Annotated in this window: 114 protein-coding genes and 1 other RNA gene (2 of these 115 cut by a window edge); 38 read left to right on the plus strand and 77 right to left on the minus strand. The window is 37.2% G+C overall.

The genetic code is table 11. The features are described from left to right. The 3 genes from secDF to mdh form a co-directional block, all read right to left on the minus strand. On the minus strand, positions 1 to 2733 hold the 5' portion of the coding sequence (gene secDF, locus BUL40_RS11955) for a protein translocase subunit SecDF (protein WP_080319456.1). Its footprint begins 234 nt before the window's first position; the window shows 2733 of its 2967 coding nt (coding positions 1-2733); it begins with the start codon at positions 2731 to 2733; the stop codon falls past the left edge of the window. A gap of 103 nt (positions 2734 to 2836) precedes the next feature. Continuing rightward, complete coding sequence (locus tag BUL40_RS11960) at positions 2837 to 3448, minus strand: hypothetical protein (RefSeq protein WP_080319457.1); 612 nt, start codon at positions 3446 to 3448, stop codon at positions 2837 to 2839. 132 nt (positions 3449 to 3580) lie between these two features. Next, a complete protein-coding gene (gene mdh / locus BUL40_RS11965) occupies positions 3581 to 4507 on the minus strand; it encodes a malate dehydrogenase (RefSeq protein ID WP_010516877.1) in 927 nt (308 codons plus the stop codon). 244 nt (positions 4508 to 4751) lie between these two features. Between mdh and BUL40_RS11970 the strand changes: the two genes are divergently transcribed. Beyond that, complete coding sequence (locus BUL40_RS11970) at positions 4752 to 5108, plus strand: hypothetical protein (RefSeq protein WP_010516878.1); 357 nt, start codon at positions 4752 to 4754, stop codon at positions 5106 to 5108. Positions 5109 to 5186: 78 nt separating this feature from the next. Here the strand turns inward: BUL40_RS11970 and BUL40_RS11975 are convergent, their stop codons facing one another. From BUL40_RS11975 to asnB, 3 genes are all read right to left on the minus strand, one after another. Further along, a complete protein-coding gene (locus BUL40_RS11975) occupies positions 5187 to 6194 on the minus strand; it encodes a DUF6588 family protein (protein ID WP_080319458.1) in 1008 nt (335 codons plus the stop codon). Between the two features lie 82 nt (positions 6195 to 6276). Next, positions 6277 to 8220 (minus strand): DNA topoisomerase (ATP-hydrolyzing) subunit B, encoded by a 1944-nt coding sequence (gene gyrB, locus BUL40_RS11980; protein ID WP_080319459.1) that lies wholly within the window; start codon positions 8218 to 8220, stop codon positions 6277 to 6279. A 246-nt stretch (positions 8221 to 8466) separates the two neighbouring features. Further along, positions 8467 to 10137 (minus strand): asparagine synthase B, encoded by a 1671-nt coding sequence (asnB, locus tag BUL40_RS11985; protein WP_010519315.1) that lies wholly within the window; start codon positions 10135 to 10137, stop codon positions 8467 to 8469. 251 nt (positions 10138 to 10388) lie between these two features. Between asnB and BUL40_RS11990 the strand changes: the two genes are divergently transcribed. Then, complete coding sequence (locus tag BUL40_RS11990) at positions 10389 to 10928, plus strand: DUF2911 domain-containing protein (RefSeq protein WP_010519314.1); 540 nt, start codon at positions 10389 to 10391, stop codon at positions 10926 to 10928. A gap of 42 nt (positions 10929 to 10970) precedes the next feature. Here BUL40_RS11990 and BUL40_RS11995 read toward each other — a convergent pair whose 3' ends face one another. From BUL40_RS11995 to BUL40_RS12010, 4 genes are all read right to left on the minus strand, one after another. Then, positions 10971 to 12596: an amidohydrolase gene (locus BUL40_RS11995; protein WP_080319460.1), complete on the minus strand. Its 1626-nt coding sequence runs from the start codon at positions 12594 to 12596 to the stop codon at positions 10971 to 10973. 53 nt (positions 12597 to 12649) lie between these two features. After that, positions 12650 to 13750 (minus strand): OmpA family protein, encoded by a 1101-nt coding sequence (locus BUL40_RS12000; protein ID WP_080319461.1) that lies wholly within the window; start codon positions 13748 to 13750, stop codon positions 12650 to 12652. A 133-nt stretch (positions 13751 to 13883) separates the two neighbouring features. Continuing rightward, a complete protein-coding gene (locus BUL40_RS12005) occupies positions 13884 to 15632 on the minus strand; it encodes a TonB-dependent receptor (RefSeq protein ID WP_244901869.1) in 1749 nt (582 codons plus the stop codon). Positions 15633 to 15654: 22 nt separating this feature from the next. After that, on the minus strand, positions 15655 to 18678 hold the full coding sequence (locus BUL40_RS12010; RefSeq protein ID WP_080319463.1) for a tetratricopeptide repeat protein: 3024 nt from the start codon (positions 18676 to 18678) through the stop codon (positions 15655 to 15657). Between the two features lie 147 nt (positions 18679 to 18825). Between BUL40_RS12010 and BUL40_RS12015 the strand changes: the two genes are divergently transcribed. Together BUL40_RS12015 and ppgK are read left to right on the plus strand one after the other, a co-directional pair. Beyond that, entirely contained in the window at positions 18826 to 19509 is a 684-nt protein-coding gene (locus tag BUL40_RS12015; protein ID WP_080319464.1) for a cell division ATP-binding protein FtsE, read from the plus strand. A 69-nt stretch (positions 19510 to 19578) separates the two neighbouring features. Next, the gene (gene ppgK / locus BUL40_RS12020) at positions 19579 to 20340 is read left to right on the plus strand and encodes a polyphosphate--glucose phosphotransferase (protein ID WP_010519308.1); all 762 of its coding nucleotides are present in this window, start codon (positions 19579 to 19581) and stop codon (positions 20338 to 20340) included. A 72-nt stretch (positions 20341 to 20412) separates the two neighbouring features. Here the strand turns inward: ppgK and BUL40_RS12025 are convergent, their stop codons facing one another. The 5 genes from BUL40_RS12025 to BUL40_RS12045 all read right to left on the minus strand — a co-directional run bounded on the left by BUL40_RS12025 (position 20413) and on the right by BUL40_RS12045 (position 25216). Beyond that, positions 20413 to 21312 carry a LolA-like protein gene (locus tag BUL40_RS12025; RefSeq protein WP_080319531.1) on the minus strand — a complete coding sequence of 300 codons (900 nt, stop codon included), beginning with the start codon at positions 21310 to 21312 and terminating at the stop codon, positions 20413 to 20415. An 82-nt stretch (positions 21313 to 21394) separates the two neighbouring features. Continuing rightward, positions 21395 to 23191 carry a translational GTPase TypA gene (typA, locus tag BUL40_RS12030; protein WP_080319465.1) on the minus strand — a complete coding sequence of 599 codons (1797 nt, stop codon included), beginning with the start codon at positions 23189 to 23191 and terminating at the stop codon, positions 21395 to 21397. A 158-nt stretch (positions 23192 to 23349) separates the two neighbouring features. Then, on the minus strand, positions 23350 to 23922 hold the full coding sequence (locus BUL40_RS12035) for a sugar O-acetyltransferase (protein ID WP_010519305.1): 573 nt from the start codon (positions 23920 to 23922) through the stop codon (positions 23350 to 23352). A gap of 77 nt (positions 23923 to 23999) precedes the next feature. Beyond that, complete coding sequence (locus tag BUL40_RS12040; RefSeq protein ID WP_080319466.1) at positions 24000 to 24590, minus strand: hypothetical protein; 591 nt, start codon at positions 24588 to 24590, stop codon at positions 24000 to 24002. Between the two features lie 83 nt (positions 24591 to 24673). After that, positions 24674 to 25216 carry a hypothetical protein gene (locus BUL40_RS12045; protein WP_010519303.1) on the minus strand — a complete coding sequence of 181 codons (543 nt, stop codon included), beginning with the start codon at positions 25214 to 25216 and terminating at the stop codon, positions 24674 to 24676. A 70-nt stretch (positions 25217 to 25286) separates the two neighbouring features. On the opposite strand from BUL40_RS12045, the gene kdsA reads away from it, so the two are divergent. The 7 genes from kdsA (at position 25287) to BUL40_RS12080 (ending at position 35526) form a co-directional block, all read left to right on the plus strand. Further along, complete coding sequence (kdsA, locus tag BUL40_RS12050; RefSeq protein ID WP_080319467.1) at positions 25287 to 26105, plus strand: 3-deoxy-8-phosphooctulonate synthase; 819 nt, start codon at positions 25287 to 25289, stop codon at positions 26103 to 26105. Positions 26106 to 26245: 140 nt separating this feature from the next. Beyond that, entirely contained in the window at positions 26246 to 28576 is a 2331-nt protein-coding gene (locus BUL40_RS12055; RefSeq protein WP_080319468.1) for a TonB-dependent siderophore receptor, read from the plus strand. Between the two features lie 76 nt (positions 28577 to 28652). Beyond that, complete coding sequence (locus BUL40_RS12060) at positions 28653 to 29369, plus strand: DUF4198 domain-containing protein (protein WP_080319469.1); 717 nt, start codon at positions 28653 to 28655, stop codon at positions 29367 to 29369. Positions 29370 to 29371: 2 nt separating this feature from the next. Continuing rightward, positions 29372 to 29704 carry a hypothetical protein gene (locus BUL40_RS12065; RefSeq protein WP_080319470.1) on the plus strand — a complete coding sequence of 111 codons (333 nt, stop codon included), beginning with the start codon at positions 29372 to 29374 and terminating at the stop codon, positions 29702 to 29704. Next, positions 29704 to 29991 (plus strand): hypothetical protein, encoded by a 288-nt coding sequence (locus tag BUL40_RS12070; protein WP_080319471.1) that lies wholly within the window; start codon positions 29704 to 29706, stop codon positions 29989 to 29991. Before BUL40_RS12065 ends, BUL40_RS12070 begins: the two co-directional genes overlap by 1 nt. Before the next feature lie 7 nt (positions 29992 to 29998). Then, positions 29999 to 31555 carry a PepSY-associated TM helix domain-containing protein gene (locus tag BUL40_RS12075; RefSeq protein ID WP_080319472.1) on the plus strand — a complete coding sequence of 519 codons (1557 nt, stop codon included), beginning with the start codon at positions 29999 to 30001 and terminating at the stop codon, positions 31553 to 31555. A 152-nt stretch (positions 31556 to 31707) separates the two neighbouring features. Further along, entirely contained in the window at positions 31708 to 35526 is a 3819-nt protein-coding gene (locus tag BUL40_RS12080) for an FG-GAP-like repeat-containing protein (protein WP_080319473.1), read from the plus strand. Positions 35527 to 35539: 13 nt separating this feature from the next. Here BUL40_RS12080 and BUL40_RS12085 read toward each other — a convergent pair whose 3' ends face one another. From BUL40_RS12085 to BUL40_RS12105, 5 genes are all read right to left on the minus strand, one after another. Continuing rightward, positions 35540 to 35908: a DUF1801 domain-containing protein gene (locus tag BUL40_RS12085; RefSeq protein WP_010519295.1), complete on the minus strand. Its 369-nt coding sequence runs from the start codon at positions 35906 to 35908 to the stop codon at positions 35540 to 35542. 7 nt (positions 35909 to 35915) lie between these two features. Further along, a complete protein-coding gene (locus BUL40_RS12090; protein ID WP_080319474.1) occupies positions 35916 to 36782 on the minus strand; it encodes a DUF808 domain-containing protein in 867 nt (288 codons plus the stop codon). Positions 36783 to 36876: 94 nt separating this feature from the next. Further along, complete coding sequence (locus BUL40_RS12095) at positions 36877 to 37332, minus strand: COG2426 family protein (RefSeq protein WP_080319475.1); 456 nt, start codon at positions 37330 to 37332, stop codon at positions 36877 to 36879. Positions 37333 to 37555: 223 nt separating this feature from the next. After that, positions 37556 to 37804, minus strand: coding sequence for a hypothetical protein (locus BUL40_RS12100; RefSeq protein ID WP_080319476.1), 249 nt, complete (start codon positions 37802 to 37804; stop codon positions 37556 to 37558). A gap of 68 nt (positions 37805 to 37872) precedes the next feature. Further along, positions 37873 to 39078: an NAD(P)-dependent oxidoreductase gene (locus BUL40_RS12105; RefSeq protein ID WP_080319477.1), complete on the minus strand. Its 1206-nt coding sequence runs from the start codon at positions 39076 to 39078 to the stop codon at positions 37873 to 37875. A 270-nt stretch (positions 39079 to 39348) separates the two neighbouring features. Between BUL40_RS12105 and ssrA the strand changes: the two genes are divergently transcribed. The 7 genes from ssrA to BUL40_RS12140 all read left to right on the plus strand — a co-directional run bounded on the left by ssrA (position 39349) and on the right by BUL40_RS12140 (position 46921). Next, positions 39349 to 39749: a transfer-messenger RNA gene (gene ssrA, locus BUL40_RS12110) on the plus strand. 268 nt (positions 39750 to 40017) lie between these two features. Next, entirely contained in the window at positions 40018 to 41367 is a 1350-nt protein-coding gene (locus BUL40_RS12115) for an IPT/TIG domain-containing protein (protein ID WP_080319478.1), read from the plus strand. 140 nt (positions 41368 to 41507) lie between these two features. Further along, positions 41508 to 42863: an exonuclease domain-containing protein gene (locus tag BUL40_RS12120; protein WP_080319479.1), complete on the plus strand. Its 1356-nt coding sequence runs from the start codon at positions 41508 to 41510 to the stop codon at positions 42861 to 42863. A 143-nt stretch (positions 42864 to 43006) separates the two neighbouring features. After that, the gene (locus tag BUL40_RS12125; protein ID WP_176465479.1) at positions 43007 to 43984 is read left to right on the plus strand and encodes a sensor histidine kinase; all 978 of its coding nucleotides are present in this window, start codon (positions 43007 to 43009) and stop codon (positions 43982 to 43984) included. Next, positions 43965 to 45020 (plus strand): sensor histidine kinase, encoded by a 1056-nt coding sequence (locus tag BUL40_RS12130; protein ID WP_080319481.1) that lies wholly within the window; start codon positions 43965 to 43967, stop codon positions 45018 to 45020. The genes BUL40_RS12125 and BUL40_RS12130 overlap by 20 nt, the downstream gene beginning before the upstream one ends. A gap of 23 nt (positions 45021 to 45043) precedes the next feature. Continuing rightward, positions 45044 to 46087: a histidine kinase gene (locus BUL40_RS12135; RefSeq protein WP_176465480.1), complete on the plus strand. Its 1044-nt coding sequence runs from the start codon at positions 45044 to 45046 to the stop codon at positions 46085 to 46087. A 57-nt stretch (positions 46088 to 46144) separates the two neighbouring features. After that, on the plus strand, positions 46145 to 46921 hold the full coding sequence (locus tag BUL40_RS12140) for a LytR/AlgR family response regulator transcription factor (protein ID WP_080319483.1): 777 nt from the start codon (positions 46145 to 46147) through the stop codon (positions 46919 to 46921). A 426-nt stretch (positions 46922 to 47347) separates the two neighbouring features. On the opposite strand, the gene aceA is transcribed toward BUL40_RS12140, so the two are convergent. Together aceA and aceB are read right to left on the minus strand one after the other, a co-directional pair. Next, on the minus strand, positions 47348 to 48628 hold the full coding sequence (aceA, locus tag BUL40_RS12150) for an isocitrate lyase (protein WP_080319484.1): 1281 nt from the start codon (positions 48626 to 48628) through the stop codon (positions 47348 to 47350). 62 nt (positions 48629 to 48690) lie between these two features. Then, a complete protein-coding gene (gene aceB / locus BUL40_RS12155; RefSeq protein ID WP_080319485.1) occupies positions 48691 to 50292 on the minus strand; it encodes a malate synthase A in 1602 nt (533 codons plus the stop codon). Between the two features lie 128 nt (positions 50293 to 50420). Here aceB and BUL40_RS12160 point away from each other — a divergent pair, with 128 nt between their 5' ends. Then, a complete protein-coding gene (locus tag BUL40_RS12160; protein ID WP_080319486.1) occupies positions 50421 to 51896 on the plus strand; it encodes a helix-turn-helix domain-containing protein in 1476 nt (491 codons plus the stop codon). Here the strand turns inward: BUL40_RS12160 and BUL40_RS12165 are convergent. From BUL40_RS12165 to BUL40_RS12175, 3 genes are all read right to left on the minus strand, one after another. Next, positions 51893 to 52672 (minus strand): aldose epimerase family protein, encoded by a 780-nt coding sequence (locus BUL40_RS12165; protein WP_080319487.1) that lies wholly within the window; start codon positions 52670 to 52672, stop codon positions 51893 to 51895. The two genes, BUL40_RS12160 and BUL40_RS12165, sit on opposite strands and share 4 nt — an antisense overlap. 1 nt (position 52673) lies before the next feature. Next, positions 52674 to 53969 (minus strand): M20/M25/M40 family metallo-hydrolase, encoded by a 1296-nt coding sequence (locus BUL40_RS12170; RefSeq protein WP_080319488.1) that lies wholly within the window; start codon positions 53967 to 53969, stop codon positions 52674 to 52676. Positions 53970 to 54031: 62 nt separating this feature from the next. Further along, positions 54032 to 55273, minus strand: coding sequence for an ABC transporter permease (locus tag BUL40_RS12175; protein ID WP_080319489.1), 1242 nt, complete (start codon positions 55271 to 55273; stop codon positions 54032 to 54034). Between the two features lie 3 nt (positions 55274 to 55276). Here BUL40_RS12175 and BUL40_RS12180 point away from each other — a divergent pair, with 3 nt between their 5' ends. Then, entirely contained in the window at positions 55277 to 56506 is a 1230-nt protein-coding gene (locus BUL40_RS12180; RefSeq protein WP_176465481.1) for an exo-beta-N-acetylmuramidase NamZ family protein, read from the plus strand. Here BUL40_RS12180 and BUL40_RS12185 read toward each other — a convergent pair. From BUL40_RS12185 to BUL40_RS12200, 4 genes are all read right to left on the minus strand, one after another. Beyond that, a complete protein-coding gene (locus tag BUL40_RS12185) occupies positions 56503 to 57786 on the minus strand; it encodes an alkaline phosphatase family protein (RefSeq protein WP_080319491.1) in 1284 nt (427 codons plus the stop codon). The two genes, BUL40_RS12180 and BUL40_RS12185, sit on opposite strands and share 4 nt — an antisense overlap. A gap of 60 nt (positions 57787 to 57846) precedes the next feature. After that, positions 57847 to 58677: a sterol desaturase family protein gene (locus BUL40_RS12190; protein ID WP_080319492.1), complete on the minus strand. Its 831-nt coding sequence runs from the start codon at positions 58675 to 58677 to the stop codon at positions 57847 to 57849. Between the two features lie 67 nt (positions 58678 to 58744). Beyond that, complete coding sequence (locus BUL40_RS12195; protein WP_080319493.1) at positions 58745 to 59242, minus strand: YkgJ family cysteine cluster protein; 498 nt, start codon at positions 59240 to 59242, stop codon at positions 58745 to 58747. After that, positions 59242 to 59766: a DUF2059 domain-containing protein gene (locus BUL40_RS12200; protein WP_176465482.1), complete on the minus strand. Its 525-nt coding sequence runs from the start codon at positions 59764 to 59766 to the stop codon at positions 59242 to 59244. Before BUL40_RS12200 ends, BUL40_RS12195 begins: the two co-directional genes overlap by 1 nt. A gap of 43 nt (positions 59767 to 59809) precedes the next feature. On the opposite strand from BUL40_RS12200, the gene BUL40_RS12205 reads away from it, so the two are divergent. After that, the gene (locus BUL40_RS12205; protein ID WP_080319532.1) at positions 59810 to 60520 is read left to right on the plus strand and encodes a class I SAM-dependent methyltransferase; all 711 of its coding nucleotides are present in this window, start codon (positions 59810 to 59812) and stop codon (positions 60518 to 60520) included. A 47-nt stretch (positions 60521 to 60567) separates the two neighbouring features. Further along, on the plus strand, positions 60568 to 61485 hold the full coding sequence (locus tag BUL40_RS12210; protein WP_080319495.1) for a hypothetical protein: 918 nt from the start codon (positions 60568 to 60570) through the stop codon (positions 61483 to 61485). Positions 61486 to 61491: 6 nt separating this feature from the next. Here BUL40_RS12210 and BUL40_RS12215 read toward each other — a convergent pair whose 3' ends face one another. Next, positions 61492 to 62106, minus strand: a complete 615-nt coding sequence (locus tag BUL40_RS12215; RefSeq protein WP_394336969.1) for a 7-carboxy-7-deazaguanine synthase QueE — start codon at positions 62104 to 62106, stop codon at positions 61492 to 61494. Positions 62107 to 62139: 33 nt separating this feature from the next. Next, positions 62140 to 62598: a RidA family protein gene (locus BUL40_RS12220; RefSeq protein WP_080319533.1), complete on the minus strand. Its 459-nt coding sequence runs from the start codon at positions 62596 to 62598 to the stop codon at positions 62140 to 62142. Between the two features lie 71 nt (positions 62599 to 62669). On the opposite strand from BUL40_RS12220, the gene BUL40_RS12225 reads away from it, so the two are divergent. The 5 genes from BUL40_RS12225 (at position 62670) to BUL40_RS12245 (ending at position 66402) form a co-directional block, all read left to right on the plus strand. Next, positions 62670 to 64181 (plus strand): helicase HerA-like domain-containing protein, encoded by a 1512-nt coding sequence (locus BUL40_RS12225; RefSeq protein WP_080319496.1) that lies wholly within the window; start codon positions 62670 to 62672, stop codon positions 64179 to 64181. A gap of 7 nt (positions 64182 to 64188) precedes the next feature. Further along, on the plus strand, positions 64189 to 64731 hold the full coding sequence (locus BUL40_RS12230) for a hypothetical protein (RefSeq protein ID WP_010519266.1): 543 nt from the start codon (positions 64189 to 64191) through the stop codon (positions 64729 to 64731). A gap of 62 nt (positions 64732 to 64793) precedes the next feature. Then, positions 64794 to 65636 carry an alpha/beta fold hydrolase gene (locus BUL40_RS12235; protein WP_080319497.1) on the plus strand — a complete coding sequence of 281 codons (843 nt, stop codon included), beginning with the start codon at positions 64794 to 64796 and terminating at the stop codon, positions 65634 to 65636. Between the two features lie 32 nt (positions 65637 to 65668). Beyond that, positions 65669 to 65917: a DUF7218 family protein gene (locus BUL40_RS12240; RefSeq protein ID WP_010519264.1), complete on the plus strand. Its 249-nt coding sequence runs from the start codon at positions 65669 to 65671 to the stop codon at positions 65915 to 65917. 59 nt (positions 65918 to 65976) lie between these two features. Next, on the plus strand, positions 65977 to 66402 hold the full coding sequence (locus tag BUL40_RS12245; RefSeq protein WP_080319498.1) for a VOC family protein: 426 nt from the start codon (positions 65977 to 65979) through the stop codon (positions 66400 to 66402). On the opposite strand, the gene BUL40_RS12250 is transcribed toward BUL40_RS12245, so the two are convergent. Then, positions 66403 to 68436: an ATP-binding protein gene (locus BUL40_RS12250; protein ID WP_080319499.1), complete on the minus strand. Its 2034-nt coding sequence runs from the start codon at positions 68434 to 68436 to the stop codon at positions 66403 to 66405. 179 nt (positions 68437 to 68615) lie between these two features. Here BUL40_RS12250 and BUL40_RS15910 point away from each other — a divergent pair, with 179 nt between their 5' ends. Beyond that, positions 68616 to 68741, plus strand: coding sequence for a hypothetical protein (locus BUL40_RS15910; RefSeq protein ID WP_262485320.1), 126 nt, complete (start codon positions 68616 to 68618; stop codon positions 68739 to 68741). Here the strand turns inward: BUL40_RS15910 and BUL40_RS12255 are convergent. The 3 genes from BUL40_RS12255 to BUL40_RS12265 form a co-directional block, all read right to left on the minus strand. Continuing rightward, a complete protein-coding gene (locus BUL40_RS12255; RefSeq protein WP_010519261.1) occupies positions 68738 to 69610 on the minus strand; it encodes a bifunctional 5,10-methylenetetrahydrofolate dehydrogenase/5,10-methenyltetrahydrofolate cyclohydrolase in 873 nt (290 codons plus the stop codon). The two genes, BUL40_RS15910 and BUL40_RS12255, sit on opposite strands and share 4 nt — an antisense overlap. Positions 69611 to 69650: 40 nt before the next feature. After that, positions 69651 to 70979: a signal recognition particle protein gene (gene ffh / locus BUL40_RS12260; RefSeq protein WP_080319500.1), complete on the minus strand. Its 1329-nt coding sequence runs from the start codon at positions 70977 to 70979 to the stop codon at positions 69651 to 69653. Between the two features lie 181 nt (positions 70980 to 71160). Beyond that, positions 71161 to 73248: a hypothetical protein gene (locus tag BUL40_RS12265; RefSeq protein ID WP_080319501.1), complete on the minus strand. Its 2088-nt coding sequence runs from the start codon at positions 73246 to 73248 to the stop codon at positions 71161 to 71163. 112 nt (positions 73249 to 73360) lie between these two features. On the opposite strand from BUL40_RS12265, the gene BUL40_RS12270 reads away from it, so the two are divergent. The 3 genes from BUL40_RS12270 (at position 73361) to BUL40_RS12280 (ending at position 77429) form a co-directional block, all read left to right on the plus strand. Continuing rightward, a complete protein-coding gene (locus BUL40_RS12270) occupies positions 73361 to 73861 on the plus strand; it encodes an RNA polymerase sigma factor (RefSeq protein ID WP_080319502.1) in 501 nt (166 codons plus the stop codon). A 114-nt stretch (positions 73862 to 73975) separates the two neighbouring features. Further along, positions 73976 to 74887 (plus strand): FecR family protein, encoded by a 912-nt coding sequence (locus tag BUL40_RS12275; RefSeq protein WP_080319503.1) that lies wholly within the window; start codon positions 73976 to 73978, stop codon positions 74885 to 74887. After that, positions 74868 to 77429 carry a TonB-dependent receptor gene (locus BUL40_RS12280; RefSeq protein WP_244901870.1) on the plus strand — a complete coding sequence of 854 codons (2562 nt, stop codon included), beginning with the start codon at positions 74868 to 74870 and terminating at the stop codon, positions 77427 to 77429. The genes BUL40_RS12275 and BUL40_RS12280 overlap by 20 nt, the downstream gene beginning before the upstream one ends. Here BUL40_RS12280 and BUL40_RS12285 read toward each other — a convergent pair. Beyond that, positions 77413 to 78288 (minus strand): Brp/Blh family beta-carotene 15,15'-dioxygenase, encoded by an 876-nt coding sequence (locus BUL40_RS12285; RefSeq protein WP_141239665.1) that lies wholly within the window; start codon positions 78286 to 78288, stop codon positions 77413 to 77415. The genes BUL40_RS12280 and BUL40_RS12285 overlap by 17 nt on opposite strands. Before the next feature lie 111 nt (positions 78289 to 78399). On the opposite strand from BUL40_RS12285, the gene BUL40_RS12290 reads away from it, so the two are divergent. Continuing rightward, on the plus strand, positions 78400 to 79140 hold the full coding sequence (locus BUL40_RS12290; RefSeq protein WP_080319506.1) for a bacteriorhodopsin-like: 741 nt from the start codon (positions 78400 to 78402) through the stop codon (positions 79138 to 79140). Between the two features lie 63 nt (positions 79141 to 79203). Here the strand turns inward: BUL40_RS12290 and BUL40_RS12295 are convergent, their stop codons facing one another. Then, the gene (locus BUL40_RS12295) at positions 79204 to 80025 is read right to left on the minus strand and encodes a zinc-dependent peptidase (protein ID WP_080319507.1); all 822 of its coding nucleotides are present in this window, start codon (positions 80023 to 80025) and stop codon (positions 79204 to 79206) included. Further along, a complete protein-coding gene (argS, locus tag BUL40_RS12300) occupies positions 80025 to 81803 on the minus strand; it encodes an arginine--tRNA ligase (protein ID WP_080319508.1) in 1779 nt (592 codons plus the stop codon). The genes BUL40_RS12295 and argS overlap by 1 nt, the downstream gene beginning before the upstream one ends. A gap of 319 nt (positions 81804 to 82122) precedes the next feature. Between argS and BUL40_RS12305 the strand changes: the two genes are divergently transcribed. The 3 genes from BUL40_RS12305 to BUL40_RS12315 all read left to right on the plus strand — a co-directional run bounded on the left by BUL40_RS12305 (position 82123) and on the right by BUL40_RS12315 (position 85568). Further along, on the plus strand, positions 82123 to 82548 hold the full coding sequence (locus BUL40_RS12305; protein WP_080319509.1) for a hypothetical protein: 426 nt from the start codon (positions 82123 to 82125) through the stop codon (positions 82546 to 82548). Further along, on the plus strand, positions 82545 to 83972 hold the full coding sequence (locus BUL40_RS12310; RefSeq protein ID WP_080319510.1) for an SDR family oxidoreductase: 1428 nt from the start codon (positions 82545 to 82547) through the stop codon (positions 83970 to 83972). Before BUL40_RS12305 ends, BUL40_RS12310 begins: the two co-directional genes overlap by 4 nt. 84 nt (positions 83973 to 84056) lie before the next feature. Beyond that, a complete protein-coding gene (locus tag BUL40_RS12315; protein WP_080319511.1) occupies positions 84057 to 85568 on the plus strand; it encodes a peptidase associated/transthyretin-like domain-containing protein in 1512 nt (503 codons plus the stop codon). A gap of 39 nt (positions 85569 to 85607) precedes the next feature. Here the strand turns inward: BUL40_RS12315 and BUL40_RS12320 are convergent, their stop codons facing one another. From BUL40_RS12320 to BUL40_RS12330, 3 genes are all read right to left on the minus strand, one after another. Continuing rightward, on the minus strand, positions 85608 to 86087 hold the full coding sequence (locus tag BUL40_RS12320) for a hypothetical protein (protein ID WP_141239666.1): 480 nt from the start codon (positions 86085 to 86087) through the stop codon (positions 85608 to 85610). 96 nt (positions 86088 to 86183) lie between these two features. Then, on the minus strand, positions 86184 to 87113 hold the full coding sequence (ctlX, locus tag BUL40_RS12325; RefSeq protein WP_010519247.1) for a citrulline utilization hydrolase CtlX: 930 nt from the start codon (positions 87111 to 87113) through the stop codon (positions 86184 to 86186). Between the two features lie 10 nt (positions 87114 to 87123). After that, positions 87124 to 88038, minus strand: a complete 915-nt coding sequence (locus BUL40_RS12330; protein ID WP_080319512.1) for a dimethylarginine dimethylaminohydrolase family protein — start codon at positions 88036 to 88038, stop codon at positions 87124 to 87126. A gap of 124 nt (positions 88039 to 88162) precedes the next feature. On the opposite strand from BUL40_RS12330, the gene BUL40_RS12335 reads away from it, so the two are divergent. Then, positions 88163 to 88615 carry a hypothetical protein gene (locus BUL40_RS12335; protein ID WP_080319513.1) on the plus strand — a complete coding sequence of 151 codons (453 nt, stop codon included), beginning with the start codon at positions 88163 to 88165 and terminating at the stop codon, positions 88613 to 88615. Here the strand turns inward: BUL40_RS12335 and BUL40_RS12340 are convergent. From BUL40_RS12340 to rpsL, 36 genes are all read right to left on the minus strand, one after another. Then, positions 88593 to 89876, minus strand: coding sequence for a citrate synthase (locus BUL40_RS12340; RefSeq protein ID WP_010519244.1), 1284 nt, complete (start codon positions 89874 to 89876; stop codon positions 88593 to 88595). The two genes, BUL40_RS12335 and BUL40_RS12340, sit on opposite strands and share 23 nt — an antisense overlap. A gap of 117 nt (positions 89877 to 89993) precedes the next feature. Further along, entirely contained in the window at positions 89994 to 91532 is a 1539-nt protein-coding gene (locus BUL40_RS12345) for a glycogen synthase (protein WP_080319514.1), read from the minus strand. 105 nt (positions 91533 to 91637) lie between these two features. Continuing rightward, complete coding sequence (gene eno, locus BUL40_RS12350) at positions 91638 to 92930, minus strand: phosphopyruvate hydratase (RefSeq protein ID WP_010519242.1); 1293 nt, start codon at positions 92928 to 92930, stop codon at positions 91638 to 91640. Between the two features lie 115 nt (positions 92931 to 93045). Then, positions 93046 to 94158 (minus strand): glutamine-hydrolyzing carbamoyl-phosphate synthase small subunit, encoded by a 1113-nt coding sequence (gene carA, locus BUL40_RS12355; RefSeq protein ID WP_010519241.1) that lies wholly within the window; start codon positions 94156 to 94158, stop codon positions 93046 to 93048. Between the two features lie 88 nt (positions 94159 to 94246). Continuing rightward, positions 94247 to 94750, minus strand: a complete 504-nt coding sequence (gene rplQ, locus BUL40_RS12360) for a 50S ribosomal protein L17 (RefSeq protein WP_080319515.1) — start codon at positions 94748 to 94750, stop codon at positions 94247 to 94249. A 71-nt stretch (positions 94751 to 94821) separates the two neighbouring features. Further along, entirely contained in the window at positions 94822 to 95814 is a 993-nt protein-coding gene (locus BUL40_RS12365) for a DNA-directed RNA polymerase subunit alpha (RefSeq protein ID WP_010519239.1), read from the minus strand. 19 nt (positions 95815 to 95833) lie between these two features. Beyond that, positions 95834 to 96439 carry a 30S ribosomal protein S4 gene (rpsD, locus tag BUL40_RS12370; protein WP_010519238.1) on the minus strand — a complete coding sequence of 202 codons (606 nt, stop codon included), beginning with the start codon at positions 96437 to 96439 and terminating at the stop codon, positions 95834 to 95836. A gap of 110 nt (positions 96440 to 96549) precedes the next feature. Further along, the gene (rpsK, locus tag BUL40_RS12375) at positions 96550 to 96942 is read right to left on the minus strand and encodes a 30S ribosomal protein S11 (RefSeq protein ID WP_010519237.1); all 393 of its coding nucleotides are present in this window, start codon (positions 96940 to 96942) and stop codon (positions 96550 to 96552) included. Positions 96943 to 96955: 13 nt separating this feature from the next. Then, positions 96956 to 97330 carry a 30S ribosomal protein S13 gene (gene rpsM, locus BUL40_RS12380; protein ID WP_010519236.1) on the minus strand — a complete coding sequence of 125 codons (375 nt, stop codon included), beginning with the start codon at positions 97328 to 97330 and terminating at the stop codon, positions 96956 to 96958. A 2-nt stretch (positions 97331 to 97332) separates the two neighbouring features. Then, complete coding sequence (gene ykgO, locus BUL40_RS12385) at positions 97333 to 97449, minus strand: type B 50S ribosomal protein L36 (protein ID WP_010519235.1); 117 nt, start codon at positions 97447 to 97449, stop codon at positions 97333 to 97335. 14 nt (positions 97450 to 97463) lie between these two features. After that, positions 97464 to 97679 (minus strand): translation initiation factor IF-1, encoded by a 216-nt coding sequence (infA, locus tag BUL40_RS12390; protein ID WP_010519234.1) that lies wholly within the window; start codon positions 97677 to 97679, stop codon positions 97464 to 97466. Position 97680: 1 nt separating this feature from the next. Next, entirely contained in the window at positions 97681 to 99024 is a 1344-nt protein-coding gene (secY, locus tag BUL40_RS12395) for a preprotein translocase subunit SecY (RefSeq protein ID WP_010519233.1), read from the minus strand. A 9-nt stretch (positions 99025 to 99033) separates the two neighbouring features. Beyond that, positions 99034 to 99486 carry a 50S ribosomal protein L15 gene (gene rplO, locus BUL40_RS12400; protein WP_010519232.1) on the minus strand — a complete coding sequence of 151 codons (453 nt, stop codon included), beginning with the start codon at positions 99484 to 99486 and terminating at the stop codon, positions 99034 to 99036. 13 nt (positions 99487 to 99499) lie between these two features. Then, positions 99500 to 99679, minus strand: a complete 180-nt coding sequence (rpmD, locus tag BUL40_RS12405; RefSeq protein ID WP_010519231.1) for a 50S ribosomal protein L30 — start codon at positions 99677 to 99679, stop codon at positions 99500 to 99502. A 3-nt stretch (positions 99680 to 99682) separates the two neighbouring features. Then, positions 99683 to 100207, minus strand: coding sequence for a 30S ribosomal protein S5 (gene rpsE / locus BUL40_RS12410; protein ID WP_010519230.1), 525 nt, complete (start codon positions 100205 to 100207; stop codon positions 99683 to 99685). Positions 100208 to 100212: 5 nt separating this feature from the next. After that, entirely contained in the window at positions 100213 to 100566 is a 354-nt protein-coding gene (gene rplR / locus BUL40_RS12415; protein WP_010519229.1) for a 50S ribosomal protein L18, read from the minus strand. 11 nt (positions 100567 to 100577) lie between these two features. Beyond that, positions 100578 to 101120, minus strand: a complete 543-nt coding sequence (gene rplF, locus BUL40_RS12420) for a 50S ribosomal protein L6 (protein WP_010519228.1) — start codon at positions 101118 to 101120, stop codon at positions 100578 to 100580. Between the two features lie 21 nt (positions 101121 to 101141). Next, positions 101142 to 101540, minus strand: coding sequence for a 30S ribosomal protein S8 (gene rpsH, locus BUL40_RS12425; RefSeq protein WP_010519227.1), 399 nt, complete (start codon positions 101538 to 101540; stop codon positions 101142 to 101144). A gap of 19 nt (positions 101541 to 101559) precedes the next feature. Continuing rightward, positions 101560 to 101829 carry a 30S ribosomal protein S14 gene (rpsN, locus tag BUL40_RS12430; protein ID WP_010519226.1) on the minus strand — a complete coding sequence of 90 codons (270 nt, stop codon included), beginning with the start codon at positions 101827 to 101829 and terminating at the stop codon, positions 101560 to 101562. A gap of 1 nt (position 101830) precedes the next feature. Next, on the minus strand, positions 101831 to 102382 hold the full coding sequence (rplE, locus tag BUL40_RS12435) for a 50S ribosomal protein L5 (RefSeq protein ID WP_010519225.1): 552 nt from the start codon (positions 102380 to 102382) through the stop codon (positions 101831 to 101833). Between the two features lie 2 nt (positions 102383 to 102384). Beyond that, the gene (gene rplX / locus BUL40_RS12440) at positions 102385 to 102690 is read right to left on the minus strand and encodes a 50S ribosomal protein L24 (RefSeq protein WP_010519224.1); all 306 of its coding nucleotides are present in this window, start codon (positions 102688 to 102690) and stop codon (positions 102385 to 102387) included. A 12-nt stretch (positions 102691 to 102702) separates the two neighbouring features. Beyond that, on the minus strand, positions 102703 to 103071 hold the full coding sequence (gene rplN / locus BUL40_RS12445; RefSeq protein ID WP_010519223.1) for a 50S ribosomal protein L14: 369 nt from the start codon (positions 103069 to 103071) through the stop codon (positions 102703 to 102705). Positions 103072 to 103073: 2 nt separating this feature from the next. Then, entirely contained in the window at positions 103074 to 103337 is a 264-nt protein-coding gene (gene rpsQ / locus BUL40_RS12450) for a 30S ribosomal protein S17 (protein ID WP_010519222.1), read from the minus strand. A gap of 13 nt (positions 103338 to 103350) precedes the next feature. Next, complete coding sequence (rpmC, locus tag BUL40_RS12455) at positions 103351 to 103542, minus strand: 50S ribosomal protein L29 (RefSeq protein WP_010519221.1); 192 nt, start codon at positions 103540 to 103542, stop codon at positions 103351 to 103353. 12 nt (positions 103543 to 103554) lie between these two features. Beyond that, positions 103555 to 103974 (minus strand): 50S ribosomal protein L16, encoded by a 420-nt coding sequence (rplP, locus tag BUL40_RS12460; protein WP_010519220.1) that lies wholly within the window; start codon positions 103972 to 103974, stop codon positions 103555 to 103557. 20 nt (positions 103975 to 103994) lie between these two features. Then, positions 103995 to 104708, minus strand: coding sequence for a 30S ribosomal protein S3 (gene rpsC, locus BUL40_RS12465; protein ID WP_080319516.1), 714 nt, complete (start codon positions 104706 to 104708; stop codon positions 103995 to 103997). Positions 104709 to 104712: 4 nt separating this feature from the next. Next, on the minus strand, positions 104713 to 105132 hold the full coding sequence (gene rplV / locus BUL40_RS12470) for a 50S ribosomal protein L22 (protein ID WP_010519402.1): 420 nt from the start codon (positions 105130 to 105132) through the stop codon (positions 104713 to 104715). Between the two features lie 6 nt (positions 105133 to 105138). After that, positions 105139 to 105417 (minus strand): 30S ribosomal protein S19, encoded by a 279-nt coding sequence (gene rpsS, locus BUL40_RS12475; protein WP_010519401.1) that lies wholly within the window; start codon positions 105415 to 105417, stop codon positions 105139 to 105141. A gap of 10 nt (positions 105418 to 105427) precedes the next feature. Next, positions 105428 to 106252 (minus strand): 50S ribosomal protein L2, encoded by an 825-nt coding sequence (gene rplB / locus BUL40_RS12480; protein WP_010519400.1) that lies wholly within the window; start codon positions 106250 to 106252, stop codon positions 105428 to 105430. Between the two features lie 9 nt (positions 106253 to 106261). Continuing rightward, a complete protein-coding gene (gene rplW / locus BUL40_RS12485; protein WP_080319517.1) occupies positions 106262 to 106552 on the minus strand; it encodes a 50S ribosomal protein L23 in 291 nt (96 codons plus the stop codon). Between the two features lie 7 nt (positions 106553 to 106559). Further along, positions 106560 to 107189 (minus strand): 50S ribosomal protein L4, encoded by a 630-nt coding sequence (gene rplD / locus BUL40_RS12490; RefSeq protein ID WP_080319518.1) that lies wholly within the window; start codon positions 107187 to 107189, stop codon positions 106560 to 106562. A 4-nt stretch (positions 107190 to 107193) separates the two neighbouring features. Then, positions 107194 to 107811, minus strand: coding sequence for a 50S ribosomal protein L3 (gene rplC, locus BUL40_RS12495; protein WP_010519397.1), 618 nt, complete (start codon positions 107809 to 107811; stop codon positions 107194 to 107196). A 146-nt stretch (positions 107812 to 107957) separates the two neighbouring features. Next, the gene (gene rpsJ, locus BUL40_RS12500; protein WP_010519396.1) at positions 107958 to 108263 is read right to left on the minus strand and encodes a 30S ribosomal protein S10; all 306 of its coding nucleotides are present in this window, start codon (positions 108261 to 108263) and stop codon (positions 107958 to 107960) included. A gap of 11 nt (positions 108264 to 108274) precedes the next feature. Beyond that, entirely contained in the window at positions 108275 to 110401 is a 2127-nt protein-coding gene (gene fusA, locus BUL40_RS12505) for an elongation factor G (RefSeq protein WP_010519395.1), read from the minus strand. 7 nt (positions 110402 to 110408) lie between these two features. Further along, positions 110409 to 110885 carry a 30S ribosomal protein S7 gene (gene rpsG, locus BUL40_RS12510; RefSeq protein WP_010519394.1) on the minus strand — a complete coding sequence of 159 codons (477 nt, stop codon included), beginning with the start codon at positions 110883 to 110885 and terminating at the stop codon, positions 110409 to 110411. Between the two features lie 19 nt (positions 110886 to 110904). Beyond that, positions 110905 to 111279 carry a 30S ribosomal protein S12 gene (gene rpsL / locus BUL40_RS12515; protein ID WP_010519393.1) on the minus strand — a complete coding sequence of 125 codons (375 nt, stop codon included), beginning with the start codon at positions 111277 to 111279 and terminating at the stop codon, positions 110905 to 110907. Between the two features lie 459 nt (positions 111280 to 111738). Here rpsL and BUL40_RS12520 point away from each other — a divergent pair, with 459 nt between their 5' ends. Both BUL40_RS12520 and BUL40_RS12525 read left to right on the plus strand, forming a co-directional pair. After that, entirely contained in the window at positions 111739 to 114984 is a 3246-nt protein-coding gene (locus tag BUL40_RS12520; protein WP_080319519.1) for a SusC/RagA family TonB-linked outer membrane protein, read from the plus strand. A gap of 53 nt (positions 114985 to 115037) precedes the next feature. Then, positions 115038 to 115343 carry the 5' portion of a SusD/RagB family nutrient-binding outer membrane lipoprotein gene (locus BUL40_RS12525; RefSeq protein ID WP_237705649.1) on the plus strand. Its footprint extends 1356 nt past the window's final position, so only the first 306 of its 1662 coding nucleotides appear in the window; the start codon lies at positions 115038 to 115040; its stop codon lies beyond the right edge, outside the window.

Genomic DNA, 115343 nt, shown 5'->3' on the forward strand with positions numbered 1-115343 from the left:
ACCGCTCCAGCCTTTTATGCCAATAATTTCCCTAATCCTATCAAACACCACTACGGTATCGTTCAAGGAATAACCAATTACTGTTAAAATAGCTGCAATAAACGCTTGATCTATCTCCATATTAAATGGCATAATAGCGCTGGTTAATGAGAAGATACCAAGCACGATCATTACATCATGGAAAACCGCTACTACCGCACCTAAAGAGAATTGCCATTTTCTAAAACGGAATAAGATGTATAAGAATACAACCGCTAGTGAACCTAAAATAGCCCAATATGCATTTTGCTTAATATCATCTGCTATTGTTGGTCCTACCTTGGTAGACTGTAAAATACCAATAGACTTTTCTGAAGCACCTACCGTAAATTCTTCGAACGTAATACCGTCTGGCAAATATTTTTGTAAAGAAGTGAATAACTTATCTTGAATTTCATTATCGATTTCAATCCCTTCCTCGTCTACTTTGTAAGGTGTGGTAATCTTTATCTGGTTGGCATCTCCAAATGTTTTTACATTGGTACCACTACCAAAGACATCGTTAAGTTCTGATGCAATTTCAGAAGGGTTAACTTCTTTCTCAAAACGTACTTGGTAAGAACGCCCACCGATAAAATCTACACCTTGCTGCAAACCTTTGGTAACCAATGAGAATACACCCACTGCAACCAAAATACCTGAAACGATATACGCAATTTTACGTTTTGCCAAGAAATCGATATTCATATTGGTGAACAAATTCTTGGTAACACCAGTAGAGAACGCCAACGTTCTACCCTTTTTACCCAAGTACCACTCTACCAATAGACGCGTAATAAATATGGCCGTAAATAATGATGTAACAATACCAATTAATAAGGTAGTTGCGAATCCTTTTATAGGACCAGAACCAAAGATAAATAAGATTATTGCCGTTAAACCAGTGGTAATGTTGGCATCTAAAATAGAAGACAAGGCATTACTAAAACCATCTGAAACCGCTAGGGCCATACCTTTACCTTTAGCCAACTCTTCTTTAATACGCTCAAAAATAAGCACGTTCGCATCTACGGACATACCTATTGTTAAAACGATACCGGCAATACCTGGTAAGGTTAGTACCGCACCCAAACTAGTTAGTACACCAAAGATCAGTAAGATGTTAAACACCAAAGCAACATCTGCAAACCAACCTGCTCTTCCGTAGTAGAAAATCATCCATACCAAAACAAAAGCCATAGCAATTAAGAAGGACATAAAACCACTGTCTATAGCTTCTTGTCCTAAAGAAGGACCAACCACTTCTGATTGGATGATATCTGCAGACGCAGGCAACTTACCTGCCCTAAGTACGTTGGCAATATCTTGGGTCTCATTTACGGTAAACGTACCTGTTATTTCTGAACGACCACCAGAAATTGGTCCGGTAGAAACACCTGGAGCCGTATAAACCTTGTTATCCAAAACAATTGCAATTCCTGTCTGGTTGTTAAAAGCATCGCCTGTTAATTTTTCCCATTCCCTAGCACCTCTAGTATTCATTGTCATACTAACTGCTGGCTTATTAAATTGGTCAAAAACCGCTTGTGCATCAGAAACTACATCTCCGCTTATTCTAGGCGTACCATCCCTGTTGGATTTTAAAGCGTACAATTCTGCCAACTCACTATCTTTAGGAGGCTTTTCAAAAGCAAACTTGGTAAACTGAACATCTGCAGGCAGTAATCTTTTAATTTCTGGCATTCTTAAATACCCACCAATTTCGGCCGTATCTGATACCAACACCCTTGCAATGGCATGGCTACCCTGTGCTGGAGGCAATAATTTACTGATTAACGGATTAGACTCTGCCGTCATATCCAAAGAATCCTGGGCAACATCAGAAAGCAATGAATCCAATTCCATTTCTGGAGTTGTTTCTGTAACTTCTTCTTTAGCAGGTTCTAAAATTTGCTTCAATTTATCATTTGCATTTACAAAGAACAGTCCTAAACTCTGATTGCTCTGAGAATACGTTTCCCAAAACTCTAATTGTGCCGTACTAGATAAAAGCTCTTGCGCTCTTTTTACATCTCTAGCACCAGGTAACTCAACCAAAATACGACCAGAATTTCCTTCTCTTTGAATGTTAGGCTGGGTAACTCCAAAACCATCTATACGTTTACGCAATACTTCAAAAGCAGAAACGATAGACTCATCAATCTTTCTTCTAATGATTGGTTTAACCTCATCATCAGTCATTTGAAAATTGATTTCATCACTTAGTCCCTTATTGGCAAAAATTTCTGGAGACGCCAACTTGGTATCGCCTTTTGTAGCATCAAAAGCATCAAAAAACAATTCCAAGTAGGTAGCATCGCTATTCTTGGAAGCTTCATCTGCATCTGCTAGAGCTTTATTAAAAACTGGGTTTTTGGTATTGTTGGCCAATCCCTTCAAAATATCCTTAACAGAAATTTGAAGCGTTACGTTAATACCTCCTTTAAGGTCTAGACCTTTGTTTAATTCTTTTGTTTTTGCTTCTTCATAAGAAGTATAACCCAACACCGGGTTAGAACCTATAGAGTCTAAATAAGAAGCCTCTAAGGCCTCTCTTTTAGCCACATAATTATCTTCTGCCTCTGAAATTTGGTTTACGGCAAAAGTTTCCGCGTCGTTTTCTATCTTATTGGTTATAAAAGTGTAAGAGAGTTGGTAAATACTCACTAAACCAAAAAGAAGCGCGAATAGCTTAATTAGTCCTTTATTCTGCATTCTACTTGATTATTTAATTTATGTTGATTTATATATGTGTTTGTAGTTAATACAACTACGGTAATTTTTCTACTGAAAAACACTACTTATTGTTCAAAATAACTTAGGAAATTTTTGAAAAGCCCGGTCCGGCCCTTACTTCTGGAATATTATGGGAGGTTGGATCAACAACGTTATCGTCGTTAATCTTATAGCTTATTTCTTTTTGGGCATATTCTAGTAGACAGATATACCTATTATTAGGTACGACCAACGTTACCAGAAGACTATTTTCTTTTTGTTTTGCAGATGTAACAAGGGTACCTTTAATAGGTAATCCTGTATCTAATTGCTGCTGAAGATCTGATACTTCTATATGGTACTTTTCCGGGTTGTTTTTTGGTTCTTTTTTAGATGGTCCTTGTTCCGTACCAGCAACACCAATACCTTCTTCTACAGAGAAAAACGCTTTTACCTGTTCTGCCCCTATCGTACTGTAATAACGAATGCTAATCTCTTTTGCATGATACTCTACTATTTCAAAAGAATCAACGCCTAAGACTTTTAATTTTTCTTTTATTAAAGTAAGTGCTTCTTCCTGGGCAGCATTACTTGCTAATTCAACATTTGTAAATTGTACAACAATCTGTTGATTAGAAGCCTTCCTATCCTCTAGGTTAAAACCAATTAAGGTTAAAATAAAAAATACCGCGCTTACGCACCATTTTGCATTCATGCGGCAAATATAAAAAGAAAAAGAAGCTAGCCGCCTAAATTTTAGAATATATACTATTGACAACTATCTCTTTATAAAGAAACCCTTTACCACTTAGTGGTAAAGGGTTTTAAAAAGCGTTAATGAATTGGTTTATAACTCCAAAAGGCCATTTGTTTTAGAAACACCCTCTGCAGATTCTTGCATTTTAGCTTTTTCCGCTTCAGATAATTCTATTTCAACCACCTTCTCTATACCATTTTTGCCTAAAATTACCGGTACTCCAATACAAATATCATTTAATCCGTACTCACCTTCTAAAAAGGTAGAACACGGGAACATTTTTTTCTGGTCGCATGCAATTGCTTGTACCAAACCAGAAACAGCTGCACCTGGCGCATACCAAGCACTAGTACCCAACAAGCCCGTAAGCGTTGCACCGCCTACTTTTGTTTCTTGTACTACATAATCCATTTGATCTTGGTTTAAGAACTCAGAAACTTTTACACTATTTCTAGTAGCATGCCCAATTAATGGCACCATACCCTTATCACTATGGCCACCTATAACCATACCATCTACATCTGAGATAGGAGCCTCTAATGCTTCTGCTAAACGATATTTAAAACGAGCACTATCCAAAGCACCACCCATACCAATGATTCTATTCTTTGGCAATCCTGTAGTTTTATGTACCAAATAAGTCATGGTATCCATTGGATTACTAACTACAATTATGATAGCCTCTGGTGAATGCTCTAACAAGTTTTGAGATACCGTCTTAACAATACCGGCATTAATACCAATTAACTCTTCTCTTGTCATACCCGGTTTGCGTGGAATACCAGATGTAATAACGGCAATATGGCTACCAGCTGTTTTAGAATAATCATTGGTACTACCTGTTATTTTAGTATCAAAACCGTTTAAAGAAGCGGTTTGCATTAAATCCATGGCTTTACCTTCTGCATAGCCTTCCTTAATATCTAACAACACTACTTCAGAAGCAAAATCTTTAATTGCTATATATTCTGCACAACTTGCTCCAACGGCTCCTGCGCCTACTACGGTTACTTTCATTATATATTTAATTTTTAGATTCTAAACTGCCCAAAAATAGGGAATTTTAAGGCGATTTCTTTATGAATTTTATCATTGTTTTAAAGAATTACCATCTATTTGTGATGTTTTTTAAAGTGTATAACAAAACAGCATCTTTGGCCTTTTTATCGATGAAGTGAAATAAATCTACCGTTCGTCGAATAAAAGCAATATCCCTTTCTTCTATACCGTTCTAATAGTCCCAAATCTTATTGTTATGCTTATGAAGAGGCTCTTTTACATTCTGGGCATTTATGCCATTATGTTAAGTGGATGTTCTGAAATTCCAGAAAACAACGATCCCATATTAGGAGTGTGGACCAAAACAGAGACCAACTCGGTATCTGAAAAAACAACCGGAACCACAATTACTGAAGAATGGACGTTTAACGATGTTTTTCTGGGCAGATATGAACAATTTTCTGGTAATACCATTGTGATATCCAGAGATTTTAAATGGGAAGTAAATAACGGAGTGTACAAAATGTATTACCCGCAAGATAACAACCCTATTTTCTTGACAATGGACTTACCCGAGTTACTTACACAAAATGGTGAAACATTTGCGATAAAGAAGTAATGAAATTAAAAAAGTAATCCCCATCTGTATTAAAACAGATGGGGATTTTTTTATGGTGCTAATTCAAAAAGTATACTTCTATCTAAATCCAAAGTGCATACCCGCAGTAAGCGTATTGAATTCTGATATATTATAATCTACGTTAAGTCTAAAAAATCCTAGTTTTATTTTTGTACCTACATTGGCTGTAACTCCACTAGCATTATTCTTAATGCTAAATGGATCCGTTACCGTAGTAGTAAAGAAAGGTCCGTTAGCTTCATAGGTACCTAAAAAATCGGTTTCCGAGGTTCCGGTTACGTATCCTAAACCACCGTAAAAGTTAATAACCGGTATTTTTCTGGTAGACACTACCGCACTAAAATTCCAAGTTTTAAAATTGGCGTCGATACGTTGATTATCTCCTTGGATAAATCCAGAATCGGTAAAATCATACTCTCCGTTTAAATTGGTATAACCAATTACCGCAGAAATAGCTACTGGCAGTATTTTATCTGCAGGTAACAATTTGGTAAAATCATATTGTAAGCCAGCACCGAACAAGCCTAGTTTTACGTCTTCCGTATCTATTTTAGGTAAAAAACGGGCTTTTACCTCCAGGCCTTTAATTAGACCAACACTTGCTTGTATATAACCCGTTGGTATAAAATTTAAATCTTCGCCCGCTAATCCAGAAGGTAAATCAAAAGAATGAATTATAACCCCACTTTCATCTTCTACAAAAACCGTAACGCCTTCTATATCTCCTAGAGCAGTAGAGACCAATTTTGAGGTGCTACCGTCTGCAAATTGCAAGTTTTCATAATCTGCCGTATTCAAGGTAAAGGCTTTCTTATCGGTTTTGTTTTTAAAACCGGTAATATTACCAACTATGGAAATTTCAAAACCTCCTAATGGCTTTGCATCCGCAGTATTATACCACCCATTGGACATACTATAAATAGTAGCTTCCGTTGCTGGTGCAAAATAAGATGTAGCAAAACGTTCTGCATCTGCAACCCCGGAGGCAAACAAATCGCCAATACTATTCTGGGCACTAACTATTGAAAAAGAAGCGATTGCCCACATAAAAACTAATTTCTTCATTGGTGTAATTTTCTTTAAAACTAAAAAGCCCGGTTAAAAAACCGGGCTTTTTGTTGTGAAACAAGTATTATTTGTCATCTACCTACACATCAATGTTGGCATAGACTGCGTTTTTCTCTATAAATTCACGTCTTGGTGGTACCTCATCTCCCATTAGCATAGAGAAAATCCTATCAGATTCCGTAGCATTATCTATGGTAACTTTTCTTAATGTCCTAAATTCGGGGTTCATGGTAGTGTCCCACAATTGTTCAGCATTCATTTCCCCAAGACCCTTATAACGTTGTATACCGGCCTGGCCTCCCATAGATTCTACAATTTCGTCTCGCTCTTTATCATTCCAAGCGTAACGCTTTTTAGCACCTTTTTTAACCAAATATAACGGTGGTGTTGCAATATAAACGTGTCCGCTTTCTATCAACTCCCTCATATACCTGAAGAAGAAAGTTAGAATCAACGTTTCAATATGGCTACCATCAACATCGGCATCACACATAATTACTACCTTGTGATAACGAAGTTTTTCCAAGTTCAAGGCTTTACTATCTTCTTCTGTACCAATAGTTACACCTAAAGCCGTATAAATATTTTTGATTTCTTCGTTCTCGAATACTTTATGCTGCATGGCCTTTTCCACGTTTAGGATTTTACCCCTTAATGGCAAAATAGCCTGGAAATTTCTATCTCTACCCATTTTAGCCGTACCACCTGCAGAGTCTCCCTCTACCAAGAATATCTCGCAATTTTCTGGGTCTTGATCAGAACAATCTGATAGTTTACCGGGCAAACCACCACCACCCATAGGGTTTTTACGCTGTACCATTTCTCTAGCCTTGGCAGCTGCATGTCTTGCTTGGGCGGCAAGTTTTACCTTCTCTACAATCTGCTTGGCATCATCTGGGTGTTCTTCCAAATAATCCGTAAGCATTTCTGATACAGCTTGGCTAACCGCACTAGTTACTTCACGGTTACCTAATTTGGTTTTGGTCTGTCCTTCAAATTGCGGCTCAGAAACTTTAACCGATACTATTGCAGTAAGGCCCTCCCTAAAATCATCTCCAGAAATCTCAAACTTAAGCTTATCTAGAAGACCGCTACTATCTGCATATTTTTTTAAGGTTGAAGTTAAACCCCTTCTAAATCCAGAAAGATGCGTACCCCCTTCATGGGTATTGATATTGTTAACGTAAGAATGGAGATTCTCTGAAAAGCCTGTATTGTAGATCATGGCTACCTCTACCGGGATGCCATTCTTCTCGCCTTCCATAGAAATAACGGTATTGATCAAAGGCTCTCTGGTAGCGTCTAAAAACTTAATAAATTCTTTTAGACCTTCTTGAGAATGAAAAGTTTCACTAATGAACTCTCCTTTTTCATCTTTATTCCTTTTATCCGTAATTATTATAGTAATACCCTTGTTTAAATAAGCAAGCTCTCGCATTCTGTTAGAAAGCGTCTCATAGCTATACTCTGTGGTTTGGGTAAATATGGTATCATCTGGAATAAAAGTTACTACGGTACCAGACAATTCTGTTTCCCCAATACTTTTAACAGGATATTGGGCTTTACCTCTGGAATATTCTTGTTCCCAAATTTTACCTTCTCTGTATACGGTTGCTTTTAAATGATTGGACAGTGCATTAACACAAGAAACCCCAACCCCGTGCAAACCACCTGAAACTTTATAGGAATCCTTATCAAACTTACCACCCGCACCAATTTTGGTCATAACTACCTCTAAAGCAGAAACACCCTCTTTTTTGTGCAAGCCTACCGGTATACCCCTACCATTATCTTCTACGGTAATGGAATTATCTTCATTAATTGTTACTTTGATGTTATCGCAGTGACCTCCCATTGCTTCATCAATAGAGTTGTCTACCACCTCGTACACCAAATGGTGTAAACCTCTAACACCTACATCTCCAATATACATGGACGGACGCATACGTACATGCTCCATACCTTCTAGAGCCTGTATACTATCCGCTGAATATTGTTTATTATTAGTTAATTCTTCGCTCATAATCTAAAGCTAAGTTGTTGCATTTTTCAAATCTTACAAATATAACCAAAAGCCAATTAAATCAAGGGTTTTGAAACAATCTGCCTTTTCAAGTTATCAACAAATTCATGTGAAAAAGATTTGCTCTTAAATCTGCTACAATCTGCCTTAACGTTTACTTATAGAAACAAGAAAAGCGCCTCTCGGCGCCTTTCCTCGACTAATTAAAATGAATAAAACTACTTCCTCTCCAAATGAAAACAAGTATTACTTTACGTAGGCATCTGTATGCACTTTGGCTACAGCCCTACCAGATGGATCGTTCATGTTTTTAAAGGCCTCATCCCATTCCAATGCAATTTTGGTACTACAGGCTACAGAAGGCTCTTGCGGTACGCTCTTAGCTGCCGCATCTGAAGGATAATGCCCCTCAAAAATACTTCTGTAATAATATTCTTCTTTTGATGTTGGTGTCTGTATAGGAAATTTAAAATGTGCATTCTCCATTTGCTCATCAGAAATTTCTGTTGCTACCAACTCTTTTAAAGTATCTATCCAACTATAACCTACACCATCAGAAAACTGTTCTTTTTGTCTCCAGGCTACACTTTCTGGCAAGTAATCTTCAAATGCTTTTCTAATTACCCATTTTTCCATACGCTCGCCATTGATCATCTTATCTTTAGGGTTAATACGCATGGCCACATCCATAAATTCCTTATCCAAAAATGGCACACGCCCTTCTATACCCCATGCTGCCAAAGATTTGTTGGCCCTTAGACAGTCATACATATGCAACTTATCCAATTTACGCACGGTCTCTTCATGAAAATCTTTTGGACTTGGTGCTTTATGAAAGTATAGATAACCACCAAATAACTCATCCGCCCCTTCTCCTGAGAGTACCATTTTAATACCCATAGATTTGATAACACGCGCCATAAGATACATTGGTGTAGAGGCACGTATGGTGGTTATATCATATGTTTCCAAGTTATAGATAACATCTTTAATTGCATCTAACCCTTCTTGTATGGTAAATTTAATTTCATGATGCACGGTACCAATATGGTCTGCAACTTTTCTTGCCGCAGCCAAATCTGGACTACCTTCTAAACCTACGCTAAAAGAATGCAATTGTGGCCACCAAGCGTCTGCGGTATCTCCACTTTCTATTCTTTTTTGCGAGTATTTTTTAGCGATTGCAGAAGTAACCGAACTGTCTAAACCTCCTGAAAGCAGTACGCCATAAGGCACGTCTGACATTAATTGACGGTGCACCGCGGCCTCCAATGCATCTTTTAATGCCTTAATGCTAGTTTCGTTTTCTTTCACAGCTTCATACTCCATCCAATCTCTTTGATACCAACGTACAAATTCACCCGTACTACTATGCATGTAATGTCCTGGAGGAAACAACTCTATTTTAGTACACGTACCTTCTAAAGCCTTGAGTTCTGATGCAACATAAAAAGTACCGTTTTTATCCCATCCAATATATAATGGTATAATACCCATATGGTCTCTAGCTATGAAATACTCGTCTTTTTCAGAGTCATAGATGGCAAAACCAAAAATTCCGTTTAGTTCATCTACAAAATCCACACCTTTTTCTTGATACAAAGCCAAGATAACTTCGCAATCAGATTGCGTTTTAAAATTATATTTTCCCTCGAACTGTTTTCTCAGTTCACTATGATTATAGATTTCGCCATTGGCGGCCAAAACCAGTTTTTCGTCTTCGCTAAACAAAGGTTGTTTACCCGATGCAGGATCTACAATAGCCAATCTCTCATGTGCTAGTATAGCCTTTTCGTCTGCATAAATTCCACTCCAGTCTGGCCCACGATGTCTTACTTTTTTGGACATCTCTAAAAGTTGCGGACGCAAATCCTCCGAACTTTGTTTTAAATCAAATGCACAAACAATTCCACACATAATCCTTCTTAAATAATATTAATTACAAGACAAATTTGCATTTACAGTAACAAAATAAAAACCCTTAACTCATATTCGGTTACATTTTTAAACTTTAAAACTCGTATTTAATTAAATTTGAAATGATTTTTAATCAAATCAAACACTTTATATTACAGTAAACTATCTTAAAAAATCTATAAAGTCTTTAATAAAAAAGTAATAAACCCAGTAGTTTTGAGACCAAGCAGTAATAAATCAATAAAAGAATCATGAAAAACCTATTAAAATTATCTTTTCTATTTGTGGCCCTTTTAGGTGCTAGTTCTTTAAGTGCACAAAAATTTGGAGGTCTAGACAAAAGCCCTGCAGATATTGCCAGCTACCCAACCAGTTATAAAGATGCCAATAAGATTGTAAAAATTGTTTATAGCAGACCGCAATTAAAAGGCAGGGACCTAGAGACATTGGCACCTTCTGGTAAAGTATGGAGAACCGGGGCTAACGAAGCAACAGAAATCACTTTTTATAAAGACGTAACTTTTGGAAATAAAAAAGTATCGGCGGGTACCTATAGTTTGTTTACCATACCTGGTGAAACGGAATGGACGTTAATTTTAAATAAAAATCTGAACCAGTGGGGAGCCTATAGTTATGAAAACGCTGCCGATGTAGTGCGTGTTCAAGGAAAAGTATCTAAAGGTAGCGAATCCTTAGAGGCATTTTCTATTGCATTTAATGATGTAGAAGGTGGCGCGGAGCTTGTAATGGGATGGGGAACCGCTAGAATAACTACTCCTATAAAATCATAATCCCGAATAGAGAAAAAAAAAGCTCCCAAAAGGGAGCTTTTTTTATTTTACCTTTTTACCATTCACAAAAACATCCGTTGCTTTTACAAACGGTATACTGTCTACCGGTACGGCAAGCAAATCTTTATCCAATACGGTAAAATCTGCAAGTTTACCAGGCTCCAAACTGCCTTTTTCATTTTCTTCAAAGTTGGAATATGCCGCCCAAATGGTCATCCCCTTTAACGTTTCTTCGCGGGTTAACGCCTCTTCTTTCATAAAGCCCTCTTGAGGATATTGCTCTAAATCTTGTCTTGCCACTGCAGCATAAAAAGTTAAAAACGGACTTACTTGTTCTACTGGAAAATCGGTACCCAAAGCTACCAACCCTGCTTTGCGCAATAGTGTTTGGTAGGCATATGCGCCATGTATGCGTTCTTTCCCCAAACGGTCTTCTGCCCAGTACATATCACTAGTGGCGTGTGTTGGCTGTACCGAAGGAATAATACCAGAACTGAAATAATCAAAGTCTTGATTTTCCAATATTTGAGCGTGTTCTACTTTCCATCTTCGGTTATTTTTACCCTCCAATGCCGATTTGTATGCTTTTAATACGACAATATTTGCAGAATCGCCAATGGCATGCGTGTTCATCTGGTAATCTGTTGCAGCTATTCTTTTTGCTAAACCTTCAATTTTATCCGCTGGGGTAACCAAAGCCCCAAAATGCCCAGGTTTATCTGAATATTCCTGTTTTAATGCTGCTCCCCTAGAACCTAAAGCACCGTCCCCGTATACCTTAACAGAGCGTACATTGAGCCTATCGGTTTTTAATATACCCTTGTTTAAAAAGTGGTCTAAATTTTCTGGAGTATTAGACACCATTGCATACATACGAATAGACAAGTCTCCAGCTTGCTGTAAACTATCTACTAAATAAATTATCTCTTTATCTAAACCAGCATCATTAACTGTAGTTAAACCATAATCAAAACAAATTTTTTCTGCCTGTTTTAGTGCTTTTATTTGCGTAGCCCTACTAGGTTTGGGCATTACAGCATCTACCAAAGCCATTGGATTATCTACCAAAACACCGGTAAGTTCGTTGTCCTTTTTAAGAATGTCGCCACCAGACACCTGAGTATCCATGTTAATACCTGCCAACTTTAAGGCCGCATTATTTACCAAATACGCATGCCCATCTACACGTTCTAGTACAACCGGTTTATCTGGAAAAAGTTCGTTTAAAACAGTATTGGCAGGAAATTCTTTTAATGACCAATCGTTTTGATCCCAACCTCTACCCCTTATAACAGTGGCTTGGTTTGAGGCCGCAAATGTCTTAACCCTTTCAATTACTTCATCAAAGCTGTTGGTACCCACCAAATCTACAATTTGCTGGTTTAAACCCAGACCATAAAAATGACAGTGGGCATCTATTAAACCTGGTACGATTGTTTTACCTTCTGCATCAAAAGTTTCTTTGCCTGAGTAAGTATTGAGTAATTCATTAGAATTGGCCAACGCCACAATCTTACCCTTATCAATAGCCATGTAAGTTGCTTTTGAGAACGTACTATCTACAGTATAAATAGTAGCATTGCTTACAATTAAATCTACCGCTTGTTTTTGTTTACATGCAAAAAGCAGCGTTGTTAACGCTGCAATTGTTAAAAAGTGTTTTTTCATTTCTGTAGTCTAGTTTCTTCAAAAATACAGAAAGAAAAAAGATATGTGCCACATTATGGATTCAAGGCATCAAATTCTGTGATTACAAACTCTACCCTTCTATTTTGTTGCTTACTCAACGGGTCAAATCCTTTGTATAATGGTTGTTTTTCACCGTATGCCTCTGTTTTAATATTTTCATTAGGCATGCCTAAATCTTTAAGATAATTGGCTACGGCAACCACTCGTTTTTTAGAAAGTTGATAATTATAAAATGAGGACCCATCATTATCCGTATGTCCTTTTAAAGTAAGCTGGTGTCTTTTTGGATCTGCAATAGAGAAGAAAAACTTTCTCAAATACTCTTTTGATTCCTTGGTTAAGCTATGGCTATTTGGATCAAATTTTACCTTATCCATAACCATTGCCTTATTGTACTCAATATTCAAAGGTTCATTAATGAATAAGGTTGCATCATCTATATAGTAATAGGCTATTTGACCACCTTTAAGGCCAGACCCATCCAATTGGCGCAAATATTCTTTAGGGGTTTTACCAAAATTACCTATGGTAACGTATTTTTCAAATCCATCTGCCACAAATGTTAGAGATACTTTTGTCCAACCTTTTTTATTACTAAGACTACCATGGCTTTTTAGGTTTTCAAATTTGTAACTACCGTATTTATCTGAAACTCGTCTTAGGCTGATATTATTACTATCATCAAAATTCATTTTCTTACGAGTAAACAAAGCGCTTACTTGCTTTACTGCAAACTGAGAATCTTCTGATAGGCTAACATGAAAAGCAAAAGTATATTCCTTACCAGCCTCTAACGTTTCTTCAAACTTTAATTGGACATACTCTGTATAGGATTTACCAGCATACATATAAATACCCATGTAACCGTTACCATTTTTTGGCTGTTGAAAGCCCCTAAAATTTCTCGGTGCTGCGTTTTTACCTTTTGCATCTACATTAAAGTAATCTGCACTACCCTTGTTTGGCGTACTTACATAGGAGACCACACCATCTACCGCACCCAACTCATCTGGTACATGGCTATTTTTCTCAAAATCGCCATTCAACACCAAATTTTGACTATTTGCAAAAGGTATTGCAAACAAAATTGCCGATAAGACACTTAAAACTCTTGTTCTTCTTGTACTAAACATTCTGTAGGTATTTAAGGTTTAGATTTGGGATTAATTTCTCCACAAACTTACCATAAATAGTATTTTTCCTACATATGCAGTAGTTTATCACGTAAGTACTATAGGTGAATTAACTATTTCTATAGACGAATGGTTAAAAATCAAATTTGTAAGAAATACCCGCTAGCGCCTGAAAACCTTGCACATAGAAATTACTCCATCTTTGATAATTCTTATTAGAAAGGTTAGAAAATTTAGCAAAAACTGACAATTGCTCATTAAAACGATAGCCTAAATGCGCATTGGCATCAAAAAAACTATCTAAGGTTACCTGGGTAGAAGGAAACTCGTTGGGAAACAAACCTGCAGTCGCTACCGCTTGTAAGTCTTCCCGTTCTCCTACATAAAAAAGATTTGCACCTGCAAACCAGTTATCACTAATCTGATAATCCATAAATACCGAAGCCTGTATTTGTGGTAAATTCCACGCAGGATTATCTGTCTCTGTATTATAGTGGTTGTATTCTGCATTAATACCTAAAGAAAAATTCCTATTAACATCTACGTTAATTTCACCAAATGCACCAATAGTTTTTACATCATCATAAAACACCTGAAAAGAATTACCGTAGGCATACCCCTCATCTGACCTATTGGAGTTCTCTGGATTTAATAAAAACAACGGTTTTCTATTTTCTGCTTTGTAATACGCTTTAAAATTATAACCAAAGTTGCTCAACAATTGGCCTTTTAAACCTAAATGCGCATGATATTGCATGTCTGTTGGCTGTATTTCCAAGGTTGGCGAAACATAAGGATTTTGCGCCACCAGTGTTTTGTAAGAATTTTGCTGCAGGTCGCCTTCAATGCCTCCATAAGCAATTACCTGATCTTCCATAATACGGTAAGATGCTGTTACTGCAGGGTAAATGTAAAAACTACCGTTACTTCTTTCTAAATCCATACCATATACAAAATTGGCACCTAATTTTAAGGTCAATTCATCCCTTAATACCAAAAAGCTAGGGTTTATACCAGCAATTAATTGCCCATAAGCTATACCTTCATCGTTATCCGTACTGTTTAAACTAGCGTTGGCAAATTCTCCACCAACGTAGTCTACTCTACCTTTAATAGTTACCATTTCTGTGGTAATGGGCAATTCTATGGCAGCACTAAGAGCAGCGCTATTCTCTGCAGATTTTAAGTGATCCCAAAAACGATTCAATTTTAAATCTGCATTTTTAAAGAAACTGTCTTCTACGTTTATGTAAGCGTTGGCACCAGCGGAAAAATAATTCTGCTGCTCATTTATGGCATCTACTTCTTCTTGTGTGTATACGCCACTTTGCAGACCGTACCAATTGTATAGTTGGTGCCCCAAATCCAATCCAACACCATAATCATAATCACGGTCTCTCTTGGTAAAGGTTACATCCAAATCCGTATGGTAAAAATCAGTTTCTAAAGGGGTACTATTTATATCGCCTCTAGACGAATGATGGTCTAGACCAATATCCAATAGGTTCTCATCTCTTCCAATTTCCCTACTGGTATAAAAGTTAACCAAAGCATTATTATAATTACCCAGACCAACAGCTGCGTATGAATTATATAATCTTGGTGGCGGGGTTTTCTTTACAGTAGAAGCTTTTGCTTTAGCGGGTGTAAACGTAGAAGCTACCGGAACCGAGAAAATGCTGTATTTAATTGGTTTCTTTTGTAAGGCTATAGAATCTTCAATTACAGGCTGTGTTTTAATTTTAAAAGCATCTGAAACCGATGGCGCATATGGTTTTACAACCGTTACGGTTTCTGTACCTATATCTTCTTTTTCTTGCCCCAAAACCAGCGCTATGGTAAATAGCGCTAGCAGGGTAACTATATTCTTATTTGTATTCATGTGTTCTCTAATGCTAGTACTATTAATTTTCATTTGGGTCTACAGAAGCGTTCCTTTCTGCTTCTTGCGACTTAATCAAGGCTAATTCTCCTTTAGCCTGTGCAATTATTTCTGGATATTCCTTAAAATTCTCCAATACGTTTTCTAAGATGTACGTGGCCTGGAAAGCATCATCTAAGGCATTAAAGTTCTTGGCCATAACAATTAAACCTTTTCCTGCCCATTCTTTGTAAGAAGAAAAATCTTTTACCAGTTTCTGTACCGATGTATTGGACGCTTCATAGTTTCCATTTCGGTTTTTAAAGAAGGCATCATAATACCAAGCTTCTGCTCCTACTTTACCCGTTGCTATGGATTTTACCTCTGCAAATGTTTCTTCTGCCAAGGCTTCATCTCCCGTTTCAATAGCAGATTTAGCGATCATGATTTTTGCATCGCTTTTTATTCTATTATCTATGTTTGGTACGGCCAAAACCTTATTGGCATAGGCCAAGGTTTTAGTGTAATCTTTTTGCTCATAGTACCCTTTCATCAAATTACTTTGCGCAAAGGTTCTATTCTGGCTTATTTCTGCTTCTTTTTCTAATTGTTGTAGGTAAGGAATAGCGTTTTTATAATCTGCGTTGCCTACATAGATTTCGCAAACCCTGGTAAGCGCCTGTTCCACAAACTCGCCACCACCTTGTTGGGCAACTGCCTTATAATGCGGTAATGCCTTTTGCTTGTTTCCTTGGCCAAAATATAGCTGAGCCAATGTAAAATGTGCTTGGGTAGCATGTGCACCATTAGGAAACTGTTTTAAATAGCTTTCAAAAGATTTAATTGCCTGGTCCGTTTTCCCTTCCACATATTTTCTATCTGCTGCCTCATAACTGGCTTCTTCCAACTCAGAATCGGTTACCTCAACAAAATCTAAATTTTTGGCCCATTCGGCATACTCATCTACCTTACCCATATCCACATAAACCAGTTTTGCCGTGCTTACGGCCTGTAACGCCTCTTGTGAATTTGGATATTCTGCAACAACATGTTTAAACTTTCCTATGGCTTGTTCATTCCTATTGGCATTGTAATGCACCAAACCTTGTCTTAATAAAGCCTGTGGTGCAAACTTACTAGTAGAAAATTCTTGCAACACCTTGTCATAAGTAGCTAAACCTTGAGCTTCTTTATTTGTTTTAACGTACGTGTTGGCCAGCTCAAAAAGAGCATCATCTCTTAAAGAACTATTTCCATACCTACTGTTAAACGCGTTAAGCTGCTCTATTTTTGCCGTATTGTTTCCTAAAAAACCAGTACTCATGGCCTTTTGATAAACCGCATAATCACGTTCTGGCCCATTAAGTTTAGACGCCTCATCATAAGCACTTATTGCCGCTGTGTAATTACTACTTACAAAATAGGTATCGCCCAGCCTAATTAACGCATCTGTTTTAATAGCATCTTCTAACTGTGCATTGTTGGCCGCACTCTTAAAAAACGTAACCGCATTACCATAATCTTTCAATTTAAAATAGGTATAACCTAAATTGTAATTTATTAATTGAACCTCGTTACCCTCTAAATTTTTATAATCTCTTTTGAACGAATTGAATTCAGCAAGGGCCTCATTAAATTGGTTTAAACGGTATAAGGATTCTGCCAACCAATATTGAGATTTTCCCTTAATCTCATTGGTTCCATTTTTCTTAACGGCAATTTCAAAAGCATCAACGGCATCTTTATAATCACCATCTGTAAATAATTCTACCCCACGGAAATATGCAACTTTTTGATAGGTAGCTTCATCTGCAAAAGATGGATTATCTTTTAAAAGTTTCATGGCACCTGCAAAATTCTTGGAGGTGATGTAAGAATCAACCAATAGATTTTTTAATTCTTCTTCATTATTATCTTTAAGATACGTTTCCAGATAAGCCATAATTACTTGTGGTACCGGCTCGTACGGGTTACCTATTTCATAACTTAGCCTGGCATAATTAAGAAAGGCGTCTTTTTTAATATCCGCACTAAACTCCATGCTGGCGGCATTCTTAAAGGCATTTAAGGCCTCAGATTTCTTATCTAACTTTAAATAACATTCCGCCAAATGGTAATATGCGTTCTGGGCCACGGCATTGGTTCCGTTCACAATTTTGTTAAACTGACCTATTGCTTGCTCAAAATCTCCAATTTTATAATAGCTATAGCCTAACAAATAAAAATCGGTATTGTTCCACTTACCCCTTTTACCTTTATATTCTTTTAAATATGGAATAGCTTCTTGGTACTGCTCCAGATTAAAATAGCTTTCACCTATAATCTTGTTCAACTCCGAAACTTCTCTTCTATCAGATTTTGGCAATTGCTTTTTAGCCATGGCAATGGCTTTATCAAAATTGCCCAGCTTAAAATTTAAATCGGCCTGGTAGTAAGACAATTTCTCTTCAAGAATTTCTGGGTCGTTAATTTCATCGAATCGCTCGTTGGCGCTATCATAATCATCTTGCTCATAAGAAATGTAACCCAAATAATATTTAGCTTGGCTACCATATTTATTAGAATTAGCAACTTTTGCCAAATACTTTTCTGCCTCCTTTGGTCTATTGGCGGCATAATAGCTATAGCCCGTGTTAAAGTTAAAGCGTTCTTGGTCTTTTCTAGACATCTTGTCCTGCTCTACTTTCTTGTACCATTTTAGGGCATACGGATATTTCCCTGTTTCAAAATAATAGTCCGCAACATCCATAAAAGCCGAGTTGCGTTTGGTAGATGTTGGGTAGCGCTCTACAAAATCTTCCATTAAATCATCCGCGCCACGTTGGTTTAAACGGATGGCGGCATTGGCCACATAGTAGGTACTATTGGCCTTGGTTTCATAATCGTTGGAAGTTTCTTTTACCTTCATAAACAAAGCTTGTGCCGCTTGGTATTGCTCGTTATTGTAGAGTTCTAGGGCATCTAGATAGCTTTTATTTTGATGGGTATAAATTTTGGTTTCCTGTGCAAAGGATAGTGCAGTAAAAAGAACCCCAAAAAGGGAAAGGTATAAAGTTTTACGATTCATAGTGTTCTACGCTCTGGTCGATTGTTAATGCATAACGTCAAAAAACGGACCAAAGTATAAACAAAGTTGATCCTAACATAAAATTAGGATTTAAAAATATACATATTGGTATAACTTATTACCTTTAGACCTAGAATCTAAAACGGTATGGCAGAACCTATCTTAAAACTTACGGACGTATCTATTTTTCAAAAAGATAATCTGGTATTGAGTAATGTTGACCTACAAGTAAAAAAAGGCGAATTTGTTTATATTATTGGAAAGACGGGTAGCGGCAAAAGTAGTTTTATGAAAACCCTTTATGGAGATTTACCCTTAAGTAAGGGCGAAGGTACTGTAGTAGATTTTAACCTAAAAACCCTTAAAGAAAACGATATTCCCTATTTAAGGCGAAAACTGGGTATTGTATTCCAAGATTTTAAACTATTATCTGACCGAAACATTAATAATAATCTGAAGTTCGTACTCAAAGCAACTGGTTGGACAGACACCTCTAAAATGGACGATAAAATTGCTGAAGTTTTGGATAAAGTAGGTATGAAAACCAAAGGTTTCAAGTATCCGCATGAGCTTTCTGGAGGCGAACAGCAGCGTATAGCCATTGCCAGAGCACTGTTGAACGACCCTGAATTGATTCTTGCAGATGAACCTACTGGTAACTTAGATCCACAAACCAGTGTAGAGGTTATGAAAGTGTTGCAAGAAATAAACAATAACGGGCGCACCATCATTATGGCAACACATGATTATGCATTAATACTAAAATACCCACACAAAACCATTAAATGCGATGGAGGCAAAGTATTTGAAGTGATACAAAAAGCCATATAAGCCAACAAAACTTCTTTTTTTTATTTCTTCAACTTTTGTTTCTTTGTTAAAATTGATTTAAAATTTTATATGGAACTTCTTGGAATAGATATTGGCGGTACGGGAACCAAAGGCGCCTTGGTAAATGCAGAAACGGGAGAAATGCTTACGGAACGCTTTAGAGTACCTACCCCAAAATCCAAAAAGCCTAAAGATATGGCCAAGGCCATTAAAGAAATAGTTGATCATTTTGATTACAAAGGACCTGTTGGTTGTGGTTTCCCAACTATAGTAAAAAATGGGGTGTGCATGAGCCCAGGAAACTTACATAAAAGCTGGGTAGGTGTTAATATAGATGAATTGCTTACAGAAACTACAGGACACGAATTTACCGTACTAAACGATGCCGATGCTGCTGGCTACGCCTCTATGAATTACGGCGTGGGCAAAGGAAAAAACGGTTTGGTAATCATGCTTACCGTGGGTACGGGATTGGGTAGTGGTGCTTTTTTTAATGGGCAGTTGTTACCTAATTTTGAATTGGGCCAAATACCTTATAAAAAATATAAAAAAATAGAATTGTACGCCTCTAATTTTGCTAAAGAACGTGATGATCTAAGCATGGAAAAATGGGCCAAAAGATTTAACAAATTTCTACACTATGTAGAACTGTTGGTTAACCCAGATTTGCTAATTGTTGGTGGTGGTATTTCTAAAAAATGGGACCAATTTGGCCATCTTTTGGAAACTGAGGCAGATATTGTACAAGCAGAATTGATGAACCATGCCGGTATAATTGGAGCGGCAATTGCTTGTTTAAGGGAGCAACACCATGGTCATCTTACCAAATAAAGAATGATAAAATTATTAATAAAAAAGCCCAAGTAATTGCTTGGGCTTTTTTATTAATACTGCTACTTATATCTAAAGTTTCTTTGCTCCTTCTGGCATCTCAAAGAAATCTTCTGGTAATTCGGATACGAACTCCATATCGCTAATTTCGATTTTGGTAATGTACTCTCCTGGCATACCATCTACCGTCCAATGCGTTTTTAATAGACTAGGCAATAGAACTCCGTCCACATCTACTAATTCACCAACCTCCATAAATTTTTCTGGATTGTGCCCACCATTTTTGAAGTATTCTGGATAAGAAACAATATATCTAGTTGCCATTAGCAAATACGTATCTGCATCAAAATGTAAAATATAGTAATCGTCTGGAGCATCTCCTGTACCAGCGTCATATGTCACTTTAACAACCTTGGTTTTCTTATCTTTATAAGTAGCGTCTGGCAATAATTCCAAATTAACGCCTTCCCCATCTTCTACAAACGGGTGTCCCATTAAATAAAGTGGCGTTAAAGCCCAAAATTTGGTATCATAAGCAAAAGCGGTTGAATCTGCTTTTATCCATGCTATTTCTCCAGTATAACCAAACGTGGCCTCTTTATCTGTAGTACTGGTATGCACTACCCTATTGTTCCATGGGTCTACAATTTCATAACTGTCGCGCTGTGTTTTATCTTTTTCTAAAGGCTGGTAATTAAAACGCATACCCAAAGGCCCATTTTCAAACCAAGTAGCTAAACCACCGTGCGCTTCCATGGAATTCCAAATTACAGTACCAGCCGAAGAAGCTGTTAGGCGTTCTTTTGCTTTTTTAACCCTATTTGTAATCCATGTATCTGGTATGGCTACGCTATTTTCTACCACTGTTGGATCTGGTAGAACATTTTCTTCGTTTTCTTTTTTTTGCTCTTTACAAGCTATTGTACTGATTAATAAGGCGGTCACCCCTATCTGTTTAATTAAGTGTTTCATTTTGTCCATTTTAAGCTTTGGTAGTCGGCCTATATTTAAAAACCTTTCAAAAAAAAGCCCCGATTAATATCGGGGCTTAAACTTATACTTTGTTACGTTTTCTATCTACCTCTTTAAGAAATACCTTTCTTAACCTTAAGTGGTTTGGCGTAACCTCTACATATTCATCTTTCTGTATGTATTCCAAGGCTTCTTCTAGAGAAAATTTAATTGCTGGTACAATCTTAGCCTTATCATCTGCTCCTGAAGAACGTACGTTAGAAAGCTTTTTGGTTTTGGTAACGTTTACCGTCATATCATCTTGACGTGAATTTTCACCTATTACCTGGCCCTCATAAATATCCTCTCCTGGATCTACAAAGAATTTACCTCTATCTTGTAATTTATCAATAGAATAAGGAATTGCAGTACCGGTTTCCATTGAAACAAGAGAACCGTTGATTCTACCTGCAATGTCTCCTTTAAGTGGTTGGTATTCCACAAAACGGTGTGCCATTATAGCTTCACCCGCTGTTGCCGTTAATAATTGGTTTCTAAGCCCTATAATACCTCTAGACGGAATCATAAATTCGCACAACATACGCGAACCTTTAGCTTCCATACTCACCATTTCACCTTTACGAATAGACACCATTTCTACGGCTTTACCAGATACTTCTTCTGGTAAATCTATTGTCAATTGCTCTATTGGTTCACATTTTACACCATCTACCTCCTTTATAATTACCTGCGGCTGACCAATTTGCAACTCGTACCCTTCTCTACGCATGGTTTCTATTAGCACAGATAAGTGTAACACCCCACGCCCAAATACCAAAAATTTATCTGCGCTATCTGTTTCTTGCACCCTTAGTGCCAAGTTCTTCTCTAATTCTTTTTCTAGACGTTCTTTAATGTGTCTAGAAGTTACGAACTTACCGTCTTTACCAAAGAATGGACTGTCATTAATAGTAAATAACATACTCATGGTAGGCTCGTCTATAGCAATAGTCTTAAGCGCTTCTGGGTTTTCTATATCCGCCACGGTATCGCCAATTTCAAAACCTTCCATACCTACAATGGCACAGATATCTCCTGTTTGAATTTGCTCTACCTTTACGCGTCCTAAACCTTCAAAAACGTAAAGTTCTTTTATTTTAGACTTTACAACTTTACCATCTCGCTTAACCAATGATACTTGTTGTCCTTCCTTTAAAGTACCACGTTGTAATCTACCAATTGCAATTCTCCCTGTAAAAGAAGAGAAATCTAAAGAGGTGATTAACATCTGTGTAGTACCCTGTTCTGGTTTAAATTCTGGAACGTGGTCTAGTACCATGTCTAATAATGGCTCAATATTTTCGGTTGGTTTTTTCCAATCCTCTCCCATCCAGTTGTTCTTAGCAGAACCATATACGGTAGGGAAGTCTAATTGCCATTCTTCTGCACCCAACTCAAACATTAGATCAAACACCTTTTCGTGTACACCTTCTGGGTCACAGTTTTCTTTATCTACCTTGTTTACAACAACACAAGGCTTTAACCCTAATTCAATGGCCTTTTGCAACACAAAACGTGTTTGTGGCATAGGACCTTCAAAAGCATCTACCAACAAAAGAACACCATCTGCCATGTTTAATACACGCTCTACCTCACCACCAAAATCGGCGTGACCAGGAGTATCAATGATATTAATTTTGGTATCCTTATAGATAACGGAAACGTTCTTAGAAACAATTGTAATTCCTCTTTCTCGTTCCAAATCGTTGTTGTCCAAGATCAAATCTCCTTTGTTTTCGTTCTCACGAAACAACTGACAGTGAAACATAATTTTGTCTACCAGGGTAGTTTTACCGTGGTCTACGTGCGCTATGATAGCGATGTTCTTGATTTTCTGCATCTTCTGATAATAAGGGCGCAAAATTACATTGTTTTTTTTGCATTCTTATTTTACCTAACAAAAAAATAATCTGATTTTAGAAATAAACAACTTTACGGGGCGATCTATTGATAGAAAATCAAGACATAGCACTGATAAATCAATATAATTACAACCCTTTATAACTTCTTTTGTATTTGACAGGGATTGCCAAATGCCAACACATTGTCTGGAATATCTTTATTTACGACACTACCCGCACCAATGGTTACATTATTACCAATGGTAACCCCAGGAAAAATGACCGAATTGCCACCAATCCAAACATTGTCACCAATCTTTACCGGCTTGCTTGAAGTTAAATAACTAGAACCATTTTCCGTGGTAATTATTCGTTCCGATGCTTTTAGCGGGTGGCTCGCGGTGTATATCTGTACATAAGGAGCTATTAATCCATTCTTACCTATAATTATACTATTGTTATCCAAGAAGATACAATTGGTATTTACAAACGTATTTTCACCAATATGAATGTTCTCTCCATAATCGCAAAAAAAAGGTGTTTCTATCCAAACGCCTTTATCCACACCTCCTAATAATTCTTCTAAAATACGCGCTCTTTCTTGCAATAAAGTGGAATCTAACGTATTGTACTGCTGTAATAACCTTCTGGCTTTATGATACATATTCAACAATTCTACGTCTCTGGAATCGTAAAATTCGCCTGCAAGCATTTTTTGTTTTTCTGTCATAAAAAAGTTAGTGTGATATGTTTATCGTTCGTCTTCTTTTAAAACGGCCCCATTCTTTTCATTAAACTATTAAGTTTTTAATAACTAATTCCAAAATCTGCCTGTTGCTTTCTGCGTTTGGTGGCCACCCAACCAAAAGTGAAGTTTAGCAGTGGCCCATGACCATTTAAAACACCATCGCCACGGTAATAACCATACCCCCCTTCTATATTGTAAGTAAATCCTTTTTTATTGGTACGTTGTATGCCGTAAACCCCACCATAAAATGCCACTGCAAAGTCTTTATCCGGTGCCATATTTTGAGACAATTGTAGTTTTCCCCAGAAGATAGAACGGGCTGGAGCCAAATAGTTGGCCGAATTACCTGTTACATTTTTATTGGCATCCAAACGTTTTTGAATATTATGGTAGTATCTAATACGGGTATGCCATGCGTAACCAAAAGTGTATCCTTCTTGATATGTTGCCAGGCCAGGTGAAAAACTGATAGATGCGGTTACATTACGTAGTAAACCAATTTCATATCTAAATCCAGGTCCTAAAAGGTTAAAGGTTACTTGGTGTTTTTCTAAATGTAATAACCCAGTACCTTTTTCACTTAGGCGATACTGTGCTTGTATGGTTGGCAATGCCGAAAGGCAGAGTACTAGCCAAAAAATACGTTTCATGATGGTTGTTTAGGGCATAAGATAATTTTCTTATACCCTATTTCAGTCGGCTTTAGCTAATTTTTAGGATTTTACGGGCAACTTTATCTTCTTGATTTACCAAGTACAAAACCCAGTTTTAGGGCCGTAGCTATGGCAAAACCACCATCGTATTCTGAAAAGAGATATGCAGGCCCCACTTCAAACCGAAACTGCAAACCTTTCTTACCCGTACGCTGTAATCCGTAAACTGCACCTGCCAACGCAAAATAATCCTCGTAAAAATCCAAGTCGCCAATAAATGCCTTTCCGCCTTGTACCGCCAACAATGGCGCTATATAATTCCCAGAATTACCGGCAATATTCTTGCCTTTAGACAACCGTCTATCAAAATTTAAGTAGTTGCGGTACTGCAAACGACCAATAGGGTAAATACCAAAACCACTTTCTGAAAATGAAGATTCCACATACTGAAAGCCAATCGTTCCTTCTAGAGCCATTGTAGATCTGTCTCCTACCGCTGCCTCATAAATTACTCCGGGCAACAGCAGATTAAGTGTTATTTGCGATTCTTCTACCTGTCTGTTCTGTGCCATAACAGGCATAATTAGCCCTAGGGCCATTAGTGTGGTGTAAATGATTTTCATGATGGATTGTTTAAACATTTAAGCTATCAAATAATGAGCCAAAAAAGTATCTTTGTCAAAATACTACATTATGAATCTTTCTTTAATACCGCAACTAAAACATGCCCAAAGCGATAACTTTTTTTTACTATCTGGCCCTTGTGCCATCGAGGGCGAAGACATGGCCATGCGTATTGCGGAGCATATTGTTACGGTAACGGACAAGCTTAAGATACCTTACGTATTTAAAGGAAGTTTTAAAAAAGCCAACCGTAGCAGAGTAGATTCTTTTACAGGGATTGGCGATGAAAAAGCACTTAAAATCCTTAGAAAAGTATCCGAAACATTTGAAGTACCTACTATAACGGATATACATGAAATCTCGGATGCGGCCATGGCTGCAGCATATGTAGATGTACTACAGATTCCCGCTTTTTTGGTAAGACAAACAGATTTGGTTGTTGCTGCCGCCGAAACCGGCAAAGTTGTAAACTTAAAAAAGGGGCAGTTTATGAGCCCAGAAAGCATGCAACACGCCGTAAATAAAGTTAGGGAAAGTAACAATGACCAAGTTTGGATTACAGATCGTGGTACCATGTTCGGTTATCAAGATATGATCGTAGATTTTAGGGGCGTACCCACTATGAAGCAATATGCTCCGGTGGTCTTAGATGTAACCCACTCTTTACAGCAACCCAACCAAGCTTCTGGCGTTACTGGTGGTAGGCCGGCATTAATTGGCACCATGGCAAGAGCAGGTATTGCTGCAGGCGTGGATGGCATCTTTATGGAAACACACTTTGACCCAAAAAATGCAAAAAGTGATGGCGCAAATATGCTAGATTTAAGTCTTTTAGAGAAAGTCCTTACCGATTTAACCGCTATCAGAACCACCGTTAACTCACTGTAAATCAACACTTAAAAACCAATAGAAAACTACAACTAAAATTCTTATTTTTATTTATTCTAAATAAATTTTGAATAAATAGCCTTCTCATGTACATTTGTATTGTTTTTATTTAGACTAATAACAAATAACAATCCAATAACATGAAACATTATATACTTTTCTGCCTTTGCCTTTTAGGGTTTGGGTTAAGCGCGCAAGAAACTAAAGTGAGTGGAAACCTAATAGATACCGATGGTTCGCCTATTGCTTGGGTTTCCGTAGTAGAAGAAAACTCCACCAACGGAACCAACTCTCATGAAGATGGTTCTTTTACCCTAACAGTTTCACAAAATACCCCTACTACACTAATCTTCTCAGCGGTTGGTTTCCAAACCGTCATAAAAAAAATCAACCCAAAAGTTGCCAACCTACAATTGGGCAGTATACTACTGGCACAAAATCAGGAACAATTGGCAGAGGTGGTTGTAGAAGGGCATCATAACAAATATGTACAACGCACCCCTTCCTCCTCTTTAAGGCTACAAACAGAAGTGGCTAAACTGCCGCAAAACATCCAAATAATTGGCGGAGAATTGCTTAAAGACCAACAAGTAACCAATATCATGGAAGGGCTTAGCCGTAATGTGAGTGGTGTTACGCTGCTAGAACACTGGGGTAATTTTGCCCGGGTAAACATGCGTGGTTTTCGTTTACCTGCTTTTAGAAACGGATTTAACGTACAAGATACTTGGGGTCCTTTATCTGAGGACATGGCTTTTGTAGACCAGGTAGAATTTGTTAAAGGTCCGGCTGGATTTATGATGGCCGCTGGAGAACCAGGTGGATTTTATAATGTGGTTACTAAAAAACCAACAGAACAATCTATTGCCAGTGTTAATATTATGGCTGGAAGTTATGATTTTTACAGAGGTAGTTTTGATTTTGGTGGTAAACTTACTACCAACGGCAAGCTTTTGTATCGCCTAAATGCCATGTACCAAAGTAGTGACACCCATAGGGGTAACGAAACTACAACCCGTTACGGTGTTGCACCTGCCCTAACGTACAACATTAGTGATAAAACCGCCGTAACGGCAGAATTAAATGTACAGCAGGCAGAAAGCCTACTAGGTACTGCCTATGTATTTGCACCAGTAGCAGATGGTTACGGAAGTTTAGACCGTGATTTTAAATTTGTAGATACTAATTATCCCGCAACAGATATCCAAGAAGTTACCTTGTTCACCAACATAAAACATGAGTTTAATGAAAATTGGGCCTTGGAAGGTAAGTTTGGATACTTGCGTTATGATCAAGAAGGTACCTCTACCTGGTTATTGTCTTTAGACGATGCCACCGGAGATGCCATACGTTATAATAGCATTTGGGACGCGCTATCTATTGGTAAATTTGCACAAGCCTACTTAAATGGAACGGTTTATACGGGTGGAGTTACCCATAAGATATTGGTCGGATTTGATTTTACCGAACGTGAATATTGGGCAGATTTTAATCAATTTGGCGTAGTAGACGTAGCGCAACCTTTCAACATATACAATCCAGAGTATGGCAATAGCGTTTTACCCGATTTTAACCGTTCTGTAGCTGTAAAATTTAGACCCAATGTGTACAACTACGGTTTTACCAATCGCTCGTTTTATTTTCAGGATGAAATTGGTTTTATACAAGATAAAATTCGTTTAACCTTAGCCGGTAGGTACACTAATTTAGCCACTATTGGGATTACTGAAAATGAAGACATCTTTACACCTAGAGCTGGTTTGAGTATAGACATTTTACCCAGTTTAACCCTTTACGGATTGTATGACCAAGCTTTTACACCCAATGCAGGTGTAAGTGCTACTGGCGAACAATTTGACCCCGTTAAAGGAAATGATATTGAAGGGGGTCTTAAAAAACGTTTTTTTGACGGAAAACTAACCACGTCTTTAGGCGCTTACGTTATTACCAAAGAAAACGTACTTACTGCAGACCCGGATAACCCTAATTTTTCTATTCAATTAGGTGAGATACAATCTAAAGGTATAGAATTTGACCTACAGGGAGAGGTTACTCCAGAACTTAATGTAGTTCTTAACTATGCCAACACCAATGTTGAAATAACCGAAGACAGCAATCCAGAAAATATTGGTAATCGTGTGGCAGGCCACGCCAAACACATGACCAATGGTTGGTTAAATTATAACTTTGCTAATGATTCTAAATTTAAAGGCTTCGGTGCTTCTTTAGGATACCAATACCAAATAGACCGCTCTACCTGGCAATGGGGTGCAGATAACGAATCTGTATTGCCAGATTACTTTAGGTTAGACGGTGCACTTTCTTGGCAGAACAACCACTTTAGAGTGCAATTAAACATTAATAATTTATTAGATGAATACCTCTACTCTGGCTCTGCCTACAGTTCTTATCTGTACTGGCAGTCAGAACCAGGTATAAACGGTAGACTTTCCGTTACCTACAATTTTTAACCTTCTTGTTTAGTTTGAGTCAGTTTTTTTTTACTGGTCCCCGGGAAACTGGGGACCTCTTTTAAACACTTTACTTATGAAAAAATACATAACAACATTAGTTTTAGCCTTGAGCTGCTTTACCTCTTTTGCCCATTATTTGTGGGTAGATACAGCACCAAAAGGGAACATAGGAAAAACCCATGAGGTAAAAGTGCACTTTGGTGAATATACCTACGGTGTTATTGAAAAAGTAGCTGGAGAAGCCTTTCCTGCGGTTGCTAATTTTTCACTTTGGTTAATACATCCAGACGGTACTAAAACTGTTTTAGAAACCCAAGCCAAAGACAATCATTATTTGGCCCAATTTAGCCCAACCACCAATGGTGTATATACCATCGCCCTAAATAATAATGAAATTGATGTTATAGACTACACCCAGTACGATTTCGGGATATTTAAAACACATTATCACAGTACCGCAAAGGTTCAGATTGGTTCCGCCAACAGTGATACCAAGACGATAAATCCAGAAGGCATTACCATTAAGCAACTAGCTAACACCAACGATATAGTTACCTTACAAGTGCTGTATAAAAATGCCCCTTTAACAAACCATGAGGTTAAAATATATGTGGCAGACCTATGGTCTAAAACCTTAGAAACAAACGCAAAAGGAAATGTAGAATTTACAATGCCGTGGAACACCAAGTTTATTATCGAGACCACCAAAAACGAGGAGGTTCCCGGCATTTATAAAAATGAGAAGTACGAGTTTATTTGGCATTGCGCCACCTATTGCATTAATAACTAGCTATGATTACACTATGTATTTTATTGCTTCTAGTTGGCTTTTCTTTGTGCTATAGTACCTCCAAGAAAATGCAACCGGCTCCAATTCTAGGTTTTGAGCCTATGTTAGGTCCTAACCCTGTTATAAAAACAGGATTAGGACTTACCTTTCTTGGACTGGCATTGGGCTGCACCTTAATTAATTTTGGACTCACCACTGGTATTTTTGTCTATTTGGTTTTTCTAATGACGGTTGCTAGTCTTGTAATTTTATTGGCCCCATTAAAACTGCTTAGTCCATTAGTTGTTGTACCAATATTATTTGTCCTTGCCGTCTTAGAAAATTATGTGTTCTGATGCCAGCCAATCCTAAATACTTAAATCCAAATATAGGGTCGCGAATCGCAAAAATTAGCGCAGCTATTTTGGGCGGACTCCTAGTAACCGTTTCGCTGCATATGGCATTAGCTGCTTGGTTAGACCGCGCTCTAGTAATTATCACTAGCACCTATTCTGCTTTTATACTTTGGGTGCTATTAATGATGATTGCTTTTATGGCTAAAAACGGCTTAAAAATCTGGGGCATATATCTTTTAGTTAGTGTATTGTGCTCTGCCTTAATGTATTTTGCTCCAAACCCTTAGACCCATTATGAAAAGACGCATTTACAATATTCTTTTCCATACACATACTATTAGCGGCATTATTATAAGCGTAGCCCTGTATGTTATTTTTTTTGCTGGCTCTCTTTCTTTCTTTAGGGACGAAATTGCCAATTGGGAACAAAATAGCCATACGCAGTTTACGGACCATTTACCCGCAGATATCGATGCTTACCTTAAAACGATTTCTGAAACCCATCCCTTACAAGGAAGAGAGGTAGAATTTACACACTACTACAATGAGCCTTCCTTTACCGTGAATATTAGCGCCAGTGCAGACAGTCTTGCCCTAAAAGAACTACAACAACCTAGCTTTTTCTATTTAAATACAAATGATTACACAACCAGTACGTATCTAGACAATTATGGTTTGGGAGAGTTCCTTTATCGTTTACACTTTCTAGACCAAATTCCTTACCCCTATGGCCGTTATTTATCTGGATTTGTGGCACTGTTTTTTCTTTTTGCCTTGTTTACCGGCATTTGGATTCATTGGGATAAAGTTGTAAGCAACTTTTACACGTTTAGACCTTTGGCAAAACTTAAAACGGTTTGGACAGATGCACATACCGCATTAGGACTTATTGGTTTTCCGTTTCAATTTGTTTATGCTTTGACCGGCGCTTTTTTCTTATTGAAGGGTATTTTAATGCTTCCGCTAGTTTATGGGTTGTATGGTGGCGACCAAAACAAACTATATGAAGATTTGGAATACACACATCCCCATTTTGATTATACCTATACCCCACTAAATTATTCCCCAAAAATAAATCCGCTAATAGAAAAAACGCTCGCAGATTGGCCAGATTTTCAATTGACGGAAGTCCATATTTTTAATCATGGAGATGCCAATATGCATGTATCCTTAAGCGGCAACACAACGTACAGCAAAAAGTTTAGTGGTTACGGTTATAGAATTTACAAGGTGGCAGACCAGTCTATTACCCACCAGAAAGTTCCTAAAACCAATAACACCTATCTAGATGGTGCCAAAACCATTCTTTACAGATTACATTTGGGAGACTATGGTGGACTGGCACTACGTTTTATCTCCTTTATTCTAGGGTTAATTTCTTGCGTGGTAATTATCTCTGGTATCCTAATTTGGCTGGTAGCACGAAACAAAAAAAACATACCAGAGAAAAGACGCCGATTTAACCATTGGGTTGCCAATAGCTATATGGCCATTTGTTTAAGCATGTTACCGGTAACAGCGCTAACTTTTATTGTTACCAAAATTTACGGGGTAGAGCGTTCGCTCATTTTTAAAACCTACTTTATTAGTTGGTTGTTCTTGAGTTTGTTTTTCACGTTTAAGAGAAACATCAACTTTACCAATAAATGGTGTTTAGTAACTGGTGGTATACTTAGTTTAGTTGTCCCTTTTACCAATTGGCTTAGCACTGGCAATTGGCCTTGGATAAGCATTGCAAACCAATATACGGAGATACTGTTTATAGATTTACTCTTTTTAGGAATTGGCTTGATTGCCAGTTGGGTAGGCGTTTTTAAAATAAAATTTCAATCTAAAATTATTAACACGTAAAGGATTACAAAAAAAACTTGCTTTATTGTGGTTTGCAAATCATTCACAATCAATTATTTGCAAATCACTCGAATAAATAACCGTTTCACAACATTTGTTTTAGACTAGGTTCAAATACTATCAATTTTATAGTATCAACCTAAACTATTATAATGACCAAATTTAGAATTTGTGTAATCCATTGCATAGATTATTTAAGAAGAACGGCCACTTTTAGTTACCTTATTCTAGCCTTTGTTTTTAGCATACAACAACTAAGTGCCCAGACTACATTTACTGAAAGTGCAGCCAGTTACAATTTAAATATTGGTCAAAGTAAAGATGGAGGACATGCTTGGGCAGATTTTGATTTGGATGGCGACCAAGATGTTTTGGTTTTGGTAAATAGCACCTCGCAAAAGGCACGTTTAATGCGTAACAATGGAGATGGAACCTTTACCAACGTACAAACTACTCTTGCTCCAGGAATCTTAAATGCCCGTGCAGAACGCCAAGCAGCATGGGGAGACTTAAATAATGATGGCCGTCCAGATTTTATGATAACCTCTAGCGGTAATTCTGGAGGCAATCCATCACCACCTGCATTGCAAATTTTTCTACAAAATTTAGACGGCACCTTTGGAGATGCCCTTGGCGGTACTAACCCAATAACCGTAGGTAGAAACGGACATACAATTACTATTAACCCAATGAATGCGGAGGGCGCGGGATTTTTTGATTTTGAGGGCGATGGAGATTTAGACATCTTTTTTGATAGCCACAATTACGGTATAGAAATTCTACGTAATAATTATATAGACCATACCAACAGTACCGTAACCAACCCAACCGCGGCTTTATTATTTAGCCATATAACTACAGGGAACGGAAATGGCGTGGTAAATTTTGGGTTAAACCAATTTGCCACCGATGGAGATTATGGAACGGCCGCAGATGCCAATGATGATGGTTGGGTGGATATTTTTATGCGTAAAAGGGATGAGAACGACTTCTTTTTAAATCAAGGTGGAATATTTACCAATGGGTCTGATTTGGCACAAGCTGCCAATGGCAACAAAGGTGGTAATGGGCTATGGGATTTGGATAACGATGGCGATTTAGATGCTGTTTGGACAGAAAACGGATTAACCCAAATTTATAGAAATGATGGCTCCGGTATATGGACTGCCTTAGGAACTGGTGTTTTTCCTGGCTTACCGCAGCCCAATAACAGCAACAACGGCAATTCTTCTAACAGAATAGATGCCTTGGCAGGTGGCGATATAGATAATGACGGCGATATAGACATTTTACTGGTGGGGCAAAGCAGAAGTTATCTTTATATAAACCAATTAAATAGTCCAACCCCGGCCCCTGGGGTTATTGGTAGTGGTAGTCCCATGAATTTTAGTCTAGATCCAGAAACATTTAACACCAATGATGGTGAGGGAACCACTATGGTTGATGTTGATGATGATGGAGATTTAGATATTTATATGAACATCAATGGCTCTGGCAACCAACTATGGATAAACAACCTAGCAGCGGCAAACCGAAATAACCATTTGATGGTAAACGTTATAGAAGACCGTGCTTCCAATGGAGACACCGGCGGATTTGCTGGAAGAATTGCCTTAGGAACCAACGTGCTAATCCGAGATTGTAGTGGAAATATCGTTAGTGGGCTAAGACAAGTAAATGGAGTTTATGGTCATGGTACCCAACAACCAGAAACCGTTCATTTTGGATTGCCTCTTGGAGAAAACGAAACCTACATTATAGAAGTTCGCTATCCTAATTTTAATGACCCAGAAGAAGGGATTACTAGATTGATCGCTACAGGGGTGGCGCAGCCTTCTACCATTGCTGGCACCAATCATTATAATCTAACAACAACAAACGCAGAAACCATACAAAATTTAAATGCGCCAGAGGCAGAAGATGACTTGGTTACCATACCCTATGGTAATAGTGTGTCTATACAAATAAACCTTTTTACCAATGATTCTGAACCAGATGGGGAAAATTTCTTTATAGAAAGTATAACCCAACCAACGGTTGGTTCCGTTACCATAGATGATGCCAACAATGGCTTGGTTACCTACACATATAATAACGCAGCTCCATTTCCTGGCTCTACTTCTTTTACCTATACTATTGTTGATGACACCTACAATATATGTGCAGCGCAGGGAAAATCAGACACGGCAACGGTAACGGTTTACGAACCCTGTTCTGACCCTACGGGAGTGGATACCGATGGAGATGGCATTAACGATATTTGTGATTATGACGATGATAATGATGGTATTTCAGATTTTGACGAACAACAATGTTCTACCACAAATCCTGGGGTATTGGGAGTACCCACTACAGTTTTAGGTGGTACCGCGGTAGATGAGATTTATACAGATTACAATGGCTATTGGTATTCCTCAACTGCATCCATAAACTCAATAGAACCTAATTTAAGCCATAATTTGTTGGCTTTTGGTTCTGGTGGAAACCTTTACAGCACAGGCGTTGTTAACACCAATATGCTAGACACAGATAGTAATGGAAGGTATGATGCCGTAGATACCAATGGCGATGGCAGTGGTAATATAAATATTACGGAAATGGAGTGGCGTGCCTTTAGGCCCAATAGCAACATTACCAATAAAGTAGCATTAGAATCCGCCTTAAATGATGGTACCTTAGGTAGTGCACTAGGCTCTACCGTAATAGCCAACCTGGCAACCGATCCGTTAAATCCATTACTCACCAATGGGCCAAGGGGTTTGGATTTAGGAACGGGTATAGCTAACGTATTTGATTCATGGTTCTTTAATATTTCTACTATTGATATAGCGGCCGTTAACGATGGATTACCAGATATTTTGATTACTCAAGTAGCACAAATTAGCTCTACCGTTGATCATAATATTGCTTTCTTTGATGCTGCCGGTAATCCCGTAGGAAACCAAGTTAGGGTTACCTCATTAGGTGGTGGGGAACTTTCTAGCGTAATAGGTGCTCAGCGTTACGATGTCTATCAAACCAATGGTAGTTCATGGCAGGTAAACGTGACAAAAAACATTAGAATGGCCACATTAGAATTATCGGAATTTGGCTTGGATGCTAGTAATATTGGCAATGTAGCACTAATGCGCCTTACCTTGAACAATAGCGCAGACACAGCATTTTTAGCTTATAATATGGACTCTTTTGGAGAATTCTGTACAGATTTGGATACAGATGGCGATGGCATTGTAGACCGCCTAGATCTAGACAGTGATAATGATGGAATTTATGATGTTGTAGAAGCTGGCCATAATCTAACACATACCAATGGCAGGTTAACTGGTGCCGTAGGAGCAGATGGTATTATAGATGCATTACAGACCAACCCTAACAACCAAACCACAACTTATATAGTAGCAGATACCAATGGAGACGGTATACCTGATTTTAAAAACTTAGATAGCGATGGGGATGGCTGTACAGACGTGAATGAAGCTGGTATTACAGATAACAACGATGATGGCTACTTAGGTGATATTCCCCTAACCGTTTCTTTAGACGGTGTGGTTACATCTGGTGCGGATGGTTATACCACACCCGTTGATGCAGATGGTAACGGAATATATGACTATACCGAAGTTGGCGCGGCTCCTACAATTACCGATCAACCCACCAATACTACAATTTGCCCTGGTTGCTCTGGAACCATAACGGCTAATTTTGCCAATGCAGATGGCTATCAATGGCAACTATTTAATGGCAGCACTTGGGAAAATTTGGTTAACGGGGGCCTTTACGGAGGCACCACTACGCAGACACTTACTATAACCAACCCAACAAGTGCAGAGCATGGCAATACGTATAGAATTGTTGGTAGTAGCACAACTTTTGTCTGTAGAAATGCTATCTCTAACCCTGTTGTATTAAGCGTGCGTATTAATACAGTTATTACGAATAGACGTATAACTTATAGGGTTGATCCAAAATAGAAAAGTTGAATAATTATTTTTTATAGAATCCGTTTCCCCTTAAAGAATATGCCTCTTCTAAGACCTCTTGCAAAACATGGTTATCTATAGCTTCTAGAGAAGAATACCGTAGCGATTTTACCACTTTCCGATTCTCGCAATTCATTTTATCTAGATGTTTGGTCAAATGTGCAGAGTTCCAAAACGCGATATCCACATATTGTTTTTTGTGGGAAGCATTTAAATAACATATTGGGTTCTTACCTACATAAAAACAAGGAATGTTCCACTTGTACTTAATTTCTACATCTGGTACTATGCTCTGGATGGTCATTTGTAAGTGAAGTAATATGCTGCGATACGGTTCTGGTTGATTAAGTATGTAGGCCTCGGCTGGATTCATTTTAAAATCACTTTTTAAAAATCTTTTTAGTTCCTTGAATTACCAACACCACTACCAATCCAATGAATAAGCCTAACAAGAACTCCTTTAACATAGTTGGCAAAGCAGGAAATAAATGATGAAAAAACGCAATATTATGATTAAAAATACCACCAGAAACCAATAAAAGCGCCAATGTTCCCACAACCGATAAGGCTTTAATTATCACCGGAAGAGCATTGACCAGTAACGTACCAACTTTATCAGAAAAACTGTTTTCTTCTTCGTTCAAATTAATTAAACGAACGCCATAATCGTCCATACGTACAATAAGCGCAACTATACCGTAAACCCCAACAGTTGCCAGTAATGCAACAACGGAAACGGTTGCAATCTGTATGGTCAACGTTTCATTTACAACCGTGCTTAAAGCAATGATTACTATCTCTACAGAAAGGATAAAATCCGTAATTATGGCATCCTTAATTTTCTTTTTTTCTAATTGCGGTAAATCTTGTTCTGCTACCGCTGTTGGTTTCTGTGCATGTTCTTTCTGATCTTTATGAAAAAAATATTCATAAATCTTTTCTGCGCCTTCATAGGCCAAATAAATACCGCCCAAGACTAGTATTACGGTTATTGCTAAGGGAAAATAGGCACTCAATAAAAAAGCTATGGGTAGAATTATAAGTTTATTTAAAAAGGAACCTTTGGTTATGGCCCACAATACCGGTATTTCCCTGCTAGATAAAAAGCCGGTTGCCTTTTCTGCATTAACGGCCAAATCATCTCCTAGAATACCTGCTGTTTTTTTAGTTGCTATTTTACTCATGGTTGCTACGTCATCCATTAAGGCAGAGATATCATCTAAAACAGCAAAAAAACCAGAAGCCATATACTTAATTTAAGATTAGTGATTTACTAAGTTGCGCCGCAAAATAAATAAATCCTGCCTAGAAGCTGGTCTTAAAAACAAAAAAATAGAACGCTTATAGACCTTTTAAAGACATTAAAGTGGCCACCCAAATAATTAAAGACGATAAAAAGATACCTATTGTATTGGCCATAAATGCCTTTGTTTTTTCCATATTAAACAGGTAGGCCGCTATACTGCCTGCATAAACACCTGTTCCTGGAAGCGGAATCATAACAAATAGGATAACACCTAAAAATCCGTACTGCTTAATTTTATTTCCAGACCCCTTTTTGGCTCTTTGCCCAACAAAAACAGCAGATTTCTTATAAAAACGCCATTTAACCAAGTGCCTGTTTACGTACTCCAAAAAAAACATCATTAGCGGAAAAACCAAAACATTAGCGGCAAAACAAACTACAAATACCAAATAGGGGTTAATTCCTTGATACATACCGTATGGAATACCCACCTTTGCCTCTCCAAACGGAGAAATGCTCCAAAGTGCCGCTATGAGTAATTCTTTAAGCAATTTTTATGGTTTAGAGCCTGCAAAACTAGTAAGGATTTTAAGTTAAGCTCCTTAAAATATTATTAATTCTATTTTTTATCGTTTAAGTGAACTCTAATGAAGTTTACCCGTAAGTATAGTTTTAATATAAATAGTAGCGCAAACTATTTTCTTGCGTTAATAGAAGATAAAAAGGTTGCTTTTTAAAGTTATCAGAACGAACCAAAAAAATAGCGTTCTAGGTTTAAAAATAGGTCTTAAAACCCTTAGAAATTTTTGTAGTAAATACCTCCGGGGTTTCTTGGGCTATAGCTACCTTACCGGTAGCCAAGTAGACATCAAATACAAAGCAAGAAAAATCCACACAGCATTCCTCTTCCAATTCTTTTAAAAGAAACTGAACCAACTTTGGCCTTAATTGATATTCTAACCGAAGCTTGTGTTGGTCAAAATTAACGGTAGAATTAGAGGGGGCAATCCAATTGAATTTCATTTGTTAATTTATTGTTAAAACAAAACTAACTAAAAAATTGAAATGCCCTCTATATTTTAGCCCAAGCGTTACGCTTTACCGTCTACATAATCTTGTAAGTATTCATATTTGGCGGTAAGTTTTCCATTTTGAGTCATTCTAGCCCTTTCTAGGATTCCATCTTTATCGCCATTAAAAAAGGCGGGGATAACATGTGCCACGAATGCTTCTCCAAAACCTCCACTAGCATCTCTTGGTAGTTCTGCCGGCAAATTATCTACTGCCATTACCGCTATAGCATCTTGTTGTAAAAAATCTACTTCGGATTCTGTTTTGGGATCATAACCATAAACAGGGTCTGCAATAGTAGATGGTTTAATGGTACATGCTACAGGACCATCTATATCACAGCTGATGTCTGCAACAACTTTTATTTTAAAATCAGGTTGTTTGGCATCTTCTCTTGTAAATAAGTACGGTGCCCCGTCCCCATAAAAATGCCCTGCAATAAATACATCTGACACCTTTGCAAAACGAAAGAAATTAGATTCGTATCCAGATGGGTCATTAAAAAACGCTTGTTTATCTCCTTCAGAACCGTCTTTTGTTTTATTATAATCTAACACATCTATTTGGCAATACACGGCCTCTTGGTATACATTATTTAAATAGTCTGTTACGCTAACCTCTTTAATGCCCATACCGTCTAACATTTCTTTGGCCCCATTACCTACTCTGCCCATACCGGTAAGCACAATTTTAATGACTGGCAATGTTATTTTTTTGAGTTCTGCGATTAAAGCCGCTTGGTCTTTTAAGTGTTCTGCTTTGGGCAAGGTAAAAGATTGTTGTTTTAAACCAAAGGTCCTTATCCCATTATACGCACCTACAATACCAGCGTACCTACCAAAGGCCACTAGGCGTTGGCCTTGGGTATTGGTAATTACTTCATGATCATACAACTCTATATTCTTATCTAATATGGCCCTAAGCAAATCTCTATTGTAAGGTTGCTTTTTTATGGTATGCGAAAAGAAAAAGTATTTTTTATTGGGTAGCAATGCATTTATTGGCACTTCTTTTACACCTAAAAGTACATCACAACTTTCCATAGCATCTTGTACCGGCACTCCTGCATCTAAATATTCTTGGTCTGTAAATACCCGAATAGATGACGGCTCTACAACAAGTTTAGCTTCTGGATGTGTTTCCATGACGGTTTGGCATTGTGCTGGCGGCAATACTACGCGCTTGTCTGGTGGATTTTTACGTTCTTGTATGATTCCGAATTTCATTGCAGTTGTGGTATAATTTTTGCCTAAATTACCTAGATTGCCAAGGTTGTACAAACTTTTTAATTGTTTGGTGAAATACTGTTACCTTTGCGGTCCGTTTTCCCGAAAGGGAAAATGTGCGTTAGGGATTGCGGCTTTGTTGGAGCTCTTCTTTTTACTCTTGAAAAGGATAAATAGAAAGCGACTGCCAAAAGCCCGACCTGCCAAGGCAGGGAACGCCCTTCTGTTCTTTGAAAAAAGTAGGCAGTGTTTTTTTACTGACTTACTAATGGGGCCGACCGGTTTTGACAGCGAGACCAATGGCGGTGTAAGCATGCCGAGCTATGGGAATGATGCTCGTAAATACAATGTCTCAACTTTTTTAAATGGCGAGTCTAACTACGCTTTAGCTGCTTAATTGACTGAATTATAGTAAGTCCAAGCCTAGTCGCGCAAGGCGCGAAAGCTGAATGTTCCATGGTAGCCCTTGTTGATGGCGACCAGTTTAGGAGCACCATAAAAGTCAACACCGAATTGTTTGTGCTTCGGTAACAATTCTAAACTAAAGAAGCTAAGCTTAAGATAGGCGGTTTTGGGTCGGTCTTAAGTCGAAAAATGAACCAAGACTAAGCATGTAGAAAGCTCAGTTATTGCTTGTTTGGACGAGGGTTCGAATCCCTCCGGCTCCACTTTAAAAGCCACCTTATGGGTGGTTTTTGCGTTTTTACCTACGGTATTCGAAGGCCTGGGCGGCAGGCCCGCTCCTGCACTAAAAAGGGCTACCAGACCTTTTTTTAACGTTTGGCCGTCTCCGGCTCCACTTTTAACCCTCGTAAACCCAGTGTTTACGGGGGTTTATTTTTTGCGTTGACAGAATCGTTGACTTTGTTTTAAACTACCATTCACAACAAAACAAAAATGTTACCGTTAAAAAACTCTATTTAACAATTACAAACTAAAATGACGATTAAAAACTACTTTTCTATTTTTTTATTTGTTGCGGTCTTAACTTCTTGTTCTTCTGATGCTGACAATGATACGGAGACGGTAAACCAACCAGAACCGCCAACAGAAGTTACCGTACAAGCCTTTGAACAACCTTATGCCTATGTAAATGATCAAGTAACTCTTGTAGGTACCAATTTTACCACCAATGCAAGTGAAATTAAAGTCTTACTAGATGATATTGAGGCCACACTTATTTCTGCTACATCAACAGAACTTACTTTTACCATACCTGCAGGAACTAGTGCCAGCCCTTTTGTTGCTATTGAAATGCCAAATACAAATGTTTCCTATGCAGACACCTACCAACCTATTGCTGTAGTTGATAACACCAAAGGTGAATGGATTACCTATCCATTTTATTTAGAAGCTATTAACGCAGTAAGAAACATACAAGCAACTGGCAAAGAGGAAATATATTTTTCAACCGAAGCCAAAAGAGAAGAAGGTGGTGGAACTGGCATAATGAAAGTACACAATACCTTAAATGGCGGTGTTTCTATTGCATTTTTTAATCAGGCGTATGCTTTTACCGAGGAGAATGGTGACTTTTTGGTTGGTCCGCAAGGGGGTGAATTCCTTCTGGGCTCAAATTATCTATCTTATTTAAAAGCTGATGGAACACAAACCATTTTTGAGGATTTTCCAAGTAACGTTAATTCTTGGACCAGAGGTTTGTTTGTTGATGAAAATGAACAAACCATAATTGTTGGTTCTGCAGAAGGTAGAATATACAAGTCTACAAACGGTGCGCAATCTTTTGACATGATACATTCCAGAGAAAGCAACAATTATGAATTTTTGAGCTTTTATGCCCATTCCGAAAATCAAGTATGGCTAGCGGGTTACACCTTTCCTTTTCCAGAGAACCTAGATTACTACCCTGCCAAACAATTGAGACTAAAAGATGGGGTTTGGGAAGATAGTGCCATACAAATAGAACCCGGAAATAGAACAAGGGAAAGGATAGAACGTATAAAGTTTATAGATGGTATTACGGGCTATGCTTCTGCTTACATTGTAGATTTAGATACTGGAGCAGAAAAATATGTTTTAATAAAATCTATTAATAGTGGAGATAGTTATGAGATTGTACTAGAAGAAGATACGCGCATAGACGATTTCATCTTTAAAAACCCCAACGAAGGTTGGTATATTGCTGGCAACCAAATTTTTACCACCACAGATGGGGGCAGCTCTTGGCAATTAATGCATACCACTACCATGGCCTGTAAAGGAATTCTGTACAATGATGGTATTTTATGGGTAATTGCCGATGGTATGTTATTGAAATATTATTTTTAAAATACGCATAAACTGCGATAGGGCTCCTTGTAATTTCTTACAAGGAGTTTTTTGTTTCTATTCGTTAAACTACTTTAGTTTTTAACATACACTAGCGTCAAATCTTTTTAATTTTAATAGATAAAAAGGAAAGGAACGGTTTGTACACGATAATTGACGTTGAAACTACGGGTAATGGATTAAAAGGCAACAAAATAACAGAAATCTCCATATTCAAGTTTGATGGTTCTGCCATAGTAGAAGAATTTACCAGCCTGGTAAATCCAGAACAACCAATACCTCAATATATAACTGCTCTAACGGGCATAGACGACCAAATGGTTGCCCATGCCCCAACATTTTCAGAAATTGCCGAAGACATTTTACGCATAACCCAAGATGCAATTTTTGTGGCACATGCCGTTAACTTTGACTACGGTGTTATTAAAGAAGAATTTAAACAAACCAACACCAACTTTGTTCGTAAAAAATTATGCACCGTTAGGCTTTCTAGAAAGTTAATTCCGGGGTTAAATTCTTACAGTCTGGGAAAATTATGCACTAGCTTAAACATACCCCTTAAAAATAGACATAGAGCAAGAGGAGATGCACATGCAACGGTATTGCTATTTAAAATGTTATTGGCAAAAAAGCAATCCGATACCGTAATCAAGTCTTTTCTAAACTCCAGGAGCCAAGAAGCCACCCTACCTCCATTATTGGATAGAAAAACGGTGGACAACCTACCCAACCAACCTGGAATCTATTATTTTTTGGATCGCACTAATAAAATAATTTACGTGGGTAAGGCCAAGCAACTTAAAAAAAGGGTCTTGGGACATTTTTATGATAAGTCTGAGCATGAAATACAACTATGTAAGGAAATTGCGCATGTAGAATTTGAGTTGTCTGGATCTGAATTATTAGCATTACTAATGGAAAGTGCTGCTATAAAAAAACATTTTCCAAAGTTTAATAGGGCCCAAAAAAAAGTTATAAAACAATATGGTATCTTTTCTTATGAAGATAGAAACGGCATTAAACATCTAGCATTCGGGGCTTTAAAGCAAATACCAAATGCCTTTACAACTGTGAATAACCCTACGGAAAGTCGTTTATTGTTAGAAGAAATCTGTAAACAATTTCAACTTTGCCCTAAATATTGTCAATTAAGAAACGGTACCCTAAACTGTGATGAGATACCTTATACGCACTGCAAAGGAATTTGCAACAATAATGAGGAAATACAAGCGTACAATCTACGAGTAGACAGCGCAATTAATTTTTTAAAAGAAAGAAGACAAACCCTATTACTTTCCTTACCTGGAAGAACGGCAGAAGAAAATGCTTTTATATACATGAACCAAGGCCATTATAAGGGCTATGGTTTTGTAAGCAGGGAAACAACTGTAAATTCAGAAATGGATTTAGAAGCTTTTCTAATACCGCAACCCAATACGGTAGAGGCTAGACAAATAATAAATGCACATTTAAATAAAATTAAAATATCTATCTAAGCTAATTACAATAACGTAACTTAGGAAAGGTTATGTTCAATCCAAAAGCTAAAACAATATTTTTTGCAAACTCAAAGCCGTTCATAGGTTTTGATGACAAATATTTTATTCTGGGCTGTATATTTTTTAACACCCAAGTATTAATGTCTCTTTTTTACCAGAATGCACTTTACGAGGTACCATTCACCATCTATTTTTATAAATGGTTAGAATATGCACTTGTAACCGTAGTGCTCATAGTTACCCTAAGAACCTTATACCTTTATAACCTCAAAAAGTATCCTGGACCAGAAAACAGAAAAAAACGCTGGCTGTTTTTACCCCTTCTTTTGATTCCGTTTTCCATAATCTTGTGCATGTACCTCTTTTTTATAGAGCCCCATGTTACCACAGAAATACCGGGCTATGTACAACCAAATACCAGAACATTGGTAATAACTGGTAGCATAATGTTACTGGTTAATGAAGCAGCTTACACAATCCTAATTTACATCTATGAACTTAATCAAGTAAAAGTTAAGGCAGAACAATTAGAAAAAGAGAAAGCTATTGCCCAACTAATTAATCTTCAGAACCAAATGAACCCGCATTTTTTGTTCAACAGCTTAAATACTTTGGTTTTTTTAATAGAAAATGATAAAGATAAAAGTATTGACTTTGTGCATAAACTGGCTTTTTTTTACAAAAGAATGGTTTCACAACACCATAAGAACCTAATTTCTTTAAAAGAAGAACTAGAATATATAGAGGCATACACCAAACTATTAAAGATAAGGCATGGTGGCAATCTCAACTTCAACTTTACAATTCGGGAAGATGTTTTAACTAATTATGTAGTACCCATGTCTATTCAAATAGGAATAGAAAATGCCGTAAAGCACAACAATGTTTCGCAAAGACATCCATTGACCATTACTATTTACAGCCAAAATCAAGAAATAGTAATTGAGAACAACCTACAAAAAACAGAAAAAAATATAGGGGTAAGCGGTTTAGGCATTTCCAATATCAATAAGAGATATCAACTAGTGGCCAACAAAACGGTTAGTACAGAGGATAACGGTAGTGTTTACCGCTTAAAAATACCCTTAATACATAAGGATGATAAGAAAATGGATTAAATTCATCTTTCCAGATTCTAAACCTATTTTAGGTTTCAATGATCGGTACCTTGCAATGGTAGCTTCTATTATTAACTGCCATACGGCTATGACCATTTATTTTACCAATGCTTTTTTTACCATTCCAAAATTTTTGTATTTCAAAAAATGGTTAGAGTTCTATTTAATTGTTTCCGTAATTTTTATTTGTACCCGAAAAGCATACCTTTTTCTAGTAAAAAAATACCCTGCTTTTGAACAAAGTAGGGCCAGATGGAAACGCATACCACTAGTGCTTCTTCCCTTTTTTGGGATTGCTATACCGTACGTTAAAATATACCGACCAAAATTTTCCATTTATTTAGAGAATTATGGACATCCAAATTTTTATAACGAGTTGGTTACAGGTACCATTATAATCCTTGTAGATTTGGCAATTTATGAAACCATCTATCTTTTATTGGAACTTAAAGAGGCAAAAATTAAAGAGAAAGAATATCAGAATAAAAAATTGCTGTTCGAGTTATCTGGTCTTAAAAATCAAATAAGCCCACATTTTTTATTCAATAACCTTAATTCACTACTCTATTTAATTGATGAAAGCCCAGAAAAAAGTAAGGAGTTTGTACACAAATTATCTTTTATCTATCACAAGATATTAGAGGGTTCACAAAAAGACTTAATTGCCGTGAGCGAAGAAATGGAATACACCAATGCCTATATAGATTTATTACAGCAAAGATTTGGTGGTAATCTAGTTTTTAATGTAGATGTTAAAAGCAAAAACATGAAAGTTATTCCACTGGCTTTACAGCTTTGTATAGAAAATGCCGTTAAACACAACATAGTATCTAAAAACCACCCTTTGACCATATCAATTACAGATAAGAATGGCTACCTTATTATAACCAACAACAAACAGTTAAAACCAAAACCCTTTAGTTCAGGAATTGGCATAAACAACATTAAAGATCGTTACGGCATAATTACGGACCAAAGCGTTATTGTACAAGAAAACCAAAGCAGTTTCACCTTAAAACTTCCGTTAATCCCATAATGATAAATTGGATTATAAAAAGCTTGAACCGAAGTCATCGTTACACCATTTTAGGTTTTAACGATAGACCTTTATTTTGGGCCGCCTGCTTTATAAATACCAATATTTTAATGGGAATTCTCTATATGGACTTATTTTTAGAAGGCCCTTTTAAACGTTTTGTTGCCATATACATTGGTGTTTTTTGCTACATAATGCTTCATTACGTACTAATGCGGGCCTATTACCTTTACCTCCTTAACCAATATCCTGGATTCAATAACAGAACTACTAGGATAGTATTATTACCTATTGTCTTGGTTATTTATTTACTAACAACCTTGTTATTAGATATTGCTTTAGACCCTTTTCTGGCCATAGAGGACCCTTTGCACAACAAACCTCCTATTTCAAAAGAATTACTAACTGGCACCTTATTAATTTTACTAAATGTTGGTGTATACGAAGCCTTACAATCTTTAATAGAATTAGAAAAAGTAAAACAGCGGTCCTTTAAGTTAGAAAAAGACCACGCCCTTTTAAAACTTAAAAGCCTAGAAGAAAAAACCAATCCAAGGTTTTTGTTCAACAGCCTAAACACTTTATTGTTTTTAATGGATGAGAGCCATGAAAAAAGTAAGCAATTTGTATTAGACCTTTCTTACCTCTATCAAAAACTATTACAAAATTCTAAAAGCAACACTATACCATTAGAACATGAAATAGAACATATAACCATTTACAGTAGAATCCTTAAAGAGCGGTATAGAGAAAGTTTTGAAATGCAGATAACAGGAACAGCCTTAGCGGATAAACACATAATACCGCTAACGTTATTTCTACTATTAGAACAGATTTTTAAAACAACTTATAAAAGCAAAAATAAGCCCTTACTAATAAGACTAACCATAGAAAAAGACAAGGTTGTACTGAATCATAATAACTTAAACCAAGAGACCGTAACGCCTAAAGATGATGCAATAGCACTTATTAACGGCAGGTATACAGCTTTGACCAGCCAGCTCATTTTACAAGAAAAAAAAGAAAATTGGTACTATTACAGTGTACCGTTAATTGTACCATCTTAGGATGATAGGACTTTTGTACTATATTTAATAAGAAATTGAAAGTGTATATTTGAACACATGCAAAAGAAGGTAAAAATTGTAATTGTTGAGGACGAACCCATATCTACTGCTTACTTAAAAAAGCTTATTAGAGAAACTGAAATAGAACACGAGATAGTTGCAGAATTGGATTCTGTATCTGATTCCGTTTTGTTCTTTGGTTCTGATACTGAATATGATATTATATTCATGGATATTCACCTTGGTGATGGTACATGTTTTGAAATTTTAAATACCATAAAAATTTCTAAGCCTATAATTTTCTGCACAACTTTTGACACCTATGCCATTGAAGCTTTTAATTACAATAGCATTGACTATATTTTAAAACCTGCTAAGCTTAATGATATTGAAGACGCCCTTTCTAAATACTACTCCATAAAAAAAGTAGAAGAAGAAAGTTATGCGCACCGTATGGGTAAAATGATGGATACCATTGCACCTAAAAGTTATAAAAAGCGATTTCTTATTCGCACAGAAAACAAACTTAATCTAGTAGATGTACATAATATCTGTTGCATCTATTCCGAAGACGGACACACCCATTTGGTAGACAAATCTGGAAAAGAATACGTTATAGATTTTACGTTAGAAAAATTAGAAGAATTATTAAATCCAGAGTTTTTCTTTAGAATCAACAGAAAACTCACATTAAATATAGACGAAATAAAATCTGTGGAAGATTACCCAAACAATAGGCTTATTGTAGAATTGGAGCATCCGGTAGATTTAGAGTTGGTGGTAAGTAGAAATAGGGTAAAGGATTTTAAAAATTGGCTCAAAGGCATTCTATAGCCTTTACTTTTTCATCTTCCTGTACATTCTTGCAATGAAGATGAGCCAGACAACAAATATAATTGCCACTATAATGGAATATCCTAGTATAAAATCCATTATTCGTTCATTTTAAAATAAATCATAAACCCTAAAATTGTTGGGGCCCAAAACGCTATAAAAATAGCATCTAACTTATTTCCACTCAGAAATAAAACCTCCGAAACGATAATAATCGATAGAACAACCAACAGCATAATACAATTCATTATACCGAGTTTTCTAATAAACTCTTTTAACATAAAAAGTGTCTCTCGCTTTTTTACAAAATCAAGTTACTGAATTAAACTTAGTAATCCTTAACATTTTTTAGATTTCTTTAACGTTTTAAGAAATAACAAAAAAAAGCCCCAATTACTGGGGCTTTTCACAATAAATAAAAACAACCTATATAAACTGAGCGGTTTCTGTACTTCCTTTCATGGCAACCGTAGATGCCCTACCTGCTGTTACGGTATTTTGTACAGCATCAAAATAAGTTGTACCTACAAAGGCTTGGTGCTTTACAGCCCTAAAGCCATATTGCTGCAAGGCAAATTCACGTTCTTGTAATTCAGAATAACCTGCCATACCGCGTTCCTTGTATGCCTTGGAAAGCTCAAACATGCTGGTATTCAATGCATGGAAACCTGCAAGGGTAATAAATTGAAACTTATACCCCAATGCTGCTAATTCCTCTCTAAATGTTTCCATTTCTGCAACACTTAATTTTGATGCCCAATTAAAAGAAGGAGAACAATTGTAGGCTAACATTTTGCCCGGATATTGGGCATGTATGGCCGTTGCAAATTTTCTTGCCTCTTCTAGATTGGGGGTGGAGGTTTCTAACCAAAGCAAATCAGCATAAGGTGCATAACTCAACCCTCTATCAATACCTTGCTCTAATCCGTTTTTAACATAAAAGAACCCTTCTGGAGAACGCTCACCTGTAACAAACTTTTTATCCCTATCATCTATATCACTGGTAAGCAAATTTGCGGCATCAGCATCTGTACGGGCAATAATTACCGTAGGTACGTTCATAACATCTGCTGCCAGCCTAGCAGCAATCAACTTATTAACAGCTTCTTGCGTAGGCACTAGTACTTTACCGCCTAAGTGACCACATTTTTTGGCAGAACTCAACTGATCTTCAAAGTGAACTCCAGAAGCCCCGTTTTCTATCATCCCCTTCATCAATTCAAAAGCATTTAGGTTACCTCCAAAACCAGCTTCTGCATCTGCTACAATTGGTACCAAATAATCTTTTTTATCTTCAACCCCGTTTACGGTTTGTATTTGGTCTGCCCGCAATAAAGCATTATTGATTCTTTTTACTACCATTGGTACGCTATTAGCGGGATATAAAGACTGGTCTGGATACATTTCTCCCGCCAAATTGGCATCGGCCGCAACTTGCCATCCACTCAAATAAATAGCCTCTAGACCTGCCTCTACCTCTTGTATTGCTTGGTTGCCGGTTAATGCACCCAACCCTGCTACCCAGTCTTGGTTATTTAATTTGGTCCACAATTTTTCTGCCCCTAACCGTGCAACCGAGTAATCAATAGTATAAGAACCTCTTAGGTTAATCACCTCTTCTGCGGTGTAAGGTCTTTCAACACCTTTCCATCTAGGGTTTACCGTCCATTCTGTTACTAATTGTTGAATTCTTTCTTTTTTTTCCATAAGTTTAGTTTTTAGAAATTTAATTGTCCCAGGTTGTGTTCGCCCACGCTTGGGATTTTTTTTTAAATGATTTCTTTATAGGCATTTAGTGTTAAAAACTCTTCAAATTGGGTTTGGGTAACCAATGCGTCAAACAGTTCAAATGCTTTTAAAAATTGGGTGTTTAAAAGATTGGCCTCACCTACCAAGTGTTTAATTTTCTCTTTTTCCTCCTCAAAAATGCTTTGGTATAATTCCTTTTTAAATCGCCTACCATCCGCTAACCGAACCTCATATTTAAGCCATTGCCAAATTTGGGTTCTAGAAATCTCTGCGGTTGCGGCATCTTCCATTAAATTGTACAATGCCACACAACCTTGACCACGCAACCAAGATTCTATATAAAGGATGCCAACGTTAATATTCTTTCGTATGCCTTCTTCTGTTATGGTTCCTTTAGGTATGGCAATTAAATCTGCTTCTAAAATCTGGTCTTCCTCTCGTAGCACTTGCATTTGGTTTTGAGTTGGCATATACCTATCAAACTCTTTTAAGGCAATAGGTACCAATGCAGGATGCGCTACCCAAGTACCATCGTGCCCATTTTTAACCTCGCGTTCTTTATCCAACCGAACTTTTTCCATAGCGGTTTCATTTGCCAAAGGATTATCTTTAATGGGTATTTGTGCGGCCATACCTCCTATGGCCAAAATTCCTCTTTTATGGCACCGCTGTATTACCCGTTTAGAATAGGCATCCATAAAAGGTACCGTCATGGTTACCTGATCCCTGTTTGGTAGTATAAATTCTGGGTGATTCCTGAATTTTTTTATGTATGAAAAGATATAATCCCAACGTCCACAGTTTAAACCAACAATATGGTGTTTTAACTCATAAATAATCTCATCTAGCTGAAAGCTTGCCGTTATTGTCTCTACTAAAACAGTAGCTTTAAAGGTACCTTTAGGCACGTTTAAATAATTTTCTGAGAACGTAAAAACCTCATCCCACCATCTTGCCTCTAGGTAGTGCTCTAGTTTGGGCAGGTAAAAATATGGGGCACTACCCTTTTCTAGCAGCACTTGGGTATTATGAAAAACATACAATCCAAAATCTATCAAACTCGCAGAAGTAGATATCCCCTTAACTTTTAAATGGCATTCCTCTAAGTGCAATCCTCGTGGACGTACCAACAATACAGCAGGATTATCATTTAACTCATACTGTTTTGCCCTTTTACTATCGTAAAATTTTATGGTGCCCTTATTGGCTTCTATAAGGTTCTGCTGGCCTAACATGCAATTATACCAAGTAGGCGCATTACTATCTTCAAAATCTGCCATAAAGGTCTTGGCTCCAGAGTTTAAAGCATTTATGACCATTTTACGATCAACAGGCCCCGTAATTTCCACACGTCTATCCAAAAGGTCTTTAGGTATATGTGGCACCTGCCATTCCATATTCCTGGTTTGTTCTGTTTCTTTTGGAAACGTTGGAAATACCCCAGCATCAAATTGTGCCTGCGTTTTTACGCGCTCTTGCAACAGTTGCAGTCTAGTTTTGTTAAACTTGGCATGTAAAGCGATAAGAAATTCTAAAGCTTTATCCGTTAATAGTTCTGGATAATAGTTGTTCACATTATCCGCAAACTGAATTTCTGAAGTGGTCATAATAGCTTGTTCCATAACTTCTTAGTTTTTGTTGAAACAAGAATAAATGAAAGTTTTTCAATTTACAAGCGAACGTTCGCTATTTTTTAGTTATTCGCTATTTTTAAAAGATTCGCAAAATATTGTACATTTGATCAAGAATAATGGAAGAAGAGTATATAAAACTAATTTTTGGTCTAAAGCTGAAGCAGCTTCGACTTAAAAAAGACCTATCCTTATTTGGGTTGGCCAAGCTTACAGGATTATCTAAATCTTATTTAAACGAGATTGAAAAAGGAAAAAAGTATCCCAAAACGGATAAAATTCTGCTATTGGCAGAAAAACTGGATATACCCTACGATAGTCTTGTATCCTTAAAATTGGACAAGAATTTGGCTCCAGTGGCTCAATTGTTCCAATCCAAAATCCTAAAAGAAATTCCATTAGACCTTTTTGGGGTAAAGGAAAGAGACCTAATTGAAATTGTTGCCAATGCCCCTACCAAGGTTAATGCGTTTATAAGTACCATTATAGAGATTGCCAAACAATATAATTTTGGTAAGGAAAGCTTCTATTTGGCCTCTTTACGTTCTTTTCAAGAAGCCAATAACAACTTTTTTCCAGAAATGGAAAAAGCAGCATTAGATTTTGCAAAGGCGTACCAAATTGATTTGAATGAAAATATTACTTCTATAGAATTAGAAGAAATTTTAATTGAGGAATATGGCTATACCATTAATAATAATGATTTAAACAAGCACCAAGAATTGGATTCTTTGCGGTCTGTTTTTGTGCCCAAAACCAAAACGCTTTTAATTGCCGGCCATATAGACGAGGCACAGCGTACTTTTATTTATGCCAAGGAAATTGGCTACAATTATTTAAAAATTACAGAAAGACTGTATACGTTTAGCTGGATAAATTTTGAAAATTTTGACCAAGTATTAAATAATTTCTATGCCTCCTACTTTGCCGGCGCCTTGGTTATACCTAGAACAAAACTAAAACAGCAGGTGAACCAAATGTTGGCCAAACCCAGTTTTGACAAAAGCTTTTTGGCACAAATACGCCAGCAACACAATGCCTCACCAGAATCATTATATCAAAGGCTAACCAATATTCTACCCCAAGATTACCAATTAGAGAACCTTTTCTTTTTACGATTTTCGCATAACCAGAATAGTACAAGATTTGATATTACCAAGGAACTGCACTTAACCCACCAGCATTCGCCACACGGAAATCAGACAAACGAAAAGTATTGCCGGCGTTGGGCCTCTATCCGGGTGTTAAAAGAAATAGCGGAACAAGAGGAAGAACACATTATGGATGTTCAAATTTCGCACTATCCTGAAGATCAATTGTCCTATTTAATATTAGCGTCTGCCACTAAGGATCCTTTTAAAGAAAACCAATACCGTAGCGTAAGTATTGGTCTGCAAATAACAGATACGCTAAAAAAGAAGGCTCAATTTTTAGAAGACCCAAACATAAAACAATTAAACGTAGGTGTTACTTGTGAGCGTTGTGCTATTACCAACTGTGCAGAACGGGCAGCCAATCCTATTTTTTTACAACAAAAAAACCGCGACCAAGAAACCGCAAGAGTGGTTCAAGAATTGCAAAACAAATTTAGCTAACCCTGTTGTACCGTTAATTTCACGGAAAAGGTAACTGGCTCGTTCAGATGCTCAAAGCCTTGGTGTAATTTATCTTGAGAAACCCGGTACGGATAAAAAGTAATTGGTTCTATACAAACCATATTCCTAACTTCTGTCCAACACATAAAATTACCAAAACCCTTTGTTTCAATGGTCAATTCTTTTTTGTCTCTTAAGGTAATTTGTGTACAATCTTCAACTTCCAAAGCTCTACTACCCACAGCCAATACTTCTTCCAAAGTAATTTCTTTCTCGCCAGCTACAATTGTAGGATTATCCGTGTATAATTTAAATGCTGGATGATAGCCCAACATGTACGGCATATCCTTATCTCCATCTATTAAAAAGTCAATTACTAAACCAGCAGCCGTTAATTGTACGGTTTTTATAAACTTAAAAGTATAAGGCCAGACCAAATACTTGCGGCTACTCTTCTCTGGATATTTGTTGTTTTCTATCGGCGTCATAGCCGTATATTCTTTAACAAATATAGCTTTGGTAGTTGTAGCCGATTCTAATTGATATGGAAATTGCCTTAATAACCCGTGTTGGTCTTGTATGGCTTGTCCTTTATTGACTTGAACCATAAAATTCGCCTCGTTTACCGGGCCAATAATAGGAAACATTTCGGTATCTGAAGAACCCCATCCAGGACTACCCTTTTGATGAATAAATTCGTGGCCAGATATGGTATAGCTAACCAATTCGCCATTTTCTATACCTACTGCCTGTTCTCCTAATGCTAACTTTGTCATTTTAGTCTTGATTGATGAGTCTATAAATCAATATTGCCGTTCTTTTGGTCAATGCCTCAAAAGTATTAAGATTAACCGTTTCTTCTGGTGTATGTGCTCCTGTACCCATAGTGCCCAAACCATCTAGACAATCTACATATTCTGCAATAAAGGAAACATCTGCAGCTCCACGTTTACCAGGGTCATAGGCCACTACTTCTCCCTGCCCTAAAGCAAGGCTAACCGTATTTAAGGTTTTCAATAATTCTTTATTGCCAGCGGTTGGTTGCATTGCCGGGTAACTATCCGTAAACCTTACGGTAGCACTGGTCTGTGGTAAATTCTGCCCTACAATTTCCCGCATTTTTGCACGTGCACGTTCTTTTTGTTCTTCAGAAATAAACCGAAGCCCTCCTTTGACCATTGCTGTTTGAGATACTACATTGGTCTTACCAAAAGCGTCTCCTTTTCCTGTTTTAGGGTCAAAATTTACAAACGTACCACCTAAAAGCACTCCAGGGTTAAACGTTAACAAATCCTCTCCTTTTACATCGGTATAAAATTGGTGTAAAATCCTAGACATTTCAAATATGGCACCAGCACCAACCCGCTCATTAAAAATACCAGAAGAATGGGCCCGTTTACCGGTTACGTTAACCTCCCATCCAGAAGACCCCCTTCTAGCTACAGTTGCATAATTAAATCCAGTAGACGTCTCAAAACCCAACGCTATATCGCTTCGTTTAGCCGCGTTAATCAAATCTTTTCTACTCAACTCTAACGGACTACCCGTACTTTCTTCATCTCCAGTAAAGGCAACAATAATTTGGGCATCATCCAAAAGACCATTTTCCCGTAAGGCTTTTAAGGCATATAAAACAATTACATCGCCCCCTTTCATATCATTACCACCTGGGGCATGGGCAGTAGAATCTGTAACCATAGTAAAAGTCTGGAATGGGCTATCTTCTTCAAAAACGGTATCTAAATGCCCAACTAGCAGTAGTTTTTTGCCCTTGCTTCCCTTAGTTTCTGCAAATAAATGCCCAGCACGGTTCATTTCTTCGGGCATAGGTATCCAATTGGTTTCAAAGCCGATATCCGTAAAGGCCGTACCAAATACTTCCCCTACTTTTTGCACCCCTTTTAAATTTAGGGTACCGCTATTAATATTTACTACTTTTTCTAGAAATTGTAGGGCATCGGTATTGTTTTGAGCAACCGTTGCCACAATTTTCTTTTCTATTCTTGTTAGCTTTTGCGCGGGCGCTATAGATATGAAAAGCAATAAACAGCACGCAATAATTTGTGTTCTCATAGTTGGGTGAGTTAAGTCTTAAAATTAAGACTTAATAGTGAAAAGCATGCAGTTAAGAGGTATTATTCAAATTTTATAGCTTTTACCGGGGCTATTTTAGAAATTGCGTAAGAAGGCACCAAAAGCATTAACAAACACAGCACCATTACCCCAATGTTTAATAATACTACGGTTAAAAAATCTATGCTTACCGGCACATAGGTAACGTAATATTCTTCCGGATTCGGAAATTTTAGGAATTGAAACTTTTGCTGAAGAAATAGAATGCCCAATCCAATTAAATTACCCCAAAACAAACCAAGAACAATTAAGTACGCCGCATTAAGTAAGAATACCTTTCTAATGCTCCAGTTGGGAGAACCCAATGCCTTTAACACACCTATCATTTGGGTACGTTCCAAAATTAAAACCAATAGTGCGGTTATCATGTTAATACCGCCAACAACTATCATTATTCCAATGATCAGGGCAATATTAAAATCGAACAATGGCAACCACTCAAATATTTTAAAATATTTTGTTTTTATGTTTTGGGTATCTAAGGTTGAGAGGGTTTCGTCATAAATAGCATTGGTTTTGGCATCAATTTCGTTAAAATTAGACAAGAAAACCTCAAAATTTCCTATCTCATTAGGCTTCCATTTATTCATACGCTGTATATGCCTTATATCAATTAAAATATAAGACGCATCCAACTCCTCAAAACCACTGTCATAAATACCGCTTACTGTAAACCTTCTGTTATTTGGAGGTCTGGAAGGATCGCCATCTTTAAGGAAAATAGCCAAAAAGGTATCGCCCACATCTAGTTGCAAACGTTTTGCCAAAATATTAGAAATCAAGGCCTTTTCAGATATATCCTTAGAAAAATCTGGCAAGTTCCCCGCAACCAAAAATTCGTTGAAAGATTGCCATCTAAAATCTTTGCCTACCCCTTTTGCCAAAATACCTTCAAAGGTCTTTTCTGTACGAATGATGCCTGCTTTTACCGCAACCGCTTGTACATGTTCTATACCATTTATAGTAGTAAAGTTTGGATAAAAAGCCTGATTTATATCTACTGGAGAAACGGAAACATCTGACCTGTTATTGTCATAATTAGCTATTTGGATATGCCCATTAAAAGCAGCTATTTTTTCCCTGATTTTTTCCTTTAAACCCGCTCCAGTGGCAATTGCAATGAGCATCATTACTACGCCAATGGCAATTGCTGCAATAGCAATTTTAATGATTGGTGCAGAAATACTACTTTTATGTTCCTTACCTGTAATAAGGCGCTTGGCTATAAACAATTCTAAATTCAACGAATGCCATTTTTATTCCGTTTCAAAAGTACAGTTTTATGTTTAAGCATGGTATTAATTGCCTGCGGACAAGAAAAAAACAAGGTTAAAACCAACACCCAAACCGTTGCGGCACCAATTGCAACAGAAATTGTTGTAGCCGCCAATCGCACAGATAGGTACCTACCGCTATTAAAAAATAAAAATATAGCCGTGGTGGCCAACCAAACATCAGTAGTTTTTAAACCCAATAAAACCACTGTACACCTTGTGGACACCCTTATAAGTAGCGGCATAAAAATTTCCAAAGTTTTTGCTCCAGAACATGGCTTTAGAGGTAATGTGGATGCAGGGGAAATGGTCAAAAATGGAATCGATGATAAAACTGGACTGCCACTAATTTCACTTTATGGTAAAAATAAAAAACCCACCAAGGAACAATTAGTCAATATTGATTTGGTTTTATTTGACATACAAGACGTAGGGGTTAGATTCTACACCTATATTGCTACGCTACAATTGGTAATGGAAGCCTGCGCAGATACCAACATTCCCGTTTTGGTCTTAGATCGCCCAAACCCAAACGCACATTATGTAGATGGCCCTACCATGGAAGCAGAGCATACAAGCTTTTTGGGTATGACACAAATTCCTTTGGTCTATGGTATGACTATTGGCGAATATGCCAATATGATAAATGAGGAAGGATGGCTTTCTTCTTCTAAAAAAGCTGACTTGACCATTGTTAAACTAGAGAATTATACCCATGACACCCCTTATGATCTAGCTATTAGGCCTTCTCCAAATTTACCCAATGACACGGCCATTAACCTATACCCCTCGTTGGGTTTATTTGAGGGAACAACCGTGAATGCCGGTAGAGGAACAGAAGCACAGTTTCAACGTTTTGGCGCCTCGTTTTTAGATAGTACAAAGTTTTTCTTTAAGTATACACCTGCTCCAAATTTTGGTTCAAAAAACCCAAAGGAAAATGGCAAGCTTTGTTATGGTATGGACTTGAGCAATATTCCAAAAATGAACCGTGTTACCATAAAATGGATAAAAACCGCTTATGACAACGCCCTGAACAAGAAGGCTTTTTTTATGACCAATTCTTTTACCAAACATGCTGGTAACACAACCTTGCAACAGCAAATTATTGATGGTATCTCTGCGGAAGAAATTGAAGCAAGTTGGCAGCCAGATGTAAGGGCTTTTAAAGCCATACGCAATAAATATTTAATCTACGATTAATCCGCAGATTGAAGTAAGGGCAGCAATTTTTCCAGGTTTCCATCAATTGGTGTAAGAATGTCTAAACCCAAAAGGTGCGCTACAAACGGGTATACGTTAATATTTTCAACCTCAGCTACACTAGTACCTTTTGCAATGCTAGGGCCTTCTACATAAAAAATACCACCCATATCCGTATACCTATAGGGGTCATAACCATGTGTGCCTTCCGCCTTGGCTAAATCTTCCTTTTTAGCCGCAGAATTAATAAGCGTATAGGGTGGTTCCGCTATTAGAACTATATCTCCTATTCTAGGGTTATTTTTAAAATTAAGATAATCAGGAACACTTTCTTTTGTGTAAGATGCAAAATGAGATTGCTTGGTCAAAACGTTTAATAGCGAATTTTTCTGGTCTTCAGAATCCGTATAAATCATCCCAACCGGGCCACCTAAAAAATTCTCATTATCAACGGAAACAAAATCATGTATGTTTATGAATTTAGAAACAGGCGTCATTCCATGATCTGATGTAACTATAAGGTAGACTGGCAATCCAGATTGTTGAATACCCTTTCTTAAAGCACCAATTTGTTTGTCTACAAAGGCCACGGCCTTAGAAACCTCATCAGATTCCGGGCCAAATTTATGCCCTTGTGTATCTACTAAAGAAAAGTAAAGTGTAACCATATGTGGTCTGTCCTTTTCTGGCAATTGCAACCATTCCATTACCCGTTTCACCCTAAACTCATACGGTGTTTTTTTATCGTACTTGTAATAATATTTAGGATGTAACCCGTTAATATTGGCCTCGCTACCAACCCAAAAATAAGATGCGGATACCATTCCTTGTAATTGAGCTAAATTCCAAAGCGGAACGCCACCGTACCAACCCCCATCTTCTACTGCGTTTCTATTACCAATGCTATACCTCTTTTTTATTTTAGTATCAAAAAAAGAATTGGCCACGATACCATGTTTAGATGGGTACAATCCTGTGGCTAGGGTATAATGGTTAGGAAAAGTTTTGGAAGGAAAAGATGGTAAGAGCATTTTTGCCCTAGCTCCGTTTTTGGCCATATCCAAAAGATTAGCAGCCTTGTATTTTTCTGCATAATCATGCCTAAAACCATCTAACGAAACCATTATCACATATGGTTTAGCCTGCGCGTTCTTGGTATTCTCTATGAAGTTTGAAGCTATTTCTTTGGCAACAACAGCGTTATAATTTTCAGTTTGCGCCTGTAGGCTGTTACAAAAGCATAAAAACAATCCTAGACCGTAAAAAAGTTTAAAACTCATCTATCCATTTTATAATTGATGGAAAGCTACAAATTTCAATGTTTTGCCAGGGTTAAGTCTTTAATTAATTGTGGTTGGTTTTCTGTATTTGTGAAACGGTTGCCGCAGCAAACCTTTAATACTACTGTTCTCTTTTTCGTCTGGAAAAGTATCAACACCATATTTAATTTTATCACGGTCTAGCTCCATGTACGTTCCTAAAAGCCGGTCCCAAATAGAAAAGATATTTCCATAGTTACTATCTGTATAAGGTAATACATAATGATGATGTACTTTATGCATATCTGGGGATACTATTAAATAACTTATGGCTTTGTCAAATTTTCTTGGTAATGAAATATTGGCATGGTTAAATTGCGAACAAACTACGGAAAGACTTTGGTAAAGCATTATTACTCCTATGGGGGCACCAACTATAAAAACACCAAATAGTGTAAATGCGTACCGTATACAACTTTCTAAAGGATGATGCCGGTTGGCCGTAGTGGTATCTACATTATGGTCTGAATGGTGAACCAAATGGACCATCCACAACGGTTTTACTTTATGCTCTACCAAATGTGCCAAATAGGCGCCAAAAAAGTCTAAGAATAATACGCCCAAAATAACGTACAACCATAGGGGCATAGCCGGCATCCAATTAATGATTCCAAAACTATTGTTTACCGCCCAATCTGAGCACAACAAAAGTAAAAATGCCAAAGGCATGTTTATGAGTATGGTGGTTAGAGTAAAGAAAAAATTGGGTAAGGCATGTTGCCACTTTTTATAGTTTACCGAAAATAAAGGTACAATACCCTCCAATATCCAAAAGAAGGTAATTCCACCAACTAAAATTAATGAACGGTGAAGCGGAGGTATTGTCTCAAAATATTTTATAATCGATTCCATCTTAATACAATTAGTATTGAAGTAGTGAATCCTAAATTAACAATCTTTAAGCTAAAAATGCAAAATATTACTTTTTGGGCAAGCTTTGTTTCATTGCCTCAACAATATTGTATGCTGCTGGGCAAATAGCCACGTTTTTGAGGGTAAGATTATTAATTTGATGGAATTTTTTACGGTCGGTATGCGGATATTCCCTACACGCTTTAGGCCGCACATCATAAATTGAACAATAATTATCCGTACCTAGAAAAACACAAGGCACATTTTGTAAAACATAATCATTATCCTCATCTAATCGTAAATAGGCATCTATAAATTGAGTCGGCTTTAGGCGTAGTTTTTTTGCAATTCTTTCTATATCGGCATTAGTGAACAGTGGGCCAGTAGTTTTACAACAATTGGCACAGGTTAGACAATCTGTTTGCCTAAACTCCTTTTCGTGCAAATCTGCCATTAGATAATCTAAGTTTTTAGGCGGCTTCTTTTTTAATTTGGCCAAAAACTTTTTATTCTCTTGGTGTTTTTGATTTGCCTTTTTAGGCAAATCCTTCAAAAAATCTTCCATTACTCCTTCAACAACAAAACCGCGGTCTGGTACAAATCTTTACTCCAATATTCAGAAACCGCTTCAATTTCTTGGGTTAGTTGTGCTTTTTTAGTGTTTAATTTTTGGCCAATTTCAGAATAAAAAAAATCTTGAACGGTTATTCGTTGTTCTTCAGAAAGTCCACTCTTGTCCGCGATTAATTGCTTACCTGCATCTGAGGTATAAAAATCACTCATGGCGTTTAATTCTGCCTCTGTAAAGTTTTGTATATATATGGGCACTAATAAATCTTTGATTTCCAATAGGGCCTTTGGTTTGTTTCGCTCTAAAAACAACCAACCATTGGCATTTGCTTCTGACCTAGGGTATTGTTTTTCCATGAGAATTAGTAGCTGCCCATAGGCATCTGAATATTGCATCATGGTGCCATTGGCCTCTAAATAAGCCCCAACTTTTTGGGTTAAATTAGAATCTTGGGCATTAATTGAAATTCCTATAAGTAAACTAAAAAAGAGGAATACTATACCTTTGACTTTTTTCATAGCGATAATCCATAATCTAGACGTGCAAAATACAAATAAAAATATGGTAGACGTAATGGGCATAGCCCTAATAGAGCATTTGACACAAAATAGTAAAGAATCTATTATTACCCATTCTACCTTAGAAGAAAATGGCAGCTTACCCTTAGACTATTTGTTCAGGGATTTTTCCCAAATGCCCAAGTTAGAAAAGCATGCATTAACCTTATGTAAGGGCGCTGTTTTGGATATTGGCTGCGGTGCAGGTAGCCATGCCTTATATCTACAAAATAAAGGGTTAAAAGTAACTGCTTTGGACAAATCTAAAGGAGCCATAGAAGTATGTGAAAAAAGAGGCTTGCAATCAACTATTTGTACCAACATTTTGGATTATAGTGAAGAAAAATTTGATACGCTATTGCTCTTAATGAACGGCATTGGAATTGCTGGTAGTCTAGAACAATTACCCAACTACCTAAACCATTTTAGAACCTTGTTACAGCCTAATGGGCAAATTTTATTGGATAGTAGCAATATAATTTACATGTTTGATGCAGACGAGGATGGGGGCTATTGGATTCCAGGGGATACAGATTATTATGGAGAAGTAAAGTTTACAATGGAATATAAAACATATAAGAGCGATACTTTCCCTTGGTTATATATAGATTTTGAGACCCTAGAAAGAGTAGCCTTATATTGTGGATTTGCTTGTGAAAAAATAATGGAAGGAGAACATTATGATTATCTAGCAAAACTTAGCCTTCTTGCGTAATAATAGATAATCTTTTTCGACGTTTATATTTAGATAACTTTTTTGCCATGAAACGTTTTTCCCTAATTATTCTTTTAGGTATGGCTATTTTATTGGCCAATTGCTCCAAGGACAATACAGATGACAGCGGAACCAATAACTCAGGAAACGAAAATGAAGTTGAAAACATAGACAAGAGTGGAAACTTATTGCCCACAGGAGCTTCTGCGAACGATTTATTGACGAATACAAATTTCGAAAATTTACTTATCGAAATTGCTTACGTAGCAGGATACCGCCCCACCCCAGAGGCAATGGATAATTTTATCGCCTTTTTAAGACAGCATACGTTTAAGCAAAATATCACGATTAACTACCTTGAGTTACCCTCCCCAGAAGAAGAAACCTTGGAGTTACAAGAAATTGGAGATTTAGAAATAGAAAACCGCACCGCTTATAATACAGACAATACCTTAGCTGTTTACATATATTTTGCAGATGCACCTTCTGATGGTGACGATTCTGACGAAGGCTTGGTTACACTTGGCGCCGTATATCGTAATACATCTATGGTTATTTATGAAGAAACCATAAGGAGCCTTGCCAGCAGAAGTGTTCTAATTTCCAATGAAGATGTAGAGACGGCAACCTTAAATCATGAATTTGGACATCTTTTTGGTTTGGTAGACTTAAGCGGCACACAAAATGGCGAAGAAATTACCTATACGCCTATGGTTAATGATCATGAAGATCCTGAGGCAGCAGATCATTGTGCCGTAGAAGGATGCTTAATGCGTGCAGAACTTCAGTTTAATACAAATTTTAAAGGAGAAACGCATCTTAACAAAAATGGCATACATAGCGCTTGTTCACTTTCTGGAGAAAGCATGCTTAGTTTATTAAATACCCAAGCTGGGCAAAGTGCTAGGGTACCTGGTTTGGATGCCGAGTGCATTTTAGATTTACAAAACAACGGTGGCCGTTAAACGGCTTTACGGAATGTTTAAATATTTATGTGTTTGTAAAGAAACTTTCCATTGCGGATTGGCCATAACATAATCTACGATCATTGGCACCACTTTATCTCGCACACTCCACTCTGGCTGTAGGTATAGAATACAATCTTTGTTTACTTTTTTAGCTTGTTCTTCGGCGAAAATTAAATCATGTTTGTTGTAAACGATTACTTTTAACTCGTTTGCTTTTTCATAAACTTCCGGAACAGGCAATTTCATTTTCTTGGGAGATAGGCAAATCCAGTCCCAAACACCTGTTAACGTATAGGCCCCAGAAGTTTCTATATGCGTTTTTAAGCCCTTGGCTTTTAGACCTTGGGTCAATGGTCCCATATCCCAAGTAAGTGGCTCTCCTCCTGTTATCACAATGGTATCAGAATAGCTGGCCGCATTGTTTATAATTTTTTCTATTGCCGTTGGTGGATGCGTCTCTGCATTCCAACTTTCTTTAACATCGCACCAATGGCAACCTACGTCGCAACCGCCTACCCTAATAAAATAAGCTGCCGTACCCTTAAAATACCCTTCTCCTTGAATGGTGTAAAATTCTTCCATCAAGGGCAGCATCTGCCCTTTCTCCACCAAATCCATAACATCCTGTAAAACCATTTTGCAAAGATAATATTACTTAACGGCAATCACATCAATTTCTATAGCAGCGTTTCTTGCCAAGCCAGCGGCAGCAAAAGTGGTTCGTGCCGGTTTCTTAGTAAAGTAAGTTGAATATACCTTGTTAAAAGTTGCAAAATCTTCCATAGAACTTAAGATTACCGTACACTTAACCACGTTATCCAAGTCCATATCATGTTGTTTCAATACGGATGTTATATTAGCAATAGCTTGGTGGGTTTCTGCAACAATTCCGCCCTTTACCAATGTTCTGGTGGTATGGTCCATTCCAATTTGCCCGGCTAAAAAGTACAAGTTACCGACTTGTACCACGTCGCTAAACGGCGCATTTTGTTTTTTTACTTCGTGCGATGGATGAAATGTAACAGGCGTTTTATCTTGTGAACGAGCAGAAAATGAAAATAGAATAACAGTTAAAACAACCATTACTAAGATTTTAGTATTCAATTGCATAGGCCTTTTGTTGATTAATTTGCTTTTACACTTCACCTAATTTACCCTATTTTTATCGCAAAGTTATTCCAATGGACAAGAAAGCATCGTTTTTAGCAGAAATAGAAAAAGGATATAGCATTAAAGGCGAATCCATTATCATGGGAGGCGCTATGCTAGATGGGGAAACACAAAAAGATGCTTTTGTAAAAATTCCATTAAAAACCTTAAATAGACATGGATTAATTGCAGGTGCCACCGGAACCGGTAAAACCAAAACCTTACAGGTACTTGCAGAAAACCTTTCTGAACAAGGAGTTCCCGTCCTTTTAATGGACTTAAAAGGAGATTTGAGTGGAATTGCCCAACCAAGTGAAGGCCACCCTAAAATTGATGAAAGACACGAGGCTATTGGCATCCCCTTTAACGCTAAAGGCTTTCCGGTAGAAATTTTATCGCTTTCAGAACAAGACGGTGTACGTTTAAGAGCTACAGTATCTGAATTTGGTCCCGTGCTCTTGTCTAGAATATTGGATTTAACCACTACCCAAGAAGGCATAATGGCGGTTGTTTTTAAATATTGTGACGACCAAAAAATGCCATTGCTAGATTTAGAAGACCTTAAGAAGGTTTTGCAATATGCCACTGGCGCAGGTAAAAAGGAATTCCAAGAAGCTTATGGTAGAATATCTACTAGTTCTACCGGAACCATTTTAAGAAAAATAATAGAACTGGAACAACAGGGAGCAGAACTGTTCTTTGGGGAGAAATCTTTTGAAGTTGATGATTTAACACGTATTGACGAAAATGGTAATGGGTATATAAACATTATTAGATTAACGGATATACAGGATAAACCTAAGCTATTCTCTACCTTTATGCTGAGCTTACTGGCAGAAATTTATGCCACGTTTCCTGAACAAGGAGATAGTGATAGACCAGAATTGGTGCTCTTTATAGACGAAGCGCACTTAATATTTGACAATGCATCAAAAGCCCTCTTAGACCAAATAGAAAGCATAGTAAAATTAATACGCTCTAAAGGCATAGGTCTTTTCTTTGTTACCCAAAACCCAACAGATATTCCAGATGATGTTTTGGCACAGCTGGGTTTAAAAGTACAACACGCCTTGAGGGCCTTTACCGCAAAAGATAGAAAAGCAATTAAACTTACTGCCCAAAACTATCCGGATACTGAGTTTTATGATACCGAAGAAGTACTAACAAGTTTAGGAATTGGAGAGGCACTTATTTCTGCTTTAGATGAAAAAGGCAGGCCTACCCCGTTAGCGGCTACTTTGTTACGGGCCCCAATGAGTAGAATGGACGTGCTTACCCCAAAAGAATTAAAAAGTTTATTGGATAAATCCCAATTAATCAAAAAGTATAATGAAGAGATTGATAGGGAAAGTGCCTATGAAATTTTAAACGAAAAAATAGAAAAGGCAGAACAAGAGGCCGAAAAAGAAAAAGAACAAAAAAGCACTTCTAGAAGAAGAAGTACAAGTAGCAGAAGTACCAGAATGAATCCCGTGGTAAAAGTGTTGACCAGTGCTACGTTTATTAGAGGTGTTCTAGGGGTTCTTAAAAAAGTAATACGTTAAGCTATATATGATGAAGAAAATAGTGGGTATGGTAGGTTTGCTTGCCATAATAGGTTGTAAGGAAAAAGATACTGCCTTTCTAATAAGCAATGATAAAGTTGGCAAACTAGACCAAATAAGTTTGGTTAGGGACTTAGATTTAATTTATGCGGACGATTCTATAGTAAAAGACACTTTTTCTACAAGATTAGATGGTGCCAACCGCAAAGTAAAGGTCTTTGAAAAAGGAGGAAAACACTTACTAACCCTAACCCCTACAGACGATAGCATACCAAAAATAGAAAACGTTCAAATAATGGACCCACGTTTTACCACGGAAGACGGTATTGGCCTAAACAGTACGTTCAAAGACATTCAAGACCGGTATACCATAAAAAAAATAGTAACCGCGTTGAACAACATTGTCATTTTTGTTAATGAGACCAATTTATATTTTACTATAGATAAAGAGCAGTTACCAGAAAATTTAAGATATAGCAAAGGAAACGTAGAAGCTGTTCAAATTCCTGATGATGCCAAGATTAAATTTTTAATGCTGGGCTGGGATTAAATAGCTATTCCCAGATATGGGAACGCTATTTAATACACTACTAAATCAGAAGAAGTATTTTAATGAAAAAAACCCTAGAAAGAATAGTTCCTAAACTATACGGTAAGTGGTTGAATTTTATAGCTTTTTTCTCTCCAAGAACAGCTGCTAAAATAGGTTTTGATATTTTTTGCACCATTAGAAAGGGTAGGGTTAAGCCAGAGCAAGTTTCCTTTTTAGATGCTGCAAAGCATTCTGTTGAACTTATAGGAGAACAACAAATACAGACCTACACATGGAGGGGAACAAAAGAAACGGTATTGCTCTTACACGGTTGGGAAAGCAACACCTACAGATGGCGCAATTTAATTGCCAAATTAAAAGAACATAACTTTAATATTATCGCGTTTGACGCCCCTGCTCATGGCCATTCTACGGGCAAAATGCTCCATGTTCCGTTGTATGCAGCTTCTACCAGGTATATATTGGACAAATTTAATCCAGATTACGTGGTTGCCCATTCCATGGGAGGAATGACCATACTTTTTGACCATTTTTTAAACCCGAAAGATCATGTTAAAAAAATAGTTACCATTGGTTCTCCTTGCGACTTTGAAAGTTTTATGCACCACTACCAAGCCATTTTAAAATTCAATGACAAAGTTTGGAAAGCCATGGACCAACGCTTAAAACGTGTTTTTGGTTTTCACATAAACGAATTTAAAAGTTCTCTATTTGTAGCCAATAATAAGGTGCCAGGTCTACTTTTTCATGATGTGGAAGACAAACAAGTATTGCATACCGAATCTATCAAGGTACATGAAAGTTGGAAAAATAGCAGATTGGTACTTACAACAGGACTAGGGCACTCCATGCATCAAGAAGAAGTAAATGAGGAAATCATAACTTTTTTGGAGTCAAACTAGAAGTTACTTTTCAAGTAATTTGAAAATAAAAAATGGCACAGGAAGAAAGACCTCAAATAGAAAACGAAGAGCAATATGAAGCCTTAAAAGAAAAAGGCTACAGCAAAGAGAAAGCTGCCCGGATTGCCAATACCAATAATGCTGGCAAAAAGGGTGGAAAAGCCACCACCTATGAAAATCGTACCAAAGAAGAGCTCTACGAACAGGCCAAAAAAGTAGGTATTGAGGGACGATCCAAAATGGACAAAAAAGAACTCATTAAAGCTTTACGAAACAATTAATTGATCCTTTTGTTTTTGCACTTACCGGTATTGCTTAATTTTAGTAAAAACTAGAATAAATGGCCAACAATTTAACTCCATTCCACGTTGCAATACCTGTTCATAATTTAGCAGAATGCCGTAAGTTTTATAAAGACACATTGGGTTTTGAGGAAGGTAGAAGTAGTGACCAATGGGTCGACTTTAATTTTTTTGGTCATCAATTGGTTATCCATTATAAACCCAAATCAAACGAAGAACTACATACCAATCCTGTAGATGGTAAAGCTGTTCCCGTGCCGCATTATGGGGTTGTATTGGATTGGGATACATTTGAAACTTTTTCCAAAAAACTTACGGACAAGGGTATAGAATTTGTAATAGCACCTTACATAAGATTTAAAGGGTTACCGGGAGAACAGGCAACAATGTTTTTTTTAGACCCCGCGGGTAATGCCCTAGAGTTTAAAGCGTTTAAAGATATGAAGCAATTATTTGCTAAGTAATTAGCTAACCGCTACGGTTTCAAACGCGGTTAAAATAGAATTAATAAAACGGTAGAGCTTACCACCTTCTACCACCGATTTTTCAAACTCTTGATTCTGCACAGCTTGCTCAACGGTTTTTGACAACTCCCTACCTTTTTCTATTCTTAAAGCACCAAAAGTACCCAAGAAGTAATGGGCTTTATCTTTTATAGTTTCATGGTCTTCTTGCGCTAACGCAATTTTAAACTCCTCTAAAGGCGCAGGGATGGTCCTAATAAACACCTCAACAATTTCAGCAGCAAAACCTTCTACAAAATTTTCATCAAAAGATTTTAACAGAGCGGCAACTTCATCCTTTTCTGAGTACTCCATAGATTCGTCTACCAACGCATCAGGAGTCATTAACAACTGTAATTTATCCTTCTCTGTAAAAAATTGTAATATGGAACTTAAAAGTTCTTGCTCGGTGTAGGGTTTACTAACATAATCATTCATTCCAATTGCCAAACATTTATGCTTTTCTCCTACCAATGAATGGGCACTACAGCCTACAATTGGAGTTTCTAACTTAATTTTGTTCCTTATTATGTCCGTTGCCATAAAGCCATCCATTACGGGCATTTGCAAATCCATAAAGATGATATCAAAGGTTTTGTTCTGGACCATTTGAACACCTTCTTCTCCATTATTGGCAATTGTACAGTTAACACCCCATAGATTTAAATAATTTTTTATAAGTAGTTGATTGTGGGGATTGTCTTCTACCACTAAAGCCTCTTTTCCTTTAATAAACGAAGTAACCTGCGTAACATCAATATTGTTAATTATCTTTATTTCCTCTTCCTCGGCATGTTCAAATCTTAGTTCTACCGTAAAAGTGGTACCCTTTCCTAACGTACTTTCTACGGTAACAGCACCACCCATTAGTTCTGTAAATCCTTTTACAATACTAAGACCTAGACCAGTGCCTCCATAGAGCCTGGTTGTATTGGCATCTGCTTGTGTAAAGCGTTCAAAAATTTTGTCCAAGTTCTCTTCCGGAATTCCAATGCCCGTATCCACAACTTGAAAACGCACCAAGCTATTAAAATCATCTTGTTCTACAACATAAGCCTTTAATTCTACCAAACCTTTTGCAGTAAACTTGATAGCATTACTAATCAAGTTCGTAAATATTTGCGCCAACCTGGTTTGGTCTCCCAAAACATATACTGGCAAAGCAGCATCCAAACTTTTAAGTAGCCTAACACCCTTTTCATTGGCAATTGGTAATTGTAATTTAATTACGTGATCCACAAGCGCTTCTAAAGATATTGGCCTTAATTCTAATTCTATTTTATCGCTTTCTAACTTAGAAAAATCCAATACATCATCTATGATAACCTTTAGTGTTTGAGAAGAAGTTCTAATGGTATCTAAATACTCTGATTGCGTAGTGGTTAACGTAGTTTTTCGCAATAAGTCATTAAAACCAATAATGGCATTTAGAGGTGTTCTAATCTCATGACTCATATTAGACAAAAATTCTTCTTTTGCCTTTGCCAATTTCATTGCCTCTAACCTACTTTTTCTTAAAGAAATTAAGCTCATGGCTGTTTTAGCCATGGTTTTTAAAAGTTGTTTCTCTTTATCTGTAAGCTCTCTCGGTTTTTGATCTACTGCGCAGAAAGTACCTATAGCATGGTTATCTAAATCCATTATGGGGACACCAGCATAAAACCGAGCTCCCAATTCTCCTGTAACAAATACGTTATCTTTAAAGGTTTCGCTCTCTAAAGTATCATTTACAATTAAAGGCTCCTTACCCATTATGGTATGTTTGCAGAACGATATATCTATAGGCGTCTCACTTACATCTAAACCTACTTTTGATTTAAACCATTGTCGTTGACCATCCAAAAGACTTATGTAAGAAATAGGTACATCTAAAATTTGGGAGGCAAGCAAGGTTAACTCATCGAACATGGCTTCTTCTTGGGAATCCATGATTTCATAGTAGTCAAGTCTTTTTATTCTATCAGCTTCATTGTTTGCAGGGACTACCTCTGACATAATATATATTTGTAGGTTTTTTCTTATAACTCAAATCTAACTTAAAAATTGTAACGCGTTAGATTTTTAGTGTTAAATGTTACGGAAAGGCTATAAATATTAGGTATTTGGGCGAAAAACTACTCTAGGCAATAAGAAACACTTTAAAACAGCGTTATAAACTCCCCAAATAGCTTAAAATGAGTACTATACTACTAATTATTACAATAGCATGCTCCACCCTTGCGGTATTGAGTTGCTTAACAAGCAAACCAGAAGAATCTAAAATAGAATTAAAAGAAGAAGAATTTACAGATTTTCCTTAAGCCCTTCTCTTTCTTGCCAATAAAGTATTTTGTAACAACATAGCAATGGTCATAGGCCCAACCCCTCCTGGAACCGGAGTTATGTAAGAGGCTTTTGGCGCCACTTCCTTAAAATCTACGTCGCCAGTAATGTAGTACCCCTTTTCAGAGCTATCTGGAACACGGGTTATACCTACATCTATAACTACCACACCTTCCTTAACCATATCTGCTTTTAAGAAATCTGGCACACCCAAGGCAGAGACTATGATGTCTGCATTTTTAGTAAACTCTTTTAAGTTTTTTGTTCTACTATGGGTAAGCGTAACCGTAGCATCTGCAGCTTTCCCTTTTTGACTCATTAAAATACTGATAGGCCTACCTACTATATGGCTTCTACCTATTACCACCGTATGCTTACCAGATGTATCTACATTATACCTGCGTAGCAACTCCATAATGCCAAAAGGCGTTGCCGGAATAAAAGACACCATATCCAAGGCCATACGACCAAAATTTTCTGGATGAAAACCGTCTACATCTTTACTAGGGTCTACCGCCAATAAAACTTTTTGCTCGTTTATGTGCTTTGGAAGTGGCAATTGAACAATATAACCATCTATGTCCGGATTATTGTTTAGGGCCGCTACTTGCTCCAACAATTTTTCTTCAGAAGTATCTTCTGGCAGTTGAATTAATGTAGACTCAAAACCTATTTTTTTACAAGAACGCACTTTACTACCCACGTAAGTTAAGCTAGCCCCATCATTACCTACCAAAACTGCTGCCAAATGAGGTACCTTCTCCCCACGGTCTTTCATTTTAGCTACTTCTACTGCAATTTCTTGTTTAATATCGTTAGATATTTTTTTACCGTCTAGGATTTCCATAGGTGTATTTTGTAGGTAATTGTTTGTATTATACTTTTTACTATCGCATATTTTGCATCATCTGCATCATACGCTTGCCACCACCGCCTTGCATCATTTTCATCATTTTGCTCATCTGGTCAAATTGTTTTAGCAACTGGTTTACATCTTGAACCGAACGGCCACTACCTGCAGCAATACGTTTTTTACGGCTAGAGTTTAACTTATTAGGGTTTGCGCGCTCGTCTGGCGTCATGGAATGAATAATAGCCTCTATATGCTTAAAAGCATCATCGTCTATATCTATACCTTTTAAGGCCTTTCCCATTCCGGGTATCATGCCCATAAGGTCTTTCATATTACCCATTTTCTTTATCTGCTGTATCTGAGATAAGAAATCGTCAAAGCCAAATTTATTTTTGGCAATTTTTTTCTGGATTTTACGGGCCTGTTCTTCATCAAACTGCTCTTGCGCACGTTCTACAAGAGACACTACGTCTCCCATGCCCAAAATCCTATCTGCCATTCTAGAAGGATAGAACACATCTATGGCCTCCATCTTCTCACCTGTACCAATAAATTTGATAGGCTTGTTTACAACAGACTTAATAGATATTGCCGCACCACCACGAGTATCACCATCTAACTTGGTAAGGATAACCCCATCAAAATTCAGAACGTCGTTAAATGCTTTGGCCGTATTCACTGCGTCTTGACCCGTCATGGAATCTACAACAAAAAGCGTCTCTTGTGGTTGTATCGCTTTATGGATGTTAGAAATTTCATCCATCATTTCTTGGTCCACGGCCAAACGACCCGCCGTATCAATAATGACCACGTTACACCCTAAGGTCTTAGCATGGGCTATACCCGCTTGGGCAATTACAACAGGATCAGTGTTACCCCTATCTGAATACACCTCTACCCCTATTTGCTCACCAACCACATGCAATTGGTCTATTGCCGCCGGACGGTAAACATCACAAGCCACCAAAAGTGGTTTCTTGGTCTTTTTATTTTTTAAAAAATTTGCCAGTTTACCGGAAAAAGTTGTTTTACCAGAACCTTGTAAACCAGACATTAAAATTACAGATGGGTTACCAGAAAGGTCTACCCCTTCGGCATCGCCACCCATAAGTTGGGTAAGCTCATCTTTTACAATTTTGACCATTAACTGGCCTGGTTGTAACGTAGACAGTACGTTCTGCCCTAACGCCTTATCCTTTACCGTATTGGTAAATTCTTTAGCTATTTTAAAATTGACATCCGCATCCAATAACGCGCGTCTTACCTCTTTTAAGGTTTCAGCAACATTTATTTCTGTGATTTTACCGTGCCCCTTTAAATTATGTAAGGCTTTATCTAGTTTTTCACTTAAATTATCGAACATCTGCTTACTACGATTTAATTTTTGAAGAGCACAAATTTAAGAATTACTAATGGATTGGTTATGCCACTATGCGTAGAAACTAACGTATTATTGAACTAAAAACCCAAATAAAAAAAGAAAAGGACAGCTTTGAGGCAAACTGTCCTTTTCACGATAAAGATTTTTAGTAAAAGTGGTGGGGTTATGCTTTCTTTTCAAAAACTACTACTCTTACCATTCCTTCATCTTCATAAACCAATTTAAATCGTTCTGTACTCAACTCGGTCAAGTACCATGCTTTGGTAAGTAAATAATATCTCGTTTCGTCTATTCCAAGATTAAAAAACACTCTTAAATCACCGTTATAGCCCCTAAAACTTCTCCATACTCCTGTACGTTGCGGATCATTATTAATACTTACTGCCAGGTCATTGTTAGCGCTGAAATCAAAATCCAAACTTTCAAATTCTGCCGTCCTATCCGTGTTGTTCTCTAAATACTGCGTAACATTCCACTGACCGCCCTGCATTATATTTCTAATTTCAAGAATATCTGAATCGGCATCCTCGGCGCAAACACGAACCAACTCTAATTCATAACCAATTTCTTCTACTTTTAGTTTTAGGTAATTGGTTTCTAGCACGTCTACCGCCCACTCATAATTAAAATCTACTTCTGCCAAAGCACTTAACATTAAGGATAGTTCGCCTGCATTGTTATAACCTATTGTCCATTCACCTGCGGAAGCCACTTCTGCACCAACATCAAATGTCATAGTACCTTCTTGGCTAAAATCAAAAGCGTTACCCAAGTAATTTTCTATCTCTTGTCCTTGCGCCTTCATTCCATCAACAATCCATTCGCATTCTACCAATAACGCCATAAAGTTATCCTGTGTTGGCAAGGTAAGTTCACAGTCTTTTTCTAGTACTACATAAGCACCCCCTTCATTCATTAATTTTACGCGTCCGTCTCCACAATCTACTACATTCCATGCACCAAGCATATTTTCTAGTTGTGCAGATAATAGTGCGTTAAATTGAATTTGGCCCGTAGTGGTTACCTCCCAATTACCCTCATCTACAAAAGCACCCGCTTCTGTATAGGCATGTATATTAAAGTTTGAAAAATTTATAATGCCGTCAAAATCCGTATCCCAACTAGCATCTGCAATTTGCCAATTACATGTTCCCAATACCTCTGCAATAGCATTTACATTGCAATTACTCTCACCAGAACAGTTGCGTTCCAACACTATTTTATTATCATTGTCCGAAAAGAATTTAATAACACCATCTTCTAATTCGTATACCCTCCATGACAAGGAAAAATCGGTATAGTTGGTAAAATTCATTACTACAACCGGTCCGTTTTCGGTAAAATCTACAGACCATTCTCCATTTGTAGTATTGCCTGCACCACCCGTAAAGACTACAAGGTTATCTTCTTTAAAATCAAAGCTAGAAGCAAAATATTGCTCTGTTTGGTTAAGCGCGTTTCTTTTTATTTCTTTTAATTTCCAAGGGCAATCTATTAAGTAACCTATAAACTTATTATCCTCAAAATCATCATCGTTATAATCGTCATCATCATCTTCATCGCATTCGTCTTTTGCCGCTCTTAAAGTAACTGCAAGCTGGGCATTATTTGTTATTTCTACCGTGGTACCGTCTTTTTTCTCCAAGGTAATAGGATAGTCTATACTCACTAGTTCCCCTGCTTCTTTTTCTTTAAAGAACAAACGCATTTCCCTATCACTGTTTACCGTAACAGAACCGGATTGTTGGTTTTGCACATCAAAAGTGAAAAGCGTAATAGGGTATACAAAATCTATACACTCAATATCATCGTCATCACCTCCTTCTATACAATCTGCAGCAAGTTCACGTAGCGCCTCCTTGTTTTCTATTTCAACTTCGGTAAAATCTGATAAGATGATTGTTATGGGGAAGATAAATTCCAATATATCTTCATCATCATCTACCTCATCAAATAATTCTTCTATCACCTTTAGGTCTGCAATAGAATCTATGGTAATTTGTATCCCTGCAACCTCTACGGTGTATGGAAATTGAACGGCAATACAGCTACTTCCATCAACAATGTTATCATAAGAACCGTCATTGGAACTTGTATTTTCAATAAGTAGCGCTGTTGAAGAACCAACCTCAATAGCCGTTTGTTCCTCTTCGCCACCACCTATTTCTTCAAATTCTTCTTGACAAGAAGTTAAAAACAATACTACCAAGAGTACTGACAGTTGCGAAAGGCTTTTAATAATCTTTTTCATAACGATTTGGTTTTATTGTGTATTTGGTAAGTAAACAACCCAATGCTAAAATACCCTACCCATAATTCTAACTTTTTTAAAATATATTTGACAGGCTTATAAATTTCACTGTATGGACAATGTCTGTGAGGAACAACAATACAATACTATTTTTAAGACCAATAGTAAAACGGTCTTTAACTATATCTATTATAAGTTTGGAAATGAAGAAAAGGCCAATGATGCCGTACAAGAAGCTTTTGTTAAGTTATGGGAAAATTGTAACAAGGTTACCCCAGACAAAGCAAAATCTTATTTATTTACCGTAGCCAACAATTTGTATTTAAATGTAATCAAGGCAGAAAAAGTGCGCTTGAAACATGCGGACAAACACCGAAATGAAAGCACTAACGAGTCGCCCGAATTTCTATTAGAAGAACAACAGTTCAAAGAAAAGTTGGAGAACGCCTTGGATGCCCTGCCCCAGAACCAACGTACCACTTTTTTATTAAATAGAATTGATGGTAAAAAATATGCAGAGATAGCAGAACTAGAAGGAGTAAGTGTAAAGGCAATTGAAAAACGGATGCACCTGGCCCTCAAAAGCTTAAGAGATAAAATTGATGGTATTTAATTAGCGCTTAGAATTGTACTAATTAAAGATAAATAAAAGTTCATATTGAATTTTAACAATATAAAGTAGGGTTTTTACAAACCCGATTGTTATACCTATATAAAGTAAAAGAAGATGCGAGAAAATTACTTGGCAAAATGGCTCAATAATGAGTTAACGGAAGAGGAGTTAGAGGCTTTTAAAGCCACGGCTGAGTATGCACAATACCAAAAAATAAAAGAGACCACAGATAAACTTTCCCCACCAGAATTTAATATGGAACAAGCATGGCTGCAGCTTAACGGCCAACGCATGCAAGAGCAGGCCCCAAAAGTGATAACCTTGAGCCCATTTAAAAAGTTTTTGCGGGTAGCGGCGGTGGCAGCGGTACTTATTGTAGGATCTTATTTCTATTTGGGTACGTTAAACACAAAAGTTACCACACAATTAGCAGAACGTACGGAGCTTACTTTACCAGATAACTCTGAAATTATTTTGAATGCGGACTCCAAGATAACCTACAACAAAAAGAATTGGGACAACGAGCGTAATGTTGAATTAGAAGGAGAAGCCTTTTTTAAAGTAGCTAAGGGCAAAAAATTCACCGTAGCTACAGATTTAGGTGACGTTGCCGTATTGGGCACACAATTTAATGTACAACAGCGAGATGATTATTTTAAGGTAACCTGTTTTGAGGGCTTGGTACAGGTTAGTTATAAAGACCAAATACTTAAATTACCTGCGGGCCATTCTTTTGCTGTAGTTAATGGTACTATTACAAAACAAAGCTCTACCGCTACCCAACCCTCATGGATGCAAAACGAAAGCACCTTTAATAGCGTACCTTTAAAGTATGTTTTGGCAGAATTTGAGCGCCAATATGATTTTAAGGTTGAAACTAAAAACGTAGATACCGAACAACTTTTTACGGGAACATTTAGCAATTCTGATTTTAATGTAGCTTTGGAAAGTATAAGCACCCCATTGCAATTAAAATACACCATAGGCACTCTAAATGTTGTTTTCTATGCGGAGGATACTCCATAGGCGTTTACCCTTTCTTTTAGGGGTTCTAGTTTTCTTATTACCTGTATACCTATCTGCCCAAGATAGTACCACCATAGGTCTTAAAGAATACATTGCTAAAATAGAGCAAGCTTTTGAAATAAAAATTTCCTATGCAGATGAAGACGCAGCTGGTAAAACCATTTCTTTTTCTTCTTTAGAAGACCTAAAGACAGCCCTATCTAGCATTGAACTACAAACCGGTTTAACCATAAAAAGTATAAGCAAGCGCTATTACAGCTTGTACTATCCAAATACAATTGCTATTTGCGGAAAAGTGTTGGATAATTTTGCCGCCAATACCATTCCCGGGGCTACCGTAGCTGTGCTGGGAACGGACATAGCACTGGTTACAGACTCCAATGGTGTTTTCAATATTTCTAACGCACCTAGAGATGCTTCTTTACAAATACGCTATTTAGGTTTCCAAACCAAAGTGGTACCCGTCACCAATTTTATAGGCAAGGAATGCCCAAAGGTGTTATTGGCAGAACAACGAGAGCAATTAGAAGAAGTTATTGTATACCAATTTTTAACACCGGGATTGGTTAAGGAAACAGATGGGAGTTTTAGCCTAAACACAGGAGAATTGGGTATTTTACCTGGTTTAATAGAACCAGACGTATTGCAGTCTATACAGGCCTTACCAGGAATAGAAAGTGTGGATGAAACCGTATCTGACATTAATGTGCGGGGTGGCACCAACGACCAAAACCTTATCTTGTGGAACGGAATTAAAATGTACCAATCTGGGCATTTTTTTGGCTTAATATCTGCATTCAACCCTTATCTTACAGACAAGGTAACAGTTTATAAAAACGGAACGCCCGCTCAATACGGTGATGGGGTTAGTAGCGTAATTAGCATGCAGACCCAAGACGAAATAGGGTATACGGCTACAGGCGGGGCCGGCTTTAATCTAATTAGTGGAGACGTGTATGCCCATCTTCCACTAAGCGATAATTTTGCCCTTCAATTTTCTGCAAGAAGGTCTACCACCGACTTTTTGAATACCCCCATCTATGGTAGTTTTACCGATAAGGTTTTCCAGGATACCGAAATTAAAAATGAAGACAACGAATCGGTAGACAACTTTATAGAAACAGCCGAAAACTTTGCTTTTTTTGATGTTTCTGCCAAGTTATTGTACAACATTAACCCAGACCATAAATTAAGATTAAGCCTAATAGGTATTGACAACGATTTAGACTTTATAGAAACCAATACCGATAACAATACCAGCTCCCAAAGCTTTCTAGACCAAACCAATGTAAGCGCGGGCCTGCAATACCAAGGGCAATGGAACAATAAACTTACCACAACGGCTAATGCATATTTTTCTCAATATACCTTAGATGCGCAAAACATACTAAATAACAACCAACAGCTATTTCAAAAAAACCGGGTAGAAGAACGCGCCGCAAAATTTAATATTAATTATGCGTTGAGCGATGCATGGCAATGGCAAAATGGTTTTCAGTACATGGAGACGGGAATTACCAATTTAAGTGATGTTACCCAGCCACCGTTTCAAAGTAACATAATTGAAGTAATACGCACTTTTGCTCCCTATTCTAGTTTTACCTACACCGCTTTTGAAAATAAATTGATTGCCACGGGCGGCTTACGTGCCAATTACATTATAAACCTAGATACTTTTGGGGCCGATTTTAACACATGGCTTTTAGAACCACGCTTAAACCTTAATTTTAAATTGGCCAATTACCTACGGGCACAAGTAATGGGCGAACTTAAGAGCCAAACTACCAATCAGATTATCGATTTGGAACAAAATTTTTTAGGTATCGAAAAACGCAGGTGGACATTGTCTAATCAAGAAAACTTACCACTTACCCAGAGCAAACAAGCATCGGCTGGTTTAGTTTATGAAAAAAATGGGTTTCACGCTGGGGTAGAAGCTTTTTATAAAGAAGTAGATGGCATAAGTACACGCACACAAGGCTTTCAAAATCAAGACCAGTTTAATGGAGAAATTGGCCTGTATAGGGTTAAAGGCATAGAACTCTTGTTGAATAAAAAAGGGGAAAATTACAGTAGCTGGTTAAGCTATACCTATAATAAGAATGATTATACCTTTGATAGTATTGTGCCGGCCCGCTTCCCTAATAATTTAGATGTGCGCCATAACATTACATTGGCCAGTACCTATACGCTGGGCAATCTAAAACTAGGGCTTGGCTTAAACTATAGAACGGGTAAACCTTATACGGAACCCGATGCTGAAAACCCAATAGACAACACCGTATTTCCCAGTAAAATAAACTATGCCGCACCTAATAGCAGTAGATTACCAGAGTATTTACGTTTAGATGGCTCTGCAACCTACAGTTTTAAAATTTCTAATAGTATTAAGGCAGATACCGGTATTTCTTTGTTGAATATGACCAATAGAAAAAACCTCTTGAACAAATACTATCGTATCAATGAAGATGAGGAAATTCAGAGTATAGAACGTATTTCTTTGGGCATTACCCCTAATGCCAGTTTTAGGATTCGGTTTTAATACTATTAAAAAGCCTATGCATTACAATTACATGAGGAAAAGTAATCAGTAAAAGCATGTAAAAAATTACGTTTAAAAAATCGTAATGATTAAAGCTAAAGAACCAGTACAATAAAATGATACCTAGAAGCGAAACCAACCAATACGGCCAAGAAGATTTAATATATCCAAAATAGGCCTGTTTATCCGTTTTTCCATACAGGTGCTTTATCTGGTCTCGTAAGGAAGGTAAGCTATGCCAAAACACAAAATATATAGCAAAACCAAGAGGAAGAGACACCAAGTATAGTATACCCGTTATAATGATAAAATAGGCCAATTCTATTGCCACTCCCTTTTCAAGCAAGTTTCTATTATAACCTAATATAAAAAACAACAGCACCAAAATCCCCAATACCATGGTAGGCACATAAACCAATAGCACCGGTAAATTATAACCACTAAAATCAAAAACAATTTGCTGAACCTTGTTTAAGTTTATAGAAAATATAATAAACAATATTAAATTGCCGTAAAAAAGGTACAACACCCTCAATAGTCTTGAGGGTTTAAGCACATATTTAAACAAATGTTGCTCCCCAAAATGGAAGCCACTTACAAGAATAAATAAAAATAAGGTTAGTGGTTTAAAAAGAACAAAAAGAAAGGAAACCGCAATTATTACAAACACATACCACATCAAATAGCCTATAATATTAGATGAACTAGAAACTTTTCTAATGATACTTAAATCATTAGCTCCATGCAGCATGCCTATTGTAAGAATTAGTGAAAAAGCAAATAATTGCACCTGACTCCCGTTCATTTTTGTAGAAATCCAAAGACTTAAAAAAGACAATATCAGAGCTATTTCTTTCACCTATTTTCTAGTTTTGTTTAAATATATTGATTTTTTATTAAACATTTATGATTACTTTTTGTTTATTCTTTTGTAATTTTAGTTCAACAATAAATTGCTAAAAAAGATGTTATGAAAACTTTATTACTAAACTTACCTCTGTTTGCGGAGGTTACAAAAATTGCCAATGATGACTACGTAGGTTTTACATTTTTTGTTGGATGTATGGCTATGATGGCCGCGTCTGCATTTTTCTTTTTATCAATGAACAATTTTGATAGAAAATGGAAAACTTCAATTTTGGTTTCTGGACTTATTACTTTCATTGCTGCGGTTCACTATTGGTACATGAGAGATTATTGGGGTGCAATTGGGGAATCACCAACCTTCTTCAGATATGTAGATTGGGTATTAACGGTTCCCTTAATGTGTGTAGAATTTTACTTAATCCTAAGAGTAGCCGGTGCAAAAAAATCTTTAATGTGGCGTTTAATCTTCCTTTCCGTAATCATGTTGGTTACTGGCTATCTAGGAGAAGCCGTTTACATAGACCAAGCATGGCTTTGGGGGCTAATTTCAGGTATTGCCTACTTCATAATAGTTTATGATATTTGGCTAGGTAGTGCTAAAAAGCTTGCGGTACAAGCAGGCGGCTCTGTACTTAAAGCTCATAAAATGCTATGTTGGTTTGTATTAGTGGGTTGGGCTATATACCCTATCGGTTATATGGCGGGCACACCCGGCTGGTACGAAGGAATCTTTGGTGGACTTGCCATGGACGTAATTTATAATATTGGAGATGCCATCAATAAAATAGGATTTGGCTTGGTTGTATACGGTGCCGCAGTGGCCAGCCAAGAAAAATCTGCTTAATAGTATTTAGTTGGTTGATGTAGAGGGGTAAATCTTGTCCAGCGCTTTGCCCCTTTACTTTAGCTATTTAGTAGAAGTACCTAAGTTAAATATCCTCGTCATCAAATAAAATAACCCAGGATAATGGGTTTTAAATTCTGACGGGCTCTCCACAAAATTTTCTACTGCTACCGCAAAAAACTCTATAAAACTTGTTTTACTATAGGGTCTAAAATAAGTAGAACCTTCCAATACTTTTTTAAAGTTTGGATTCTCAAATAATCCTTTAAATTTCCGAATACCCAATCTAAACTTACGCGCTTCCCAACCACGCATCTTATCAAACTCAAACATTAACGCATGGGCGGCCTCATGCAACCCTAGGTTCTTGTTATCGTTAGGAATTCTAAAACCATGTGCTAATTCATCCGCGGCAAACACAAGTGTTTTAAACCGTGGATTGTATTCCCCTAGATGATACCGCTTCGCTATCTTGGAATAATAGGCAGATGGGTAAATTATAATTCTTCGTATAGAATTTTCATACTTATAATTTCTCAAACCCATAGTCAATAATATAGCAGATGCGGTTACATATGCTTTTATTTGTTCTGGCTCCTCGATAGCCCCATAAAAAACAAATGATTTTCTGGACCTAAACCAAGCGAATCGTTTTAAAAATTGTTTTCGTTCCGCATGGGTAAATTGTTGATAGGGCAGTAAAAACGCCGTGATAAAATGACGTTCCTTTTCGGTAATGGGTTTCACCTTATTAAAAAGCTTTCGCCAAGCAAAACGCTCTTTTGCCAGTATTTGATACACGCCTTTTAGCACCACTACTAGAATAGAGAACGTTAAAAAAATTAGCGCAATGTACTTTTCTGTTGAATTAAGGACCACCCACATTACATTCTCACAGGCACATGAATTCCTAGTAATAAAAATGCATCTTTAATAACATCTGCTACCTTTTTACTAAGGTTTACACGGAAAGCCTTTATTTGAGTATCCTCTTCACCTAAAATAGATACTTGTTGATAAAAAGAATTGAACTCCTTGACCAAATCATACACATAATTTGCCACCAATGCAGGACTATGATTTTCTGCCGCTTCTTGTACTTTATTCGGGAATAACTCTAATTGCTTCAACAATTCTTTTTCCTTTGGATGCACAGAAGTTACAGCCACTGTTAAGTCTAAATTCAACTCATTCGCCTTTCTAAGAATACTTTGTATTCTAGCATAGGTGTATTGTATAAATGGCCCCGTATTACCTTGAAAATCTACAGACTCCTCTGGGTTAAATAGAATTCGCTTTTTAGGGTCTACCTTTAAGATGTAATATTTTAGAGCTCCCAAACCAATGGTGCGGTAAAGTGCTTGTTTTTCAGTATCTGAATAACCATCTAGCTTACCTAGTTCTTGAGAAATTTCTGCAGCCGTATCTTCCATATTCTGGATAAGGTCGTCCGCATCTACTACGGTTCCTTCCCTACTCTTCATTTTACCGGATGGTAAATCTACCATTCCATAACTCAGATGATACAACTTATCTGCCCAGCTATAGCCTAGTTTTTTTAGTATTAAGAAAAGTACTTTAAAGTGATAGTCTTGCTCATTACCTACGGTATAAACCATACCATTAATATCTGGAAAATCGGTTACACGCTGTATGGCCGTACCTATATCCTGTGTCATATACACCGCAGTGCCATCAGAACGAAGTACAATTTTCTCGTCTAAGCCATCTTCGGTTAGGTCTATCCAAACGCTACCGTCTTCTTTTTTAAAGAAAACACCTTTTTCCAGTCCGTCCTGTACCACATCTCTACCTAGTAAATAAGTATCACTCTCATAATACAGCTGGTTAAAATCCACACCAAGGTTCTCATAAGTAGTATCAAAACCTTTGTATACCCAACCATTCATCATTTTCCAAAGCTCCACCACTTGTGCATCTCCGGCCTCCCATTTACGAAGCATTTCTTGGGCTTCTAATAAAATAGGCGCTTCCTTCTCTGCTTCTTCTTTGGTTTTACCGGCACTTATCAATTCCGCAATTTGTGCTTTATAGACCTTATCAAAAGCCACATAATACTTACCCACCAAATGGTCTCCTTTTAAACCTGAGGAATCTGGTGTTTCGCCCTTGCCAAACTTTTGCCAAGCCAACATGCTTTTACAAATATGTATGCCCCGATCATTAATAATTTGGGTTTTATATACCTTATGACCGGCAGCTTTTAAAATTTCCGCAACGGAATATCCCAATAAATTATTCCTAATATGCCCTAGGTGTAGTGGCTTATTGGTATTAGGACTAGAATATTCTACCATAACCGCGTCCTTAGAGTTGGCCGGCGCATAGCCAAACTGCTCTACCGCCAATATGGATTTAAAAAAGTTAATGTAATAGGCATCACTCACCACCAAGTTTAAAAAGCCTTTTACCACGTTAAACTTGGCAACTTCTTCTACATTTTCTACCAAGTATTCTCCAATCTGCGTGCCAATAGCTACTGGATTACCTTTAACCACGCGTAACATAGGAAAAACCACCACGGTGATGTCTCCCTCAAAATCTTTACGAGTTGGTTGAAATTCTACAGCAGGCAATTCCTGACCAAAAATAGATTGTACCGCTTCTTTTACTTTTTCTTCTAATACCGTGGTAAGCTTCATAAACATGCCTTTTTGTGGCCTGCAAAACTACATTTTTTTACCGTTTTTTCCCTGTTTTATATGCAATAGTGCCATTTCCGCCGTATCTTTAAAAGAAAAGATTGCACGGAACATTTGCTTGCTACCAAGCTTGTTTTAGATTCATTTATTGGTTTTAGAACGTAATACTTTTGAGGATAGAAAATAAATTTAACCATATGGCTTGCAAGAATCTCGCTTTTTTAATTTAATAGCGTAACGTTTATACTTGTAGCAAACACATCATTTATCTAAGAGGGCTATTAAATTTGTTTTGGGCAATCTCTAATACCATTAGATTATGCTATTGAACGTATCTTACAATAATAAAGAGATTACCAGAAAAATAGATGCTGAAGTAGGTAAGCCTTTTCCCCTAAAAGACCGTATTAAAATGGGCGGTATTGGCTCGCCAAAATTAGAAATCAAAGAAGCAAGTGTTGAAATACGCAATTTGCTTATTCTAGATAACAATGCCAATGTTTGCAACATAGAAATACGCCCAAAAGGCATCATTCTTGGCTTTAGGTCGTTATTAGAATCTTATGCCCTGGTAATTCCTTTTTACAAACTTACCATCTATAAAGGCGATATGGCCATTTATTCGGTTTACCGTGACCATTATTTTGTAAAGGTTTTGGCAGACACTAAGGCGGTGCAGAAATTTTTTAAGAAGTTATTGGATTATAAAGCAGATACCGCACCAACCTCAATAGAAGATTTATGAAAATTCTACTAACAGGAGCAAATGGCTACATTGGCATGCGCCTATTACCAAACTTACTGGATTCTGGGCACCAATTGGTGTGCGCTGTGCGCGATAAAAACCGACTGTCTGTAGAGGAAGAAATTCTAGAACAGATAGAAGTCATTGAGGTAGACTTTTTAAAACTACCAGAAAACAACCCTATACCTACAGATATAGATGCCGCTTATTATTTAATACATAGCATGACATCTTCTATCACGGATTTTGATGAAAAAGAAGCTTTGGCGGCAGAGAACTTTAATAAATTAATGCATGGTACCAATGTAAAACAGGTAATTTACCTAAGTGGCATTGTTAATGAGCAGGAGTTAAGCAAACATCTTTCTTCTCGAAAAAATGTAGAAGAAATCTTGTACAAAGGGCCTTTTAATTTAACGGTGCTACGCGCCGGAATTATCGTGGGCTCTGGAAGCTCCTCCTTTGAAATTATTAGGGATTTGTGTGAGAAACTCCCCGTAATGATAACTCCCAAATGGGTGCTAACAAAAACCCAACCTATTGCAATTAGGGACGTAATAGCCTTTTTAACCCAAGTTTTGGGGCATGCAGAAACGTACAACCAATCTTTTGATATTGGCGGACCAGACGTGTTGACCTATAAAGAAATGCTACACAAATATGCTAAGGTAAGGGGCTTTAAAAATTGGATTTACACGGTACCGGTAATGACACCAAAGTTATCTTCATACTGGCTATATTTTGTAACCTCTACTTCTTACAAGCTTGCAGTGAATTTGGTAGATAGCATGAAGATGGAAGTAGTGGCCAGAGACAATAAATTACAGCAATTATTAGGTATAGAGCCGTTAACATATGAGCAAGCTATTGATTTTGCATTTAAAAAAATAGAACAAAATTTAGTAGTTAGTAGTTGGAAAGATAGTTTAGCAAGCGGACAGATACGTAGAAACTTAGAAAAATACATTCAGGTACCAAAATATGGCGTACTAACGGATAAAAAAACGCTTGCCATAACAGATGTGGAACGTACCCTTGACAATATTTGGAAAATTGGTGGAGAAACGGGTTGGTATTATGGCAATTGGCTTTGGAAAATAAGAGGTTATCTAGACAAAATGAATGGTGGCCCTGGTTTGCGTCGTGGGCGTACGCATCCCGATAAAATATTTCCTGGAGATGCGTTGGATTTTTGGCGTGTGCTTTTGGCAGACCGAGATAAAAAACGCCTTTTGCTTTTTGCAGAAATGCGCTTGCCTGGCGAAGCGTGGCTAGAATTTAGAATAGACGCCAACAATACCTTACACCAAACAGCAACCTTTAGACCAAGAGGTTTAAAAGGTAGACTATACTGGTACAGTGTACTACCTTTTCACATTTTTATATTTAAAGGAATGATAAATAACTTGGTTAAGGCGCAATAATGTAACAACTTAGAGACTTATTCGTATTAAGAGGCAACCATTTAAGAACATAAGCTGTCTTATTAATACAAACAAACGCTAAGTATGCCCCATAAAGCCTTTTTCCTATCCACCTCTATTGTATTTTTCTGCTGTATTTATCAACTACAAGCACAAACCTTCGCTGCTAAATTAGTAGATGGTAAAACAAAAAAAGCTATTCCGTATGCTACCGTGGCCTATGGAGAACATGCAGGTGTTATTACCAATGACGAGGGACTTTTTTCTTTTACATTAAAAGAAAACGAAAAGAAACTAGACAGTATTTACATTTCTAGCATGGGGTACGAGAAAACAGGCTTCCCTTTTGTTGCCCCATTGGACTCTATACTTTATCTAACACCTAAAGCCATAAACCTAGATGGTGTGTTCTTGTTTGATAAGGAATTAACGGTTGATGAAATCATTGAAAAGATGATTGAAAATATTCCTAGCAACCGAAACTTGTCTCCCATAAAACAACGTTATTTTTTAAGAAACTCAGAATTTGCGAACATCCATAAACTAGATTTTGGTTTTGAAAAATCCAGTATTGAAGAGTTAGACAAAGAATTAATAGATAGTATTGGCAGAGCTGTACCAAGAAATACCTATCATTATACAGAAGCGTTAGGCGATTTATATTCCTCTAAGAAGATGAGTAAAATTGGCCTGATAAAAGTTGCAGAAATGTACAACAAAGACCAATTAAACTCTATTGAAGGCATAGGCGATTACATGGAAACCATCTTTAAAAAACATGTAAAACCTAGCTCCTATTTAAAAGTAAAATCGGGTTTGTTTAGTCAAAAAATACAGGTAGATTCTATTTTGAACGATATAAAAGAAGAAGAGGCAAAAGAATTGGCCAGCGAAATAGAAAAAGCCAAAGACACTACAAACGGCGCGGTACGCGGACAACGTTGGATGTTACGAGATATTTATGAAGAACTATACTACAAGGAAGATAGTAAACTAAATATTGTTGATAAATACAAGCGCTATAATTTTAGTCTAAACGGATACTCAGAAATAGACGATAATGGTGTCTATGTTGTGGATTTTGAACCCAAAGGAAAGGCAGATTTTAAAGGGAAAATCTATATTAACATCGATGATTTTGCCGTAATGCGAATTGATTTTGAGAACGTAAAAAACCTAAGAAATTTTAGACTTCTTGGTATTTACTATAGAGATGTAACATATAAGGGCACCATGCGTTTTGGCAAAATAGCCAATGGTCGTTACGCATTAAAATTTGCAGATATAACTTTTGGCAAATGGTTTAGAATAGATAGACCTTTAGACGTTATAGAGAAAAACAAATACGTAAAAGGGAGACGCAAGCAAAATGAGCTGCGTATGAATCTGGATTTTCAAATTTCTAATGTTGATAAATACGAGTTGGTCATTTTTCAAAACGAACTAATTGAGGAAGCCGCAATAGCTAAATATAAAGAAGACAAAGTTTTAAAGCCAACTTACATGCCCGCATACAATGCCGATTTTTGGGCAGGTTACAACATTATGGAACCCAATGAAGCCATCAAACGTTTTAAGGCAGACACCACTGAATAATAAAAAAGACGCTTAATTTTAGCGTCTTTTATCTTTACGTTAATTGGCACAATACCATTTTACCAAATTCTGTTGTTCGGGACTAAACCAATCCATACCATCTCTAAAAATGGTTAGGGAATCATGTATGGGTTTATAATCTTTAAAATCAATACTACTAAATACCGCTTTCATTTCACCCAGATAGGATTCTTTCAATTCTTCTGCCTTAGCAATTGTGCTAAAATAACCCTCTCTATAATTGAGTAAAAACGCAGACCAGTCGTACACCAGATCATTATAACCTTGCTTCTTAGCTTCTTTAACTACAAACAAGCCCACTTCATACGGATGCATTAGTTGATACTTAAAACCCATATCTAACTCTGTCCGATTATACATACCGGCGTCAAACGAATATACATCTGGTAAATTCTCTAAGTTCCAAATAATATTCTTCTTAGAAGTTTCTTCCAAATCAGAATTCTTAATGAGCTGTATACCGCTTATGATTATCTCGTCAATTTCCCACATACTCATGATAGTAAAAATTAGTTGGTTCACAAATAAAACGTATTTTCTTACAAAAAAGTACGAATATTATACCAACCAATCAATGCTTTGTTGTGAAATCTTCTATTTTAGAGGTAAAAATACCTCTGCCATCATACAACGGGCAGAACCTCCGCCACAAGTTTCAATTGTTTCCAAAGAGCTATGAAGAATAGTGCAATGTTTTTCAATAGCATCAATTTGAGATTGAGTAAGGCTATTGTAGGCAGCGGAACTCATAACTAAAATTCTTTCATCATTTGCCCCTAGAACCTGAAGCATATTTCCTGCAAAGCTATGCATTTGTTCTTCGGTTATTAATATTACCTCTTTACCGTCTTGTTTCAAATGATCCTTTACCATTTTTCTTTCCTTCTTATCGTCAATGGTATCCAAACAAATTACAGCAAAGGTTTCTGCCAACGCCATCATAACATTGGTGTGGTAAATGGGCAATCTTTTACCGTCTACACTTTGATTGGCGGTAAATAGAACCGGGAAAACATCAAAATCCTCGCAAAATTCTATAAACAAGTCTTCATCTGCCCTATCAGATAAAGCGCAATATGCCTTATTGTGTACTCTATCCAAAATAATACTACCTGTACCTTCTAAAAAAATTCCTTCTTCTTCCGCGCTTGTGTAGTCTACTATTTTGTCTATAAAAAAACCTTTTTCTTCTAGTATATCAAAAACATCTTCTCGCCTTTCCCTTCTTCTGTTTTCTGCAAACATGGGGTATACCCCTACGGTACCGTCTTTATGAAAACTTATCCAATTATTAGGAAAAATAGAGTCTGGAGTATCTTGGTCCAAACGATCTTCTATAACAATTACGTTTACCCCTTTTGCCTTTAGCTTTTCTACAAAAGCATCAAACTCTTGCTGGGCGTTCTTGTTTATTTGGTTATTTTTTACAGATAGATCTTCTTGAAAATAATTATTTACGGCGGTTTCTTCGTTCATTCTAAACGCAACGGGCCGCACCATTAAAATTGTATTGGTAATTTGCATTATTGAAGTTTTATTCGCGAATTAGAGGTAAGGTACTGCAACGTAGTAGACCTTCTTGTTTTGCAATTTCTGAATAGGGAATCTCTTCTACGGTAAACCCTTGATGCCTTAACCAATTATTAAGTCTGCTAAAACTTTTTTCGGATACCACAACATCTGGAGAAATAGAGAACACGTTACTAAACATCTGATACATCTCCTCTTCTGTAATTTCAAAAATGTTCTCTTCACCAAAAAAATTAACCAACCACTGGTACTCTTCTTCTACTAAAAAGCCATTTTTGTGCAGAATAGCCTTACCCTTACCTAGGGGTTGAAAACAACAATCTAAATGTAATGCGTTCTGTTTTGCATTTGTGTTGGATTTTCGCAACTCAAAAGACTTGACTTTTTTATGTGGAAATTGTTCTTGCAAAAATTCTACTGCAGCCTTATTTGTTCTAGCAGTTATATAAGAAGAATAATCATCTGCCGTATAGGTTCCCACAAATATATGATCATACCAAGGCATAACATCGCCACCTTCTACGTGAACTTCTTCTGGTGGTCTAATAAGTTTCTCTGGGTCAATTAAATCCAATACATGTTGAATTGCTTCGAATTCATTTTCCCTGTCTGGCAAAATGTTGGAATGAAAAATTTTGTCTTCAATAACAAATGCGATATCCCTGGAAAATATTTGATTACAATCTTCTATAATAGTAGGTCTAAAAACCTTGACATCATATTTCTTTAAAACTGTTGCAAAAGCATCCATTTCTTTAACCATATCCTTTTCAAGTGGATAGGTTCCCGCTTTTATATGCTCCATTGATTTTGGATCGTAAGCCTCTTCTAACGTAGGTATTGGCCCATTACTTATGGCCGTTCCTAATATTACGGCTTGCAATCGACCTATTTCATCTTTTACCCTTAAATTCAACACAATACAGTTTAACTATTAATAAACACAATTTAACTACAGATAATTACATTTCAACTTAAACAAAACAACAAAAATTATGGTATATCTATTTTTGTTTTATTAATTTGTAAGAAATTACGACGGGATGAAAAAGATAATTCTTGAAGTTGTATTTGTGAGCGTTTTTTTCGCACTTTCCCTTTCTGGGGTATTACCACCCAAGCATATTAATTTTTCATCCAACTCTGAAGTTAAAACAACAAAGCCACAAAAGACCTCCCCAAGTCTTATTGTTCAGTTAAATGACATGGACTATTTGAAAAAAACCAATTCTTCAACTTTCCAAGTTCAAAACTTCAACAAAATTAGAGAAATCTGTTACAATTATAAAGAAAAAGTAATTGCCCAACTTAATCTACTAGAAAAAGATGGGCAACTTAATTTATTGAAGTATATCATAGAAATCAATACAGCCGAATTACAACGAAAGGATGCGATTAACTATCCTTACAAATGCTATTTTAACCAATTCTGTATTGATTTTGCCAAAACATATTTGGCAGAACTAGCTAATACTAACGATCAGCTATCTTTTTAAAATCTCTGTGGTTTTCACCAATGTAAACCTGTCTTGGTCTACCTATTGGTTCTTTACGTAAGCGCATTTCCCTCCATTGGGCAATCCAACCTGGTAATCTACCTAGAGCAAACATTACGGTGAACATATCTACCGGAATACCCAAAGCACGATATATTATACCTGAATAAAAGTCTACGTTTGGATATAGTTTTCTTTTTACAAAGTAATCATCTTCCAAAGCCTCTTTCTCTAGACCTTTAGCCACTTCTAAAATAGGGTCATCTATTCCAAGACTACCTAAAACTTCATCTGCCGCTTTTTTAATTATTCTTGCTCTTGGGTCGAAATTCTTATATACGCGGTGTCCAAAGCCCATTAATCTAAAAGGATCTTCTTTGTCTTTGGCCTTAGCCATATATTTTTTAGTATCGCCTCCATCTTCCTGAATGGCTTCTAGCATTTCTAATACTGCTTGGTTGGCACCACCATGAAGAGGACCCCATAAGGCTGAAATACCAGCAGATAACGAGGCAAACAACCCTGCATGGGAAGAACCTACAATACGCACAGTAGAAGTAGAACAGTTTTGCTCGTGATCTGCATGCAAAATCAAAAGCTTATCCAACGCCTCTATTACCGTACTATCTTTTTTGTATTCTTTATTTGGCCTTTTGAACATCATTTTATGGATGTTCTCTACATAACCCAAAGAATCATCACCATAGTCTAACGGTAATCCCATCTTTTTACGCATGGTCCATGCCACCAAAACAGGAAATTTTGCCATTATACGTACTATGGCATTATACATTGCGCCCTCAGAATCTACATCTACAGAAGACGGGTTAAAAGCAATCAACGCACTTGTTAGAGAAGACAAAACGCCCATTGGATGTGCTGATTTTGGAAAACCATCCAAAATCTTTTTCATTTCCTCGTCTACGTTAGACTCTGCCTTAATATCCGCATCAAATTTAGCTAGCTGCTCTTTGTTGGGAAGTTCTCCAAAAATCAACAAATAAGCTACTTCTAAAAAATCTGCTTTTTCTGCCAAGTCTTCAATAGAATAACCTCTATACCTAAGAATACCTTTTTCTCCATCTAAAAAAGTAATGGCACTTTCACAAGACCCGGTGTTTTTAAAACCAGGGTCTATGGTTACCATACCGGTGCTGGCACGCAAAGTTTTGATATCAATTGCCAATTCATCCTCGGTTCCCTTAATAACAGGAAACTCGTATTTTTTCCCTTCAAATTCTATTGTTGCAGTTTTCGACATTTATATTTTTTATTTGTAAAAATCTAAGCGGTCTAATTTACGAAAAAGCCAAGGCTTTAACAATTGAAACCTTCAATTTTGAACTATTATTAACGATAATCTTATGATTGTGATTAACTATAACTTATAAAGATCTTTATAGTATTGATCTACAGATTTTTTCCAAGTAAATCTTTTTCGCTTGGCAGTCTGTTGAATCTTCTTCCAACGCGCCTTATCTGTATCATAAATAGAAAGTACTTGATCAAAAACGTTGAGCATATTAGCTATCTTCTCATCATACGAATCCCCATCAAAAGCAAAACCTGATTCTAAATGATCTACCGTATCTCTTAGTCCTCCCGTATAGTGTACCAAGCAGGGATTTCCATTTCGCATGGCCAACATTTGACTTATACCACAGGGCTCAAACAAACTAGGCATAAAATACAAATCACACTCTTGATACATAGAATCAATCAAACTTTCTGATTGCCCATTCGTAAAAATAAAGTTCTTATGCTCGTAGCTTATTTTTCTAAATAACTCTTCATATTCTGGAGCACCAGTACCCAGAAGCATAAATATACCTCCTTTTGCTTCCAGTTTTTCTAAAATCTGAATAAACGCCTCTGGTGAACGTTTAAAAAAATAAAACTTTTGTTCCGTAAGACGGGCAACGCTACAAGCTATGAAGTTGGGTTTTCCATTACTGATGTACTCCATTATCTTTTCACCTGTATGTGCTAAAAAATCGGCTTTGTATTTTTTTGATTCTTCTTGCAACCATTGAAACAAAGCTTTAATGGTGTTTCTATAAATATTACCCTTTTGTTCTTTATTTATGTTTTTATAATTGCATCCATTTAAGATACCAAATAAACGCCCTTCCTTGTCCGCTTGTTGCAAGTCTAGCTCCAAACCTTCACCACCTATGAATTCTGGTGGTTTGCTGGGCTTCATAACATCATCTTTATAAGAAGGAGAAACCGTATGTACGGCATCTGCCAAGCGGATACCAACCGCCATAAGGTTAACGCAATCCGTGTAGCGGTAATCCTGTAATTTTTTATAATCCAAATCTACAGTTGGAAACCAATTTAGCAAACTAGCATAATTATCTTGGAACGGACGAATACCTTGAATGGCTAAATTATGAATACTATACACAAACCGTATTGGCTTTAACAGCTCATAATCTTTTACATACTCACGTAAAAATAGAAGCAAACTAGAGTGCCAATCATGTAAATGCACCACGTCAATTTCGCCAAAAACACCTTGTTTTATAGCTTCTGCAACTGCGGTACAAAAAATAAAATATTTTATAGCATCCGTATAAAAAGGTTCTTCGGGATCATCATGATAAATGTGTGCAATACCCCCAGCTTCTATTTCTGGATGATGAATTACATAATGATGTATATTCTCGTATATTTTTTTTGGTGGTACTTCATAAATTTCTGCCGTATATGTAACACCCCTAAGTTGAAAATTCAAATTAGTCCTAAATGTTCCATTTTGATGTAATCTACCATAGGAGGGCGTTACCACATGCGCGCGATCCCCTTTCTCTGAAATTTGTCTTGGAACATCCCTAACAACATCTCCCATACCTCCAGCTTTACATTTTGGAATTGCATCATTTTCAGCTGCGGCAAATAAGAAGTTGTTCATACGTTTAACTTGTTAAATGAAGTTGTTAAAAGATAAGATATATTATAGAATAAAAAAAAGCCTTTCTTGGATTAGAAAGGCTTTTTATATGATAAGTTATTGTTACTATTTAACCTTAAAGGCTTTCTCTTGCGGATAGTAAGCAATATCTCCCAATTGCTCTTCTATACGTAACAATTGATTATATTTTGCCATACGATCACTACGAGAAGCAGAACCTGTTTTAATTTGCCCTGTGTTTAAAGCAACAGCCAAATCAGCAATAGTATTGTCTTCTGTTTCTCCGGAACGGTGAGACATTACAGAGGTGTAACCAGCATTTTTAGCCATATTTACCGCAGCAATAGTCTCGGTAAGTGTTCCAATTTGGTTAACTTTTATCAAAATAGAATTGGCAATACCATTTTCTATACCTCTAGATAAACGCTCTACGTTAGTTACAAATAAATCGTCTCCTACTAATTGTACTTTGTCACCAACTTTTTCCGTCAACATTTTCCAACCATCCCAATCGTTTTCATCCATCCCATCCTCAATAGAAATGATAGGGTATTTTTCACATAATTCCGCTAAATAAGCAGCTTGCTCTTCAGAAGTTCTTACTACACCTTTATCGCCTTCAAACTTGGTATAGTCATACTTACCGTCTACATAAAATTCTGCAGAGGCACAATCCAAGGCAATCATTACATCATCACCCAATTTATAGCCCGCCTGTTCTACAGCTTTAGCAATAGTATCCAATGCATCCTCGGTTCCACCAGCTAAATTCGGGGCAAAACCACCTTCATCACCTACTGCGGTACTTAAGTTACGACCATGCAACACCTTTTTTAGGTTGTGAAATATCTCTGTACCCATTTGCATAGCATGGCTAAAATCTTTTGCCTTTACGGGCATAACCATAAACTCTTGAAAAGCGATAGGTGCATCTGAGTGCGAACCACCGTTTATAATATTCATCATTGGCACAGGCAAAGTATTTGCGGAAACACCACCTACATAGCGGTATAATGGCATGCCAAGCTCTTCTGCCGCTGCCTTTGCAACTGCCAAAGAAACACCCAAAATTGCGTTAGCACCCAATTTAGATTTGTTTGGTGTACCATCTAATGCAATCATGGTCTGATCTATAAAGTTTTGTTCAAATACGGAAACACCTATTAATTCCTCAGCAATTACCGTATTTACATTATTTACGGCGTTGCCCACTCCTTTACCCATAAAGGAATCTCCACCGTCTCTTAATTCAACCGCTTCATGCTCTCCCGTAGAAGCTCCAGATGGTACTGCGGCCCTACCTAAAAATCCGTTCTCTGTAACAACGTCTACCTCTACGGTAGGGTTACCACGAGAATCCAAAATTTGTCTTGCATGAATGTTGACTATAATACTCATATTCTTTTATTTATTTGTGAATTTAGCAAAACGAAGATACAAAAGGTGTGCCTTTTACATCTCCATTTCAGCTGGTATTTATTGTATTAATAACCTAAAAATAAACTCAAACGATTTAGTTGGCACTAGCCTTAATAGCATCAAAAAACTGGTCGAACAAATAATCTGCGTCATGTGGTCCCGGGCTAGCCTCTGGATGGTATTGCACCGAAAAAACATCTTTGTTTTTCATTTTTAAACCAGCAACGGTACCATCATTTAAGTGCGTATGGGTAACCTCCAATTCCTCATGTGCTTCGGTCTCTTCTCTATTTACCGCAAAACCATGGTTTTGGCTAGTAATTTCACCTTTTCCCGTTATTAAGTTTAGGATTGGATGGTTTATTCCCCTATGACCATGATGCATTTTATAAGTAGACACCCCATTGGCTAAGGCCAACACTTGGTGTCCTAAACATATTCCAAATAAAGGTTTATCTGTTTTTAATATGTCTTTTGTTGTTTGTATTGCATCCTTTAATGGTTCTGGGTCACCAGGCCCGTTGGAAATAAAATAACCATCTGGATTCCAAGCTGCCATTTCTTCTTTTGAAGTATTGTAAGGAAATACTTTTATTAAAGCTCCTCTTTTCTCTAAGTTTCTAAGAATATTCTTTTTAATTCCAATATCCAACGCAGCAATCTTATACTGCGCATCTTCTTTACCTACAAAATAAGGCTCTTTTGTAGATACTTTTGAGGCCAATTCTAGCCCTTCCATAGATGGCACTGCTTTTAATTCTTCCTTTAACGCATCTATTTCATCTACGCGTGTTGAAATTACGGCATTCATAGCACCATTATCCCTAATGTAACTTACTAACGCTCTAGTATCCACATCAGAAATAGCCAATAAATCATTATCGTTTAAAAAATCCAATAGACTCTTATCCGCACTAGGTCTAGAGTAATTGTAGCTAAAATTTTTACAAATTAAACCCGCAATTTTTATTGAATCAGACTCAATTTCGTCTTTATGGGTACCATAGTTTCCAATATGTGCATTGGTAGTAACCATTAATTGACCATAGTAAGACGGGTCTGTAAATATTTCTTGATAACCGGTCATCCCAGTATTAAAACATACTTCTCCAAATGAAGTTCCTTCTCTTTCTCCTACGGCCTTACCGAAAAAAATGGTGCCGTCTTCTAATAGTAAAAGTGCTTTTTTTCTTTTTTGATATTTCATGTTCCGTCCTAAAATTTTACAAAAAAACATAAAAAAAAGGATACGCCTAAACGTATCCTTTTTAAGTTATAAATGAATAATAAACATTTTATTCTTCAGAGTCATCTGCTGTAGCTTTTGTTTCTTGAGCTGGAGCAACAGCTTCCGCTTTTTTACCACCTCTTCTACTTCTTCTAGTAGTTTTCTTTTTACCAGAATCTGTATTATAAACATCATTAAAATCTACCAACTCGATCATTGCCATATCAGCATTATCCCCAAGTCTGTTTCCTAGTTTTATAATTCTAGTATAACCTCCTGGTCTTTCGCCTACTTTTTCAGCAACGGTTCCAAACAGCTCTGTTATTGCCTCTTTACTTCTTAAGCTACTAAAAACAACTCTACGGTTGTGTGTACCTTTTTCCGTAGTTTGGTTGTTCTCTACTTTTGCTTTAGTAATTAAAGGCTCAACAAATTGCTTTAAAGCCTTAGCCTTAGCAACCGTAGTGTTGATTCTTTTGTGCTCAATAAGAGAACAAGCCATATTGGCCAACATTGCCTTTCTGTGGGCAGACTTTCTACCTAAATGATTAAACTTTTTACCGTGTCTCATCTTTCTTTTTTATCATCTTGCTACCAAATCCCAATCAAAATATTTTATTAGGGAGAGCAAAATATGATTAATTAATCCTTATCTAATTTGTATTTGCTTAAGTCCATCCCGAACTGCAAGCCCTTATTGATTACCAATTCTTCTAACTCTGTTAAAGACTTTTTACCAAAGTTTCTGAATTTCATCAAATCGTTTTTGTTAAACGCTACCAAGTCTCCTAAAGTATCTACTTCTGCGGCTTTAAGACAATTTAAGGCTCTAACAGATAAATCCATGTCTACCAATTTAGTCTTAAGCAATTGACGCATGTGCAAAGACTCTTCATCATAGGTCTCTGTTTGTGCAATCTCATCTGCTTCTAACGTAATACGCTCATCTGAGAACAACATAAAATGGTGTATCAAAACCTTTGCTGCCTCTGTAAGCGCGTCTTTAGGATGAATAGAACCATCAGAACTAATTTCGAAAACCAACTTTTCGTAATCTGTCTTTTGTTCTACCCTGTAGTTCTCAATACTATATTTTACATTCTTGATAGGAGTAAAAACAGAATCCATAGCTATTGTACCTATTGGTGCATTGGATTTTTTGTTTTCTTCCGCAGGAACGTAACCACGACCTTTCTCAATAATGATTTCCATGTTAATAGACACCTTCGCATCCATATTACAAATAACCAAATCCGGATTCAATACCTGATATCCAGAGATGAATTTTTGAAAATCACCAGCAGTTAATTGCTCTTTTCCACTTACGGAAATAGACACAGTTTCACTTTCAACATCATCAATCTGTCTTTTGAAACGTACTTGCTTTAGATTAAGAATAATCTCAGTAACATCCTCAACAACACCAGGAATAACAGAGAACTCATGCTCTACACTGTCAATTCTAACCGATGTGATGGCAAAACCTTCCAAAGAGGAAAGTAGTACCCTTCTTAATGCGTTCCCAACAGTTAAACCATAGCCAGGTTCTAAGGGGCGAAATTCAAATTTCCCCTCAAAATCTGTTGAGTCTATCATTATAACTTTATCGGGCTTCTGAAAATTAAGTAATGCCATAATTGGATTAATGTTGTTTTTATTTTGAGTATAACTCGACGATTAGTTGCTCTTTAATATTTTCAGGAATTTGAAGCCTTTCTGGTACCGCAACAAATGTACCTTCTTTCTTTTCACTGTTCCAAGTTAACCACTCGTAAACAGCGCTACTATTTGCTAAAGAATCTGTAATAGCTTGTACAGATTTAGATTTTTCTCTTACACCAACAACATCTCCGGCTCTTAAAGAATAAGAAGGTATATTTACCAACTCACCGTTAACGGTTATATGTCTGTGACCAACTAATTGTCTAGCTGCTCTTCTAGATGGTGCAATACCCATTCTGTATACTACGTTATCTAAACGAGACTCGCATAATTGCAAAAGAACTTCACCAGTTACACCATCTTTACGCTTAGCTTCTGCAAAAAGATTTCTAAACTGGCGCTCTAAAATACCATACGTATATTTTGCCTTTTGCTTTTCCATTAACTGGATAGCATATTCTGACTTTTTCCCTCTTCTACGGTTATTTCCATGTTGTCCTGGAGGGTAATTCTTTTTTTCAAACGATTTGTCATCGCCGAAGATAGCTTCACCGAACTTACGGGCTATCTTAGTTTTTGGTCCTGTATATCTTGCCATTTTCTAATTTATTTGAATGTACGATTATGAATTAAGGCTTATCCTTCGATAATCATTATTGCACATTCGATGTATAAAAGTCTGCCTTTATGGGCAGACTATAAAAATAATTAAACTCTTCTTCTTTTTGGAGGTCTACATCCATTGTGTGGTAATGGAGTAACATCAATTATTTCAGTTACCTCAATACCCTCGTTGTGGATTGTTCTAATAGCAGACTCTCTACCATTACCTGGGCCCTTAACGTATACCTTTACTTTTCTAAGACCTGCTTCATGAGCAACTTTAGAACAATCTTCAGCAGCAACTTGAGCAGCATATGGAGTATTCTTTTTAGAACCTCTAAAGCCCATTTTACCTGCAGAAGACCAAGAGATTACATCTCCCTTTTTGTTAGTCAAAGAAATGATAATGTTGTTAAAAGAAGCTACAATGTGTGCTTCTCCTGTAGAGTCAACAATTACCTTACGCTTTTTTGCTGTTTTACTACTTGCCTTTGCCATAATGCTTTAGCTATTATTTAGTTGCCTTTTTCTTGTTAGCAACCGTTTTACGTTTACCTTTTCTAGTCCTAGAATTGTTCTTAGTTCTTTGCCCTCTTAAAGGAAGACCAGCTCTATGACGAATACCACGGTAACAACCGATATCCATAAGACGCTTAATGTTCATTTGAGTTTCAGAACGTAGCTCTCCTTCAATAGTATAACTAGACACTGTTTCCCTGATTCTACCGATTTCATCATCGTTCCAATCAGAAACCTTTACATCTTCGCTAACGTTTGCCTGCTCCAAAATCTCTTTGGCACGACTTCTGCCGATACCGTAAATATAGGTTAAAGCAATAACGCCTCTCTTTTGTTTTGGTATATCTACACCTGCTATTCTAGCCATAATTACCCTTGTCTTTGTTTAAATCTAGGATTCTTTTTGTTGATAACGTACAGTCTACCTTTTCTACGTACTATTTTGCAGTCTGCACTCCTTTTCTTTATTGATGCCCTTACTTTCATATCAATATCTCTTCTTAATATCTGTATGTAATTCTTGCTTTAGTCAAGTCATACGGACTCATTTCTAACTTTACCTTATCTCCTGGTAATAGTTTTATATAATGCATACGCATTTTTCCTGAAATATGCGCCGTTACAATATGACCATTCTCTAACTCTACCCTAAACATTGCATTAGACAATGCTTCGATAATAGTGCCATCTTGTTCTATTGCGGGTTGCTTTGCCATTTTATGCTACTTTTCTGTTTTTACCAGTTTTCATTAACCCATCATAATGTCTATTCAACAAATATGAATTAACCTGCTGAACAGTATCTATAGCAACACCAACCATAATTAAAAGGGAAGTACCACCATAAAAAAGTGCCCATCCAGACTGAACATCCATCAATTTTACAACGATTGCCGGTAAAACCGCCAAAAGTGCTAAAAATATAGAACCTGGGAAAGTTATTAAAGACATTATTTTGTCTAAATAGTCTGCCGTTTCCTTACCTGGACGTATACCTGGAACAAAACCACCACTTCTCTTTAAATCATCTGCCATTTTATTGGTTGGAACCGTAATAGCAGTGTAGAAATAAGTAAAAATGATAATTAATGCCGCAAATAAAATGTTATAAGCCCAACCAAAGATATCTGCGAATTGAACTTCCATCCACTGACCAGCTGCTGTGTTATTAAATGTTCTACCAATTAAACTAGGTGCGAACATAATAGCTTGTGCAAAAATAATTGGCATTACCCCAGAAGCATTTAACTTTAATGGGATGTACTGACGAGAACCCATCACGTTTTTCTCATAACCACCAGATGCAGTTCTTCTTGCATACTGAACCGGGATTTGCCTTACAGCCATTACCAACAATACACTTGCCAATATTACCAAGAACCAAACAATTACCTCGATTAAAATAAACATTAATCCACCAGTATTGTTTGTTGTTCTAGAAACAAACTCTTGCAAAAAGGCTTGAGGCATAGTAGCGATAATACCAATCATGATTAAGAGTGATATACCATTACCGATACCTTTATCCGTAATACGTTCACCTAACCACATTGCAAAAACACAACCTGTAACCAAGATGATTACGGAAGGCACTATAAAGTCTAAGCCTTTACCCAAAACAAAAGCACTATCTGGCACACCCAAAGCACCCAAACCATATAAATACGTTGGCGCCTGAACAATACAAATAGCTATTGTAAGCCATCTGGTTATTTGATTCTTAGTTTTTCTTCCACTTTCACCTTCCTTATCTAACTTTTGTAAGTAAGGAATTGCGATACTCATTAATTGTACCACAATAGAGGCAGAAATGTATGGCATTATACCCAATGCAAAAACAGAGGCATTGGCAAAAGCCCCCCCTGTAAACGCATTTAAAATTCCCAAGATACCGCTTTCCGTATTGGAAGTAAGCTGGGATAATTGAGTAGTATCAATACCCGGAAGCACAACTTGAGCCCCAAACCTATAAACCAACAACAACCCTAATGTTATTAGAATACGGTTTCTTAACTCTTCTATCTTCCAAATATTTGATATAGTCTCAATAAACTTCTTCATATCTAAATCTTATAAACTTATAGCTTCACCACCTGCTGCTTCTATAGCTGCTTTAGCAGAAGCACTGAATTTGTGGGCAGAAACTTTAAGTTTAGCTTTTAATTCACCGTTACCTAAGATTTTTACCAATTCGTTTTTACCCGCTAAATTGTGGGCCACAAAGGTATCTAAATTTATTACATCTTTAACACCTTTTTCATCTACCAATAATTGAAGCTTGTCCAAATTGATGGCTTGGTACTCTTTACGGTTAATATTTTTGAAACCGAATTTAGGAACACGTCTCTGTAATGGCATTTGACCACCCTCAAAACCGATTTTCTTTGAGTAACCGGATCTTGACTTGGCCCCTTTGTGACCTCGTGCAGCGGTACCACCTTTACCAGAGGCCTGACCTCTACCTAAACGCTTACCATCACGGTTCTTAGCTCCTTCTGCTGGTTTTAAACTACTTAAATCCATTAGTCTTGGTTATTTAGGCCTCCTCTGTGGAAACCAAATGTTCTACTTTTTTTATCATTCCAAGGATGTTCGGAGTAGCTTCATGTTCTACTACCTGGCCGATTTTCCTTAAACCCAATGCTTCCAAAGTCCTCTTTTGATTCTGAGGTCTTTTTATAGCGCTCTTTAATTGCTTTACCTTAATCTTAGCCATTTCTTATCCTTTAAAAACTTTTTCAAGACTTACACCTCTTTGCTTAGCAACGGTACCAGCATCTCTTAATTGCAACAACGCATCAAAAGTAGCCTTAACCACATTGTGAGGGTTAGAAGATCCCTGAGACTTAGAAAGTACATCGTGGATACCTACTGCCTCCAATACCGCTCTTACGGCACCACCAGCAATAACTCCGGTACCTTGGGATGCAGGTTTAATAAATACTCTAGCCCCACCAAATTTACCTTTCTGCTCGTGCGGTAAAGTACTTTTATTTAAAGGTATTCTTACCAAGTTTTTCTTTGCATCTTCTACAGCTTTAGCTATAGCAGTAGCTACTTCTTTGGATTTACCTAAACCATGGCCAACAACACCATTCTCATCACCTACAACAACAATTGCAGAGAAACCAAATGCACGTCCACCTTTAGTTACTTTGGTAACCCTTTGCACGCCAACAAGACGATCTTTTAATTCTAAACCTCCTGGCTTAACTAGTTCTACGTTTTTATAATTCTGGTACATATGATTTAGAATTTAAGTCCACCTTCTCTGGCACCTTCTGCCAATGCTTTAACCCTTCCGTGATACAAATTACCGCCTCTGTCAAAAGCAACAGTTTCGATACCAGCTTTTAAAGCTTTTTCCGCAACCGCCTTACCTACAGCGTTAGCAATTTCCGTCTTAGTTCCTGTAGCCTCAAGACCTTTGTCTCTAGAAGATACTGCTACCAATGTTTTACCAGCATTATCATCTATTACTTGAGCATAGATTTCTTTGTTGCTACGAAATACAGATAATCTAGGACGAGATTCGGTACCAAAAGATACTTTTCTAATCCTTCTTCTTATCCTTAATTTTCTATCAGTCTTTGATAATCCCATTATATCTTGTATTAAGCTGATTTACCTGCTTTTCTTCTAATTTGTTCTCCTACAAACTTGATACCTTTTCCTTTGTAAGGTTCAGGTTTTCTAAAAGATCTGATCTTAGCGGCAACCGCTCCGACCAATTGCTTATCATGAGATGTCAATTTCACGATAGGATTCTTTCCTTTTTCAGAAACTGTTTCAATTTTTACCTCTGATGCAATATCCATAACTATGTTATGGGAAAAACCAAGCGCTAAATCCAATTTTTGCCCTTGGTTACTAGCACGGTAACCAACACCTACAAGTTCTAACTCTTTTGTCCAACCTTGCGCTACACCTTTAATCATATTGTTGATTAAAGCTCTATATAAACCATGTTTAGCTTTATGGTCTTTAGCGTCTGATGGTCTTGAAACGGTCAAAGTACCGTCTTCTACCTTTACGTCTACCCCATTAAATTCTTGGGTTAGCTCTCCCAACTTTCCCTTAACTGTTACTACGCTATCCTTTACGTCTACAGTAACGCCCTCTGGGATTGAAATTGGATTATTACCTATTCTTGACATCTCTTTAGTTCTTTTTACTTTTTAGTATACGTAACATAAAACCTCACCACCAACATTTTCAAGCTTAGCTTGTTTGCTAGTCATTACACCATGAGAGGTAGAAACGATTGCGATACCTAAACCATTCAATACACGAGGTAATTGTTCAGCTCCTGAATATTTTCTTAAACCAGGTTTACTGGCTCTTTCCAGCTTTTTAATAACAGGTTCTTTTGTGAACTTGTCATATTTCAAAGCTATTTTAATATTACCTTGTACAGAATCTTCCTCAAACTTATAGCTCAAAATGTATCCTTGATCAAAAAGGATTTTAGTCATTTCTTTCTTCAAGTTGGAAGCAGGAACGTTCACTACTCTATGACCCGCTCTACTAGCGTTTCTTATCCTTGTTAAATAATCTGAAATTGGATCTGTTAACATTTTTCCTTCTTTTTTAGAATTACCAACTTGCTTTTTTAACACCTGGAATTAACCCCTTGTTGGCCATTTCCCTAAACATAACCCTAGAAATACCAAAAGTTCTCATGTAACCTCTAGGTCTACCAGTAAGCTTACATCTGTTGTGCATTCTTACAGGAGAAGCATTCTTAGGCAACTTTTGCAAACCTTCGTAATCACCAGCCTCTTTTAATGCTTTTCTTTTTTCAGCATATTTGGCTACTGTTTTTGCCCTTTTTCTTTCACGGGCTTTCATTGATTCTTTTGCCATCTTAATTCTTTTTAAAAGGGATTCCTAGTTCTGCTAACAAAGACTTGGCTTCTTTATCGGTCTCGGCACTTGTTACGAAAGTAATGTCCATACCGTTGATTCTATTAATCCTATCAATATTGATTTCTGGAAAAATAATCTGTTCTGTAATTCCCAAGTTATAGTTTCCGCGGCCATCAAAACCGGTTGCTTTTACTCCTTGGAAATCTCTAACCCTTGGCAAAGCAGTTGTAATTAACCTATCTAAGAACTCATACATACGCTCACCTCTTAACGTAACCTTGGCGCCAATAGGCATTCCCTTACGCAATTTAAAGGTTGCAACGTCTTTCTTAGAAATTGTAGCAATTGCTTTCTGACCAGTAATCATAGTTAACTCATCAACAGCGTGATCAATTAATTTCTTATCGGCAACAGCTGCACCAACACCTCTACTAAGAACTATCTTCTCTAGTTTAGGAACTTGCATTACGTTAGCGTAACCAAACTCATCGGTCAACGCTTTTATAACACGCTCCTTGTATTCTGTTTTTAGTCTTGGAATATAACTCATGACTAGATAATTTCTCCTGTTTTTTTAGACACTCTTACTTTCTTTCCGTCTTTAACGGTATAACCAACTCTTACTGCAGAGCCGTTCTCTACCAATGCTAAATTAGAAATATGGATAGGAGCTTCTTTCTCTACTATACCTCCTTGCGGGTTCTGTGCGCTTGGTTTTTCATGCTTCTTAACCAAATTTACACCCTCTACTATAGCCTTGTTCTTTTCAGAATCTACGCTTTGCACTTTACCTTCAGAACCTTTATGGTCTCCAGCAACTACTATTACGTTATCTCCTGTTTTTATCTTTAGCTTCATCTTACTTCTCTTTTAAAGTACCTCAGGGGCCAATGATACAATTTTCATATACTGCTTATCACGCAACTCCCTGGCTACAGGTCCAAAAACCCTTGTACCTCTCATCTCTCCAGCAGGATTTAACAACACACATGCATTATCATCAAATCTAATATAAGAGCCATCAGGTCTTCTTACTTCTTTCTTAGATCTAACAACTACCGCAGTTGATACAGAACCTTTTTTCACTGTTCCATTAGGAGTAGCCTCCTTAACAGTAACAACAATTTTATCGCCTATACTTGCGTACCTTCTTTTTGTTCCTCCAAGCACACGGATAGTAAGTACCTCTTTAGCACCTGTATTATCCGCAACTCTTAATCTTGATTCCTGTTGTACCATGGTTACTTAGCTCTTTCTAGGATTTCTACCAACCTCCAGCACTTAGTCTTACTTAAAGGTCTAGTTTCCATTATTCTTACTGTGTCACCCTCATTACAGTCATTCTTCTCATCATGGGCAACATATTTCTTGGTCTTCAAAACGAATTTACCATACATCGGATGCTTTACTCGTTTTACCTCAGAAACAACAATGGACTTTTCCATTTTGTTACTGGTAACAACCCCGATTCTTTCTTTTCTTAAATTTCTAGTTTTATCTTCCATAAGGCCGAATCCGTTATTGTAGTTCCCTTTTTGTTAACTCAGTTGCCAACCTTGCGACAATTCTTCTTGTTTTTCTGATCTGCATTGGATTTTCCAATGGAGTTACCGAATGCGATATTTTTAAATCCGCATACTCCTTCTTCAACTCAGCTAACTTTTGCTGAATTTCTTCTACCGATAATTCTTTAATCTCTGTTTGTTTCATATCAGATTAATTTTATCCAGCGTAATCTCTGGCAACTACGAATTTTGTTTTTACCGGTAACTTTTGTGCAGCCAAACGCAAAGCTTCTTTTGCAATGTCATGTGGCACTCCCGCAACTTCGAACATGATTCTACCCGGTTTAACAACAGCTACCCAATACTCTGGCGCACCTTTACCTTTACCCATACGTACTTCCAAAGGTTTCTTTGTAATAGGCTTGTCTGGGAAAATCTTGATCCACAATTGCCCCTGTCTTTTCATATATCTAGTTGCAGCAATACGTGCAGCTTCTATCTGACGGGAAGTAATAAAATGAGAATCCAAAGATTTAATACCGAACATACCATTAGATAGCTGGTGACCTCTTTGGGAAATACCCTTCATTCTTCCCTTCTGGGCTTTACGAAATTTTGTTCTTTTAGGCTGTAACATCTTACCTGCTCTTTACTCTGTTATTTTCTACGACGTCTTTTACCACCGTCTTGTTTTCCTCCTTTTGAACCACCTTTAGATAAACCTACAAGTGGAGATAACTCTCTCTTACCGTAAACCTCACCTTTCATGATCCAAACTTTAATACCCAATCTACCATATGTAGTATGAGCTTCTTCTAAAGCATAATCTACGTCTGCCCTAAAAGTGGACAAAGGAATTCTACCATCTTTATAGGTTTCAGAACGTGCCATTTCAGCACCATTTAACCTACCAGAAATTTGTACTTTAATTCCTTCTGCATTCATTCTTATTGCCGCAGCGATAGCCATTTTTATAGCTCTACGATAAGAAATCCTGTTTTCTATTTGTCTAGCAATACTAGCCGCAACCAAGTTGGCATCTAACTCAGGTCTCTTAATCTCATGAATATTGATCTGAACTTCCTTGTTCGTAATCTTCTTCAACTCCTCTTTTAACCTGTCTACTTCTTGACCACCCTTACCAATAATGATACCTGGCCTTGCAGTAGTAATAGTTACTGTAATCAACTTAAGCGTACGCTCTATAATAATTCTAGAAACACTAGCTTTAGCTAAACGGGCATGGATATACTTTCTAATTTTGTCATCCTCTGCCAACTTATCACCGTAATCGTTTCCACCGTACCAGTTAGATTCCCATCCTCTGATAATTCCTAAACGATTTCCTATCGGATTAGTCTTCTGTCCCATATTCTTATGCCGTTGTTTCTGTGTTTACTTTACTACTAGATCCTAAAACCAATGTAACGTGGTTAGAACGCTTTCTAATTCTGTGCGCTCTACCTTGTGGTGCAGGACGCAGACGCTTTAACATAGTACCACCATCTACACGTATTTCTTTTACGATAAGATCAGCATCTTCAATGCTAGCATCCTCATTCTTAGCCTCCCAGTTAGCAATAGCAGAAAGCAAAAGTTTCTCTAGTCTTCTAGAAGCCTCTTTTTGGTTGAATCTTAAAATAGCCAAGGCCATTTCAACTTTCTTACCACGTACCAAATCAGCTACCAATCTCATTTTTCTTGGCGAAGTAGGACAGTTGTTTAACTTGGCAAAAGCCAAATTTTTCTTTTCTGCCTTTATTCTTTCAGCCATTTCTCTTTTACGAACTCCCATAGCCTATTACTTTTTACCTTTATTTTTAGCTCCAGCATGTCCTCTAAAAGAACGTGTTGGTGAAAATTCGCCTAATTTGTGCCCAACCATGTTTTCCGTTACGTAAACAGGAACAAATTGTCTTCCGTTATGAACCGCAATAGTTTGACCAACAAAATCAGGAGTTATCATTGAAGCTCTAGACCATGTTTTGATAACGGTTTTTTTACCACTCTCAACATTTTGCTGAACTTTCTTCTCTAAACTTAATTGAACGTAAGGTCCTTTTTTTAATGAACGTGCCATTTACTTACTTTTATTTCTTTCTACGTTCTACAATATATCTGTTACTATCCTTGGTTAAAGAACGAGTTCTATAACCTTTAGCAGGAATACCGTTCTTAGATCTTGGATGACCTCCAGAGGCCCTTCCTTCACCACCACCCATTGGGTGATCAACCGGGTTCATTGCTACTGGTCTTGTTCTAGGTCTTCTACCCAACCATCTACTTCTACCAGCCTTACCAGAAACTAACAACTGATGATCAGAGTTAGAAACAGCACCGATGGTCGCAAGACAGTTAGCCAAAATCATTCTAGTTTCACCAGAAGGTAGTTTAATTGTCACAAATTTTCCGTCTTTTGCCATCAACTGCGCAAAAGTACCTGCACTTCTTGCCATTACAGCTCCTTGACCAGGACGTAACTCAATACAAGAAATAATAGTACCCAACGGAATATCTTTTAACAACATAGCATTTCCAATTTCTGGAGTTGCCTTTTCACCAGATATCACCTTCTGCCCAACCTGCAAACCATTTTGAGCAATGATATATCTTTTTTCTCCATCGCCATATTGAACTAAAGCGATGAATGCTGTTCTGTTTGGATCGTACTGTATAGATAAAACTTCGGCAGTTTCACCTTGTCTATCTCTTTTAAAATCAATTATACGATACCTTCTTTTATGACCACCACCTCTATGGCGCATAGTCATTTTACCTTGACTGTTTCTACCCCCCGTTCTTTTTTTCGGAGCCAAAAGGCTTTTCTCCGGCTTATCAGTAGTTACTGCGTCAAATCCATTAACTACTCTAAAACGCTGCCCGGGAGTGATGGGTTTTAATTTTCTAACTGACATTACCCTGCTTTATAGATTACTATAGAAATCAATAATATCTCCTTCTGCGACATCCACGATTGCTTTCTTTCTCATGTTTGTCTTACCATGCTGTATACCTGTTTTAGTATATCTAGTTCTACGGTTTGGGCCGTAATTCATGGTTCTTACTTTCTCAACAGAAACACCGTAAGTAGTTTCTACCGCCTCCTTGATTTGCAATTTATTTGCTGTTGGATTTACGTAGAACCCATAACGATTGAACAACTCACTATCCGCGGTCATTTTTTCTGTTATGATTGGCTTTATCAACACACTCATTCTGCTTCTATTTACCTAAGTTTTCTTGTATTCCTTCTAAAGAACCCTCTAAAAGAACCACATTCTTAGCATTTAAAATCTTATACGTATTAAGCTCAGAAGCGGTTACTACTTCTGTACCTTTTAAATTCCTAGAAGACAAGAATAAATTCTTGTTCTCGCCGCTAAGCACTACAAGAGATTTTTTATCTTGAATTCCTAGAGAAGTTAAGAAAGAAACATAATCCTTTGTCTTTGGAGCTTCCATTTGAAAGTCCTCTACAATGAACAATGCATTTTCTTTTGTTTTTAAACTTAAAGCAGACCTTCTTGCCAAACGCTTAACCCCCTTGTTTAATTTTTGAGCGTAGTTTCTTGGTCTAGGACCAAAAATTCTACCACCACCTCTAAACACAGGAGACTTTATACTACCTGCACGTGCCGTACCAGTCCCTTTTTGTTTTTTAAGTTTACGCGTACTACCAGCAATTTCTGCTCTTTCTTTAGCCTTATGCGTACCTTGTCTTTGGTGAGCCAAATATTGTTTTACATCCAAATAAATTGCATGCTCGTTAGGCTCTATAGCAAACACTTCATCAGAAAGCTCAACCTTTCTTCCAGTGTCTTTTCCTTTATTATCTAATACTGCTACCTTCATCACCTTACTTTTCTATGGTTACGTAAGCATTCTTATGCCCAGGAATAGCCCCTTTTACAACAATAAGATTCTTTTCCGGAACAACTTTTAACACTCTTAAGTTTTGAACCGTTACACGGTCTCCACCCATACGACCGGCCATTCTAAGACCTTTAACAACCTTTGAAGGCGTAGATGCCGCACCAATAGAACCAGGAGCTCTTAATCGGTTATGCTGACCATGAGTTGCCTGACCAACACCACCAAAGCCATGTCTTTTTACAACACCCTGAAAACCTTTACCTTTAGACGTACCTACAACATCAACGAATTCACCTTCAGTAAATAAGTCAACACCAACAGTATCACCTAATTTAAATTCTCCTTCAAAATCACGGAACTCAACGACTTTCTTTTTAGGCGATGCGCCGGCCTTTTTAAAATGACCTTGCTCAGCTTTGCTGGCACGCTTTTCTGCCTTGTCATCGAAACCGAGCTGAAGGGCACTATACCCGTCTACCTCTTCGGTTCTGACTTGGGTAACGACACAAGGTCCAGCTTGAATAACGGTACAAGGAATGTTCTTCCCATTCTCGTCAAAGATGCTGGTCATGCCGATTTTCTTTCCAATTAACCCAGACATAATTATTATTTATTTTACTTGTTCTATTCGTTAAAAAAATTGGGTCAAAAGAAAATTTCTAGTGACCCAGTTTTTTCTTTTTTCCCGTTTTTCCCTTGCACGCAGCTCGGGACATGTGACCCCTTTTTCTTAAAGGGCGTGCAAATTTACACTTTTATTTCGACTTCTACACCACTTGGAAGCTCTAATTTCATTAAAGCATCAATAGTTTTGGAAGAAGAGCTATAAATATCAAGCAATCTTTTATACGAACTTAGTTCAAATTGCTCTCTAGACTTCTTATTAACGTGTGGTGACCTTAGCACTGTAAATATCTTTTTATTTGTAGGCAAAGGTATTGGACCTGTTACCACAGCACCTGTCGTTTTTACGGTTTTCACAATTTTCTCAGCAGACTTGTCCACCAAATTGTGATCGTAAGATTTTAATTTTATTCTAATCTTTTGACTCATCTTCTGATAAATTAAGCTGTTACTCCTTTTGCTGCTTTAATTACTTCCTCTGCTATGTTTGCAGGAGTTTCTGCATAGTGAGAAAATTCCATTGTTGAAGTTGCACGACCAGAAGATAAAGTTCTTAAAGACGTTACATAACCAAACATTTCAGATAACGGCACATCCGCCTTGATTACCTTACTTCCAGAACGATCAGACATATTGTTTACCTGACCTCTTCTTCTGTTTAAATCCCCAACAATATCACCCATATTCTCTTCTGGAGTTAAAACCTCCAATTTCATTATAGGCTCCATCAATACAGCTTTTGCTTTTTTAGCAGCAACTTTGTAACCCAATTTAGCAGCCAATTCGAACGATAGAGAATCAGAATCTACAGGGTGGAAAGAACCATCCTTAAGAACAATTTTCATACTATCCATTTCAAATCCTGCCAAAGGACCATTTTTCATTGCCTCTTTGAAACCTTTCTCTACAGAAGGAACATATTCCTTAGGAATGTTACCACCCTTAATTTCGTTTACGAAAGTAAGCCCGGTTTCTCCTTCAGCAGCAGGCTCCATAGTAAATACGATATCCGCGAATTTACCACGACCACCAGTTTGTTTCTTATAGGTTTCCCTGTGGTCAGCAGATGCCGTAAGTGCTTCTTTATATTCAACTTGTGGTTGCCCTTGACTAACCTCAACTTTAAACTCACGCTTAAGACGGTCTACAATAATATCCAAGTGTAGCTCACCCATTCCTGAGATGATGGTTTGCCCAGAAGCCTCATCCGTTTTAACCTGGAAAGTTGGATCTTCTTCAGCTAATTTAGCCAAAGCCATACCTAACTTATCCACATCTGCCTTTGTTTTAGGCTCAACCGCTATACCAATTACCGGATCAGGAAACTCCATACTCTCAAGCACGATAGGGTGTTTCTCATCAGATAAGGTATCACCAGTTTTAATATCTTTAAAACCTACCGCAGCACCAATATCACCAGCAGAAATACGCTCAATAGCATTTTGCTTGTTAGAATGCATCTGATAAATTCTAGAAATACGCTCTTTGTTACCAGAACGGTTATTCAAAACATAAGAACCAGCCTCTAGAGTACCAGAATAAGCTCTAAAGAATGCCAAACGACCAACAAATGGATCTGTAGCAATTTTAAACGCCAATGCAGCAAAAGGTTCTTTTGGGTCCGGCTTTCTAGACTCTTCTGCACCCGTATCTGGATTTTCACCAATAATAGCATCCTTATCTAGAGGAGAAGGTAAATATCTACACACAGCGTCCAATAAAAACTGAACTCCTTTATTCTTAAAAGCAGAACCACAAACCATAGGGATAATACTCATATCCATAACAGCTGCACGTAGCGCTGCATGTATTTCATCCTCGGTTATTGAATTCTCGTCCTCAAAGAATTTCTCCATTAATGTCTCGTCATATTCCGCAACAGCCTCGATAAGCATAGCTCTATACTCACTTACCTCTTCCTTCATGTCCTCTGGAATATCAATAACATCAAAAGTAGAACCGAAGTTATCATCATGCCATACTATAGCACGGTTTTTAACCAAGTCCACAATACCCCTGAAATCAGCCTCTTCACCAATTGGCAAAACAATAGGAACAGCATTAGACTTCAACATTTCTTTAACCTGCTTACACACGTTTAAGAAATTAGAACCTTGCCTATCCATTTTATTTACAAAGCCCATTCTTGGCACCTTGTAATTATCAGCCAATCTCCAGTTAGTTTCTGATTGTGGCTCAACACCATCTACAGCACTGAACAAAAATACCAAACCATCCAAAACACGTAACGAACGGTTAACCTCTACGGTAAAATCTACGTGACCAGGAGTATCAATAATATTAAAGTGATATCCTTTTGCATCTGCAGTAGGTTGCCCTTGCTCTGTAGGAAACTGCCATGTACAAGTTGTAGCAGCTGAAGTAATGGTAATACCACGCTCCTGCTCTTGCTCCATCCAGTCCATAGTTGCAGCACCATCATGCACCTCACCAATCTTGTGACTAACACCTGTATAGAAAAGTATACGCTCAGTAGTAGTTGTCTTACCCGCATCAATATGCGCAGCAATACCTATATTTCTTGTAAGTTTTAAATCTCTAGCCATGGGTTAATTAAAATCTGAAGTGTGAGAATGCTTTATTGGCTTCTGCCATTTTATGTGTATCAACTCGCTTCTTAACTGCAGCACCTTCTTCCTTAGCTGCAGCCAAAATCTCTGCGGCCAATTTCTGAGCCATAGATTTTTCATTACGCTTTCTGGCATAACTAATCAACCACTTCATGGCAGTAGAAATTTTTCTATCTGGACGAATCTGCATAGGAATTTGAAATGTCGCACCACCTACTCTTCTACTCCTCACCTCAACATGAGGCATCACGTTAGAAAGTGCATCTTTCCATAATTCTAAAGCAGTCTTTTCCTCATCTGTATTTTTTTCCTCAACTATATCAATAGCATCATAGAAAACCTTGAATGCAACGGATTTTTTTCCGTCCCACATCATCATATTAACAAAACGTGTTACCAATTGATCATTAAACCTTGGATCCGGCAACAACGGTCTTTTCTTTGCCTGTCTTTTTCTCATTACTACTTTCTAAAGTTGATTACTTTTTAGGGCGCTTTGCACCATATTTAGACCTTCTCTGAGTTCTACCCGCTACACCAGCGGTATCCAAGGCACCACGAACAATGTGATACCTAACACCAGGCAAATCTTTTACCCTTCCACCTCTTACCAATACTATCGAGTGCTCTTGAAGATTATGCCCTTCTCCCGGGATGTATGCGTTTACCTCTTTACCATTTGTCAACCTTACCCTTGCTACTTTACGCATTGCAGAGTTAGGTTTCTTTGGTGTAGTAGTGTACACACGCGTACAAACACCCCTTCTTTGTGGGCAAGAATCCAAAGCAGCCGATTTACTCTTCTTGGTAATTGTGCTCCTTCCTTTTCTTACTAATTGTGAAATTGTTGGCATTAAATACTTATATTATTTTATATAACCCTCATTTTGAGGGCTGCAAATGTAGTAATAATTCTAATTTATTCAAATACAGCAAGAAATATTTTACCAATAAATAATTTTGCTTTAAGTAAAGGCTTTGTTACAGATAAAAATCAACTTGAAGATTTAGCATCACCCATTTCAAAACAAAAGCTCAAGATCAGCTTTTCTTTTTAACATAAATTCAAAGGTTATATTTCCTGATTTTAAGTTTTACTTAAGAAACAAACATCACAGCAAAACAACAGAATTTAATAAGGTTTTTGAGGAAATGATAATTTAAACGCTAATATTTAGCAAATTATCAAGTTAACCCCTTTCTATTTTTAATCAGCAAATATTCAAACTAATTCTTAAAATTTAATGATCTTATTTTGGATTATTAACATGAATTTATGACTTTAGCTCCCAGCTAATTCAAATAATTTTAAAATGAAAACAAAATTAAGTGGAATCTTAACGCTTCTATTGGCGTTTGTCGTGCACATTACTTTTGCACAGGACAAGACGATTTCAGGTACGGTTACGGATGCCGATGGGCTTCCGCTGCCTGGGGTTAACATTGTCGTTGAAGGTACCTCCAATGGTACCCAAACAGATTTTGATGGAAACTACTCCATCACCGCCAGTACTGGACAAACCTTATTGTTCACGTACATTGGCCAAAAGCCATCTAGGCGAACCGTAGGTGCTGGCAACTCCATTAATGTTCAAATGGTAGAAGATGCGCAGGCACTAGAAGAAGTAGTTGTAACCGCCCAAGGTATTAAAAGAGAGAAAAAAGCTCTTGGATACGCAGTAACCTCTGTTGGTTCAGAAGATCTGGAACAGAGAGCAGAAGGTGATGTTGCAAGGGTACTTTCTGGGAAAGCAGCCGGTGTAAACATTACATCCGCTGGCGGTGCTTCTGGTTCTGCTACCAACGTAACTATTCGTGGTTTAAGTTCTTTTAGCGGAAGTAACCAAGCATTATTTATTGTAGACGGCATTCCTTTTAGTAATGACACCAATGCAGGTGTAAACGGTGATGATGGCAGCTTTATCAGCGGTGCCACTCAAGGTTCTCGTTTCTTAGACCTTGACCCCAACAACATTGCCAGTGTTGAAGTATTAAAGGGTTTAGCAGCAGCTACATTGTACGGTACTAGAGGTAAAAACGGTGTAATCTTGATTACTACTAAAGCTGGAGCTGCAAAAACCGGCCCTAAGAAAACTGAAATCACGGTAAGCCAATCTTACTTTACAAATGAGTACGCGTCTTTACCAGATTACCAAGACGATTTTGGTAACGGTTTTGACCAGTCTTTTGGATGGTTCTTTAGTAACTGGGGACCAAGTTTTGAAAGAGGTGGTGTAGCAGGATGGGGAAACCAACCAGCAATTGATGATAATGGAACCCTAGAACACCCGTATTCTACTACTGCGGTGGCAGCTACAAGAAACGCCTTCCCAGAATTACAGGGAACACGTTACGACTGGAAACCTTACGATAGTGTAGAAGAATTTTTTAGTCCAGGATATGTTACGAACACCTCTGTAAACGTAAACGGAAGTTCCGAAGATGGGAACACTAGCTTTAATGCTAACGTAGGATACTTAAATGATGTTGGTTTCACACCTGGAAACAGTTTAAACAGAACCAACGTATCCTTAGGGGGGAAATCTATCCTTTCTAACAAGTTCACTATTACTGGAACAATGAACTATGCAAGAACAGATTATAAAACTCCACCAATTGCGGCGAGTAGAGGTAATGGTACCGATGGTCTTTCGGTTTATGGTAACGTTTTGTTTACACCTCGTAGTGTAGATTTAATGGGTTTACCTTTTGAAAACCCAATAGATGGTAGTTCCGTTTATTATAGAAATGGTAATGACATCATAAACCCAAGATGGACTGCCAAGAATGTTACTTACAGACAGCTAACCAATCGTTTTAACTGGAACCTAGCACTTGCTTACCAACTAAACGATAACATGACACTTAATTGGAGGTCTGGTTTAGATTTCTATAACGAGCGTAACATGAACGGATCTAATAAAGGTGGTGTTGAATTTAACTCTGCTATATTCGGTTTCTATGATACGTATGATAACAACAACTCTATCTGGGATCACTTTTTATCCATTAACGGTAATTATGATTTATCCGAAAAGTTAGGAATGTCTTTCATTGCAGGGGCAACTTCTAGATCAGATATTTTTGATCAAAGTGGTGTTAGTTCTACCGGGCAAATTGTATACGGAATTAAAAGACACTTTAACTACGAAAACCAATCCCCTATCCAGTTCTCACAGAAGCAGAATATTATTGGTCTTTTAGCTCAAGCTACATTTGATTATGATGATTATCTTTTCTTAAATGTTTCTGCTAGAAAAGATTGGGTTTCTAACTTAACTTCTGAAAATAATAGTAAAACATATCCTGGTGTAAGTTTATCTTTCTTACCTACTAACGCTATTAGTGGTTTAAGATCTGAAGGAGGATTGAATTTCCTTAAATTAAGAGGTAGTTATGGTACATCTGCAACTTTCCCAACAGGATATCCAATTTTTGGTGTTACAGAGCAAAACACACAGATATTTACTGATGCCTCTGGAGGTTCAGTAACTACCAACCAAATTGGTGGTTTCCAAGCAAACCCTGATTTAAAGCCAGAATTATTAGAGGAGTTGGAATTTGGTTTTGAATCTAAATTCTTAAAAAATCGTGTTTCCTTGGATTTCACGTATTTCCATAGAACAACTAATGATTTGATTGTAGATATTCCATTATCTCCAGCAACTGGATTTACTACTACCCAGGGTAACGTTGGTGAGATTGTAAATAAAGGTTTCGAAGCTGATTTGGGCATAGATATCTTTAAGGGAGAAAACTTCTCATGGAATTCTAAAGTGAATTTCTTTGCGAATGATGAAACCGTTACAGAACAAGAACAAGATGCTATTTTCTATGCAGGTTCTTTGGCTCAAGGCGGAGCTTTATTCAGAGGTTCTAACGCAGCTATTAAAGGGGAGTCTTTAGGAACAATAGTAGGTACTGCAATTGGAAGAGATGACAATGGAAACTTTCTTGTAAACAGCGCCGGTAACTATGTAGTTGTTGAACAAGATGCAGATGGAAATGTACCAATCATTGGAGATGCAATTCCTGATTACACCATGAACTTCATCAACTCGCTACGTTTCAAAAACTGGAATTTTGGCTTCCAAGTTAGCCATGTAAAAGGAGGAGACATGTTATCTAGTACTACTGCCGTATTGTTAGGTAGAGGTTTAATTCAAGAAACCGCAAATAGATTAGACACTTACATCTTACCTGGTGTAACTGAAAGCGGCGCTCCTAATAACACTCAAATCAACAACTCTACTTACTACTTTTCTAACTTGTTATTTGGGCCAACAGAGACTAGAATATACGATGCTTCTGTAATTCGCTTACAAGAGGTTTCTTTAGGATACTCTTTCCCTTCAAAATTCTTGGACAAAACTCCTTTTGGATCTTTGACCATAACCGCACAAGGGTTTAACTTATGGTATGATGCTTACAATATGCCAGACGGTGCCAATTTTGACCCTAACGTTCAAGGTGTTGGTGTAGGTAACGGTAGAGGGTTTGACTTTATTAACGGGCCAAGTTCTAGAAGATACGGAATTAGTGTTAAAGCATCCTTCTAATAAAAATTGTTAATGATATTTTGATTATGAAAAATTTTATCAAACATATACCAATGGTCCTTCTAGCAGTATTAAGCTTTACTGCTTGCGAAACGACCGACTTGGACTTACAAGTAAGTCCTAATGACCTGTCACCTACCGCAGGTGACCCAAACTTGCTTTTGAATTCAGTTCAACTTGCATATATTACCAATCAGCAAACATTGGCTGATCGCGCAGCAGAGTTAACTCGTATTGACTATTTTGGAAACCGTAATTATTTTAATGGCTTACCTGGTAACACACTAAACGGTGTTTGGTCAAGAACATACAGCTCTGGAGGTAATGGTGCTGGTGATTTTGTAAATGTTGGTATTTTA

Origin of the sequence: Croceivirga radicis (assembly GCF_002072105.2) — a bacterium.
Taxonomy (GTDB): domain Bacteria; phylum Bacteroidota; class Bacteroidia; order Flavobacteriales; family Flavobacteriaceae; genus Croceivirga; species Croceivirga radicis.

Excerpts from the sequence above, each read along its gene's own strand:
- BUL40_RS12290 (WP_080319506.1), top strand. The coding sequence starts at position 78,400 with ATGAAAACTTTATTACTAAACTTACCTCTGTTTGCGGAGGTTACAAAA.
- BUL40_RS12085 (WP_010519295.1), bottom strand. The coding sequence starts at position 35,908 with ATGAATCCAGCCGAGGCCTACATACTTAATCAACCAGAACCGTATCGC.
- kdsA (WP_080319467.1), top strand. The coding sequence starts at position 25,287 with ATGAATCTTTCTTTAATACCGCAACTAAAACATGCCCAAAGCGATAAC.
- rplR (WP_010519229.1), bottom strand. The coding sequence starts at position 100,566 with ATGGGATTATCAAAGACTGATAGAAAATTAAGGATAAGAAGAAGGATT.
- BUL40_RS12080 (WP_080319473.1), top strand. The coding sequence starts at position 31,708 with ATGACCAAATTTAGAATTTGTGTAATCCATTGCATAGATTATTTAAGA.
- rplN (WP_010519223.1), bottom strand. The coding sequence starts at position 103,071 with ATGGTACAACAGGAATCAAGATTAAGAGTTGCGGATAATACAGGTGCT.
- BUL40_RS12215 (WP_394336969.1), bottom strand. The coding sequence starts at position 62,106 with ATGGATTTGGTGGAGAAAGGGCAGATGCTGCCCTTGATGGAAGAATTT.
- asnB (WP_010519315.1), bottom strand. The coding sequence starts at position 10,137 with ATGTGTGGAATTGTTTGTGCATTTGATTTAAAACAAAGTTCGGAGGAT.
- rpmC (WP_010519221.1), bottom strand. The coding sequence starts at position 103,542 with ATGAAACAAACAGAGATTAAAGAATTATCGGTAGAAGAAATTCAGCAA.
- rplQ (WP_080319515.1), bottom strand. The coding sequence starts at position 94,750 with ATGAGACACGGTAAAAAGTTTAATCATTTAGGTAGAAAGTCTGCCCAC.
- argS (WP_080319508.1), bottom strand. The coding sequence starts at position 81,803 with ATGAAGCTTACCACGGTATTAGAAGAAAAAGTAAAAGAAGCGGTACAA.
- rpsQ (WP_010519222.1), bottom strand. The coding sequence starts at position 103,337 with ATGGAAGATAAAACTAGAAATTTAAGAAAAGAAAGAATCGGGGTTGTT.
- rpsG (WP_010519394.1), bottom strand. The coding sequence starts at position 110,885 with ATGAGAAAAAGACAGGCAAAGAAAAGACCGTTGTTGCCGGATCCAAGG.
- BUL40_RS12010 (WP_080319463.1), bottom strand. The coding sequence starts at position 18,678 with ATGAATCGTAAAACTTTATACCTTTCCCTTTTTGGGGTTCTTTTTACT.
- BUL40_RS12160 (WP_080319486.1), top strand. The coding sequence starts at position 50,421 with ATGGAAGAAGAGTATATAAAACTAATTTTTGGTCTAAAGCTGAAGCAG.
- BUL40_RS12305 (WP_080319509.1), top strand. The coding sequence starts at position 82,123 with ATGCTATTGAACGTATCTTACAATAATAAAGAGATTACCAGAAAAATA.
- BUL40_RS12000 (WP_080319461.1), bottom strand. The coding sequence starts at position 13,750 with ATGTTTAGTACAAGAAGAACAAGAGTTTTAAGTGTCTTATCGGCAATT.
- BUL40_RS12205 (WP_080319532.1), top strand. The coding sequence starts at position 59,810 with ATGGTAGACGTAATGGGCATAGCCCTAATAGAGCATTTGACACAAAAT.
- BUL40_RS12310 (WP_080319510.1), top strand. The coding sequence starts at position 82,545 with ATGAAAATTCTACTAACAGGAGCAAATGGCTACATTGGCATGCGCCTA.
- BUL40_RS12275 (WP_080319503.1), top strand. The coding sequence starts at position 73,976 with ATGCGAGAAAATTACTTGGCAAAATGGCTCAATAATGAGTTAACGGAA.
- rpsH (WP_010519227.1), bottom strand. The coding sequence starts at position 101,540 with ATGTTAACAGATCCAATTTCAGATTATTTAACAAGGATAAGAAACGCT.
- rpsM (WP_010519236.1), bottom strand. The coding sequence starts at position 97,330 with ATGGCTAGAATAGCAGGTGTAGATATACCAAAACAAAAGAGAGGCGTT.
- rpsK (WP_010519237.1), bottom strand. The coding sequence starts at position 96,942 with ATGGCAAAGGCAAGTAGTAAAACAGCAAAAAAGCGTAAGGTAATTGTT.
- aceA (WP_080319484.1), bottom strand. The coding sequence starts at position 48,628 with ATGGAAAAAAAAGAAAGAATTCAACAATTAGTAACAGAATGGACGGTA.
- BUL40_RS12170 (WP_080319488.1), bottom strand. The coding sequence starts at position 53,969 with ATGAGAACACAAATTATTGCGTGCTGTTTATTGCTTTTCATATCTATA.
- BUL40_RS11960 (WP_080319457.1), bottom strand. The coding sequence starts at position 3,448 with ATGAATGCAAAATGGTGCGTAAGCGCGGTATTTTTTATTTTAACCTTA.
- BUL40_RS12025 (WP_080319531.1), bottom strand. The coding sequence starts at position 21,312 with ATGAAACACTTAATTAAACAGATAGGGGTGACCGCCTTATTAATCAGT.
- BUL40_RS12185 (WP_080319491.1), bottom strand. The coding sequence starts at position 57,786 with ATGAGTTTTAAACTTTTTTACGGTCTAGGATTGTTTTTATGCTTTTGT.
- BUL40_RS12255 (WP_010519261.1), bottom strand. The coding sequence starts at position 69,610 with ATGGAAATCCTAGACGGTAAAAAAATATCTAACGATATTAAACAAGAA.
- BUL40_RS12125 (WP_176465479.1), top strand. The coding sequence starts at position 43,007 with ATGTCTCTTTTTTACCAGAATGCACTTTACGAGGTACCATTCACCATC.
- BUL40_RS12270 (WP_080319502.1), top strand. The coding sequence starts at position 73,361 with ATGGACAATGTCTGTGAGGAACAACAATACAATACTATTTTTAAGACC.
- rpsS (WP_010519401.1), bottom strand. The coding sequence starts at position 105,417 with ATGGCACGTTCATTAAAAAAAGGACCTTACGTTCAATTAAGTTTAGAG.
- BUL40_RS12130 (WP_080319481.1), top strand. The coding sequence starts at position 43,965 with ATGATAAGAAAATGGATTAAATTCATCTTTCCAGATTCTAAACCTATT.
- rplD (WP_080319518.1), bottom strand. The coding sequence starts at position 107,189 with ATGAAGGTAGCAGTATTAGATAATAAAGGAAAAGACACTGGAAGAAAG.
- BUL40_RS12225 (WP_080319496.1), top strand. The coding sequence starts at position 62,670 with ATGGACAAGAAAGCATCGTTTTTAGCAGAAATAGAAAAAGGATATAGC.
- BUL40_RS12220 (WP_080319533.1), bottom strand. The coding sequence starts at position 62,598 with ATGCAATTGAATACTAAAATCTTAGTAATGGTTGTTTTAACTGTTATT.
- ppgK (WP_010519308.1), top strand. The coding sequence starts at position 19,579 with ATGGAACTTCTTGGAATAGATATTGGCGGTACGGGAACCAAAGGCGCC.
- typA (WP_080319465.1), bottom strand. The coding sequence starts at position 23,191 with ATGCAGAAAATCAAGAACATCGCTATCATAGCGCACGTAGACCACGGT.
- ykgO (WP_010519235.1), bottom strand. The coding sequence starts at position 97,449 with ATGAAAGTAAGGGCATCAATAAAGAAAAGGAGTGCAGACTGCAAAATA.
- BUL40_RS12195 (WP_080319493.1), bottom strand. The coding sequence starts at position 59,242 with ATGGAAGATTTTTTGAAGGATTTGCCTAAAAAGGCAAATCAAAAACAC.
- infA (WP_010519234.1), bottom strand. The coding sequence starts at position 97,679 with ATGGCAAAGCAACCCGCAATAGAACAAGATGGCACTATTATCGAAGCA.
- mdh (WP_010516877.1), bottom strand. The coding sequence starts at position 4,507 with ATGAAAGTAACCGTAGTAGGCGCAGGAGCCGTTGGAGCAAGTTGTGCA.
- BUL40_RS12340 (WP_010519244.1), bottom strand. The coding sequence starts at position 89,876 with ATGTCGAAAACTGCAACAATAGAATTTGAAGGGAAAAAATACGAGTTT.
- eno (WP_010519242.1), bottom strand. The coding sequence starts at position 92,930 with ATGAGTATTATAGTCAACATTCATGCAAGACAAATTTTGGATTCTCGT.
- carA (WP_010519241.1), bottom strand. The coding sequence starts at position 94,158 with ATGAAATATCAAAAAAGAAAAAAAGCACTTTTACTATTAGAAGACGGC.
- BUL40_RS12245 (WP_080319498.1), top strand. The coding sequence starts at position 65,977 with ATGGCCAACAATTTAACTCCATTCCACGTTGCAATACCTGTTCATAAT.
- aceB (WP_080319485.1), bottom strand. The coding sequence starts at position 50,292 with ATGGAACAAGCTATTATGACCACTTCAGAAATTCAGTTTGCGGATAAT.
- BUL40_RS12180 (WP_176465481.1), top strand. The coding sequence starts at position 55,277 with ATGCCATTTTTATTCCGTTTCAAAAGTACAGTTTTATGTTTAAGCATG.
- BUL40_RS12035 (WP_010519305.1), bottom strand. The coding sequence starts at position 23,922 with ATGACAGAAAAACAAAAAATGCTTGCAGGCGAATTTTACGATTCCAGA.
- rplB (WP_010519400.1), bottom strand. The coding sequence starts at position 106,252 with ATGTCAGTTAGAAAATTAAAACCCATCACTCCCGGGCAGCGTTTTAGA.
- BUL40_RS12230 (WP_010519266.1), top strand. The coding sequence starts at position 64,189 with ATGATGAAGAAAATAGTGGGTATGGTAGGTTTGCTTGCCATAATAGGT.
- BUL40_RS12250 (WP_080319499.1), bottom strand. The coding sequence starts at position 68,436 with ATGTCAGAGGTAGTCCCTGCAAACAATGAAGCTGATAGAATAAAAAGA.
- rpsJ (WP_010519396.1), bottom strand. The coding sequence starts at position 108,263 with ATGAGTCAAAAGATTAGAATAAAATTAAAATCTTACGATCACAATTTG.
- ffh (WP_080319500.1), bottom strand. The coding sequence starts at position 70,979 with ATGTTCGATAATTTAAGTGAAAAACTAGATAAAGCCTTACATAATTTA.
- rpsC (WP_080319516.1), bottom strand. The coding sequence starts at position 104,708 with ATGGGACAGAAGACTAATCCGATAGGAAATCGTTTAGGAATTATCAGA.
- BUL40_RS12365 (WP_010519239.1), bottom strand. The coding sequence starts at position 95,814 with ATGGCATTACTTAATTTTCAGAAGCCCGATAAAGTTATAATGATAGAC.
- rpsN (WP_010519226.1), bottom strand. The coding sequence starts at position 101,829 with ATGGCAAAAGAATCAATGAAAGCCCGTGAAAGAAAAAGGGCAAAAACA.
- rplO (WP_010519232.1), bottom strand. The coding sequence starts at position 99,486 with ATGGATTTAAGTAGTTTAAAACCAGCAGAAGGAGCTAAGAACCGTGAT.
- BUL40_RS12005 (WP_244901869.1), bottom strand. The coding sequence starts at position 15,632 with ATGAATACAAATAAGAATATAGTTACCCTGCTAGCGCTATTTACCATA.
- rplP (WP_010519220.1), bottom strand. The coding sequence starts at position 103,974 with ATGTTACAGCCTAAAAGAACAAAATTTCGTAAAGCCCAGAAGGGAAGA.
- rpsL (WP_010519393.1), bottom strand. The coding sequence starts at position 111,279 with ATGCCAACAATTTCACAATTAGTAAGAAAAGGAAGGAGCACAATTACC.
- rplW (WP_080319517.1), bottom strand. The coding sequence starts at position 106,552 with ATGAGTGTGTTGATAAAGCCAATCATAACAGAAAAAATGACCGCGGAT.
- BUL40_RS12040 (WP_080319466.1), bottom strand. The coding sequence starts at position 24,590 with ATGAAACGTATTTTTTGGCTAGTACTCTGCCTTTCGGCATTGCCAACC.
- BUL40_RS12335 (WP_080319513.1), top strand. The coding sequence starts at position 88,163 with ATGAAAAAGATAATTCTTGAAGTTGTATTTGTGAGCGTTTTTTTCGCA.
- rpsE (WP_010519230.1), bottom strand. The coding sequence starts at position 100,207 with ATGTACCAGAATTATAAAAACGTAGAACTAGTTAAGCCAGGAGGTTTA.
- BUL40_RS12115 (WP_080319478.1), top strand. The coding sequence starts at position 40,018 with ATGACGATTAAAAACTACTTTTCTATTTTTTTATTTGTTGCGGTCTTA.
- BUL40_RS12520 (WP_080319519.1), top strand. The coding sequence starts at position 111,739 with ATGAAAACAAAATTAAGTGGAATCTTAACGCTTCTATTGGCGTTTGTC.
- BUL40_RS12055 (WP_080319468.1), top strand. The coding sequence starts at position 26,246 with ATGAAACATTATATACTTTTCTGCCTTTGCCTTTTAGGGTTTGGGTTA.
- BUL40_RS12075 (WP_080319472.1), top strand. The coding sequence starts at position 29,999 with ATGAAAAGACGCATTTACAATATTCTTTTCCATACACATACTATTAGC.
- BUL40_RS12265 (WP_080319501.1), bottom strand. The coding sequence starts at position 73,248 with ATGAAAAAGATTATTAAAAGCCTTTCGCAACTGTCAGTACTCTTGGTA.
- rplC (WP_010519397.1), bottom strand. The coding sequence starts at position 107,811 with ATGTCTGGGTTAATTGGAAAGAAAATCGGCATGACCAGCATCTTTGAC.
- rplE (WP_010519225.1), bottom strand. The coding sequence starts at position 102,382 with ATGAGTTATATTCCAAGACTAAAAACAGAATACAAGGAGCGTGTTATA.
- ctlX (WP_010519247.1), bottom strand. The coding sequence starts at position 87,113 with ATGCAAATTACCAATACAATTTTAATGGTGCGGCCCGTTGCGTTTAGA.
- BUL40_RS12295 (WP_080319507.1), bottom strand. The coding sequence starts at position 80,025 with ATGTGGGTGGTCCTTAATTCAACAGAAAAGTACATTGCGCTAATTTTT.
- BUL40_RS12070 (WP_080319471.1), top strand. The coding sequence starts at position 29,704 with ATGCCAGCCAATCCTAAATACTTAAATCCAAATATAGGGTCGCGAATC.
- rpsD (WP_010519238.1), bottom strand. The coding sequence starts at position 96,439 with ATGGCAAGATATACAGGACCAAAAACTAAGATAGCCCGTAAGTTCGGT.
- BUL40_RS12105 (WP_080319477.1), bottom strand. The coding sequence starts at position 39,078 with ATGAAATTCGGAATCATACAAGAACGTAAAAATCCACCAGACAAGCGC.
- secY (WP_010519233.1), bottom strand. The coding sequence starts at position 99,024 with ATGAAGAAGTTTATTGAGACTATATCAAATATTTGGAAGATAGAAGAG.
- BUL40_RS11990 (WP_010519314.1), top strand. The coding sequence starts at position 10,389 with ATGAAAAACCTATTAAAATTATCTTTTCTATTTGTGGCCCTTTTAGGT.
- BUL40_RS12100 (WP_080319476.1), bottom strand. The coding sequence starts at position 37,804 with ATGAAATTCAATTGGATTGCCCCCTCTAATTCTACCGTTAATTTTGAC.
- rpmD (WP_010519231.1), bottom strand. The coding sequence starts at position 99,679 with ATGGCTAAGATTAAGGTAAAGCAATTAAAGAGCGCTATAAAAAGACCT.
- BUL40_RS12140 (WP_080319483.1), top strand. The coding sequence starts at position 46,145 with ATGCAAAAGAAGGTAAAAATTGTAATTGTTGAGGACGAACCCATATCT.
- BUL40_RS12315 (WP_080319511.1), top strand. The coding sequence starts at position 84,057 with ATGCCCCATAAAGCCTTTTTCCTATCCACCTCTATTGTATTTTTCTGC.
- BUL40_RS11995 (WP_080319460.1), bottom strand. The coding sequence starts at position 12,596 with ATGAAAAAACACTTTTTAACAATTGCAGCGTTAACAACGCTGCTTTTT.
- rplX (WP_010519224.1), bottom strand. The coding sequence starts at position 102,690 with ATGAAGCTAAAGATAAAAACAGGAGATAACGTAATAGTAGTTGCTGGA.
- rplV (WP_010519402.1), bottom strand. The coding sequence starts at position 105,132 with ATGGGAGTTCGTAAAAGAGAAATGGCTGAAAGAATAAAGGCAGAAAAG.
- BUL40_RS12190 (WP_080319492.1), bottom strand. The coding sequence starts at position 58,677 with ATGGAATCGATTATAAAATATTTTGAGACAATACCTCCGCTTCACCGT.
- rplF (WP_010519228.1), bottom strand. The coding sequence starts at position 101,120 with ATGTCAAGAATAGGTAATAATCCAATTTCAATCCCAGAGGGCGTTACT.
- BUL40_RS12165 (WP_080319487.1), bottom strand. The coding sequence starts at position 52,672 with ATGACAAAGTTAGCATTAGGAGAACAGGCAGTAGGTATAGAAAATGGC.
- BUL40_RS12065 (WP_080319470.1), top strand. The coding sequence starts at position 29,372 with ATGATTACACTATGTATTTTATTGCTTCTAGTTGGCTTTTCTTTGTGC.
- BUL40_RS12200 (WP_176465482.1), bottom strand. The coding sequence starts at position 59,766 with ATGAAAAAAGTCAAAGGTATAGTATTCCTCTTTTTTAGTTTACTTATA.
- BUL40_RS12210 (WP_080319495.1), top strand. The coding sequence starts at position 60,568 with ATGAAACGTTTTTCCCTAATTATTCTTTTAGGTATGGCTATTTTATTG.
- BUL40_RS12090 (WP_080319474.1), bottom strand. The coding sequence starts at position 36,782 with ATGGCTTCTGGTTTTTTTGCTGTTTTAGATGATATCTCTGCCTTAATG.
- BUL40_RS12320 (WP_141239666.1), bottom strand. The coding sequence starts at position 86,087 with ATGAGTATGTGGGAAATTGACGAGATAATCATAAGCGGTATACAGCTC.
- BUL40_RS12015 (WP_080319464.1), top strand. The coding sequence starts at position 18,826 with ATGGCAGAACCTATCTTAAAACTTACGGACGTATCTATTTTTCAAAAA.
- BUL40_RS11975 (WP_080319458.1), bottom strand. The coding sequence starts at position 6,194 with ATGAAGAAATTAGTTTTTATGTGGGCAATCGCTTCTTTTTCAATAGTT.
- gyrB (WP_080319459.1), bottom strand. The coding sequence starts at position 8,220 with ATGAGCGAAGAATTAACTAATAATAAACAATATTCAGCGGATAGTATA.
- BUL40_RS12235 (WP_080319497.1), top strand. The coding sequence starts at position 64,794 with ATGAAAAAAACCCTAGAAAGAATAGTTCCTAAACTATACGGTAAGTGG.
- BUL40_RS12045 (WP_010519303.1), bottom strand. The coding sequence starts at position 25,216 with ATGAAAATCATTTACACCACACTAATGGCCCTAGGGCTAATTATGCCT.
- BUL40_RS12240 (WP_010519264.1), top strand. The coding sequence starts at position 65,669 with ATGGCACAGGAAGAAAGACCTCAAATAGAAAACGAAGAGCAATATGAA.
- BUL40_RS12280 (WP_244901870.1), top strand. The coding sequence starts at position 74,868 with ATGCGGAGGATACTCCATAGGCGTTTACCCTTTCTTTTAGGGGTTCTA.
- BUL40_RS12060 (WP_080319469.1), top strand. The coding sequence starts at position 28,653 with ATGAAAAAATACATAACAACATTAGTTTTAGCCTTGAGCTGCTTTACC.
- fusA (WP_010519395.1), bottom strand. The coding sequence starts at position 110,401 with ATGGCTAGAGATTTAAAACTTACAAGAAATATAGGTATTGCTGCGCAT.
- BUL40_RS11970 (WP_010516878.1), top strand. The coding sequence starts at position 4,752 with ATGAAGAGGCTCTTTTACATTCTGGGCATTTATGCCATTATGTTAAGT.
- BUL40_RS12345 (WP_080319514.1), bottom strand. The coding sequence starts at position 91,532 with ATGAACAACTTCTTATTTGCCGCAGCTGAAAATGATGCAATTCCAAAA.
- BUL40_RS15910 (WP_262485320.1), top strand. The coding sequence starts at position 68,616 with ATGAGTACTATACTACTAATTATTACAATAGCATGCTCCACCCTTGCG.